Raw genomic sequence first — 114262 nt, forward strand, 5'->3', positions numbered from 1 at the left:
TGCGACGACCAGGCGCATCCGCCACCCTGGCCTTCGCACTTCCGCGTGGAGGGGTGGACGGGCCTGCCTACGCGTCTCGCGCGAATGGCAGGCGAATTGGACGACAGACCTGTTGTGCCCCGAAACCCGGGCCACCGGTCTTCGGTTGCTGCGCGCATGCGCGTGTTTCGGCCGCGCCCCCTGGGCGCAGGGCGTGCGAGCGGAGCGAGCATTGAGGGTGTGGGGTGAGAATCCCCCACTGCTCTTAGACGGCCGAAGGCCGCCGCGGAAGAAACAGGCTTGAGTGTGAGCGAAGCGAGCATGGGGGGTGCGGGGTGGGAACCCCCCGCCGGGACGCCGCGCCAGCGGCGGCCCAGCCAGCACAGCTCGGCTAAGCGCGGTGGCGGCCGGGACGGTCGCCGCCGCGCTTAGCCGCGTACATGGCCTGGTCGGCGGTGCGGAGGACCTCGTCGGGGTCTTCGCCGGGGGCGGCGAGGTGCAGGCCGACGCTGGCGCCGATGCGGACCTCGTGGCCGACGATGTCGAAGGGTTCGGCCAGCGTGGCGCCCAGGCGGCCGGCCAGGGCGTCGGCGTCGGCGGTGGTGACGACGCCGGGCAGGAGCAGGACGAACTCGTCGCCGCCGACGCGGGCGAGGACGTCGGTGGGGCGCAGGCAGGACGAGAAGCGGTCGCCGACCTGGCGCAGCAGCTCGTCGCCGGCCTCGTGGCCGAGCTCGTCGTTGACGGGTTTGAAGCCGTCCAGGTCGACGAAGACGACGCCGACCGGGGTGTGCTGCAGCGACGCGGAGAGCCGCTCCTGCAGGCGGCGGCGGTTCGGCAGGCCGGTGAGCGGGTCGTGGTGCGCGTCGTGGGCGAGACGGTCCTGCATCTCGCGGCTGTCGGTGATGTCGCGGGCGTTGATGACGACGCCGGTGAGGGCGGGGTTGTGCAGCTGGTTGGAGGCGGTGAAGTCGAACCAGCGGTGGTTGCCGTCGGCCTGCAGCACGCGGACCTGCATGCGTTCCAAGCCGCCCTTCTCCGACAGCAGCCCGGCGAAGCGGTCCCGGACCTGCTGGCGGTCGTCGGGGTGCAGCAGGTCGAAGACCGACGAGCCGACGGCGACGAAGCCGAGGATGCGTTTGCCGCTGGGGCTGGAGTACATGACGGCGCCGTCGCCGTCCAGCACGGTGACGACGTCCGGGGCGTGCTCGACGAGGGCGGCGAAGCGTTCCTCGGCGCGGCGGCGGACGAGCTGCGAGCGGTACCCGAGGACGGCGAGCCCGGCGACGCCGACGAGGAGCATGGTCAGCAGCGCCAGGTTGATGGTGAGGCTGCGGTTGCGGACCGGGCCGTCGAAGGTGGCGGTCGACTGGGTTCGCACGTACGCCCAGCCGCCGGGCAGGCCGCCGTGCACTGCGGCGATCATGGACCGGCCGTTGGCGCGGTACGTGACGAACACGGACTCGTCGGAGCCGATCTTCTTGATGATCTCGGAGTCGACGAGCGTGCCGAGCGCGGCGGGGTCGCTCGACGCGCCGACGGTGCCGCCGGCGTCGACGACCAGGGACAGGTGCGACGGGTCGCTGAGTTTTTCCAGGTACACCTGGAGCTGCCCCTTGACCACGGGGATGAAGCCGTAGATCAGCGCGACGGGGTCGCTGCCGACGACGATCGGCACGGCGACCGCCTGGACCAGGGTGTCCTTCACCGTCATGAGCGAGGAGAAGCCGGGCTTGCCCAGCGCCAGGCTGGAGATCAGCGGTCTCCAGCCGATCGCGTTCTGGTCGGGGAACATGTTGGCGGTCTTCGTGGCGTTGATCGGGTTGCCGGTCAGGTCGGTGAGGACCACGCCGTAGGTGAAGAACGTCGACTTGTTCGCGTACTCGATGAGCGCGGCCCGGTCGCCGGCGTCGCCGGGCGTCAGCGACAGCGGCCGGCTCATGACGAAGTCGTTGAGCTCCTTCGCCGACACCAGCAGCAGCTGCTCGACCAGGCCGCCGTTGTTGGTGGCCAGGGCGAGGGTGTCGGCGCGGTGCACGGTCTCCGCGGCCCGCAGGGCGGAACGGTTGACCGAGATGCCGACCGCCCCGATGGCGAGCAGCAGGGCGGCGCTGATGCTCACGACGAGCCAACTCCGCAGCCGCATCCAGCTTCCTCCGACTTATCCTGTGGAGGTCTCATCGGCCGCGAAAGGGTCAGAACTGAGAAACTGTGCCCGCGATCACACGGGTTTCACCGGCGCGGTACCGGTCAGTACCGGGGTGACCGCGGCCGCGGGGAGGCTGACGGTGACCTCGAGGCCGCCGCCGTCCAGGGCGACGGCGCTGGCCCCGCCGCCGTGCGCCTCGCAGACCGCGCGGACGATCGACAGGCCGAGCCCGGAGCCGCGGGCGCCGGTGCGTTCCCGCCCGCCGCGCCGGAACGGCTCGAACAGCACCGGCACGTCGGCGGGGTCGACCTCGAAGCCGGTGTTGCCGACGACCAGCCAGGCGAGGGTCTCGTCGGTGCCGGTGCGGACCCAGATCCGCCCGCCGAGGTGGTTGTACCGCACGGCGTTCTCGACCAGGTTCCCGGCGAGCCGTTCGAGCAGGCCGGGGTCGCCGACGACCCGCGCGGGGGCGAGGTCCGTCGTCACGTCGAGGGTGAGCCGCTTGATCTCCTTGCCCATCGCGGACATGGCGACGGTCACGCCGGTGGCCAGGTCGGTCGGGACCTTGCGGCCGAGTCTTCGTCCCGCCTGCGCCTCGGTACGGGCCAGCAGCAGCAGCGACTCGACCAGCGCGTTGGCCCGCATGGAGGCGTCGCGCACCACGTTGGACATCCGGCGGAACTCATCGACGTCGGCGTCGGGGTCGTCGAGGGTCACGTCGACCTCGGTCCGCATCACGGCGAGGGGGGTCCGCAGCTCGTGGGAGGCGTTGGCGACGAACCGTTTCTGGGTCTCGAACGCCTCACCGATCCGGTCGAGCATCGCGTCGAACGTCTTCGCCAGCTCCGACACCTCGTCGTCGGCGCCGTCGTAGTTGATCCGGGCGTCCAGGGTCTCCCCGGTGAGCCGCTGCGCGGTGGTGGTCACCTTCTGCAGCGGCCGCAGCGCCCGGCCGGCCACGACGTACGCGCCGGCGACCCCGACCGCGCCGATGAGCAGCAGCGCGAGGCTGCCCCGGGTCACCAGCTCCCACTCGGCGGCGTCAGCGAGCTCGGTCTGCCACTGCCGGGCGTCGACCTCGCTGCCGTCCTGCAGCACGATGCGGGTGCCGGGCTGCAGCTCGTCGGCGGGCCTGATGGCGCCGTCGACGAGGAGGTACGCGAGGACGACGAGGACCAAGCCGGCCCCGACGAGCAGGATCCCGTTGAGCAGCGTGAGGCGCAGCCGCAGGGTCGGGCGGAAGACGGCGGCGCGGCGGGCATCGTAGATCGTCATTGCGGTTGCCTGGTGCGGTATCCGGCGCCGACGACGGTCTCGATCAGCGCCGGGTCGCCGAGCTTCTTGCGCAGCGTCATCATCGTGACCCGGACGGTCGTGGTGAACGGGTCGGCGTTGGCGTCCCAGACCCGCTCCAGCAGCTCCTCGCTGGACACGACGGCGCCGCGGGCCTTGAGCAGCTCCTCGAGGAGGCCGAACTCCTTGCGGGTCAGGTCCAGCGGCTGCCCGCCGCGGGTCGCGACCCGTTTGGCCTGGTCGAGCACGAGGTCACCGATGGTCAGCACCGGCGGCGCGGCCGGGGTGGCGCGGCGGCCCAGCGCCTGCACCCGCGCGACGAGCTCGTCGAACGCGAACGGCTTCGGCAGGTAGTCGTCGGCGCCGATCTGCAGCCCTTCGACCCGGTCGGCGACGCTGCCGCTCGCGGTCAGCATCAGCACCCGGGTCAGCGCGCCGGACGCGACGAGGTCCGCGCAGATGTCGTCGCCGTGGACGCCGGGGAGGTCCCGGTCCAGCACGACCACGTCGTAACGGGTGACCATCGCCATCTCGTGACCCTGGGTGCCGTCGTAGGAGACGTCGACCGCCATGCCCTGCCGGCGCAGGCCCCGCACGATCGCGTCGGCGAGGTTCTGCTCGTCCTCGACCACCAGCACGCGCACGCCACATCACCCCCACCCGGTCTGGCCAGTGTCAGGCACCGGCTGTGAAGTCCGCGTGAGCCAACGTATACCGCACCGTTGGCGACCATGGCCCGCGCCAGGCACTCTGATGTTGTGGACGAACCGCTGATCGACCTCGGTGTGGTCACCGACAACGCAGATCAGCTGGACATCGGTCCGCCACCGGCGGTACCCGGCAAGCGGCAGTGGCCGTTCGTGGTGGTCCTCGCGCTGCTCGCGGCGTTCACCGGCGGCTCCGGCCCGGGCAGCCCCGTGGAGGCGCTCGGCGTCCTCGCGGAGCACACCGTCGGGTTCGTCGCCGACCGGGGCGCGCTGTACGCGATGCGGGAGGAGCCGGCGGTCACCGCGTACGACTGGGGCACCGGCGAGGAGCGCTGGAGCCGCTCGATCCCGCCGAACACCGGCCAGGTCTATCTCGCCGCGGACCGCGCCTACATCCGGCACCGCCCGTGCACCGACGCGACCGGCTGGAGCCTGGAGCGGCTCGACCCGCTCGACGGGCGCCAGCAGTGGCTCGCCGCCGGGGCGCCGGTCGCGGTGCTGCGCATCGACCAGCGGCCGGGACTGCTGCTCGTCGACGAGCGGGCCGCCACGTGCCCGCCTGCGGTGCCGCTGCGCAACAGCCCGCAGACGCCGGTGCACCTGGCGGCGATCGACGCGGAGAGCGGCATCGTGCGGTGGCAGTTCCAGATGCCGGTCGGCGGCCGGCTGGTCTCCCCCGACGTGCCCGGCAACGACTGGTTCGCCATCTGGTACACCGACGGCCGCACCGAGGTCCGCGCCGCCGCGACCGGCGCGGTGATCAGCGCCGCGCAGGTGCCCGAGCTCGCCGACGGCCCGCCGACGAGCGTCCGCATCGTCGGCGACCTGCTCGTGATCGTCTCGGTCCGCCTCGACGGCGCGCTGATCAGCAGCTACGCGCACGCGCCGCTGACCTACAAGTGGCAGCAGCTCTTCCAGTCCGTCGAGCCGGTGCCGATCGCCGAGCTCGCCTACGGTCCCGTCGTCGTCGCGTGCGGCCCGATGATCTGCGTGCCGAACTGGCGCGACATCGCCGTGCTCGACCCGCGGACCGGTGAGCAGCGCTGGCGCCGCACGATCCAGCTGGACGCGGTCGGCAGCGGCGTGCTGGTGGCCCGCGACCGCGAGGACTTCATGCGGATCCGGATCGTCGACTGGCAGACGGGCGTGGACCGCAGCGAGCTCGCCGGCTGGGGGCTGGTGCCGATGGCCACCGACGGCAACGACGACGCGGCCGGCACCGCCGCCGCGGCCGGCACCACCTACGCCCTGGTCCAGAAGCCCGACGGCGACGGCTCCCGGATCGCCCGGATCAACCTGCACACCGGCGAGGTCGAGATCCTGGGCCAGGTACGCCCGATCCCGTCGCGGTGCGCGATGCGCGGGCACCGCCTGTCCTGCCTCGCCGGCGGTGACACCGTCCACCTGTGGAAGGTGTGACGCGCCGGCGGGACAGGCTCAGTCGGCGTGCAGGACCAGCGTGGTGCCGGTCTGCCCGGCCGCCTGCAGGGCGCGCAGCCGCAGCAGCGCCGGGTGGTCCTCGAGCAGCTTCGCCGTGTTCGCGAGGGAGCGCAGCGCGGCGGCCTCGGCGCGGGCGCGTTCGAGCTCGGCCCGGCCGCGCTCCTTGGCCAGCGCGGTCTCGGCGTACGCGCGGCGCAGGTCCCCGGGCAGCATGAGGTCCCGCACGGTCAGCTCCAGCACGTCGACGCCGACGGCGCCGGCGGCAGGGGCGAGGGCGGCCGTCAGCCGGGACGGCAGCTGCGACCGGGCGGCGAGGAGCGTCTCGAGGTCCGCCTCGCCGACGGCGGCGCGCAGTTCGACCTGGGTCCGCAGGTACAGCTCCTGCACCGGGTCCTGGGCGGCAGTGACGAACCGGGCCGGGTCGGTGACGACCAGGCGCAGCGTCGCGGAGACCTTGACCACGAGCCGGTCGGCGGTGAGCATCTCCTGGCCGTTGACGGGCACCAGGCGGGGACGCAGGTCGACGCGGTCGAGCCGGGTGCCGCGCCGCCGGTACGTGTGACGACCGGGCTCGAACACGCCGGCGAGACGGCCGTCGACGAAGCGGACGACCCGCTCGTATTCCATGACGGTGACCTTGGCCATGACCTGACTCCGGATCGGGGTTGGTACGCGGCGGCCGCGGGCGGGGGTCCCGCGGATCGTGCCGGGACCCGCAGGGCCCGCGGCCGCCGGGCACGGTTGTCGGTGCTGCTGGTGGAGTTGTCAGCCCCTGGGTGACTGGACGCACGGCGCGGAACACCGACCGGCGATGCCGGGGAGCCGCAGCCTGCCGTGCCTTCCGGAGGCGAGGGTACGGCCCCGGCGCGCGGTCACGCAGCCCGATATTCGCGGCTCACGGCAGCCGCAGCAGGACGACCTCGTCGCTGTCGGTGCCGCAGGCGACGAGACCGCCGTCGATCTCGCAGGCGAGCAGGGTGCCGGGCACGGACGCCGACGGTGTGGGCGCGGGCCCGCCGTCGGACCAGGCGAGCAGGGTGTCGCCGTCGGTCCGCAGGCCGAGCAGCACCCGGGGGCCGTCGGCGGCGAGGAACCGCCAGCCGGCCGGGACGGTGAGCCCGGTGTCCGGTGGCAGGGCCAGCACGCCGCCGGCCGCGACCGCGAGCGGGGTCTTCGGCACGATCCACAGCAGCGCGCCGCCGGCGGGGTCGACGGCGGCGGTGCGCTCGCCGCTGACGCACAGCGCCCCGTCGCACGGCAGGATCGTGAGCGGCCCGTTCGGACCGGTCGGCACCTGCGCCTTCCAGCGCGGGACGAGGTCGCGGCCGTACGCGGTGAGCCAGGTGCTGCCGGTCGGCACGTCCCACCGGGCGACGAGCAGCAGCTCACCGACGACGGCGACGAGGTCGTCGGCCGGTCCGGCGATGCCGGCGACCGGGGCGGTGCGGGCGCCTGTGGTGAGGTCGACGGTGCTCAGCCCGCCCGCGCCGTCCAGCAGCGCCGCCCAGGTGGCGCCGGTCGCGGCGGCGTCCACGGCGACGCGGGTGCCGGCCTCGACGGCGGTGTCCCAGCGGATGAGGCCGGCGGTGTCGATGAACTGCCACCGCAGCACCCCGGCGGTGGGCGTGTTGTCGGCGAGTGCCCGGCAGCCGTCGGACCAGAGGCTGCGCATGACGACGGTGCCGGCGCCGCCGGGCGGGGTACGGACGGGCACGCCGACGGCCCGCCACTGCTCCCGCCCGCTCGACCTGGTCACCGCGACGGTGGTCCCGGTGACCCCGGAGCGGCACAGGTCCGGGGAGAGCACCGCGAGGTCGCCGCGGACGTCGACGTAGGAGAGGCTGGCCAGCCCTTCGGGGGTGAACGACCAGCGCAGGGCGCCGTCGGCGGCGTCGAACGCCTCGACGGGCGTCGGCGTGCGGTCGCTGTCGAGCACGTACAGCGCCCCGCCGGCGACGTGGAACTCGCCGTTGCGCAGCGGCTGGCGGGTCACCTCGTGCGGGCGCCCGGGTGGCGGCGCCGCCGACACCAAGGACAGCAGCAGCGCCAGGACGGCGGCCAGGCCCCAGCCCCGGGGCAGCCCGACGGTGTCGTCGTCGACGTGGTCCCAGCCGTCGTCGATGACGCCCAGATCGATGGTGACCGTGCTCATCGGCACGGCTCCATTGTGCGCGGGTTCAGCGCGGGTTGGGCAGTCGCCAGACGGACAGGCCGCCGACGACCACGCAGGCGAGCGCGCCGTTGTCGACCGAGCACTCCGGGTTGCCGAACCAGTCGGTGGCGCGGGCGAACACGGTGACCAGCCCGGTCGACGGGTCGAGCCGGCCGAGCAGGGCGGTGCGGGTGTCCAGGGGGCGCCACAGCACGGGCTGGTCGCCACCGGTCAGCACGTTCCAGCCGGTGAGTTTCTTGACGACGGTGCCGGTGCGGCTGTCGACGATCCCGAGCTGCCCGGGCTGGAGCGACGACGGCTCGCGGTAGGCGCCGAGCAGCAGGCGAACTCCGGCGAAGCCGACGACCACCTCGTGCTCCTCGACGTGCCACCGCCGCTCCCCGGTGGTGCTGTCGACGGCGTCCAGGCCGTCGTCGCCGCCGGCGCAGAACAGCGTGGCCGTGCACCGGAACAGGCCGCTGGTGCGCGCGCCCGGCCAGCGGAACAGCAACCGGCCGGTGCCCAGGTCGTACACGTCCGCGCCGCGCTGCCCGTCGGGGTAGACGACGATCCGGTCGGCGGGGCGTCCGGAGCCGTCGAGCCAGCCGGCGCTGAACATGGCCGAGGCGCCGGACCAGTCGAGCTGATGGGTCTCGGTCATCGCGCCGGTCCGGGCGTCGTGCCGGGTCAGCTGCCCCGTGCGGCTCAGCACGTCGAACCGGTTGAGCCGGGACTGGAACGGGTTCTCCCAGCTGAAGTTGACGTCGGAACCCTCCGGGACGGTGACGTCCCAGACCGTCGCCCCGGTCCGCAGCGCCAGCCCGCGGATCCGTCGCTGCGGCTGCACGAACGCGTGGTTGACGCCCGCGTCGTCGTCGTCGCCGAACTGGTAGATCATGCCGACGGGCTCGTCCTGGGCGTCCTCGACGACCACGACGGCCGGGTTGGTCCCGTCGAACCTGACCCCTGCCCGGGACCACAGCTCCTTGCCGGTCGCCGCATCGAGAATCACGAAGGCGTTGGAGTCGCCGCTGCTGGAGCGGTCCTCGCTCATCAGGATGACCACGTCGGGTCCGGCGACCAGCAGCTGCTGCGGGAGCTCGGCCTCGCGTTCCCAGAGCAGCTTGCCGTCCGACAGCCGGTGGGCCTCGATCACCGGGCCGGGTCCGGTCGCCTGGTACCGGGCGAGGTAGAGCCGTCCGCCGGCCACCTGCGCCCGCAGCACCTGGTGCTCGATCGTGTACAGCAGGCCGGCACCGGAGCGCGGGCCGCCGGCGACGAGCAGCCCGAGCGTCACGGCCAGGACGGCGGCCACGGCCACCCACCGGGTCCGCAGCCGGCGCCGGGGCGCGGGCGGCTCCGGCGGCTCCCACGGGACGCTGAGGTCGAGCTCGATCACGGTCTCCGACACGGGACCCAGGGTGCCATGGCCGCCGTCCGGCCGGGTATCCGGTCGCACGGGCGTCAGCGCCGCGCCGGCAGGCGCCACACGGTCGCCTCGCCGACCATCACGCATGCCAGGGTGTCGCCGCCGCTGCTGCACTCGGGCGGCCCGTACCACTCGTCGGCGCGGCCGAACACGGTGATCCTGCCGGTCGCCGGGTCGAGCTCGCCGAGGAGCGCCGTGCGGGTGTCGACGGGCCGCCACAGCACGATCCGGTCGGCGGACGCCCCCTGGATCAGCCGCCACTCGTTGAGTTCCGTGGTGACGGCGCCGGTCCGCGCGTCGGCGATGCCCAGCCGCCGCACCACCGAGTCGGGCTGTTCGAAGGTGCTCACGACCAGCCGGTTGCCCTTGGCGGCGATGACCTGCGTGTACCCGTCGAGCCGCCACACGGACCTGCCGGTGTTGCTGTCGTAGCCGGTGATGCCGCGGTCGTTGGTGGCGCAGAACAGGCCCGCGGCGCACTGGTAGAGCGCGTCGTAGACCGCGACGTCGGTGCGGAACAGCCGCCGCCCGCCGGTGAGGGCGAACACGATCCCGCCGCGCTCCCCGTCCGGGTAGACCACGGCCCGGTCCGCGGCCTGACCGGGGCCGACGAGCCAGTCCGCGCCGGTGCTGAACATGGCCGGGGTGCCGGACCAGTCCAGCTGGTGGGTCGCGACCACCGCGCCGGTGCGGATGTCCCTGCGGGTCACCAGCCCGGTCGGGTCGAGCTGGTCGACGCCCGTCACGCGGCCGGCGGGGTACCGCCCGTCCCAGCTGAAGTCGATGACCGTGCCGGGCGGCGAGGTGAGCTCCCAGACCGGCACCCCGGTGCGCTCGTCGAGCACGAGGACGTGCCTGGGCTGCGGGTCCCCGGCGTCGTTGATGGACGGGTCGGGCGGCTCCTCGCCCTCGGCCACCTCGATGATCTTCCCGGGGTCGGGCATCTCCTCGACCACGATCAGGCCGCCGCCGCTGGTGCCGTTGAACGACATCCGTGGCCGGGTCCACAACTGCTGCCCGGTCGCCTTGTCGACGGCGGTGAGGGTGGTGGTGTAGCCACGGTCCGCGTTGGAGTACCGGATCATGATGAGCGTGCTGGCGCCGACCGTGACGTACTGCTCCTGCAGGTCCGTGTGGATGTTCCAGAGCACCTTGCCGTCCGACAGCCGCCGCCCCTCGATCCCCTGGCCGGCGGCGGCCTGCTGGAACCGGCCGACGATCAGCATGTCGCCGGCGACGATGACGCTGCGCACCTGGTCGTCGATCCGGTAGAGCGGCCCGGGCCGCGGTTGCGCGCCGGACGCGGCGAGCACGACGGCCGCGACGGCGAGCACGGTGAGTGCCGCCAGCCACCGCGTCCGGAGCCGGAACCGCAGCGGCGCCCGGGGCGGCTCGGGCGGCTCCCACGGGCCGCTGAGGTCGAGCTCGATCACCGTCTCAGCCACGTATGCCAGAGTCCCACGTCTCCCCGCGGGTTGCGTGCCCCGCGCAACCGGGAACGGCGGATCCCCCGGTGGGGATCCGCCGTCGTGTCGCGGTGCCGGTCAGCGGCGGACGCGGGCCGGGACGGTCGGCTGCTCGGCCTCGTCGAGCCGGCTGACCCATTCGGTGACCTGGCGGGACACGTCCTGCGCGGTCAGCCCGATCTCGGCCAGGATCTCGGCGCGGGTGCCGTGCGGGTGCCAGGCCTGCGGGACGCCGAGGTCGCGCAGCGGCACCCACACGTCGGCGTCGCGCAGCGACTTGGCGATCGCGTCGCCGACGCCGCCGGTGCGGATGCCGTCCTCGATCGTGACGACCAGGCGGTGCTCGCGGGCCAGGCCGACGAGCTCGACCGGGACCGGGCGGACCCAGCGCGGGTCGACCACGGTGACGCCGTAGCCCTGCTCGGCGAGGCGGGCGGCCGCGTCGACGGCGAGGTGCGCGAACGCGCCGATGCTGACCAGCAGCACGTCCTTGCGCTCGTGCTCGCTGAGCACGTCGACGCCGCCGAACCCGTCGACGCCACCGACGCGGCGCACGGCCGGCAGGTCCGCGGGGACGGCGCCGGTCGGGAAGCGCACGATCGTCGGGCCGTCCTCGATGCCGACGGCCTCGCGCAGCTCCTCGCGGACGGTCTGCGCGTCGCGGGGCGCGGCCAGGCGCAGGCCGGGCACCACGCCGAAGACCGCCATGTCCCAGATGCCGTAGTGCGACGGGCCGTCGGGGCCGGTGATGCCGGCCCGGTCGAGCACGAAGGTCACCGGCAGCTTGTGCATCGCCACGTCCAGCAGGACCTGGTCGAACGCCCGGTTGAGGAACGTCGCGTAGACGGCGACGACCGGGTGCAGGCCGCCGATCGCGAGGCCGGCCGCGGACGTCGCCGCGTGCTGCTCGGCGATGCCGACGTCATAGGCCCGCTCGGGGTACTTCTTCATGAGCTTCGCGATGCCGGTCGGCTCCGCCATGGCGGCGGTGATGCCGACGATGTCGGCGCGCTCGTCGGCGATAGCGACCAGCTCGTCGGCGAAGACGCCGGTCCACTTCAGCGCCGCCGGGGCGAGCAGCTTGCCGGTCTCGATGTCGAAGGCGCTGCTGGGGCCGTGCAGGCAGTCGGCCTCGTCCTCCTCGGCGGGCCGGTAGCCGAAGCCCTTGCGGGTCACCGCGTGCACGATCACGGGGCCGCCGAACGACTTGGCCTTGCGCAGCGCCGACTCGACCGCGGTCTGGTCGTGGCCGTCGACCGGTCCAACGTACTTGATGCCGAGGTCCTCGAACATCGCCTGCGGCGCGACCGCGTCCTTGATGCCCTTCTTGACCGCGTGCAGCACCTCATAGAGCGGGGGGCCGACCAGCGGCGTGCGGCCGAGGGAGTCCTTGACCAGGTCGAGGACCTTCTCGTAGCTCGGGTTGAGCCGCAGGTTGGACAGGTGGTCGGCGAGCCCGCCGATCGTCGGGGAGTAGGACCGCCCGTTGTCGTTGACGACGATCACGAGGGGGTTCTTCGCGCCGGCGATGTTGTTGAGCGCCTCCCAGCACATGCCGCCGGTGAGGGCGCCGTCACCGACGACCGCGACGACGTGGCGGGGCTCGCCGCGCAGCGCGAACGCCTTCGCCAGACCGTCCGCGTAGGACAGTGCGGTCGAGGCGTGCGAGTTCTCGATGACGTCGTGCTCGCTCTCGGCCTGGCTCGGGTAGCCGGTGAGGCCGCCGCGCTGACGGAGCAGGTCGAAGCCGTCCTGGCGACCGCTCACGATCTTGTGCACGTAGGACTGGTGGCCGGTGTCGAAGAGGATGCGGTCCTTCGGGGAGTCGAAGACCCGGTGCAGGGCGAGGGTCAGCTCGACCACACCGAGGTTGGGGCCGAGATGGCCACCGGTGCGGGAGACCTTGGCGACGAGGAAGTCGCGGATCTCCGCCGCGAGCACCTCGAGCTGCTCCGTCGAGAGGTCACGGAGGTTACCCGGGCTGCGGATGGAGCTCAGCAGGGTGGCGGCCTCGGTCTCTTCAGTGCTCATGGAGCCCAACTCTAACGGGACCCCGCATCCCCGCACGTCGGCCGGATGAATCTTGACAGCTTCCACACATGCTCGTTACCTGGTCACCGCATCATCCGGAGACCGCCGCCGCAAACTTCACCGCGTCCCTGTCCTGCACGAACAGCACCAGGGCCGCGTCGACCGCGGCGCTGCGCTTCGTCCCCGCGACGACACCGTGGGTGAGCGAGCCCACCACCCGGGTCGCGCTGTCGGTCCACTCGGCGATCGCGAGCGCGAGATAGCCGGTGTACTTCGACTTGTCGGCGTCCAGCCGCGCCGGTACGGACCCCTTCTGCGGGTTGAACGCGTCCTGCCCGCTGACCGAGCCGCACTCGATCAGCCACTGCTCCGCGGCCCGCCGGCGCGGCGCACCCCGGGGCAGCGTGAACGAGTCGGACAGGAAGTTGTAGACCTTCTCCGAGCCCGGGCTCGCCGCGACCGAGTAGCCCTCCTGGAAGACCAGGCCCTTCGTGCGCAGGTACGCGTCCGCCCAGTCGCCCATGACGTTGTAGGCGGCGGTCCCGGCGACGACCTTGTCCAGCGCCGGCTGCCAGTCCCCGGCGGCGGTGGCGATGTCGGACTGGTCGAGGACCTTCACGAACAGCGTCAACGCCTGCTGGACCGGTGCGCCTTTCCAGTCGGTCGCGCCGTTCCACAGCCCGGTGTACCCGTCCGCGCCCAGCTCGCCGAGCAGCACGCACTCGAGCAGGTGCTTCTGCGTCCAGGTGGGGCCGATCGACAGCGGCAGGATGCCCTTGGCCTTCAGCGCCGCCGCCTGGGTCAGGAACTGCGACCAGGTCGCCGGCGGCGTCAGCCCGTGGCCTTCGAGGGTCGCCGGGTTGTACCAGAGCAGGTTGGCCCGGTGGATGTTCACCGGCACCGAATAGATCTTGCCGTCGAACGTCAGGGCCTCGACCAGGCCCTTCGGCAGCCGGTCCCGCCAGCGCTGCTGGTCGTACAGGTACCGGACGTCCTCGACGTAGCCGGCCTCGATGTCGGCGTCGAGCTCGAGGCCGGCGTGCGCCTGGTACGAGTCGGGCGGGTCGTCGTTCTCCAACCTGGTCGCCAGGACGGTCTTGGCGACCGTGCCGGCGCCGCCCGCGACGGCGGCGTTGTCGAACTCGATGCCCGGGTTGCGCTGCCGGAAGTCCGCGACCAGCGCCTCCAGGCCCTCTTTCTCGCCGGGTCCGGCCCACCAGGAGAAGACCTCCACCTTGCCGGACCCGTCGTCGGCGGTGTCGTCCCCGGCGACCGAGCAGGCGGGCAGCCCGAGGAGCGCCAGCCCGCCGGTGACGAGCAGAGTTCTCCGGCTATATCCCACTTTTTCAGTATCTGCGCCAAGGACTGCCGCGTCAGCGGTTCGGCGGCATCCAGTCCGAGTTGGGCGAAGACGGGTCCTGCCCGGGCGGCGCCTGCGTGGGGTCCGCGAACCCCTCGCCGTACTGCTGCGGGTACTGGGGCGCCAGGCGGGCCTCGGCGGCCAAGGTCGCCGTGGTCAGCGGCTCGACCCGGGCCCGCAGGTCCGCGTACGCGGTCATCGTCAGCGGCGCGGTGAGCACCGCACCCGCCCGGGCCAGGATCTCGGACACGACCGCGCCGATCACGACCGCGATCAGGTAGCCGGTGCTGACGCCGCCCCACGTGGTGACGCCACTGCCCTGGTCGGTGGTGATCTGCGGGCCGAACGCGGGCTCGCCCGCCGCGACCTTGATGATCGTGCTGATGATGTACGCGACGACCGCGATGCCGATGCTGATCCCGCCGATCGTGGCGATCCGGCCGATCGACGCGCCCAGGTCCTGGTGGAACAGCTTGAAGCAGCGTGCGATCGCCGACCCGCCCCGCTCGAACGTCACCACGACCGGCAGCAGCATGAACACCGCGCTGAGGTAGATCGCCGGCAGGAAGCACGCGCAGATGCCGACCAGCACGATCAGCCCCGCCAGGATCTGCCACCCGAGCAGCGGGAACATCCGCCGCACCGCGAGCCCCAGCGCCGCGCCGAGCCGTGGCCGCAGCCCCGCCGCGATCGACACCGCCACGTGGTTGCAGGCGATCGCCACCGCGAAACTGACCATGATCGTCAGGAAGGCCCCGACCAGTGACAGGCCGATCACCGAGAACACCGACCCGAAGTCCGGCGCGACCGGCGCCCCCGTGTCCGGGTCGACGGTCGAGCTCGCGTCGGCCAGGTCCCGGCTCAGGTTCAGCACCAGCAGCGCCTGCGGCACGCTGAACAGCAGCGACACCGCCAACCCGATGGCCTGCAGCGCGGCGAGGGAGCGCCAGCCCTGCTTGACGATCGCCGTCGTCCGCCGCCACCAGCCGGAGTAGTCGGGGCTGATCAGCGGGTCGCCGTCGCCGATGACGCCGTGGAACATCCCACCGGTGGGCGTCGCCTGGTAGATCACGTACGGCTGCGACGGGTCGTACTGCGACCCGTACTGCTGCGACTGGTCATAGCCGCCCGCCGGATACTGCGGAGCGGCCTGTCCCGGGTAGCTCGGGTAGTTCGGGTATCCGGGTGGCGGGGTGGCGGCGCCCGGTGCGGGCTCCCCGGGGGCCGGCGGCCTGATCCCAGGCGGCGGCTCAGTGGGCGGCACGGCGGGCGGCGCGGTCTCCGGCTGCTGCCCAGCATCCGCCGGTGGCACCGGCTCGGACGGCTGGGCCGGACCCGTGGACTCGTCGGGCCCCGGGGGCTGGGTCATGGTTCCTCCGTATCGCGGACTGCGCCAGGCGGCACGACACAGAAGATAGGGCCACGCGGCACGAACCGCCGCCCCCCATCGGTGGCGAACTGTCTCCGCCGGTCAGTTGAGCAGACCGGAGTAGACGGTCGTCAGTACGAACCCGGCGATCCACAGGCCGCCGCACCACCAGGTGAGGCGGACCTCGGTGGCCCTGTCGGCGGTGCGCAGGGCCTTCACCGCGATGAGGGCGGAGGTCACCATCACCGCCAGGCTGGCGATCCACACGACCCAGGCGGCGGGGCTGCGCTCGACCTTCGGCCCGTTGTCGTCGAGGCCCAGGACCAGCCGGATCAGCGGCACCAGGAACAGCACGGTGAACGCGATCGTCACCTGCGCCACGGTCCGCCGCACCGGCCGCCACTGATCCCGCCGCGGCCCGTCCTCAGCACCTTCCGCAGCCGCCGAACCCCCCGGCTGTCCAGAGCCCGGCGCTGCCACCGGCTCTGAAACCGGCCCTGAACCTGGCTCTGAAACCGGCTCCGAAACCGGCTCCGAGGCCGGCTCTGCCGACGTCCCGGCGGACGCCTCCGCGGACCCCGCCGGCTCGGACGGACCCGGCGCTTCCGGTGTCTTTTTCGGCTCCGCGGGGTCAGTCACCGGACCGCCGCCGCGCGAAGCGGGGTGAGAACAGCTCCAGCAGCCGCACCGTCTCCTCGAACGGCAGCTGCCCCGGCGCCGGCCGCCCGCCGATCGCCGAATACGTGATCCTCGAGCCCAGGACCGGCAGCATGAGCCGTGACGCGGCGCCCTCGGCGCCCATGGCGATGACGATCACGCCGCGGTGCTGGTGCCGCAGGGTGAACTCGGTGAGCGTCCGCACGTCCTCGGGGCCGTGCGCCATCGTGCTGACCTTGACGAGGTCGGCGCCGGCGGCGAAGCCCTCCTCGGCGAGCGTGTCGAGATGTGCCGCGGAGGGGGTCGCGGTGAAGTCGTGGTGCGACAGGATCACCAGCGTGCCGTGTGCGCGGGCGGCGGCGACGACGCCGGGGCGGATCTCGGCGGAGGCCAGCTCGACGTCGACGGCGTCGACCTCGGGCATGAGCGCCTCATAGAGCCGCAGCCGCTCGGGCTCGTCACCCGCCCAGTAGCCGCCCTCGTCCTTGGCGCGGACCGTGGCGAGGGTCGGCACCCCGGCGAACGGCCGGACCTGCCGCAGCGCGTGGTCGGGCCGGGTCGAGGCATACCAGTCGACGCGCAGCTCGGCGACGTCGACGCGCCCGTCCCGGGCGCGTGCCGCGTCCCGCTCGGCGTCCTCGTCGCCGAAGCTGACCGCGACCAGCGGCACCTCCTCGGCGAGCCGCTCCCGCAGCGTTGCCATCCAGCACTCCCCCCGCGCTCGCGGTCGACGACAGGGGGAGTCTACGTGCCGGGTCCGACACCGCTCACCGTCGGCGGCGCAGCGTCCGCTCGTAGTCCTGGAAGCGGGCCTTGGCGATCACCGAACGGTCCGGGGTGCGCAGGACGAGGCCCTCGGCGCGGCCGGAGACGCCGTCGAGCCCGACCAGGGTCGTGGGCAGCGTCGCGGTCAGCAGCTCGTGCATGTCCTCGATCGCGGCCGGCAGCCCGGCGCCGGGCCGGTGCCACAGCCGCGGGGTGAGCTCCAGCCCCGCCTGTGCGGCGAGGGTGACGAGGGTGTCCTCGGGCGCCCACGGCTGGCCGCCGGACTCGCGCCACGCCGAGATCCGCGCGGGCGACCAGGACAGCGGCTCCTGCCAGTCGACCAGGTCGGCGACGTCGAACAGGCGCCACCCGAACCGCGCCGGGTCCCGGGTGTACTGCTTCGCCGCGCCGCCGACCTTCCCGCCGTACAGCTCCAGGTAGTAGACCCGGATGCCGGCACCGGCGGGCAGCCGCGAGGCGACCGGCTTGAGCTGCTCGACGATGCCGAGGGCCGGGTTGCCGATGAGGTCACCCTTCGCGTAGAGCAGCTCCTCCCGCGAACCGATGAGGTAGGACCCGTCGGGCAGCAGGACGAGCCGGCTGTTGGTCCCGTCGACCTTCTCCGTTGCGACGACCTCCCCGGGGAACACGGTCGCAGGGGAGGTCAGACCCCCGTCGCGAGGGTCCAGGGTGTGGTACGTGGGGATCGACGGGTACTTGGTCAGCGAGTTGAGCAGCCGCAGGTCGACGGCCCGGACATCGAACATCGCCACATCATCGGGCCTGAAAATAGGAAGCAGCACATGGATTTCCGCTGCTACGGTTCCCGGCACAAGATGTCCCGCCGTGGTGACCCGGTGCGTAGTCGCCGGATACTTCGACTGTTAATCGAGAGGTCGCAGGTTCGACTCCTGCCGTCCCGGCTCTTCGGGACGTAGCTCAGCGGATAGAGCACTTTGTGCCGGCGCCGCCTTGATCTCGGGTCACCACGACGGGACATCTCTGTCTTTGCACAGCCCATCAACAGGCCCGGGAGGGTGATTCCGACATGGCGAAGTTCAACCAGAAGACCGCGCAGCGCACGCGGTCGCGGCGTCCCGACGGCGTCACCTACGAGGGCGGCCCGGGCTACTCGCGGGACCTGCTCTCGGAGCTGTTCCTGCTGGCGGTGGCCAACATGGTCGGCGAGCAGACGTTCTACGAGTCGGCCGGCGACCGCGACCAGCGTTACCGCGAGCTCATCGGCGCCGCCGCCGTCGCGCACCCGCAGTGGACGGCGCGGTTCCTGCGCTGGCTGCGCGGCGGGGCGCAGCTGCGCACCGCGTCGCTCGTCGGCGCCGCCGAGTATGTCCGCGCCCGCCTGGCCGCCGGCCTGGTGAACGGCACCGGCGAGCACCGCCAGGTCGTCGCCGACGTGCTCCAGCGCGCCGACGAGCCGGGCGAGCTGCTCGCGTACTGGACGTCGCGATACGGCCGGGCGGTGCCGAAGCCGGTGAAGCGGGGCGTCGCGGACGCGGCCACGCGGCTGTACACGGAGCGCAACCTGCTCAAGTACGACACCGCGAGCCATGCGTTCCGCTTCGGTGACGTGCTCGACCTGGCCCACCCGGCCGCGGCCGGCCCGTGGCAGGGCGACCTGTTCACGTTCGCGCTCGACCGCCGGCACAACCGGCCCGAGCCGCGCGTGGCGGAGTCGCTGCCGATGGTCGCCGCCAACGCCGCACTGCGCGCCGCCGCGGCCGAGGACCCGTCGGTCCTGCTCGACGCCGACCGCCTCCGTGCCGCCGGGATGACCTGGGAGGACGCGCTGTCGCTGGGCGGTTCACGGCTGCCCAAGGACCGCCTGTGGGAGGCGCTCATCCCGTCGATGGGCTACATGGCGAAGCTGCGCAACCTGCGCAACTTCGACCAGGCGGGGGTGTCCGACGCGGTCGCGGCGACGGTCGCGGCGCAGCTGGCGGACCCGGCCGAGGTGGCCCGGTCCCGGCAGCTGCCGATGCGGTTCCTGTCGGCGTACCGGGCGGCACCGTCGCTGCGGTGGGCGTGGGCGCTGGAGCGGGCGCTGAACCTCAGCCTGGACAGCGTCCCGGAGCTGCCGGGTGACACGCTGATCCTGATCGACACGTCGGGCTCGATGAACTCGACGTTCTCGAAGGACGGCACGCTCATGCGGTGGGACGCGGCGGTGATCTTCGGGTTGGCGCTGGCCCTGCGGTGCGACCGGGCCACGGTCGTGTCGTTCTCGACCCGGACCACGGTGTTCCCGGTTGAGCGGGGCGAGTCGCTGCTGCGCGGGATCGACCGGTTCAAGGCGAAGGGGCACTTCCACAACGGCGGCACCAACACTGCGTCGGCGCTGCGGGCGCACTACCGCAAGCAGGACCGTGTGGTGATCCTGACCGACGAGCAGGCGTCCTACGACGGCGACGTGTCCACGTCGGTGCCGCCGACGGTGCCGCTGTTCACCTGGAACCTGGCCGGGTACCGGATGGGCCACGCACCGCAGGTCCGCAACCGCTGGACGTTCGGCGGGCTGACGGACGCCGGATTCGGCATGATCGGCATGCTCGAGGCGGGCGACCGCAACCTGTGGCCGTTCTAGCCGCGCTCGAAGAGGCCGATGGTTTCGAAATGCTGGGTCATCGGGAAGCTGTCGAAGGCACGGACCTGCGACAGCTCGTACCCGAGGCGCATGAGAAACGCCGTGTCGCGGGCGAACGCGGCCGGGTCGCACGCGACGTAGGCGATCGCGCGCGGTGACCTGGCCGCGATCGACGCGACCACCTCGCGGCCGGCGCCGGCCCGGGGCGGGTCGAGGACGACCAGGTCGACGCTGCGCCAGCGCGGGTTGGCGATCGTGGCGGCCACGTCGCCGTTGACGAAGCGGACGGTGGTCAGGTCGCGCAGGGCCTTGCGGCCGGCGGCGACGGCCCGGCGGTCGCCTTCCACGACGGTGACGGGGCCGCAGTGCGGGGCGAGGGTGGCCGCGAAGAGCCCGACGCCGCCGTACAGGTCCCAGGCCCGCTCCCCCGCCGCCGGTCGCAGCATGTCCAGGACGGTGGTGGTGAACGTTTCCACGGCGTGCGGGTGGACCTGCCAGAACCCGCCGGCGTCGATGCTCCACTCGTGCCCGGCGGCGACCTCGCGGACCCGGACGGGCGGCCCGGTCAGGGCACCGCTGCGGGCGGCCCGGGTCAGCACCGCGGTCTCCCCGCCGGACGCGGCGACGGCCTCGACGGTCGAGCCGGCCGGCCAGCGTTGCGTCGTGACGGGCAGCGCCTGGATCGCCGGGTGCGCGATCCTGCACCGGTCGACGGGGATGATCTCGCCGGAGCGGTGCCGGTGGAACCCGGCCCGGCCGTCCTCGTCGACGGCGTACTGCACCCGGGTGCGCCAGCCGAGGGCACCCCCGGGCAGGGGCTCCACCGGTACCGACGCGGAAAACGCTGCCAGTCGGGCCAGTTGCTCACCGAGGACCTGGGATTTCAGGCGGCGCTGCGCGGCCGGGTCGGCGTGCTGCCAGTCGCAGCCGCCACAGGCGCCGGGACCCGAGAACGGGCACGGCGGGATGACCCGGTCCGGCGACGGCAGCAGGATCTCGACGGCGTCGGCGCGCAGGTAACCCTTGCGCTCCTCGGTGACGCGGGCGAGCACCCGCTCCCCAGGCAGTGCGTGCCGGACGAAGATCACCCGCCCTTCGTGCCGTGCGACGCAGTGCCCACCGTGCGCGACCGCGCCGACCTCGAGCTCCAGCACCGTCATTCGGCGGGTGTTTCGGGTGTACGGCGTGGGCCACGCTGCGGTCCGCGGGTGAACGCGGCGTCGAGCTTGGCGATGTCCACGTCGTCGATGGAGCTCAGCTGCCACGGGACGCTGGTGACCATGACGCCCGGCTCGAACAGCAGGCGACCCTTGAGCCGCAGCGCGCTCTGGTTGTGCAGCAGGTGCTCCCACCAGCGCCCGACCACGTATTCGGGGATGAAGACGGTGACCACGTCGCGGGGCGAGTCGCGCCGCTTCGAGCGCACGAAGTCCAGGATCGGCCGGGTGATCTCGCGGTACGGGCTGTCCACGACCGTCAGCGGTGCCGGGATGCCGCGGCGCTCCCATTCCTGCTGCAGGTTGCGGGTGTCGTGGTCGTCGACGTTGACGGTCAGCGCGGTCAGCGAGTCGGGCCGGGTGGCCTGCGCGTACGCGACGGCGCGCAGCGTCGGGCGGTGCACCTTGCTGACCAGGACGACGGCGTGGTTGCGCGACGGCAGGACGGGACGGTCCTCGGACGGGGTCAGCTCGCGGGCGACGGTGTCGTAGTGCTTCTTGATGCCGACCATCAGGAAGTAGATGACGATCATCGCGATGATGGCGATGTACGCGCCGAGCAGGAACTTCGTGATCAGCACGACGACGAGCACGGCGCCGGTCATGCTCAGGCCGATCATGTTGATCGTCCGGGAGCGGATCATGCGGGCCCGGGTGGCCTTGTCGCGGACGGTGCGCAGCAGCCGGTTCCAGTGCCGGATCATGCCGGCCTGCGACAGGGTGAACGACACGAACACGCCCACGATGTACAGCTGGATCAGGCGGGTGACCTCGCCCTGGAACCCGATGATGAGGACCATCGCGGCGAGAGCCAGCAGGATGATGCCGTTGGAGAACGCCAGCCGGTCGCCGCGGGTGTGCAGCTGGCGGGGCAGGTAGCGGTCCTGGGCGAGGATCGAGCCGAGCACCGGGAAGCCGTTGAAGGCGGTGTTGGCGGCGAGGAACAGGATCAGCGCGGTGATCACGGCGACGACGTAGAGCATGATCGAGCCCGCGCCGAAGACCGTCTCGCCGAGCTGAGTGGTGACCGTCTTCTGGATGTAGTCGTGCGGGCCGTTGACGATCTGGCGGGCGGGGTCCTCCACGTACTGCAGGCCGGTCTTGCGGGCCAGCAGGATGATGCCGAGCAGCATGGTGATCGAGATCGTGCCGAGCAGCAGCAGCGTGGTGGCCGCGTTCTTGCTCTTCGGCTCCTTGAACGCGGGCACGCCGTTGGAGATCGCCTCGACGCCGGTGAGCGCCGCGCAGCCGGATGAGAAGGTCCGCAGCAGCAGGAAGGCCATCGTCCACTGGTTGAGGTCGGTCTGCTCGGCCGCGATGTCCAGTCCCGCGCTCGGCGCGTGCAGGTCGTCGCCCAGGACGAAGATCTTGAAGAAGCCCGTGAGGACCATGCCGATCATCACGATCATGAACCCGTAGGTGGGGATCGCGAAGGCGCTGCCGGACTCGCGGATGCCGCGCAGGTTCAGCGCGGTCAGGATGGCGATCGCGATGATCGCGATGGCGACCTTGTGGGTGGCGACCCACGGCACGACCGAGCCGAGGTTGGCCACGCCGGACGCGGTCGACACGGCCACGGTCAGCACGTAGTCGACGAGCAGCGCGCTGGCCACCGCGACCCCGAACCGCGGCCCGAGATTGACCGAGGCCACCTCGTAGTCGCCGCCGCCGGACGGATAGGCGTGCACGTTCTGCCGGTAGCTCGCGACGACCGTGAGCATCACCACGGCGACGGCCAGACCGACCCACGGGGACAACGTCAGGCTCGTCGCGCCCGCGATCGACAGCGTCAGCAGGATCTCGTCGGGGGCATAGGCGACCGACGACAGCGCGTCGGAGGCGAACACGGGAAGGGCGATGCGCTTGGGGAGCAGCGTGTGTTTCAGCCGGTCCGAGCGGAACGGTCGGCCCAGGAGCAGCCGCTTCATCAGGGAGGTGGGACTGGCCACGACCGCTAAGCGTACGGGTCCCGCGCCTGCCGGATGCACCGGTCCGGCTCGCGCATGGCATCCTCAACACGAGTGCCGCACACATCGGAGGCGTTACGTGCACGTGGTGATCATGGGGTGCGGGCGCGTGGGCTCGACCCTCGCACTGAGCCTCGAACAACGCGGACACTCGGTCGCCGTGATCGACTCCGATGCCGACGCCTTCCGGCGCCTCGGCGGCGACTTCACTGGCGCGACCGTCACCGGGGTCGGCTTCGACCGTGACGTGCTGCTCTCCGCGGGCATCGAGCGCGCCGACGCCTTCGCCGCGGTCTCCTCCGGCGACAACTCCAACATCATCTCCGCCCGGGTCGCGCGCGAGACGTTCGGCGTCGAACGGGTCGTCGCCCGCATCTACGACCCGAAGCGCGCCGAGGTGTACGAGCGGCTCGGCATCCCGACCGTCGCCACCGTGCGCTGGACCGCCGACCGCATGCTGCGCCACCTGGTCCCCGAGGGCAACGTGGAGATCTGGCGCGACCCGACCAGCACGGTGTCCATCATGGAGATCCCGATGCACCCCGACTGGATCGGCCACTCCGTCGGTGACCTGGAGGCCCGCAGCGGCACCCGCCTGGCCTACCTGATGCGCTTCGGCCTGGCGATGCTGCCCACCTCGTCGACCGTGATCCAGGACGGCGACCTCGCCTTCATGCTCGTCACCGACGAGATGGTCGCGTCCGTGACGAAGGTCACCGGCTCCGCTCCCGAAGGGGGACACTGATCATGCGGATCGCCATCGCCGGGGCCGGCAACGTCGGCCGCTCCATCGCCACCGAGCTCGTCGACAACGGCCATCAGGTCATGCTCATCGAGCGCGTCCCGCGGATGGTCCGCCCCGAACGCGTCCCCGCGGCCGAGTGGATCCTCGCCGACGCCTGCGAGCTGTCCTCCCTGCAGGAGGCCGACCTGGCCTCCTGCGACGTGGTGGTCGCCGCCACCGGGGACGACAAGGTCAACCTCGTGGTGTCGCTGCTGGCGAAGACCGAGTTCGCGGTGCCGCGGGTCGTCGCCCGCATCAACCGCGCCGAGAACGAGTGGCTCTTCAACGAGCAGTGGGGCGTCGACGTCTCCGTCAGCAAGCCCCGCCTCATGGCCGCCCTGGTCGAGGAGGCCGTCTCGGTCGGCGACCTGGTCCGGCTGATGACGTTCCGCCAGTCCGAGGCCAACCTGGTGGAGATCACGCTGCCGGAGACCGCACCGTATGTCGGCCACCCGGTCCGCGACGTGCCGCTGCCGCACGACTCGGCGCTGGTCGCGATCCTGCGCGGCAAGCGGGTCCTGGTGCCCACCCCGGACGACCCGCTGGAGGCCGGCGACGAGCTGGTCTTCGTGGTCACCTCGGAGATGGAGGACTCGGTCCGCGCGGTGATCCTGGGCGCCGACTCGGTCGAGAACACGCGAAAGAAACGCGGCCCGCAGTTCTTCTGAGCTCGCACCTGCTCCGGTCGCGGGTCTGTCGCGGCCGGAGGCCGCGGCTGCGCAACTGCACGCGGAGGTGGCAGGGAAGGCCGTTCACGGCCTGACCGGTGGCTGACGGGAGCGGCGGACCATGCCCACGACGGACCGGAGCAATGCACTGCTCATGCCTGACGCCTCAGGTCCGGCGCCTCATGGTTGACGCCGGAGGGGTCAGTCGGCCGGGCGGACGACCTCGGCCGGTGCCGGTTCGGTGTCGCGGATGATGCGGCGGGCCTGCCAGACCGTGAGCGCGGCGAGCAGTGCGTATGGGGGCCAGCCGAGGGCCAGGCGGGCGACGCCGAGCAGGTCGGCGGCGTCCTCGCGCCAGAGCTGGATCTGCACGCCGAGCTTCGCCAGGTAGACGACCGCCCAGAGGACGGTGAGCCAGGCGAAGGCGCGGCGGAGGCGGGGGTTGTCGCGCCAGCGGGTCTCGCCCTTGTCGAGCATGACGGACCAGAGCCAGCCGACGAGCGGGCGGCGGAACGCGACGGAGGCGAGCATGCCGATCGCGTACGCGGCGGTGAGCGCCATGCCGGGCAGGTAGATGTCCTTGGCGTCGCCGCTCTTCCAGGCCAGGTACGCGCCGATCGCGATGCCGAACACGCCGTTGATCGAGTGGCGGACCGACTCGCGACGGCTCAGCCGGTAGGCGGCCATCGACAGGGCCGCGGCGACCGCGACGATCAGCGAGGTGCGCAGCGACCACCAGTCGAAGTGGTCGCCGAGGAAGTTGACCACGATGAAGAGCGTGATCGGGATGCTCGACTCGATGAGGCCGCGCACCCCGCCCAGCTGCTCGGACATCTGCACCGAGAAGGAAGGCAGTGGCTCTTCTTCCTCCACGTCCGCGGTCTTACCTGGCTGCATCCGGCCTCATCTGGGTGTGTCGAGCTCGTAATACGGGTTGTAGAGCACCTTACGGCCGTCGCGGACCGCGATGCGCCCCTTGGCCGTGATCGCTCGACCGGGCTCGATGCCGGCGATGTGCCGGCGGCCGAGGAAGACGAGCGTGACCAGGTCACTACCGTCGAACAGCTCGGCCTCGAGGGTGGGCAGGTTGGTGCGCGGCGTATAGACCACCGTGCGTAGCCGGCCCTTCAGGCTCACGACCTGACCGCGGCGGCAGGCGAGCGCGGGCATGCTGCCGCACTGCTTGGCGTCGCGTTGCAGTTCTTCGGCGTCGAGCTCCGCCTCGCTGGCGGTCAGGCGGCGGAAGAACTTCCGCAACCCTCGCGCCTGCTCGACCGACGTATCGACGTCTTTCTCACTGTCCGTGGTCATGATGTCGGTGCCACCCTCCTTGGCCAGACATGACACCTCACTACGACGGTACAGCTCATGGTCGCTATTTGCGCCGTGGCCTCGGTGACGGCTTTCGGCGCTCCGCCCCACCGGCCTCAGCGGCACCATTCGCGCCGTCCGTGAGCGCGACCTCGGTGCTGCCGTCCGCGGCGGTCGCCTCGGCGACCTCCTTCGGCAGGTGCAGCGGCAGCGGCTCGCGGACCGGCATCGCCTCGTGTCCCCGGTCCACGACCAGGCTGCGCAGGCAGGTCAGCAGCGGCGGCGCAGCGGCGGGGTCGACCGCGGCCGGACCCTGGAAGACGGCACGGACCAGCCAGCGGGGGCCGTCGATGCCGACGAAGCGGATGTCGGTCAGGCCCTCCGGGGTGCGGACGCGGGCGCGCAGCTCGATGCCCCACTCGCCGTCGGCGTCCTCGGCCGCGACGCCGTCGGTGAACAGCTGCTTGCGGATCTCGGCGCGGACCTCGTCCCAGATGCCCTCGCTGCGGGGCGCGGCGAAGACGCCGAGCTGCAGCGCGCTGTCGTTGTGGACGAGCACGATCTGCTGGATCTTGCCCTCGTTGTCGGCCTGGACGCGGACCTCCACGTCGTCGACCGCGGGCACCTTGAGTGCTCCCAGGTCGAGCTGCGGGATGCCGGCGGGCGCCTCGGTGACGTCATACGGGCCTTCGGGCCGGGCCGGCTTGGCGGGCCCCGTCTCCTCGGGCTCGTCGTCGACCAGGCCCAGCTCCTCCTCGAGCCGCCGGGTCCCGCTCGCGCGTGTGTCGTCCTTCGCGTGCCGCCCGCTCCCGCTCTTGCGCGAGAAGATCACTGCTCTGCCTCCAGTTCAGCATGACCACCGGTGGATCCGTGACCCCCGGCTCCGCGCACAGTATCGGGAAGGTGGTCGACGCCGTGGAAGTGTGCCCTCTCCACGCGCTGGATCACAAGCTGGGCAATCCGGTCACCCCGGCTGATTTTGGCCGTGATCACCCGATCGTGATTGACCAGGTTCACCAGGATCTCCCCGCGGTATCCCGCGTCGACGGTGCCCGGCGCGTTGAGCACCGTCACGCCGAGCCGGTGCGCGAGGCCCGACCGCGGGTGCACGAGGCCGACGTAGCCGTCCGGCAGGGCGATCGCGATCCCCGTGGGGACCAGCGCGCGCTCGCCCGGGGCGATGTGAACGTCGCGGGCCGCGACCAGGTCGGCGCCCGCGTCACCGGGGTGCGCGTACGCCGGCAGCGGCAGCTCCGGGTCGAGCCGCCGGACGTGAACCTCCACCGTCATGCCTCCATCCTGCCGGGTGCCCGTGGACGCCGGACACGTACCCTCGCACACGTGGCACAGCCGACCTCGTACCGTGAGCGCCTCACCGTCGCCTGGTGGCTCTGGCTCCCCGCGGCGGCGATCGCCGGGCTCCTCGCAGCCGAGGTCAGGCTCGGCGCGCCGGGACTGGCGACCTGGATTCCCTACCTGGTGCTGCTGCCGCTGGCGACCGTGGGCCTGTGGTGGCTCGGTCGCATCCGCGTCGAAGTGTCCAACGGCGAGCTACGGGTCGACGACGCGCACATCCCGCTGCGATACGTCGGTGAGGTGACGGCGCTGTCCGCCGCGGACAAGCGCGACCTGCTCGGGCCGTATGCGGATCCGGAGGCGTTCGTGATCCAGCGGCCGTGGATCGCGGGTGCGGTCCGCATCGACGTGGCCGACGACGCCGACCCCACGCCCTACTGGCTGATCAGCACCCGCCACCCGGAGCGGCTCGCGGCCGCGCTCAGCCCTCGATGACCTTCCGGTCGACCTGAAGGTCCTTGCGGATCTCCGCGCCGAGCGACATCGTGGCCCGGCGGTTGAGGAACCCGCCGACCGCGGCGCCGGTCAGGAAGGGGCCCAGGGTGCTCAGGTTGCGCCCGAAGCGCCTGAGCAGCCGGTCCCGCAGCTCCTTGCGCATCGCGGTGCCCATGGCGGCGGCGACGCTGCCGCCGACCCGCAGGGGGTTGATGCCGCGGCGCTCGGCCCACGCCTGGATCAGGGCCGCGGCCCGCTGGGTGCCGGTGCCCTCCACCGGGCGGCCGTAGACGGCGTGCAGCTCCCCGATGAGCTTCATCTCCACCGCGACCACGGCGACCGTCTCGGCGGCCAGCAGGACCGGCGCGGACAGCAGGCTCGGGGTCACGGCCCACTCGACGGCGGCCACGCCGCCGCCGGCGGCACCGATGCCGGCGGTGACCCGGGCCGCGTTGCGGATGAGCCGCTCCGCGAGCGCGTCGCCCTCCAGCCCGCCGTGGTGCTCGGTCAGCGTGTCGAGGTCGCGGATGGCGATGTGCGGTGCGACGCTCGTCACGGAGTCGGCGATCCAGCCGATCGCCTTCTTCGGCCGGAACAGGTCCTTGACGCCCCGGTCGCGGATCTCGATGCGGACGAGGCGGCCGAGCAGGCGCCGGCGCTCCTTCTGCTCGACGCCCTCTTCAGTCAGTGCCGCCACCGCGGAGGACAGCTCTGCCTCAGCCACGGGCTGATTCTCAGCGAGCTCGTCGGGCTGGGCCATCGTCTACCTCCGAGGGTGCGAAACAGTGCCGCCTATGACTCAAGCACGCCTGTGCCCGATTCGCGTGATCAACTCACGCTCAGACGCACTCCCGGCAGATCAGCTCCCCGTTGCGCTCGGCGGCGAGCTGGCTGCGGTGGTGCACCAGGAAGCAGCGCGAGCAGCGGAACTCGTCGGCCTGCATCGGCAGGACCTTGACCGTCATGTCCTCGTCGGCGAGGTCGGCGCCGGGCAGCTCGAAGGTCTCACCCAGGTCGGTCTCGTCGACGTCGACGATCGCCGACTGCGCATCGGTCCGGCGGGACTTCAGCTCCTCGAGGCTGTCCTCCCCGAGGTCGACCTCGTCGCGACGCGGCGCGTCGTAGTCGGTGGCCATCGGTGTTCACACTCCCAATTCATTCGCCCATAGGTGTCGCGCCCGGTGTAACGTCCAACGGGCGGCGTACCTTACCGCCCTCGCGCATTTGTTGTACGCCCACTCGCGGAAACTTGTTCCCAATGTGACCCAGGCGACACAACAAGGTCCCCGGTATCTGAGCCTCCCGGGGCGCGGCGGATGCGACCTTACCGCCACACGGCCATTTCCGTGGGGAGTCATCCCGCAACGGCGAGTGGGAACTTTGTGGTATCCGGGTGGGGACTTCAACATGGATCTCCGACAGGCGCTAACCTTCCCGGCAGCCAGAGCGTCTATCTGGTGACGGAGTCGCTTTGGGGGCGGGGAGAAACACTGCCATGAGTTTTGCGCGGGTGAGGGCACTGGCCCTGGTTGGGCTGCTCGTGGCCACCGCAGCGGTGTTCGTGACCATCGCCTTGATCAAGGACCGCCAGACCGGCCCCACGACGACGAACGAGTGCGCTCAGGGCGCCGTGATCGTCAACGACACGTTGCCCGAGGAGAAGCAGGTCAACCTCAACGTGTACAACGCGACGGGCAAGCCCGGCCTGGCCGGCGACATCACCAGCGACTTCGCCAGCCGCGGGTTCAAGGCCACGGTGCAGAACGCGGCACCCAACCCGCCGGCGAACAAGCCCAACGAGAAGGTGGCGATCCTGCGGTTCGGGCCGAAGGCCGTCGGCGCCGCGTGGCTGGTGCGGGCGTACTTCCTGGACAAGTCGACCGACGAGTTCGACAAGAACCGGCAGGACGACAAGGTCGACGTCATCCTCGGCGCGAAGTTCCAGCAGCTGCCGACGGTGACCGAGGTCAAGCAGTCGATCGGCGCGCTGGGCAACCCGGAGCTGCCCGAGGGCACCTGCGCCGAGGCGTAGGCGACTCAGGCCGGCTCAGGGGCCGGCTCAGGGGCCTTTGTCCGCACCGAGCTCGACCAGGCGGTCGTGCAGGCCCTTGTGCAGGGCCGGCGGGGCCGCCACCACCATGTCCGGACCCACGGGGGCGCCGGACAGGCCGGTCACCAGCAGCCCCGCCTCCGCGGCGACCAGGCCGCCGGCGGCGTGGTCCCAGGTGTTGAGCCCCTTCTCGTAGTACGCGTCCAGGCTGCCCTCCGCGGCCAGGCACAGGTCGATCGCCGCGGCGCCGAGGCGTCGCACGTCCCGGATCTCGCCGATCAGACCGGCCAGCACGGCGGCCTGGTGCAGGCGGCGGTCGGCGGCGTACCCGAACCCGGTGCCGACCAGTGCCTGGCGCAGGTCGGTCTGCACGGATCCCGACAGCCGCCGCCCGTTGGCGAACGCGCCGCCACCGAGCACCGCGGTCCACTCCTTGCCGGTCGCGGCGTTGATGACCACGCCCGCGACCACGGTGCCGTCGACCTCGGCGGCAAGGGACACGGCATACTGCGGCAGGTCGTAGAGGTAGTTCACGGTGCCGTCGATCGGGTCGAGGATCCAGCGCACGCCTTTTCCGGCCCCTGAGTCGGTGCCGAACTCCTCCCCCAGCACCGCGTCCCCTGGCCGGGCGGCGTGGATCGCCTCCCGGACCTGCCGCTCGACCGCGCGGTCCGCGGCCGTGACCACGTCGGTGAGCGTGGACTTCGTCGCCACGGGGTCGACGCCGGCGGCGCGCATGGCCCGGGCGAGCGTGGCCGCCTCCCGGGCGATCGACACCGCGAGGGCCAGCAGTTCGTGTTCCCGATCCATGCTTCCATCCTGTCAGGACCGTGTTTTGCCCATCCGTTCGGTCACAACGTGGGGTCTGGATCGCGGGTCGGGCCCACAAGGCGGGATGTTGGGGCGAGAGAGCGTTACAATTCACGCGCTGCCCGCTGTCGCTCGTGAATCCGCCCCGGACGCACGGCACACGGGCGCCACCAAAAGCACCCAGGCCCACTCAGCACGGCCGCGCCGTGCGCGACTTCGGCCGCACCGGCCGTCGCTCGCTCATCGCACCGGAAGGTCGTTCGTGACAGCAGCTCACCAGCCCAGCGTCGACGTACGCTCGCTCGCCGACTCGCTGATCGCGCGTGCGGCCGCCAATGGCGGCCACCTCACGTCGGCGGAGGTCGCGCAGGCGGTCGACACCGCAGATGTGACCCCCGCACACGCCAAGAAGCTGCTCAGGAGTCTCGCCGAGGCGGGAGTCACCGTCGTGGTCGACGACTCCACCAACGGGCGGCGGCGGGTCGCGGCGGCACGCTCCGCGACCCCCGCATCCAAGGCGGCCACCGCCAAGGCCGCACCGGCGCGTAAGGCGCCGGCAGCCAAGCCGCTGACAGCCGTCGAATCCTCGCAGGATCCGGGGGTGGAGAGGGTGCCCGTGAAGAAGGCAGCGACACCAGCAGCACCCGCTAAGAAGGCCGTTCCCACGGCGGCGGCAGCCGCCCCGGCGAAGGCCGTGCCGACCGCGCCCGCCAAGAAGGCGGCGCCGGCGAAGAAGGCCGCCGGTCCCGTGAAGAAGGCCGTCCCCGGCGATCCCGCCGACCCGGCCGCTCCGAAGGTCGCCGGCGACGAGCCGGAGCTCGAGGAGATCGACGACGCCGCGCTCGCGGCCGAGATCGAGGACGTGGTCGCCGAGGAGCCGGTCGAGGTCGTCAAGGCCGTCGAGGCCGACGCCGAGGCCACCGCGACCGACGACGACTTCGCGTGGGACGACGAGGAGTCCGAGGCGCTCAAGCAGGCCCGCCGTGACGCGGAGCTGACCGCGTCGGCGGACTCGGTCCGTGCCTATCTCAAGCAGATCGGCAAGGTCCCCCTGCTCAACGCCGAGCAGGAGGTCGAGCTGGCCAAGCGGATCGAGGCCGGGCTCTACGCCGCCGAGCGGCTGCGGGCCGCCGAGGACGCGGGCGAGCCGATGGTCATGCCGGCCAGCCGCGACTTCATGTGGATCTCCCGCGACGGCGAGCGCGCCAAGAACCACCTGCTGGAGGCCAACCTCCGGCTGGTCGTCTCCCTGGCCAAGCGCTACACGGGCCGCGGCATGGCGTTCCTGGACCTCATCCAGGAGGGCAACCTCGGCCTCATCCGCGCCGTCGAGAAGTTCGACTACACCAAGGGCTACAAGTTCTCCACCTACGCCACCTGGTGGATCCGGCAGGCCATCACCCGCGCCATGGCCGACCAGGCCCGCACCATCCGCATCCCGGTGCACATGGTCGAAGTGATCAACAAGCTCGGCCGCATCCAGCGCGAGCTGCTCCAGGACCTGGGCCGTGAGCCCACCCCGGAGGAGCTGGCCAAGGAGATGGACATCACGCCGGAGAAGGTGCTGGAGATCCAGCAGTATGCGCGTGAGCCCATCTCTCTCGACCAGACCATCGGTGACGAGGGCGACAGCCAGCTCGGTGACTTCATCGAGGACTCCGAGGCGGTCGTCGCGGTCGACGCGGTGTCGTTCTCGCTGCTGCAGGACCAGCTCCAGCAGGTCCTGCAGACGCTCTCGGAGCGCGAGGCGGGTGTCGTGCGGCTGCGGTTCGGCCTCACCGACGGTCAGCCGCGCACCCTCGACGAGATCGGCCAGGTCTATGGCGTGACCCGCGAGCGGATCCGCCAGATCGAGTCCAAGACGATGTCGAAGCTGCGGCACCCGTCGCGGTCGCAGGTCCTGCGGGACTACCTGGACTAAGCCTCTGACTGATTTTCGCATTCCGCTCTGCGCGAACCCGGGCTGTCCCTTTTGGGGCGGCCCGGGTGTGTTTCCAGTCACGGAGGGCATGAGGGAGGGGTGCCGCCGCTCCAACCCACTTGTGATCGCCGCCGTGGCGCGATAGGAAGCACGTAGCGGGTGTTGCGATTCGGGCTCCCGCAGCGCACGACGGAAATGTGACGTCGGTCCCCCTCACCAGGTGGGAACGATGTCAGGCAAGACGGTGTTGAACCATCTGTGAACGACGCAAGGAAGCGTTCGTCGGTGACGATCAGAGGAGGAAGGCGATGACCCCGACCCTCACGCCGCCGCCGGAGACGGCAGCGCCCCCAGCCGCCGAGGAACGGTGCGACCGCTGCAGCGCGGCAGGCAAACTACGAGTTCGGCTCGCCGAAGGCGGCGACCTGATCTTCTGTGGACATCACGCAAACAAGTACGCCGACCACCTGGTCAAGATCGCGGTGGAGGTGGCAGTCGCCCCGGACTTCACGTGGCGAGGCAACGAGATCACGACCAGCTGACCCATACCGTGTTCGTAGGGCGTCCCGGCCGGGGCGCCCTACGGCCGTTTCCGGGGTGCCCCGGCCGGCTCGCCTGAGGCGAACCGGCAGGTCACATCGTCTGGATGGTGGCGATCCGCTCCTCGAGCTGCTCGATCGTCGCCTGCGCGCTCGGCGGCCCGCCGCACAACCGGCGCAGCTCGGCGTGGATCTTGCCGTGCGGCAGGTTCGTGCGGTGGTGATGCGCCGCCACCAGGGTGTTCAGCTGCCGCCGCAGGACGATGCGGCGCTCCCCCGCCGTCTTGGGCGGCTCCGGGGCGATGGTCGCGGCGGCGGCCGGCGCGCGGCGCTTCTCGGCCGCGACCTGCTCCGCCTGGCGCTTGGTGAGCAGCGCGGACACCTGGTCGGCGGTGAGGAGGCCGGGCAGTCCCAGGTATTCCTCCTCCTCGGCCGTGCCGGTCTGCGCCGGCAGGCCGAACGTCGCGCCGTCGAAGATGACCTGGTCCAGCTCGGCGGTCGCGGACAGCGCCTCGAAGCGTTTGAGCAGGTCGTCGCCGGCCTTCTCCTCGCGCTGGGCCCGCTCCAGGAGGTCGTCCTCGAAGCCTTCCTTCGTCTTCGGGGCGCCGAGGACGTGGTTGCGCTGGGCCTCCATCTCGGCCGCGAGCTCCAGCAGGTGCGGCACGCTGGGCACGAAGACGGTGGCGGTCTCGTTGGTCCCCCTGGCCCGCACGAACCGGCCGATCGCCTGGGCGAAGAACAGGGGCGTGGAGGCGCTGGTGGCGTAGACGCCGACGGCCAGGCGCGGGATGTCGACGCCCTCGGACACCATGCGGACCGCGACCATCCAGCGCTCGTTGGACGCCGCGAATGTGGCGATGCGGCTCGAGGAGCCCTGGTCGTCGGACAGGACGACGACGGCCTTCTCGCCGGTGATCTCGCCGAGGACCTTGGCGTACGCACGGGCCGCCGTCTGGTCGCTGGCGATGACGAGTCCACCGGCGTCGGGCATGCCGCCGGTGCGCAGCACCTGCAGGCGGGCGTCGGCGGCGCGCAGGACCTGCGCCATCCAGTCGCCGGTCGGGTCGAGGGCGGTGCGCCAGGCCTGCGCGATGAGGTCCTGGGTCATCGGCTCACCCAGGCGGGCGGCCAGCTCGTCGCCGGCCGACGTCCGCCAGCGGGTCTCGCCGGAGTACGCGAGGAAGATGACGGGCCGCACGACGCCGTCGGCGAGGGCCTCGGCGTAGCCGTAGGTGGTGTCGGAGCGGGAGCGGGCCATGCCGTCGCTGCCCCGCTCGTACTGCACGAACGGGATCGGGTTGTCGTCGGACCGGAACGGGGTGCCGGTCAGCATCAGCCGCCGCACCGCGGGCTCGAATGCCGCCTTGACGCCGTCGCCCCAGGACTTCGAGTCGCCGGCGTGGTGGATCTCGTCGAGAACGACCAGGGTCTTTCTGGTGATCGTTCGCCGCTTGTGTACCGCGGGAGCCACGCCGACCTGCGCATACGTGACGACCGTGCCGTGGAAGTCGGACGCGGCGTGCACGTCGGCGTTGCGGAAGCCCGGGTCCAGGTCGATCCCGACCCGGGCGGCGGCGTCGGCCCACTGCTTCTTCAGGTGTTCGGTCGGGGTGACGACGGTGAGGTTGTCGATCGTGCCGTCCGCGAACAGCTCGATGGCGATCCGCAGCGCGAACGTCGTCTTGCCGGCGCCGGGCGTGGCGACGGTGAGGAAGTCCTCCCGCTTGCCACGCAGATATTCCATGAGTGCCTTGCGCTGCCACACCCGGAGCGTCTGTCCTGCCTGCACCACCGGACGCGGCGGCATGCGGCACCCCCTTGAGGACCCTGAGAAACCCACACGGAAACGCCTCCGGGTCGGCTCGACCGCGAAGGCGTTGCTCAGCCTAGCGGGCGCGGGCCGGCGGAGCGCCGATCCGCGCCGAACGTCACTACGACAGCTGGACGACCGTCAGGGCTTGTCGTCGTTGTGCACGACGTTCTCGTAGAGGTCCTTGCAGACCGGGCACAGCGGGAACCGCTTCGGGTCACGCGACGGGACCCACAGCTTGCCGCAGATCGCCCGCACCGGCGTGCCCTCGATCATGGCCTGCATGATCTTGTCTTTCGGGGCGTAGTGCGAGAACTTCTCGTCATCGCCGGCGTCATAGCGATAGTCGGTCTGCTCTTCGGTGCGCTCGTCCGTGAGCGTCGAGCCGCCGCCACCGGGGTTCTCGGGAGTCGTTGTCACGGTCCCAGTCTGCCAGGCCAACGGCCGGGATGCCGCACGGCGGCCGGGGTTATCGTTGCGTGGTGATCAACCATGCCATCCGCTTCGGTGCCGAGGTCGCGGCCGCCCGGGACTCCGGCGCGCCGGTCGTCGCGCTGGAGAGCACCATCATCTCGCACGGGCTGCCCCGGCCGTCGAACCTGACCGTTGCCAAGGAGATCGAGGCGACGGTCCGCGCGGCGGGCGCCGTCCCGGCCACGATCGGCATGCTCGGCGGCGAGATCGTGGTCGGCCTGTCCGACGAGGAGATCCACCACCTGGCCGGCAGCGACGACGTGGTGAAGCTCTCCGTGCGCGACCTGGCCCCGGCCGCCGCGTCCCGCGCCGACGGCGCGACCACCGTCGCGGCGACCTCGGCGATCGCGGTCGCGGCCGGCATCGCCGTCTTCGCCACCGGCGGGCTCGGCGGGGTGCACCGCGGCGCGGGCAGCACGTTCGACGAGTCGGCCGACCTCACGGCCCTGTCGCGGCTGCCGATCACCGTCGTCTGCGCCGGGGTGAAGTCGATCCTCGACGTCGGCGCCACCCTCGAACGGCTCGAGACCCTCGGGGTCAGCGTCGTCGGCTACGGCACCCGCCGCTTCCCCGGGTTCTACCTCACCGACGCCGGGTTCGACCTCGACTGGTCGGTGGACGATCCGGCCGGCGCCGCGGCGATCGTGCGTGCGGCCCGCGCTCAGGGCGTACACCAGGGCGCACTCATCGTCGCGAACCCGCTGCCGCTCGACCAGCAGCTCGACCCTGACCTGCACGACCGGGTCCTCGGCGAGGGGCTGGCCGGGCTGGAGCGCGACCACGTGTCCGGCAAGGACGTCACCCCCTACCTGCTGTCGCACTTCCACGAGGCCACCGAGGGCCGCTCGCTGGACGTCAACGTGAAGATCATCCTGCGAAACGCCGACCTGGCGGCGCGCATCGCGGCGGCCCTGTGACGGTGATCGTCGTCGGTGACGTGGTCACCGACATCGTGACGGTCCACGAGGGACCGCTCGCGATCGGCTCCGACACCCTTGCTTCGGTCCGCATCGGCGGCGGCGGGTCCGCGGCGAACACCGCCGCGTGGCTGGGCTCGGTCGGGCATCCGGTGACGTTCGCGGGGGTCGCCGGCGACGACGAACCCGGCACCGCGCGCCTCGCCGAGCTGGCCGCGGCTGGCGTCACCACGACGGTCCGCCGCGTGCCCGGGGTGGCGACCGGCACCGTGGTCGTGCTCGCCTCCGACGCCGAGCGGACCATGTTCACCGACCGCGGCGCCAACCGGCTGCTCTCCCCCGCCGACGTGGACCGCGCCCTGGACGCGACGCCCGCAGGGCGGCACCTGCACCTGTCGGCGTACGTCCTCTTCGACCCCGACTGCGCGCCCGCCGGCCGCCACGCGCTGCGCGCCGCCCGCGACAGGGGCCTCACGACCAGCCTCGACGCGGCGTCGGCGGCACCGCTGCAGCGGCTCGGGAACGCGTTCTGGTCGTCGGTGCCACCCGTGGACCTGCTGTTCGCCAACCTCGACGAGGCCAGGGTGCTCGCGGGGCCCGGCGGCACCGCGACCGAGCTGGCGGCGGCACTGCTGGACCGCGCCCTGGCGGTGGTCGTGAAGTCAGGCGCCGACGGGGCGGCCTGGGCCGGGCCGTCCGGGCCGCCGGTGTGCGTGCCCTCGGTGCAGGTCGCCCGCGTGATCGACCCGACCGGCGCCGGCGACGCCTTCGCGGCGGGCTTCCTGGCGTCCTGGCTGACCGGCGCACCGCCGGCGGACGCCCTCGGCAACGGCGCCCGCCTCGGCGCACTCGCGGTCGCCCGGGTCGGCGGCCGCCCGTGACGCTCAGCCGTCGATGATCTTCGGTTCGTTGTGCTCGCGGTCGGTCAGGGCGTGCGTCGGGTCTGGGTGCGACTGCTGCTGCCGCCGTGCCTGCAGCTTGTTGCGGAAGCGGTGCTCGGGCCGCGGCCCCTTGTCGTTGGCGAGCAGCACCGCCGCCCACGGCAGGAACACCGCGCCGGCCAGCAGCAGGCTCAGCCACAGCCAGAGCAGCGGGACCTTGGCGGTGACCAGGATCGCCGCCACGATCACGCAGAGGCCACGCAGCAGCATCATCGCCACATAGCGCCGCTCGCGGGATCGAAGCTCCTGCTCGGGCGTGCGCTCGGCGGTGGTGATCAGCTGCGCTTTCTGCCTGCGTCCCATCACCACCGAGTCTGCCACGCGCGGCGCCCCGGCCGGGGTCAGGAGTCGGTCGGCTTCACCGGCGCCGCGTGTGCCCCGCCGCCCGGCTCGGTCGGCCGGTTGACGGTGCCGGTCGCGAGCAGGTCGCGGATCTCCGTCAGCAGCCGGATGTCGTCGGCCGGGGCGGCCGACTCCGGCTCGATGCCGCGCTTGCGCCGCTCGGCGAGCTTGTTCATCGGCAGGACGACGAGGAAGTAGACGGTCGCGGCGGTGAGGATGAACCCGATGACCGAGTTCAGGAACGCCGGCCAGGCCAGAAACTGCGACCCGACCTTCAGCCCCTGGTTCTTGTCACCGACGCCGATACCGCCGGTGAGCTTGATCAATGGTTGGAGGAAACCGTCCGTGAACGACTTGACCACGTCGTTGAAGGCGGCACCGATGACGACGGCGACGGCAAGCTCGATGACATTGCCGCGCGAAATAAAGTCCTTGAAACCCTTCAGCACGTTAGGCACCCTACGACCACGGGTGCTCCAGCGCACCTGACGCGCGCCGACCGATGGCCAGGACATCACCCGCCGCGGCGCGGACGTCCGGGTCGTCGTCCGCCGTGAGCCGCTCGAGCGTGGCCGCCGCCCCGGGTCGCCCGCTCAGCGCCCACGCGGTCCAGAACCGGACCCGGCGGTCCGCGTCGGCGGCGCGGGCCACCAGCACCGCGGTGACCGCTTCGCCGGGCCATGAGTGCAGGCCCTGCACGGCGGCACACCTGACCTCGGGATCGGGGTCGCGGGTCCCGGCCGTCAACGCGGCCAGTGCGCGGGGATCGCCCGCGCCGAAGATGGAGCCGAGGCCGCCCAACGCCTCGCCACGGACCCGCGGGTCCGGGTCGGACGCGGCCTCGACGACCAGCGCGACATGCTCTCCACGCCGGTCGAGGTCGATGACGCTCAGCCCCCAGACCCCGACGCGCCGGAGCCCGGGATCCGCGGACGAGACACAGGCCAGGACTTCCGCCCGGGCTTCCCCGGGCCATGCCTCGAAGAGTTCGAGCACGTCGAGCTGCAGCGACTCGCCGTCGTCGTTGCGGTCGTGGACGCTCGCCCGCAGCAGCGCCGGCAACGCGGCAGCACCGTACGTCGTGGCCAGGGCATGCGCGACGGCGTCCCGTGCGACGGTGTCACCCGCGTCCACGTGCTCGGCGAGCCGCCGTTCGAGGTCCGCCCGCTCCACGCCGTTATGCCTGTGGCGCCTTGGCCGCCGCCTTCATCTGCTTCTTGTACTCGCGGACCTGCGTCAACGAGTCCCCGTCGACGATGTCGGCCACGGAGCGGCGCGAGCCGACCTCGCCGTACCCGCCGGCCGCCTCCCGCCAGCCGTCCGGCTGGACCCCGTACTGCTTGCCGAGCAGCGCCACGAAGATCTGCGCCTTCTGCTTGCCGAACCCGGGCAGCGCCTGCACCCGGAGCAGCAGCTCCGCCCCCGACGCCGCACCGGTCCACATGGCGGCGGTGTCGCCGTCGTACCGGTCCACGAGCACCCGGCAGACCTCCTGCACCCGCGCCGCCATCGCCTTCGGAAACCGGTGCAACGCCGGCGGCGTCGCGAAGATCTCCACCAGCGCCTCGGGGTCGAACTCGGCCAGCTCCTGCGCGGTCGGCTCATGCCCGAGCCGCTGCCCGAGCACCCACGGCGAGGTGAACGCCTTCTCCAGCGGGATCTGCTGGTCGAGCGTCATCCCGATGAGCAACGCCAAGGGGTCCCGGTCCAGCAGCGCATTCGCCTCGACGGGGATCGGCAACGAGAACGGCATGCCCACATCTTGCCCCAGCTCGCGGCGCGCTCGCGTGCGCCTCGCCTGTCCGGGCAGCGCGTCGGGGTGGCAGGGTCGAGGGAGGTGTCGTCGACGAGCTGGGCGCCGATCGTGCCGTAGGTGATCGTCGTCCAGCGGCTGGTGATACCGGTGATCTCGCCCCACTGCTCGACCTTCTCCCAGGTGCCCTCCGTCACGCGCGATGTAACCGGCTGCGTGCGGCGTAGTCTTCGCGTACCTGGCCCTCGAGCTGCTCGGTGGCGTCGCGCCCGACGAGCTCCACGTGACGCTCCCGACGCACCTGGTCATCCGCGCCACGACCGGCCCGCCGGAAAATTCCTGACGCCACCGCGTCCATCCCGGCCCCGGTCGTTCGTAGTGATGGCACCAGGCAATGAAAGGAGCCCAGACCATGAAGTACATGCTGCTCATCAACAGCGCCGCGGACGACACCGAGGCGTGCCCGGACTCGTTCGAGGACTGGCAGGCCTACGACAAGGAGGTCCAGGCGGCCGGGATCTTCGTCACCGGGCACTCCCTCGCGGACCTGGTGACCGCCACGACCGTGCGGGTCGCCGCGTCGGGTGAGCGGACCGTGACCGACGGTCCGTTCGCCGAGACGCGGGAGGTCCTCGGCGGCTACTACGTCATCGACGTGCCGGACCTCGACGTCGCGCTGGACTGGGCCGCCCGGTGCCCCGGCGCCCGCGGCGGCGGCTCGGTCGTGGTCCGGCCGGTCGCCGACTTCGGCTGACGGCCGGTCATGCAGGAGATCGAGGCCGTGTTCCGGGAGGAGCACGGCCGCCTCCTGGCCGCGCTCGTGCGCCGCTTCGGCGACCTGGACCTGGCCGAGGAGGTCGCGTCGGAGGCGGTCGAGGCGGCACTGGTGCGCTGGCCCGCCGACGGGGTGCCGCCCAACCCGGGCGCCTGGCTGATGACCACCGCCCGCCGCAAGGCGGTCGACCGGCTGCGCCGGGACCAGGCGTACGCGGCGAAGCTCGCCATCCTCCAGGTCGACGCCGACCGCCTGCACCAGGCCGGGCCGGTGGCGGTGGCGGGCGAACTGCCGGACGAGCGGCTGCAGCTGTTCTTCACCTGCGCCCACCCGGCGCTCGCGGCCGAGGACCGGGGCGCGCTGACGCTGCGCTGCCTCGCCGGGCTCAGCACCCCCGAGGTCGCGCGGGCGTTCCTGGTCCCGGCGGCGACCATGGCGAAACGGATCGTCCGCGCCAAGCAGAAGATCCGTGAGGCCCGGATCCCGTTCCGGGTGCCCGGCCCCGACGAGTTGCCGGCCCGCCTCCCGGGTGTGCTGCAGGTGCTCAACTCGATCTTCACGGAGGGGTACGCGGCGCACCGCGACGATCTGGCCGCCGAGGCGATCCGCCTGACCCGGATCCTGCGCCGGCTGCTGCCCGCGGAGCGGGAGGTCACCGGCCTGCTCGCGCTGATGCTGCTGACCCATGCCCGCCGCGACGCCCGCTTTTTCGGTGGCCGGCTGCTGTTGCTCGACGAGCAGGACCGCGCCCGGTGGGACCGGCCGATGATCGAGGAGGGGCTCGGGCTCGTCGTGGCCGCGCTGACCGGCGGGGACCCCGGCCCGTTCGCCGTGCAGGCCGCGATCGCCGCCCTGCACGACGAGGCCGCCGACGTCGCGACGACCGACTGGCCGCAGGTGGTCGCCCTGTACGACGTCCTGCTGGCCCTCACCCCGTCACCGGTCGTCGCCCTGAACCGCGCCGCCGCGGTGGCCATGCGCGACGGCCCCGCGGCGGGCCTGGCGCTGCTCGACGAACTGTCCGACGAGCCGCGGCTGCACGGCTACCACCCGCTGCCGGCCGCCCGGGCGGACCTGCTCGCCCGCCTGGGCCGCACCGAGGAGGCCGCGGCCGCCTACCGGGAGGCGATCGCCCTGGCCGGCACCGATCCGGAGCGGTCCCTGCTCCACCGCCGCCTGCACGACCTCACCGGCCAAAGTTGACCAGTCCGAACCGGATGCGTAGCAATGGGTCGCGCAGTTCACGACCGAAACCCGGATCGGATAGCCAGGCGTCGGAAAGTGGACGGGTGCCGGGCCGGTGAGTGGCGCCTCCCGGAAGGCCGGCGGCCCCCCGCCGCACGTGATGCGAACTGCGGAAACCTGGCCGCGAGCCGGTTTGCCAGCAGTGACGCAGCACACGCAACGGTCCGGCGGCAGATGGGCTGGACGGCACGAAGACGGGGTTTCCGGGTTGAGCGAGAGCCATAGCCTGGGCTGATGTTCGAGCGCAAGGTGATGGCGGCGTGGGCCGCGTTCGGGGGGATCGCCGCGGTGTCCGCGGCGCTGGTGCTGCGTCGGCCTGACGCGCAGCGGCTGTCGGACCTGCACATCTACTACGGGGCGGCGAAGTTCGACGGGCCGCTCTACGACTACGTCGCCGAGAACGGCGGGCCGTTCACGTATCCCCCGTTCGCGATGGTGCTCTTCCGGCCGCTGAGCCTGCTGCCCGAGGCGACCCTCGGCCTGCTGTGGCTGGCGATGACCTGCGCCGCGGTGATCGCCATCGCGCGCACCGTGACCCGGCGGGCCGCAAACGCGACCGAAGCGACCGAAGCGACCGAGGCGCCTGCCAGAGTCGGCCGCGGGCTGCTGGTCGCCGGGGTCGCGATGGCGCTGCTGGTGTCGGCGCCGGTGCAGAGCAACCTGCGCTTCGGGCAGGTGAGCATCTTCATCGTGCTGCTCGCGCTCATCGACGCGGGACAGGTGGTGCCGGCGCGCTACCGGGGCATCCTCGTCGGCGTCGCCGCGGCGATCAAGCTCACGCCGCTGCTGTTCGTCGTGTACTTCCTCTTCGCCCGGCGGTACAAGGACGCGGCGCGGGCCGGGGCGGCGTTCGTCGCCTGCGCGGCGATCGCGGCGGCGCTCATGCCGGGCGCCAGCGTGCGGTACTGGGGCGGCACCATCTTCCAGACCTCGCGCATCGGCGACCTCGCCTCGCTGGGCAACCAGTCCGTGCACGGCATGCTGCTGCGGATCGGCCTCTCCCCCGGGACGCTGCCGGTGGTCTGGGCGGTGCTGATCGCGGCGATCTGCGGCGCCGCGCTGCTGCGGGCCCGGCACCTGCACCTGCACGGTGAGCCGGTGCGGGCCGCGGTGCTCGTCGGCTGCGCCACGGTGGCGGCGTCGCCGGTGTCGTGGACGCATCACCAGGTGTGGACGGTGCTCGCGGCGATGCTGCTGGTCGCCGCCGACGGCGCGTGGCGGCGGGTCGCGGGGTGGACGCTGCTGGTCGTGATGACGCTGTCGCTGGGTGTGGTGCTGCGCGGGGTCGCGCTGTACCCCGGCTGGCAGTTCCTGCTCGAGAACGCCCGGTCGCTGGGGCTGGTCGCGGTCTGCGTCGCCGGGGTCGGCGGCGCCGCGGCCGTGCGGATGCGCACCGCGCGGTTCCGCGCTACCCGGCGGGTCGCGGTGGCCGTCGCGGCGGGGCTCGCCGTCCTCGCGCTCACCCCGCTGCCGGCCGGCGCCGACCCGACGTTCAAGGCGTACTCCGCCGACGACCTCACCAACCCCCGCTACTTCTACTTCACCGGCACGCCGGTGGCGGGCCAGCCGGTCACCTTCATGATCCGGCGGGAGAAGACGAAGGTCCGCGTCAACGGCGTCGTCGGGGCCGAGGTGGCGCGGCTGCGGTACACCTCGGCGCCCGGCGGCGCGGCGCGCGGCATCCCGCTGCTGGAGGCGGAGCCGGGGGTGCGCACGTTCTCGTTCCGCAGCGCCAGCCTCGCCCACGGCCGCCTCGAGGCGCTCGACGCGGCCGGGCAGGTCACCGCGACGTTCACGAACCTGGCGTGAACCGTTCGGCCTCAAGGACCGACTTGAGGCCGCTGAGGACCCGCGACCACGCCTCGTCCCGCTCCTCGTCCGGGTCGCGCTCCACGTCGTCGCACGTGAGCGCGACCCGGCACACGCCCGGCTCGACCGGGGTGATCAGCCAGGTCAGCCAGCAGTGCACCTCCTGTTCGGCGCCGATCCCGGTGTACAGGTTGTGCACCAGCAGCCGCTCCTCCTCGACGTGCACGATGTCGCCGTGCAGGACGTCGGGGACAGGGCCGGCCGCGGCGCGGTAGACGATGGGCGCGCCCGGGGTCCACTGCGAGTCGACCGCGAGGCCGAGGTAGAAGCGCCGCGTGAACGCGGGATCGGTGATCGCCCGCCACACCCTGGACGGGTCGGCGGCGATGTACAGGCTGCACGTCGAAGTCCTCATGCTCCTCATCGTGCGCAGGCGACTTGGGAGGCGCTTGCGCCCGACTTGGGGCGCCCCCCGTACCCTGGCGGCAACGACGAACCAAGGAGCACTCGCGTGGACGACCTGATCGCCGAGCTGGAGGCGCAGGAGCAGCGGCTGCGGTTCACCCGGTTCGACAACGACGACGCCTGGACGCTGGGGTCGCTGCTGGTGCGGCTGGGCAAGGAGCGCGGGCTGCCGATCACGATCGACATCCGCCGCCACGGCCACCAGCTGTTCCACGCCGCGCTGCCGGGCACCGCACCCGACAACGACCGGTGGATCGAGCGCAAGATCCGGGTCGTGGAGCGGCTCAACGCCTCGTCGTTCCTGATCGGCCGGCGGATGGCGGCCAAGGGGCAGACGATGGACGCGGCATACGGGGTGGACCCGGCCGACTTCGCCACGCACGGCGGCGCGTTCCCGATCCGGGTCGTGGACGTCGGCGTGGTCGGGGTCGTCACCGTGTCCGGGCTGCCGCAGGCCGACGACCATGCGCTCGTCGTCGAGGCCCTAGGGCTGTTCCTCGACAGATAGAGGGTTGTCTCCGGCCGGGCTGGGGCCCAAGATTCCGCGTGTGATGAAGCGACTTGCTGTGTGCGTCGCCGTTACCGCGGCCCTCGCACTGACCGGATGCTCTGATGACGCGCCGAAGGACAACGGCGCCGTCGCGGCACCCACCACGGAACAGTCCCTGCTGCCGCAGAGCGGGCCGGCGCCGACGAAGCCGGGCGCGAGCCCCCAGGCGGGATGCCCGGTGGACGCGGCGACGCTGGAGAAGGCGTTCGTGGCGAACGTCGACGTCTCCAACGCCGTCGACATCGGCAAGGGCCTCACCGACATCAGCTGCGTGGAGACCTGGGCGACCGCGCGCACCCAGCCGGAGGCCAACGACCAGGCGACGGTGCTGTTCCGGTTCGACGTCGCCAAGAAGCAGTGGTTCGCGATTTCCGGCGGCACCGACGGCGTCTGCACGGGCAAGGTCAAGGTCCCCGCGGAGATCGCCAAGCAGCTCAAGAACTGCTGAAGTTGATGACGAGGGACTAACCAAAAGTCCCGTTTTATGGTCACATAGGTCATGGAGCGTGAAGTACTGCTCCGGCTCCTCGATGAGGTGCCGGGGGAAGCGTTCGTGGCCTGCAAGGACGCGATCAGGGCCGGCGCGGACTACGTCGTGTGGGACGACACCGTGCCGGCCGACCAGCTGGCGCGCAGCTACTCGCGGCGGGCGCAGCACATGGCGAAGGTCGGCACCCCGATGCTCGGCGGCGACGACGCGATCGCCCGCCTGCAGATCGCGGGTGGCCGGCCGCTGCGCATCGGCGAGGCGAAGGTCGAGGACCCGCCGACGCACTTCCAGCTCTTCCTCACCGCCGACGCGACCCGCGTCGTGGCCTGTTTAGGGATCGACCAACGTTGACGTAGCAGGATGTCAGGGTGGATGCACTGCTCGACGCCGACGGTCTCGCCCGCCTCCGTGCGGCCCTGACCTCCGCCCGGTACACCTCCCAGGGCATCAAGGACCTGCTGGGTGAGCCCGCGACGGCCGCCCTCGCCCGCAACGACTTCCGCGCCGCGCTCAAGCGCACCGAGGAGCAGCCGGGCCGGCTCGCGACGCTCGTGCGCCTGTTCGTGTGCGGCCAGACCGAGCCCCTCTCCGCCGTCGCCGACGCGCTGTCGCCGCTCTCTCTCGAGGCCGCGCTGCCGCTGCTGGAAGCATCGCAGGACGGTGTTCGCGCCGCGGTCGAGCTGGAGCCCTACGGCGACTGGTGGGTCGTGGCCGACCTGTCTGCCGGCATGCGTCCCGGCCGGCCGCTGCCCGGCGACCACGTGCTCGGCATCGGCGGCGCCTCCACCACCCTCGCCGGCGCCACGCTGCGGCACCCGGTCGCGACCGCCCTGGACCTCGGCACCGGCTGCGGCGTGCAGTCGCTGCACCTGTCGACCCACGCGGCGAAGGTCACGGCGACCGACCTGCTGCCCCGGGCGCTGCGCTTCGCCGCGACGACCGCGGCGCTCAACGGCCTGGACTGGGAGCTGCTGCACGGGGACCTGACCGCGCCGGTCGCCGGTCGCCGCTTCGACCTGGTGGTGAGCAACCCGCCGTTCGTCGCCGGGCCGGGCACGACCGAGCACACGTACCGCGACTCCGGCCGCCCCGGCGACGCGGTCTGCGCCGAGCTCGTCGCGGCCGCGCCCGGGCTGCTCACCGACGGCGGGCACATGCAGTTCCTGGCCAACTGGCTGCACGTCACCGGCGAGCAGTGGGAGGACCGGGTCGCGGACTGGCTGGCCGGCACCGGCCTGGACGCGTGGGTGATCCAGCGTGAGGTCTCCGACCCGGTCGCGTACGTCAACCTCTGGCTCACCGACGCCTCCGAGGACCCCCTGCGGCAGCCGGCGATCGCGGCGGCCTGGCTCGACTGGTTCGACGCGCAGAAGGTCGACGCGGTCGGCTTCGGGCTGATCACCCTGCGGGCCGGCGGTCACGACGACCCGACGGTGCGCATCGAGGACCTGCGGCAGACCGTCGACGGCTCGTTCGGCCCGCTGATCGGCGACTGGTTCGCCCGGCAGGACTTCCTGCGCTCCGGCGACCTGCTCGGCACCCGGTTCGTCGCCGCGCCCGGGCTCACGCTGCGGCAGGAGGCGACCCGCGGCCCCGACGGCTGGGAGGTGGGGCAGCAGGTCCTGAGCCTGCCCGACGGCCTGCGGTGGAACGAGGAGGTCGACCCGGTCGCCCTGACGCTCGTCGGTGCCTGCGACGGGTCCGTGACGCTGCGCGACCAGGTGGACGTGTTGGCGGCGGCGCACGGTGTACCGGCTGAGGTGCTCTCCGACGTTGCCGTCCCCCTCGTCGCTCACCTGGTCGAGCGCGGCATCCTGCGGCCCGCCTGATGCGGGCGCTGGTGCAGACGGTGAGCCGCGCGTCGGTCACCGTCGACGACGCCGTGGTCGGGTCCATCGAGGGTGGCCTGCTCGTCCTGGTCGGCGTCACGCACACCGACGTGCTCGCGACCGCCCAGACCCTGGCCCGCAAGGTGCACGAGCTGCGCATCCTTCCCGACGAGAAGTCCGCCGCCGACGTGGGCGCGCCGCTGCTCGTGGTCTCGCAGTTCACGCTGTACGGCGACGCGCGCAAGGGCCGGCGCCCCACCTGGATCGCGGCGGCCCGTCCCGAGGCCGCCGAGCCGCTCATCGAGGCGTTCTGCCAGCATCTGCGAGACCGGGGCGCTGTGGTCGAAACCGGGCGCTTCCGGACTCACATGCTGGTCGAAAGCGTGAACGTCGGACCCCACACGGTGATGCTCGAAATCTGAGACTCACGGATTCGTGCCACGGCTCGGCCGCCTCACCGCCACTTCACGCCCGCTCAGCGAAGCTTCTTCCCGTAGGAATGATCGCGCCACTTGTCAAGGCACACGGGAGGCGAGCGAAGTGGCCCAGCCGCTGAGTGACACCACGGAGTTCAACGCAGTCGACGTCGACACCGACGAGCAGCACGAGCCGCAGATCGACAACACGGGCGTCTCAGCGGACCTCGTTCGCGCTTACCTCAACACCATCGGACGCACCAAACTGCTCACCGCCGAGCAGGAGGTCGACCTCTCCAAGCGGATCGAGGCCGGGCTCTACGCGGAGGAGAAGCTCAGCACGGGCAATGTCCACCCCGCCTGGATGAACACCTACGAGGTCGTCGTCCGCGAGGGCCGCGCCGCCAAGGCGCACCTGTTGGAGGCCAACCTGCGCCTGGTGGTCAGCATCGCGAAGCGGTACACCGGACGCGGCATGGCGTTCCTGGACCTCATCCAGGAGGGCAACCTCGGCCTCATCCGCGCCGTCGAGAAGTTCGACTACACCAAGGGCTACAAGTTCTCCACCTACGCCACCTGGTGGATCCGGCAGGCCATCACCCGCGCCATGGCCGACCAGGCCCGCACCATCCGCATCCCGGTGCACATGGTCGAGCAGGTCAACCGCATGGTCCGGGTCCGCCGCGACCTGTCCGCCACCCTCGGCCGCGAGCCGGTCGTGGCCGAGGTCGCCGCCGCCCTGGGCATCGAGGAATACCAGGTCATCGAGCTGATCTCCTACGACCGCGAGCCGGTCAGCCTCGACCAGGCCGTCGGCGAGGACGGCGAGAGCGCCCTCGGCGACTTCGTCGCCCGCATCGACCCCCGCGAGGAGCCGGGCGACAGCGTGTCGCAGGGCATGCTGAAGTCCGAGGTCGAGATCGTCCTCTCCACGCTCTCCCAGCGCGAGCAGGCCGTGATCCGGCTCCGCTTCGGCCTCGACGACGGCCGGCAGCGCACCCTCGACGAGGTCGGCCGCGAGTTCGGCCTGTCCCGCGAGCGCATCCGCCAGATCGAGAAGGTCACCCTGCTGAAGCTCCGCCACCCCTCCCGCGCCAAGCGTCTCGAGGCCTACGCCAGCTGAAACTCTTACCCGCCATCGGCTTCGCCGAAGCTCGCTGCCCCACCGCTGCGCGGCGGGTCCCGCCGGGGGATTCTCACCCCGGACCCCCAATGCGCCGCCAGGGCGCACAGTCCGCGTGCCGCGTGACTGGGATTGCGCATACGCGCCCATCCCGTGGCCGGCCGCCGTTCATCGAATGCGCCTTGATCGACAGGAACTCTTGGCTGCGGCGACAGCCCGGCGTCCCTGTCGATCAAGGGCTGTGATCACTCCGGGCCGTTCCTAGCTTCGGGCGCCCGCCGGGCGGAGACGTTGGTCAATGCCCCGAAATGCCCCTTTTCCAGATAGACGGTGTGCGATCTACCCGCGATCCAAAGATCATCTTGCGGGTGGATCGCACACTGTCGATGGCATAAAGGGGGCATAGTGGGGCATTGACCAATGTCTCCGCAGGTGTCTCCGCAGGTGTCTCCGCAGGGTAGGTGGCGCGGGTGGGGCGCACGCCGATCTCCGCAATGCGTTGTTTCAGAAGAGGCGTCTGGGGCCGCTGTCGGGGCGGGGTAGTGGGGTGGTGAAGTCGGCGGTGGCGTGCAGGACGGCCAGGCCCTCGGGGCGGGCCAGGATCGGGTTCAGGGACAGCGACGACAGGGTCGGCTGGTCGTCGACGAGGCGGCCGATGCGCAGCAGCAGGTCGGCGAGGGCGTCCAGGTCGACGGGGGCGGAGCCGCGGTAGCCGGTCAGCAGCGGCGCCGCGCGCGGGGCGCGGACCAGGGCGGCCGCGTCGCGGTCGGTGAGCGGAACGGGGCGCCAGGCGCGGTCGCCGAGGAGGTCCGCGGCCTCGCCGCCCAGGCCGAAGCCGACGACCGGGCCGAACGCGGGGTCGTCGACGACCTCCACCACGCACGCGACGCCAGGTGCCACCATCGGCTGGACGAGGACCTCCACGCCGAGGCCGAAGAGGCGTTCCAGCTCCTGGTACGCGTCGTCGACCAGGTCGCGCGTGGTGAGGTTGAGCCGGACCGCGCCGAGGTCGAGGCGGTGCCGCCACGGTTTGGTGGCGACCTTCAGCGCGACGGGCAGGCCGAGGGCTTCGGCGACCGTCGCGACGTCGGGGCCTGTGGCGCGCCGGGACGGGACGACCGGGATGCCGTAGGCGGCGAGGAGCTCCTCGAGGTCCGCGGACGGCGGGATCTTGAGGTCCGGGAGCTCGGGGACGGTGCCGACCGGTTCGCGGCGCCAGGCGGCGTAGCGGGCGACCCGGCCAAGGGCGCGCACCGCCTCCTCGATCGCCGGGTACGTCGGCAGCGCCGTCGGGTCGCTCGACAGGTACGCCGGGGCGAACGTGAACGACGGGTCCGCCGGCAGGACGACCGCGAGGGGGCGCACCGACTCGACGGTCGTGGTGCGCAGCAGCTCCGCGACGCCGAGCTCGCCCGGGACCGAGAGCGCGGGGGCGTACGCGGCGACGACCGCGTCCACGGTGTCGTCGGCGAGCGCCTCCCCCACGGCGTCGACGAAGTCGGCGTCGCTGACCTCCGGGCCGAGGTCGCGGACGGAGGCGACCCGCAGCCCGGCGGCCGGTGCCTTGGCGACGGTGAGGACGCCGAGGGCGGCGGCGTTGGTGACGACCGCGATCCGGTCCCCGGTCGGCAGCGGCTGCCCCGCGATGAGCAGGCCGACGTCGAAGAGCTCGGCGACGGTGTCGACGCGGATCACGCCGGAGCTGGCGAACAGGGCGGCGACGCCGCGGGCGTCGGGGCCGGTGGTGACGGCGTCGAGGGCGGGCGGCCGCACCGGGCTGGCGACCGCGGCGACCGGTTTGCGCCGGGCCAGCTCGCGGGCGATGCGGGCGAACTTGCGCGGGTTGCCGAACGTCTCCAGGTACAGCAGCACCGCGTCGGTCTGCGGGTCCTCGCGCCAGTACTGCAGGGCGTCGTTGCCGGACACGTCGGCGCGGTTGCCGGCGGAGACGAACGTCGACAGCCCCAGCCCCCGCCGGTCGGCCTCGGCGAGCAGGGCGGTGCCGAGCGCGGCGGACTGGCTGAAAAAGCCGACGCGTCCGCGGCGGGGCAGCAGCGGCGCGAGCGTCGCGTTGAGCTGCACGCCGGGGTCGGTGTTGGCGATGCCGAGGCAGTTGGGTCCGACCAGGCGCATGCCGTGGCTGCGGACCGCGCGTAGCAGCGTCGCCTGCGCCTCGGCGCCGGCCGCCCCGGACTCGGCGAACCCGGCGGAGACCACGACCAGCCCGTGCACGCCGGCGGCGGCGCAGTCCTCGACGACGGACGGCACCGCTTCCGCCGGTACCGCGACGACCGCCAGATCAACAGGGTGCGTGGTGCCTGCCAGTGCGGCCACCGCGGGCAGTCCGCCGACGACGGGGGCGGACGGGTGCACGGGGATGAGCGGGCCGGCGGGCCCGGCCGCCTTGAGGTGCGCGAGGATGGCGGCGCCGATGCCGGTGCCGTCGGCGCGGGCACCGTAGACGGCGACGCCCCGCGGGTTGAGCAGCCGGCCGATCGAGCGGGCCTCGGCCTGCTGTTCGCGGGACCACTGGACCCGCATCGAGTCCGGCGTCGCGGCGATCGGGAACCACAGGTGCACCACGCCGTCGGCGAACTTCCGCTCGACCTGAAACCCGGCGGCCATGAAGACGCGCAGCATCGCCTGGTTCACCGGCAGGACGTCGGCCTCGAACTCGGTGATGCCCTCCTGCGACGCGGCCGCGACGAGGTGCTCGATGAGGACCGAGCCGATGCCGCGGCCCTGGTGCGCGTCCTCGACGACGAACGCGACCTCCGCCTGGTGCGAGCCGGCGCCGAGGCGCTCGTAGCGGCCGACGGCGATGAGTTCGCCCGCGTGCTCGATGACGAACGCCTCCCGGTCGCGGTGGTCGACGTTGACGAACCGGTCCAGATCGCGTTGCGGGATCCGGGGGTACGCGGAGAAGTACCGCAGATAGCGCGTCCGCTCCGAGAAGCGCGAGTGCAGCGCGACGATCCGGTCGGCGTCGTCGGGCCGGATCGGTCGCAAGTGGACGGTCGTGCCGTCGGAGAGCAGGACGTCCGCGGCCCGGTCCGGTGTTTCGGTCACGTCTTCATCGTCCCACCGGCGCGTTGGTTATCGTGTCGGGATGATGCTCACCCCGGCCGACGTGCAAGCCGTCCGGTTCACCAAGGCGGCGTTCGGCAAGCGTGGCTATGACGAGGACGAGGTCGACGCGTTCCTGGACGTGGTCGCGCAGGCGCTGACCGCGTTGCACGACGAGCTGTCGACCCTGCGGGGCGCGCCGTCGCCGGACACGTCGTTCGGCACCTCGAAGGCGGCGGCGACGGCGATGCTGGCCGAGCTCGACCGGATCAAACAGCGCCTGACCCGCCTCGAGGAGGCGGCAGTAGGGCACTAGTCCCGCGGGTCGTGGGGATCCAGGCCGAAGAACGGGAAGCTCGCCGTGCGGGTCGCCATGACCGCCCGGTCGACGGCGTCCGGGGTCTGGCCCGGCACCCACGGCGTCCACTCCCCCGACCCGCCGTCGGTCATCGATGTCGGCACAGGATGGCCGGGCCGCCGGGTCTTCGCGAACCGTTGCCACGACTCGGGCGTCGGCGTCGCGGGGTCGAGGGCCTCGCCGGTCACCACGGCCAGCAGGTGGGTCCACGCCCGCGGCACGCACTCGACGAGCGCGTATCCACCGCCGCCGCTGGCGACCCACTTGCCGCCCGCCACCTCGGTCGCGAGGTCGCGCAGGGCGAGGTACGCGGCCCGCTGCCCGTCGACCGTCAGCTGCAGGTTGGCGAGGGGGTCGTGCCGGTACGTGTCGGCGCCGCACTGCGTGAACAGCAGCTGCGGCCGGAACGCGCGCAGCACCCCGGGCACCACGGCGTGGAACGCCCGCAGCCAGCCGGCGTCGTCGGTGCCGGGCGGGAGCGCGACGTTGACCGCGGAGCCCTCCGCGCCGGGCCCGCCGGTCTCGGAGGGGAAGCCGGTGCCGGGGAACAGCGACCGCGGCGACTCGTGCAGGCTGACGGTGAGCACCCGCGGGTCGTCGTAGAAGATCTCCTGGACGCCGTCGCCGTGGTGGACGTCGATGTCGACGTACGCGACCCGTTCGGCGCCCAGCTCCAGCACCCGGGCGATCGCGACGGCGGGGTCGTTGTAGACGCAGAAGCCGGCGGCCCGGGCGGGCATCGCATGGTGCAGTCCACCGGCGATGCTGACCGCTCGGTCGGCCTCGCCGAGCCAGACCGCCTCGGCCGCGGCGCGGGTCGCACCCGCGATTAAGGCGCTGGCGTCGTGCATGCCGGGGAACGTGGGGTTGTCGCTCGTGCCGAGGCCCATGATGCTGAGCCGCCGGCCGGTCGACGCGGCCCTGACCACGGCGATGTAGGCCGGGTCGTGCACGGTGGCCAGCATGTCGTCGCCGGCCTGCTCCGGGACCCGCAGCGTGACCCCCTCGCGACCGAGGACGCCCAGGTCACGGGCGAGGGCCATGGTCAGCTCCACCCGCACCGGGTCGAGGGGGTGCTCGCCCATGTCGTACCGCAGCAACGCGTCATCCCACATGACCAGCGTGTTCACGTGACCGGTCCCTCCTGTGCGGTGTGAGCAGGGACCCTGCGCGCGCCGGTAGGATTGCAGAACGCGGAGACCCCCGCTTCCCACACCAGCTCGGCGACGACGGCACCGTCCAAGATCGCTTGGTTGGCTGTCACGTTCCAATCTTGACGTACGCGACGAGTACCATCGCGTACCGGGAGGGCAAGGCAGTGAACGACCTGGTCGATACCACCGAGATGTATTTGAAGACGATCCTCGAGCTCGAAGAAGAGGGCGTCGTTCCCAAGCGTGCCCGGATCGCCGAGCGACTCCACCAGAGCGGACCCACCGTCAGCCAGACCGTCGCCCGTATGGAGCGCGACGGACTGCTGATCGTCGAGGGCGACCGCCACCTCGCGCTGACGGACGAGGGCCGCGTCCACGCGGTCGCCGTCATGCGCAAGCACCGCCTCGCCGAGCTGCTGCTGGTCAACGTGATCGGCCTGCCGTATGAGGAGGCGCACGAAGAGGCGTGCCGCTGGGAGCACGTCATGAGCGACGCCGTCGAGCAGCGGGTCTATGAGCTGCTGGGCCGTCCGACCCGTTCGCCGTATGGCAACCCGATCCCGGGACTGGAGGGCCTCGAGGGCAGCTCCACCGCCCACGACCCGTCCGACCCCGAGCGCAACCTCGCCTTCCCCGGTCTCGCCGGGGCGGTCGTGGTGAGCCGGATCTGCGAGAGCGTCCAGACCGACGCCGACGTGCTGCGCCAACTGCACACCGCCGGCATCGACCCGGGCGCGACGGTCACCGTGGCGCAGGAGCGCGACGGCGTCAGCATCGACCGGGCGGGCGAGCGCATCCGGCTGCCGCGGGAGGTCGCGTCGCGGGTGTTCGTCGCGGCGCACTGAGCGGCCGCGCCGATGCTTTCCGGGTGCACCGTCCAGGAGCTGGTCGACCGGGTCGCCGGCAAGTGGAGCGTGTGCATCCTGGTGGCCGCCGCCGACGGCCCGATCCGGTTCACCGAGCTGGAGCGGGCAATCAGCGGCATCAGCCGCCGCATGCTGACCCTCACGCTGCGTAACCTGGAGCGTGACGGGATGCTCGTGCGGACCGTCTACCCGACGGTCCCTCCACGGGTGGAATACAGCCTCACGCCGATGGCCCTGGAGCTGCACGCCGCCCTGCTCGCGATCACCACGTGGGCGGAGCGGCACCGCACCGACGTCGCCATGGCCCGCGAACGCTACGACGCCCGCCCCACCGCCTAGCCCCGAACTTCAGCTTGCATGAGCATATGGTGACATGTAGGTTCAACGGCACGTGATGTGCCCTAGACTGGGCTGGATGAATGAGGAGCACGGCATGACTGCCGCCCCGAATCTGCCGCTCGGGCCGCTCACGTTGCAGGACGTGACAGCGCTCGCCGCAGCTGATGATCAGCACCGGTATGAGCTGACCGAGGGGAATCTCATCGTCATGCCGCCGCCGACCTGGCGTCACCAGGAGATCAGCCTGCTCCTCGGCTCGTGGCTCCTTGCCCGCGGCCTCCAGGGCCGGGTCAATGTAGCTCCCGGCGTCAAAACTGCAGACGACGAGCGCAGTGGGCGCATCCCAGACCTTGTTGTAGTCAAGGGCGACGTATCGCCGGGCGAGGTGTGGCTGTCGTCGGCGGCAGTGCTCCTCGCCGTGGAGATCGTGTCGCCCGGGTCGGAGCGGGCCGACCGGTGGTTCAAGCCGGTCGAATATGCCAAGGTCGGCATCGAGCACTTCTGGCGGGTCGAGCCCGACGACACCGTGCTGCGGTTCCAGCTCGTCGACGGGGCATACAAGGAGATCGGCCGCGAGCCGCTCGACACGCTCCTCGCCGGCGAGGTGCCGGACCTGAGCTGAGACGCCGGCCACACCGTGTCACGTTCCGGGGGCTGAGGCGTCAAATACACCATGCAGCGAACAGTGCTCGTCACCGGCGCGACCGGGACGCTCGGGCGGGACGTCGTCGCCGTCCTGGAGGAACGTGGTCACGAGGTGCGCGGCTTGAGCCGGTCGAGGCCCGGCTTCGCGCACGGGAACCTGCTCACCGGCGAAGGGCTCGCCGAGGCCGTCGACGGGGTCGACGTGGTGGTGCACGCGGCCACCGACGGGCGCAGAGACGTCGCGGCCGCCGCGAAGCTGATCGAGGCCCTGGAGGCCGGCGGGAAGCCGCACCTGGTGTTCGTGTCGATCGTCGGCGTCGACAAGATCCCGTTCGGCTACTACAACGACAAGGTCACCATCGAGAGGATGGTCGCCGCGTACGGCGGGACGTCCCTGCGGGCCAGCCAGTTCCACGACCTGGTGCTGACCCTGGCGAAGGCGATGACGAAGCTCCCGCTCGTCGGGTTCTACCCGGCGTTCGACCTGCGGCCGGTCGAGGTCCACGACGTGGCGGTGCGGCTCGCGGAGATCGTCGAGGGTGACCTGCCGGCGACGCCCGCCGACCTCTCCGGGCCGCAGCGGCGCAGCGCCCGCGAACTGTGGCGGGCGTACCTGGCGAAGGCCGGGAAGCGGCGGCTACTGGTCCCGGTCAGACTGCCCGGAAAGATGTTCCGGGCGCTGCGCAGCGGCGCCGGGACCGGTCCTGGCGGCGGGACCGGGACCTGGGGGGACTACCTGCGGCGCACCCTCTGAGTGCCGGATCCGCCGCAGCCCCACCGCGGCGGCGACGCCCGCGGCGGCCACGTCGGCGACGGTGAAGAGCAGGCGCGACACGAGCGTCAACGCCCACGCCGTCGCCCACGGCACGCCCAGGCCGGCCAGGGCGAGCGCCATCAGGAACTCGCGGGCGCCGAGGCCGGACGGGGCGACGATGACGAACGTGCTGATGCTCATCGCGAGCGCCATCGCGAAGACGCTGCCGACCAGGCCGTGCAGGCCCGGCAGGTGCGCGCGGACCAGCAGCCACACGTGCAGGCCCGCCGTGAGGTAGCCGGCGACGCACCAGGCGGCGCTCTCCAGGACCGGCCGCCAGGTGATCGGCCGGTCCAGCGGCGGGCGCCGCAGCACCCGCATCGCCCTGCCGACGATCCAGGTCAGCAACGGCGGGTAGCAGCAGGCGACGGCGAACGGCAGCAGGATCACCGACGCCCACACGGCCAGGGAGCCGAACACCTCGTGCCGGGACGCCTTCACGCCGTCGAAGGCGGTGCCGAAGCCGGGGGAGGTCAGGATCAGCCCGGACGTGACGCCGAGCCCGCTGACCAGGACCGAGCCGATGAACACCTTCGAGCGGGACACGCCGGCGCGGCGGCCGAGCTCCATCTGCACGACATACGCCCACACGGAACCCGGCAGGTACTTGCCGAGCGAGCCGACGAGCATGATCGGGGCGGCGTCGCGGACCCGCAGTGGGTGGTCGATGCTGCCGACCATCGCCCGCCAGGCCATCATCGTCGTGCCCAGCGAGACGACGGCGGCCAGCAGCGCGGCGATCAGCGACGGCCACGACAGGCCACGGAACGTCGCCTGCACCGCCGACCACTGGTCGATCGTGGTGGCGACGATGAAATACACGATGCCCAGCGCGGCGAGGACTCGCACGGCGGCGATCATGCGGGCCCGCCACGGCTTGGCTGGTGCCACTTCGACGACAGGCTGACCTGGCTGACCCACGGACGGGAACGCTAGCACGACTACGATGCGACGAGTCCTGCGGCGATCCGCGCAGCGATCCGGTCCGAGGAGGCAGCGTGCGATACGTGGTCATCGGTGGCGGCATCGTCGGCTTGGCCACCGCGCACCGGCTCACGCTCGAACATCCCGACGCCGAGGTCACGGTCGTGGAGAAGGAGCAGACCTGGGGCGCGCACCAGACGGGCCACAACTCCGGCGTCATCCACGCGGGCGTCTACTACAAGCCCGGCAGCCTCAAGGCCACGCTGTGCAAGGCCGGCAGCGCTTCGATGGTCGAGTTCTGTCGGGAGCACGACATCCCGCACCGGGTGACCGGCAAGCTGATCGTGGCGACCGACGCGTCCGAGCTGCCCCGGTTGCGCGGCCTGTACGAGCGAGCTCTCGCCAACGGGCTACCTGCCCGTCTGGTCGACGCCGCCGAGGCCCGTTCCTACGAGCCGGAGGTCGCCTGCGTCCAGGGCATCCACGTCGCCTCGACCGGGATCGCCGACTTCGGCGCCGTCTGCGTCACCCTCGCGGCGCTGCTGGAGAAGGCCGGCGCGACCCTGCGCCTCGGCGCCCGGGTGACCGGCATCTCCACCCTGCACGGCGAGACCGTCGTGCACACCACCGTTGGCGACGTGTTCGCCGACGTCCTCGTCAACTGCGCCGGCCTGCACGCCGACCGGGTCGCGAAGATGGCCGGCATCAAGCCACCCGCCCGGATCATCCCGTTCCGCGGCGAGTACTTCGAGCTGCGCCCCGAGCGGCGGCACCTGGTCAACGGGCTGATCTACCCGGTGCCGGACCCGCAGTTCCCCTTCCTCGGGGTACACCTGACGCGGATGATCGACGGCAGCGTCCACGCCGGCCCCAACGCGGTCCTCGCCACCGCCCGCGAGGGCTACTCATGGTCCCGCATCCGCCCCCGTGACCTCGCCGACACGGTCAGCTACCCGGGCATGTGGCAGCTGGCCCGCAAGCACCTGCGGTACGGCCTCACCGAGGTCCGCCGCTCCCTGTCGAAGAAGCGCTTCGCGGAAAGCCTGGCCCGGCTGGTGCCCGCGGTGACCGCGGCCGACCTGGTGCCGGCGTCCGCGGGTGTGCGAGCCCAGGCCATCACCCCGTCCGGCGCCCTGGTCGACGACTTCCTCATCGTCGCCGAAGGCCGGCAGGTCCACGTCCTCAACGCCCCGTCACCGGCCGCGACCAGTTCCCTGGAGATCGCCAGGTACATCGTCGACCGCCTGCCCCGGTAGGCGCTAAGGTGCCCGCGTGCGAACGGTTGGCGTGACGCTGGCGGCACTGCTCCTGCTCACTGGCTGCGACGATGCCGGTGCGCATCCGCAGGCCGCGCCCTCGACCGCCCCGGCCGCCGCGGCCGGCGGTGCGTGCCAGCTGCTGGACTTCGCGGTGGTCAACGCGAAGCTCGGCCTGGACCTCGCCGTCGCCGCGTCCGCGACCCAGGACAACACCTTCACCTGCGTCCTGCAGCCCCGCGCCGCGACCGCCCCCGACCTCGTCCTGTCGGTGAGCGCCACGACGATCGGCGCCGACATCTACACGTCCGCCGTCCAGCCGAAGGGCGCCGCCCCAGTGGAGGGCCTCGGCGCCGCCGCATACCAGCAGCCGACCCCGGCCACGGACGGCACCGGCCACGGCACTGGGCCCGGCGCGGAGGTCGGCTGGCTCGCCGGCAACAAGCGCATCATCCAGCTGTCGGTCCACCTCGCCTCGGGCACCCCCGAGGACAAGTCCGCCGAGCTCCTGCCGAAGCTCGTCGCCCTCGCGAAGCTGATCGACCTCAGCAGCCTGTGACCTCGCCCCGCGCCGGCGAGCGGGGCGGGGTCACGGAAACAGGGATCGGGCCTCGGCGCGGAGGACGGTCAGGAAGTCGGTGACGGGCGGCGGGACGGTGCGGCCGGCGATCGTGGCTGCCAGGACGCTGCGCGGTGGGACCTCGTCCGGGTGCAGGGCGAGCAGCGTCACGTCGGGTGGGGCGGCCCGGGCGGCCAGGGCGGGGACCAGGGTCACGCCGAGGCCGGCGGCGACGAAGCCCAGCTTCGCGGTCCACTCGCCGGCGACGAACGCGATCCTCGGCCGGAACCCGAGGCGCACGCTCGGCGCCAGCAGGGTCTCCTCCGGGACCGCCGAGCCCGCGATCCACGCCTCGGACGCCAGGTCCGCCAGTCGCGCGGAGGCGGCGGTCGACAGCGGGTGGCCGGCCGGCACGGCGAGGAGGACGGGCTCGTCCAGGACGTGGTGCGTGGTGAACCGGGTGTCGTCGAACGGGCGGTCGGCGCCGGCGGTGACCAGGACCACGTCGGCGTCCCCGGCGAGCAGCGCCGCGAGGAGGCCGCCGGTGACGCCCTCGATGAGGGACAGGCGGACGCCGGGGCGGGCGGCGCGGAAGCGGGCCAGGGCGCGGGGGACGAGCGCGGCGTCGGCGGTGGCGAACGCGCCGACGCGCAGCACCCCGGACGTGCCGGCGTGCAGGGCGGTGACCTCGCGGCGGGCCAGGGCGAGCCGGTCGAGGATCGCGGTGGCGTGCCCGAGCAGGCCGGCGCCGGCGGCGGTGAGCGCGACGCCGCGGGGCAGCCGGTCGAACAGGCGCGTGCCGAGCTCCTGCTCCAGGGCCGCGATCTGGCGGGACACGGCCGACTGGGTGTAGCGCAGCGTGGTCGCGGCGCCGGTGATCGAGCCGTGCCGGGCGACCTCCCGGAACACCTCCAGCATCTCCGTCTGCACCGAACGACATTCTCACAGCGCATGGCAGACATGCCAGACATTCGTTGGTCGCATGCGAGAGCGCCGAATACGGTCACGGCATGCAGAAGATCGCTGTGCTCGGGCTCGGGCACATGGGGGCACCGATCGCCCGGCGGCTGGCCGCGCACGGGTTTGCCGTCACCGCGTGGAGCCGCACGCCGAGGCTCGTCGACGGGGTCACCGTCGTGGAAGGCCCGGCGGCGGCGGTCCGCGACGCGGACGTCGTCATCACGATGCTCACCGACGGCCCGGCGGTCATCGAGGTCGTGACCGCCGCAAGGCTGGCGGACGCACCCGGCGTGACGCTCGTCGACATGTCGACGATCGGGCCCGACGCGGTGCGGGACCTCGCCCGGGTCCTGCCCGCCGGCCTGGACCTGGTCGACGCGCCGGTCGCGGGCAGCACCGGCGCAGCCGAGGGTGGCACGTTGCGCATTTTCGCCGGCGGTACCACGGCCGCCGTCGACCGGGTCGCCCCGGTGCTCGCCACGCTCGGGGAGGTCCGCCGGTGCGGCCCGTCCGGCAGTGGCGCGGCGATGAAGGTGGTGCTCAACACCGCGCTCGTCACCGCGCTCGCCGCCCTGGCCGAGGTGCTGCAGGTCGCCGACGCGGTCGGAATCCCCCGCGCGGAGGCCCTCGAGGCGTTGCGCAGCGGCCCGCTCGGCATCGCCGTGGAGCGGTCCATGGCACCGAAGGCGGCGCATTTCGCGGTACGACTCGCGGCGAAAGATCTCGCACTCAGCGTCGGCGACCGGGACCTGCCGGTGGCCGTCGCCGCTGGGCAGCACCTCGCGGCGGCCGACCCGGAGGCAGACCTGACCACCATCGTCTCGGAGGGACGCACATGCTCGTCATAGACAACCCCGGCTCGGTCGCGGCGCCGGTCGGCGCGTACTCGCACGTGGCCCGCGTCGACGTCGGCACCGGGACGCTGCTGTTCCTGTCCGGCCAGATCGCGCTCGACGACGACGGCGTGCTCGTCGGCGCCGGCGACATGGTCGCGCAGGCGACCCGCGTGTTCGAGCTGATCGGCGCGATCCTCGCCGCGCACGGGGCGACGTTCGCCGACGTGGTGAACATCCGGACGTTCCTGACCGACATGGCGCTGCTGCCGCAGTACGGGCAGGTCCGCACGGCGGTGTTCACCGGCACGCCGCCGACCAGCACCACCGTCGAGGTGTCGCGGCTGTTCCGCGACGGGGCGCTGCTGGAGGTCGAGGTGACCGCGGCCGTCGCGGCCTGACCTAATCCTTACGTTGTCCCGCGGGCCGCGCTTACCCGCGGGACACACCATGTCCGCCATGAGACGAACGATTGCCATCGCGCTCGCGGCCGCGCTGCTGTTCGCGGGCGGCTGCGGGCGGCAGGAGCGCAAGGACCGGCGCGGCGGGCAGCCGGCCGTGGTCTCGACCCAGACGACCCCGGCACAGGACGCCCCGGCGGCGGCCACCGGCGGCAGCGGCGGCGGCGAGGACGTCGACCAGCTGCTCGACCAGGTCGACCAGCAGCTGTCCGGCGACGCCCAGCCCGCCGGCGACGAAGACTGAGAGGGATCGACACCGTGAAGCGCACCCTGATCGCCCTGGCCCTGATCCTCACCGCCGTGCTCATCCCGGCCACCGCCTCGGCGGAGCCGTCCACCCGGCCGTCGGCGCGTGCCGCGACGCTCGAGGGTGCCAAGGACGCCGTCGCGTCCCGCATCGACAAGCGCCTCGACGCGCTGAAGAAGTTCGAGACCAGCCTCGCCGCGGCGAAGCAGGTCCAGTCCGGTCACCGCGACACGCTCGCCAAGCTCATCGCCGACCAGCGGGCCGGCCTGACCGCGCTGAAGACCAAGGTGCAGGGCGAGACGACCGCCGCAGCGGTGAAGGACGACGCCCAGTCGATGGTCTTCGACTACCGCGTCTTCGTCCTCACCGGCCCGAAGGTCCGCCTCACCGCGGCCGTCGACACCGAGCTCGCCGTCGTCGCGAAGCTGCGCACCCTGCCCGGCGCCGACACCGCGAAGCTCGACGCGATCGAGGGCACCCTGAAGGGCAAGGTCGACGCCCTCCTGGCGATCAAGCCGGGTCCCGACGGCGACGCGCTGCGCTCGCAGGTCCAGTCGGTCCGCGCCGCCGCCAAGGCCGCACACGCCGACCTGAAAGCGCTGCGCAAGCCCAAGAAGTAGGCCTCAGGCCCGGACGATCTCGATCGAGGCCGCCGGGTGGCGTCGCCGGAGTGCTTCGGCCCGGTCGCCTGCGTCGTCCGACAGGGCGAGCAGGCGCATCGGGCCGGGCATCCTGGCGACCACGGCGTCGAGGCGGTCCGGGGAGTTGATCGGCCCGACGTGGTAGGTCGCCCCGGCCATCGCGCCGGAGGTGCGCTGCAGCGTCGAGATGAACAGCGTCAGCCGGTAGGAGTCGTAGCCCGCGTCGTCGCCGACGACGACGGTCGGGCGGCCGGGGGTGAGGCCGAGGGCGGCCCTCGCGTAGGCGAGCTGGTCCACGCCGGCACCCGCCAGCCAGTTCGTTCGCCCGTCGAGGTGCTCCGGGCGATCGCCGGCGCGTTCGCCGCCGATGAGAGCGACGATCGCCATCAGTACCGACGCGGTCCTGACGTGCGCCAAGGACAGCGGCTGGCGCGGCAGGTGCAGCGCGAGGGCCCCGGTGCCGGCCAGCAGCAGCGCCAGGACCAGGAACAGGGCCTTGTTGGCGTAATACCCGCTGCCGGAGCCGAAGAGCCGCTGCACGACCAGCATGCCGACGGCGAAGCCGGCCACGGGGACGAAGATCAGCGCGTACGAACGCCAGATCCGGCTGCGACGGCCGCGACCGGTCAGCATGCCCGACGCGACGAGGCAGACCAGCACGGCGAGCCCTTCCCGGCCGACCTTCAGGGAGCCGACGCTGAGCAGCGCACCGGCCTGCCCGGCGACGAGGACCCCGATGGCGAGGGGGACGGCGCTGGTGACGGCGATCGCGAGCGCCAGGGCCGGGATCCGGCGGGCGCGGTGCTGGCGGCGTTCCCGCATCAGCCACAGGATCGCGGCCAGGCCGACCGGCGGCAGGTACAGGTAGTACGTGAACCCGACGGCGGCGAGCAGGGCCGCGACCAGCAGCAGCTGCTGGCGGGGGCGGGGCACCGGCCGGATGAGGACGGTGAGGAGCATGACCGCCTCGGCGAGGCCGAGCACCTGGCTCGGGTAGCCGAACCGGACGAGGTCGAGCAGCTCCCCGAACGCGCACAGCGCGGCGATCCCGCCCGCCACCGGGACGGTGCGCGCCGGGGTGAGCCCGCCGGCGCCGATCCACTGCGCGGCCCAGACGAGGGTCGCGGCGAGCAGCAGGTAGCCGCCCGCGACGAACGCCAGGTAGTGGTCGAACATGCCGGCGCCGGTGCCCTGGGCCGTGGCCGACGACCTGACGAACCCGTCGAGCAGCGCGGCGGTCACGTGTTCGCCCTGCGGGTAGCTGACCATCCCCTCGTAAACGAGGGTCCTGCCCTGCCCAGGGCGTTGGAAGAGGTACCCGCCGGCGTGGCGGATCGCGTCGAACAGCGCCGCATGCCGGGACAGGTCCTCACCGTCCATGACGAGGGCGAGCCGCCCGGTCCGCCCGTCGCGCAGCAGCGGCCAGGCAACGACCACGCCGACGGCGGCGACGGCCAGCCCGGCGATCGCGTCCGTGGCGCCGAGCCGCGGCAGTCGCGGCCGGCGCCCGGTCTTCGCGGCGGCGACGATCAGCGCGGTCGCGGCGGACCCGCCGGCGGTGACCGGGTGCAGCCCCCACGGCCAGACCGCGAACACGAGCGCGCCGAGGCAGGTGAGGCCGAGCAGCAGCCCGGTGGCGAGCATCAGCCGGTCGAGGACGGTCCGGCCGCCCCGCAGGAGCGCGGCGGTGGCGACCAGGAGCAGCGGCGGGACGATGAAGGCGACCCCGGCGAGGTACACCAGGGCGATGACCAGCCACGCGGCCGCCACCAGCGCGGCGACGACGAGTTGCTTGGGTGTGGCGTCTGGCTTGGGGGGAGCGGATACTGACACAACTCACTTAACGACGAAGTCGGTCATCTGGTCGTTTGTCATGATGTGTTGGGTGACCGGTACTCGCCGCGGGCGAACGCTCTCGGGTTCCTGCGGCTGTGCCTCGCCTTCGCGGTCCTGGTAGGACACTCGTGGCCGCTGGGCGTCGGGCGGGCGACACCGGGGCTGGGGTTCTCCCGCGGCCAGGCGGACGTCGGGGCGCTCGCGGTGGACGGCTTCTTCGTCCTGTCGGGCTTCCTGGTCACCGCCAGCGCGGCCCGGCTGGGGTTCGTCCGGTTCGCCTGGCACCGCTGCCTGCGAATCTTCCCCGGGCTGTGGGTATGCCTGCTGGCCACTGCCCTCTTCGCCGGATTTTTCGCCACATTTCCTGATGCGCTGGCCTTTGCCTGGCACAACGCGCTCGGGCAGCCGCACCAATGGGGCATCGGCACCCTGTTCCGCGACACCCCGTACGGCCGGCTCACCGGCGGCGGCTCCGTCGTCAACGGCTCGCTGTGGAGCCTGTCGTTCGAGCTGTTCTGGTACGGCGTGTTCACCGCCCTCACCGCCTGCGGCGTGATCCGCCGCTCCCCGCGACTGATCCTGCTGCTCACCGCCGGCGCGTACACGGTCCTGCTCAGCGACTTCCTGCACCAGCTGCCCGGCACGACCCGTACCGTCCCCCAGCCGCGCGGCACGTTCGGCCCGATCCCGTTCTTCGGCTCGCTCAACACCCAGACCCTCGTCTACCTGGGTTTCCTGTTCCTGCTGGGCGCGTCGGCGCAGCTGTACCAGCACCGCGTCCCCATCCACCCGCTGCTCGCCGCCACCGCCGCCGCGGTCCTGCTGGCCACCCTGCGCTTCGGCGCCTTCCACGTCCTCGGCTACCCGGCGTACGCCTACCTGCTGCTGTGGGCCGCCTGCGCACTGCCGCCCTGGACACACCGGATCGGCCGGACCCAGGACTACTCGTACGGCATCTACATCTACGCGTTCCCGACCCAGCAACTCCTGGCAACCCTGGGCGTCCACCACTGGGGCCTGCCGGCGTACATCGCCCTGTCCGCCCTAGCGACAACAGTCCTCGCCGCCGCCTCGTGGCACCTGGTCGAGCGCCCGGCCCTGCACCTCAAGCGCTGGACCCCGGTCCTCAGCCTCCGTACAGCATGCCTCCCAGTCACCCCCGCCCAGACCAGCGCACCCCGATGCCCGCCGAGCTCTGAACCGGCCGTCGATGCCCGCACCTGACCGCGGGGGCTCTCGGGATCACACCTCGGGAGGTTCGGTTAGGGCAATGGCGGCGCCGGTCTCATCATTTACGACGCCGAAAGGGATATGAACACTCGGCGCCGCCCGCGAGGTTGACAGAAGATGTGTCGGCTGGTCATCGAAAAAGATGTGCGGCTTCAGAATCTCGACGACCTTGCCCTTGTCCACCCCGCCGAGAAAGAAGGCGTCATTGACCGTCACGCCCCATGTCTTGAGACTGTCGACGGCCCTTTCGTGCGCCGGCGCGTTGCGCGCCGTCACAATGGAAACGTGCAGGCGGACACGATATTTTTCGTCTGCGGCCTTCTTAGCTTCCTCACGCCGTTGAATCTGATTGACCTGCCTCAGAAAGTCCTGCAACGGCCCGGGCGAATGCGGAATTCCGGCATTCGCCCGCTCGTACGCGTAGAACGCTTCCAGTCCGCCCGATTGCATCACGCGCTCAGAATCGTCGCCGGCGAGGACTCCGTCGAAGTCGAAGGCGATCCGAAGATCCCGATCCTCGTCGTCGACGTACTGCGACGGCAGCACTTGACCGGCCTGAAAGCCACGGCGCGTGGCAGCCTTGACATCTCTCTCGTCAGCCGAGAGGAAGAGCGACATGTGAAACGCCGGCATAAACTTGTATGGCGACTTTCCTTGCATGAAGATCGCACGGGTGATGGCCAGCTCATGATGCTTCACAGACCTCATTACGCGAAGACCGGTGTCAGGATCATTCCGGGACAGAATGATCACTTCGACGAGCGGATGCTCTCCGGCGTCGCACAGGTCGTTCAATGAGAGAAGGCGCTTGATGAACGGGAAGGCGATACCAGGAGCGAGAAAGTTGTTCAGATTCTCCTCCTGGTATCTTCGGTAGGCCTCCTCACCGTCTCTACGGAAAACCTCATCCGATTCCTTCAGGTCGAACAGCGCACTGGACGCGATTCCGACAACCAGACAGTTGTCGAGGTCGTAGGCCATCTGCTCTCCGTTCCATTCGTCGATCCCGGTCGCTCCCCCGGAACTGTGCGATCTACCGCGGCGGCGGAAACGACGACCGCCCGGACCCTGTGCGGGCCGGGCGGTCGTGGTGCAAGGAAAGGCGATCAGCTGCAGCCGCTGGTGGAGCCGCAGCCCTCGCAGACGTAGCAGCTGCCGGCGGGGCGCATCTTCGTGCCGCAGGTGAAGCACAGCGGCGCGTCGGCGGCCTTGCCCTGGACCAGTTCGAGCAGCTCGGTCGACGAGCCGACCTTGCGCGGGGTCGCGATCTCGACCTCGACGGGCTTTGCCGCGGCGGCGGCCGGCTTCGTGGCTGCCTCCACCGGGGCGGAGTTGCGCATCTCGGTCAGGTCGACGTCCGGCTCGCCCGCCTCGGCGCGCAGCTGGGCGGCGCGCTCCGACGAGGTGAGGATGCCCAGCTCCGAGCGGGTCTCGAAGTCCAGGAAGTCCAGGGCCAGCCGGCGGAAGATGTAGTCCATCACGGACGAGGCCAGACGGATGTCCGGGTCGTCGGTCATGCCGGCCGGTTCGAAGCGCATGTTGACGAACTTGCTGACGTAGGTCTCCAGCGGCACGCCGTACTGCAGGCCGATGGAGATCGCCACGGAGAAGGCGTCCATCACGCCGGCCAGGGTTGAGCCCTGCTTCGACATCTTCAGGAAGACCTCGCCGAGGCCGTCGTCCGGGTATGACGACGCGGTCAGGTACCCCTCGGCGCCGGCGACGGAGAACGACACGGTCGAGCTCGGCCGCTTCTTCGGCAGCCGCTTGCGGACCGGGCGGTACTCGATGACCTTCTCGGTCTTCACGACGGGCGCGGGCACCTCGGCGGCCGCGGCCTCGTCGGCCGCCTTCTTCTTCGCGGCGGAGGAGTTGACCGCCGACAGCGGCTGGCCGACCTTGCAGTTGTCGCGGTAGATCGCGAGGGCCTTGAGGCCGAGCTTCCAACCCTGGAAGTAGATCTCCTCGACGTCCTCGACGGTGGCCGCCTCGGGCATGTTGACCGTCTTGGAGATGGCGCCGGAGATGAACGGCTGGATCGCCGACATCATCCGCACGTGGCCCATCGGGGCGATGGTGCGCTCGCCCATGGCGCAGTCGAAGACGGAGTAGTGCTCGGCCCGCAGGCCGGGCGCGTCCACGACGTGGCCGTGCTCGGAGATGTGCTCGACGATCGCCTCGACCTGCTCCTCCTGGTAGCCCAGGTTGCGCAGGGCGCGGGGGACGGTCTGGTTGACGATCTGCATCGAGCCGCCGCCGACGAGCTTCTTGAACTTGACCAGGGCCAGGTCCGGCTCGACGCCCGTGGTGTCGCAGTCCATCATCAGGCCGATGGTGCCGGTCGGGGCGAGGACGCTGGCCTGCGAGTTGCGCCAGCCGTGCTTCGCGCCGATCTCGTTGCCGCGGGCCCATTCCTCGGTGGCGGCGACCTTGATCGCGACGTCGAAGCCGCCGACCGTGCCGATGGCGTCGTTGGCGGTGGCGTGCTGGCGCATGACCCGCTGGTGCGGCGTGGCGTTGCGGGCGTAGCCGTCGTACGCGCCGACGATCCCGGCGAGCTCGGCCGAGCGGCGGTACGCGGTGCCGGTCATGAGGCTGCTGATCGTCGCGGCGACCGCGCGGCCACCGTCGGAGTCGTACGCCAGGCCGCTGGCCATGAGCAGCGCGCCGAGGTTGGCGTAGCCGATGCCGAGCTGGCGGTAGGCGCGGGTGGTGGCGCCGATCTTCTCGGTCGGGAAGTCGGCGAAGCAGATCGAGATGTCCATCGCGGTGATGACGAACTCGATCGACTTGACGAACTTCTCCACCGCGAACGTGCCATCGGCGTTGAGGTACTTCAGCAGGTTCAGCGAGGCGAGGTTACAGCTGGAGTTGTCCAGGTGCATGTACTCGCTGCACGGGTTGGACGCGGTGATCCGGCCGGTCTCCGGGCAGGTGTGCCACTCGTTGATCGTGTCGTCGTACTGGATGCCGGGGTCGGCGCACTCCCACGCGGCCGTCGCGAGCTTGCGGAACAGCTCGCGGCCCTTGACGGTGGACACGACGCTGCCGTCGAGGCGGGAGCGGAGCGCGAACTCGGCGTCGTCCTCGATGGACTGCATGAACTCGGCGGAGACCCGGATCGAGTTGTTGGCGTTCTGGTACTGGACGCTGACGATGTCCTTGCCGCCGAGGTCCATGTCGAAGCCGGCGTCGCGCAGGGCGCGGATCTTGTCCTCTTCGCGCGCCTTGGTCTCGATGAACTCCTCGACGTCCGGGTGGTCGACGTCCAGGATGACCATCTTCGCCGCGCGGCGGGTCGCGCCACCGCTCTTGATCGTCCCGGCGGACGCGTCGGCGCCGCGCATGAAGCTGACCGGCCCGCTGGCGGTGCCGCCGCTGCTCAGCAGCTCCTTCGAGGAGCGGATCCGGGACAGGTTGACGCCGGAGCCGGACCCTCCCTTGAAGATCAGGCCCTCCTCCTTGTACCAGTCGAGGATGCTGTCCATCGAGTCGTCCACCGCGAGGATGAAGCAGGCGCTGACCTGCTGCGGCGACGCCGTGCCCACGTTGAACCAGACCGGCGAGTTGAAGCTGAACACCTGGTGCAGCAGCATCCAGGTCAGCTCGTGCGCGAACACCTCGGCGTCGGCGGGCGAGGCGAAGTAGCCGTTGTCCTCGCCGGCCTTGCGGTACACGGTCACGACGCGGTCGATCAGCTGCCGCAGCGACCACTCGCGGGCGTCGGTGCCGACGGCGCCGCGGAAGTACTTCGTGGTGACAATGTTGGCCGCGTTCACCGACCAGAAGTCCGGGAACTCGACGCCGCGCTGCTCGAAGTTGATCGAGCCGTCGCGCCAGTTGGTCATGACGATGTCGCGACGTTCCCACGTCACCTCGTCGTAAGGGTGGACCCCCTCGGTCGTCCACACCCGCTCGACGCGCAGGCCCTGTGCCTCTTTGCGCGACGCTGCCTTGGTCTTCGTCTCCCCCGCCATCCGCGGCCCCCTCAAGTCTGCATTTTCCACTTTGTACGTGACTGCTGCGCTTTGTGCACTTCTACGCTGTGGTGCTTTTCCTGCCTGCGCGCCTCAGCCGACCGGCTCGGCGGCGCGCTCCCCCTGTGTCGGTGCTGCCTGGTGCTGTGTTGCGCTGGCCGGGCGGTTCGACGCCGCGCGGAGCGAGGCGATCTCGCGCTCGAAGTCCTGCAGCGAGTCGAACGACCGGTAGACGCTGGCGAAGCGGAGATACGCGACCTCGTCGAGCTCCCGCAGCGGCGCGAGGATGGCCAGACCGACCTCGTGGCTGGGCAGTTCGGCGGCGCCGCGGGCACGGACGGCCTCCTCGACCTTCTGTGCCAGGACCGCGATCGCGTCCTCGTCGACCGGACGGCCCTGGCAGGCCTTGCGAACCCCGGCGATGATCTTGGTGCGGCTGAACGGCTCCGTGACGCCGCTGCGCTTGACGACCGCGAGCACGGCCTCCTCGACGGTGGTGAACCTCCGGCCGCATTCAGGGCAGGACCGGCGCCGACGGATGATCTGGCCGTCCTCCGCCTCCCGGGAGTCGACCACCCGCGAGTCGGCGTGGCGGCAGTACGGGCAGCGCATGCGGCGGCCTTCCAGTCTACGTCGGATATGTCCTGACAAAACGCACGCGAACGCCCAACGGGCGGCCGTGGTCGCTGGCCTCCGCTGGTCTTTACCGTCGGTAAGGGTGATTGCCGAATCCACTACCAGTGGACGACTTACAGCCCTGTAACTACTACATCTAGGGGTAGACGCTATGCCGACGCATACGCGGGCGCAAGTTGATCCGGGATTTCCACCCCTCGCGTGTCGCGAGTCTCATCACCTGATGTTGGTGCGCTGTTCGTTTGCGCTGATCAGCGCTGCCGGGGCAGGGTCAGCCGCTGCCCGGCGTCGACACTGTAGCCGTCCAAGTGGTTGAGACGACGGATCTCCTCGATGGTCGCGTCGCGCCCCCGGACCCCCGAGTGCCGGGTCGCGATGTCCCACAGCGTGTCGCCCGGCTGCACGATGACGACCGGCGCCGACCCTGGCTGGTCGGCCGCCTGCCCCGGCACCGACACGAGCGTGAACAGCGCGCCCGCGACCGCCAGCAGAAGGCAGAAGAGCACGATCCGACCCCGCCGGGTCAGCCGGATGGGCGGGTTTTGCGCGTGTCGTCGCATGTCGGCCCTCGATTCCGTACAGCCGTTCGATCGAACGGACGTACGATGGTCTACCAGAGCGAGAAGACCCGAGTCCAGCGACTCGCCGAAAAAACAGCGCGCCACGTAGTACAGATGTTTGAAACTGTCGCACCTCGGCGATACGGTGATCCACACACGATCGAGACGTTTGATCGGGATACCCGAAATTTGCGACAGCCGGCGCCGTCACACCCGGTGGCGGTCAAGGTGGCGGGCCACCCCACGGCCCGTCCGCACCCGCGGCCTTCCCTCCGCAGGTGCCAACACGAGGGAGGACGACGTGTCAGCCGACGACGACCGCACCGACGAGCCCGCCGAGGTCACCACGATCGGCAGCGGCACCGCTCGCCGCGCCAGCACCCGCCGCCGCGGAGGCGAGCCGGAGATGCGCGCGGTCACCGCGGTGGTCAGCGCCTTCCCCGACCTGTTCGCGGCCGACCTGACCGTCCGCCAGCGGCGCATCCTGGAGTTCATCCGCAGCGCGGTGGAGCGCAACGGCTATCCGCCGAGCGTCCGCGAGATCGGCGAGGCCGTCGGCCTGGTCTCCCCCTCCAGCGTCGCCTATCAGCTCAAGGAGCTGGAGCGGAAGGGCTACCTGCGGCGCGACCCCAACCGCCCGCGCGCCGTCGACGTGCGCCCGCCCAGCGAGCTCGTCTCCGTCGACGAGGAAGCCGAGCGCGCCGCCCGCCCTGCTCCCGCCTACGTGCCGGTCCTGGGCCGCATCGCCGCTGGTGGTCCGATCCTGGCCGAGCAGGCCGTCGAGGACGTGTTCCCCCTCCCCCGGGAGCTCGTCGGTGAGGGCACCCTCTTCATGCTGCAGGTCAAGGGCTCCTCGATGATCGAGGCCGCGATCTGCGACGGCGACTGGGTCGTGGTCCGCCAGCAGCCCAACGCCAACAACGGCGACATCGTGGCCGCCATGATCGACGGCGAGGCCACCGTGAAGACCTACCGCAACCGCGACGGCCACGTCTGGCTCATGCCGCAGAACCCGGCCTTCGACCCGATCGCCGGCGACCAGGCCACCATCCTCGGCCGCGTCGTCACCGTCGTCCGCCGCATCTGACGCTCCGCACCCCGCGCTGAAAGGCCCGCCCAGCCGCCCACCGGCCGAGCGGGCCTTCGCACTGCCGGGGCACCGTGGCCGCGCCGGAGAAGCCGCCCGCCTTCGCTCGAGAGGCGGCCAGCTCCGGCCCGCCGAGCGGGGCCTTCGCATCGCCCGGGGGCACCGTGGCCACCCTCAGAGGAGCTAGTCGCCCCGCCGGGCGCTCCGGCCCGAGAGGGCGCCTGCTCCGGCTGCTGAGCGGGCCTTGGCGTTGCCCGGAGCATCATGGCCACGCCGGAGGAGCCGCCCGACCTCGCGCTCGAGAGGCGGCCTGCTCAGAGACCGCCAAGCGGGCCTTCACACCGCCAAGCGGGCCTTCACACTGTCCGGGAGCGCCGTGGCCACGCCCGGAGGAGCTGCCCGCCCCGTCCGCAGCACCCCGCCCGAGAGACGGCCTGCTCCGGCCGCTGAGCAGGCCTGGCGTTGCCCGCGGCATGCTGCGCCGCCGCGGCGGCGGAGGCACCCCGGAGCCGCGCGGAAGCGTGCGGTCATCCGCTGACGTAGCGACGGGCCAGATCCTGGAGCACCTCGGCGGACGTGCTGCCGCGCTCCTCGGCCAGGTCGGCGATGACGTGCTCGCACAGGGTGGCGAGCGCGATCGTCATCGCTCCGGCGCCGGCGATGGTGTTGTCGCCGTAGACCTGCTTGAGGTAGGCGATCTGCTCGGCGACGTTGACGTGCTCCCCCTCCGCGCGGAGGGTGAGCAGGCCGACCGCGTCGAGGAGGACCTGCCGTCCGCGATCGTTCACCGCAGTCGCACCTGCCTTCTTGCTTCGGGTGAATGGGCCGGAAAACGACGTTGACCACTACACGCCGCGGCGTGTAGTGGTCAACTTTTCTATGTCGGACGAGCGCATCGGCCCGTCACTGGAGAAGTCTCTCGATCAGCCCGTGTGCTCGGCCATCGCCAGGAACTTGCGCTTGCTCTCCAGGGCCTTCTCGGCCTCCTTGATGCGGCGCTGGTCGCCGGCGGCCTGGGCGCTGGCGAGCTGCTGCTCCGCGCGGGCCACCTGCTCCCGCATCTGGGCGAGCAGCGGGCTCGCCTCCGGCGGGGTCCGGCGCCACGCGGCGTCCATCGCCGTCTTGACCTTGTCCTCGACGACGCGCATGCGACGGTCGAGACCCGTCTGCGCCTCGCGGGGGACGCGGCCGACCTCGTGCCAGGCGGCCTGCAGGTCGCGGAGCTTCGCCTGCGCGCCCTTCGGGTCGCCGTCGACGTCAAGGGCCTCAACCTGGGTGAGGATTTCCAGCTTGCGGTCCAGGTTGCCCTTGAACTCGGCGTCGCGGGCGCTGAAGACCTCACTGCGGCGCTTGAAGAACGAGTCCTGGGCGGCGCGGAACCGCTCCCAGAGCTTCTGCTCGGTCTCCTTCGCCGCACGCGGGGCGGTCTTCCACTCCGTCATGAGGTCCTTGAGGCGGGCGGCCGTCGCGTTCCACTCGGTGGACTCGGCGATCTGCTCGGCCTCGATGACCAGCTCCTCCTTGCGGCCCTGCGCCTGCTTGCGGCTGGCGTCGAGGGTCGCGAAGTGGGCGCCGCGGCGGCGGGTGAAGGCGTCACGGGCGGCCGCATAGCGCTTCCACAGCTCGCTCTCGGCCTTCTTCTCGACGCCGTGGATGGACTTCCACTCGTCGAGGATCTCCTTGAGCCGGTCGCCCGCGGTCTTCCAGCCGGTGGCCTCGGCCGCGATCTGCTCGGCCTCCTCGACCAGGGTGGTCTTGCGGGTGAGGGCCTCGGCGCGGGCAGCGTCGCGGGCCGCGCGGGCGGCACCGGCCTTCTCCTCGGCGATCGAGGTCAGCTTGTCGAGGCGGGCGGCGAGCCCGTCGATGTCGCCGACCACGTGCGCCTCGTCGAGGCCACTGCGCAGCCGCTTGATGGTGGACAGCGACTGACCGGCGTCGGCCGCGCCGCTACCGAGCCGCGCCTCGATCAGGTCGACCTCGGTCACCAGGTCGGCGAACCGGCGGGCGAAGTGGGCGAGGCCCTCCTCCGGTGTGCCGGCCTGCCACGATCCGATGGCCCGCTCTCCGGCTGCCGTCTTCACGAAGACGTTGCCGTCAGCGTCGATCCGTCCAAACGTCGTAGGCTCGCTCATCTGCCATCCTCGCTCCCGGCGTCCGTGGGATCGGGTATCCCACTGTCACGCCGCCATCGCACAGCAAAGTTCCCCATGGCATTCTCACAGGTGTGCCCCGGGGCCGGTCGAGGGCCTGCGGCCGAACCGTGACCATTCCGGTGCCGAACGGGCCGCAGGATGCCGCAGCGACCGCCCCCGATAACGTTAAGACCGTGCCACTCGTCGCCGCCGCCGTCTGCCCACATCCGCCGATGCTCGTGCCGGAGGTGGCCGCCGGAGCCGCGAGCGAGCTCGACGACCTGCGCGCCGCCTGCCGTGCCGCCGTGGCGCACCTCGCGACCGCGGACGTGATCGTCGTGGTCGGTGCCGACGCCACGACCATACGCCGTGAGCCCCCGTTCGGGGGGACCCTGGCGCCATGGGGCATCGACCGGCCGGTGGGTGAGCCGACAAGTGACCCGCTGCCGCTCAGCCTGCTCATCGGCGCCTGGCTGCTGGAAGACGGACGTAACCGAAATATCCGGTACCACAGCGTCGCAGCCGACGCAGCACCCGGCGAATGCGAAGCGCTGGGCAGGACGCTCGCGGACTCCGGTACCAGAGCCGCACTGCTCGTTCTTGGGGACGGATCCGCGTGCCGGGGTGAGAAGTCGCCGGGCTACGACGACCCGCGGGCCGAGGGCTTCGACGCGGCCGTCGCCGACGCCCTGGCCAAGGGTGACACCGCGGCACTGCTGGACCTCGACCCCGTCCTCGCCGCGGAGCTGCTCGTCGCCGGCCGGGCGCCGTGGCAGGTGCTGGCCGGCGCGGTGGACCAGCCGTTCGGCACGACCGAGCTGCTGCACAACGAGGCGCCGTACGGGGTCGCATACTTCGTCGCGAGCTGGCGGTGACCCGCGTCATCGCGGTGGTCGGGCCGACCGCGGCCGGCAAGTCGGCGCTGAGCCTGCGGCTGGCCCACGAGCTCGGCGGCGAGGTGGTCAACGCCGACTCGATGCAGCTGTACCGGGGCATGGACATCGGCACGGCCAAGCTCACCGTCGCCGAACGCGAGGGCGTGCCGCACCACGTGCTGGACATCTGGGACGTGACGGAGCCGGCGAGCGTCGCGGTGTACCAGCGCCTCGCCCGTGCCGCGATCGACGACATCGCCGCCCGCGGGCGGGTGCCGCTGCTGGTCGGCGGCTCGGGGCTCTACGTGCGGGCGGTCCTGGAGGACTTCGACTTCCCCGGCACCGACCCCGACCTGCGTGAGGCGCTGGAGAAGGAGCTGGCGCAGATCGGCGCTGAGGCGCTGCACGCCCGCCTCAGCAGCACGGACCCGGAAGCGGCGGAGCGCATCCTGCCCGGCAACGGCCGGCGGATCGTCCGTGCGCTGGAGGTCAACGCGCTGACCGGCACGACGTTCACGGCTCGCCTGCCCGCACAACCGCGGCCGGTGTACGACGCGCTGCAGCTCGGCGTGGACGTCGACACCGCGGTGCTCGACGAGCGGATCGAGGCGCGGGTCGAGGCGATGTGGGCAGCGGGTCTCGTCGAGGAGGTGCGCGCGCTGGACGCCGCCGGCCTGCGCTCCGGGCGGACCGCCGGGGCGGCACTCGGCTATAAACAGATATTGGACTACTTTTCCGACTTGTCGGACGAACCGGGTGCCAAGGCGGAGACGGTACGCGCCACCAGGCGGTTCGTGCGCCGGCAGCGGTCCTGGTTCCGCCGGGATGACCGGATCGTGTGGCTCGATGGTGGCGCTGCCGACATCACCGCAGCGGCACTGGAGCTCGTGCGGCAAGATTGACACCATGCGCTTCGCCAAGGGACACGGAACGGGCAACGACTTCGTCATCCTGCCCGACCCCGACGGCGTGCTGCCGTTGACGCCGACGTTCGTCGCCGCGCTCTGCGATCGCCGGCGGGGCATCGGCGCCGACGGCGTCCTGCGCGTGGTCCGCAGCGCCGCCCACCCCGACGCCGAGGCGTCCGCGGGGACGGCCGAGTGGTTCATGGACTACTGGAACGCCGACGGCTCCCAGTCCGAGATGTGCGGCAACGGCGTGCGCGTCTACGCCCGCTATCTTGCCGAGGCCGGCCTGGTCGCCCCCGAGGGGTCGTTCAACCTGGTCACCCGCGCGGGGGTGGTCCCCGTGACGATCGGTGAAGAGATCGCCGCCGGGATGCCGATGCCGCGGGTGTACGTGCAGAGCGAAGCCACCAGCGACGGCCGCGTGTTCGGCGGCACCGCCGTGGACGTCGGCAACCCGCACCTGGTCTGCCCGGTCGACGAGCCGACGCTGGAGCGGCTCGACCTGACCCGCGCGCCCGACATCGACCCGATGATCTTCCCGGCCGGGGTCAACGTCGAGTTCGCCGCGGCGGGCGCACCGCCGGCCGGCGCCGACCTGTACCGGCGGATGCGCGTCTACGAACGCGGCTCCGGCGAGACCCAGTCGTGCGGATCCGGCGCGTGCGCGGTGGCGGCGGTCGCCCTCGACCACGCCGGCCTGGAGACCGGCGTGGTCGTCGTGGACGTGCCCGGCGGCCGGCTGACGATCACCCAGACCGCGTCGGAGTTCCTGCTGGCCGGACCGGCCGTGATCGTCGCGCACGGCGACGTCGACGCCCAGGCGATCCGGCAGCTGGCTCCGTCCTTCTGACGCGCTAGCTCGCTAGAAAGCGCGCTCGACCGGGGAGGGCGCCGCCGACGGCTCGCCGTCGACGGTGCTGTCCAGGTAGGCGCCCTTCGCGGCGGCCCTGACGGCAGCCGCCACGGCCGGGGCGACCCTGGCGTCGAAGACGCTGGGCACGATGACGCTCGGGTTGAGCTTGTCCTCGCCGACCGAGTCCGCGATCGCCCGGGCCGCGGCCAGGGCCATCGCCTCGGTGAACTCGCGCGCCTGGGCGTCGAGCATGCCGCGGAACACGCCGGGGAAGGCCAGCACGTTGTTGATCTGGTTCGGCTGGTCGGAGCGGCCGGTCGCGACGATCGTGGCGTGCTCGCGGGCCTCCCGCGGGTCGACCTCCGGGTCCGGGTTGGCCAAGGCGAACACGATCGAGCCGGGCGCCATCGTGGCGATGTCGTCGCCGGTGAGCAGGTTCGGGGCGCTGACCCCGATGAACACGTCGGCGCCGCGCAGCGCGCCCTTCAGGTCGCCGGTGTAGCCGGTCTTGTTGGTGTTCTCGACCAGCCACTGCCAGGCGCCGGTCAGGCCGGGCATGCCCCGGTGCAGCGCGCCGGGCCGGTCGGTGGCGATCACGTCGCCGACACCCTGGCGCAGCAGCAGCTTGATGATCGCCGTGCCGGCCGCTCCGGCGCCGCTGACCACGACCCGGATGTCGCCGATCGACTTGCCGACGACGCGCAGCGCGTTGGTGAGCGCGGCGAGAACGCAGATCGCGGTGCCGTGCTGGTCGTCGTGGAAGACCGGGATGTCGAGCATCGCCCGGAGCCGCTCCTCGATCTCGAAGCAGCGCGGCGCGGCGATGTCCTCCAGGTTGATCCCCCCGTACGCCGGGGCGATCGCCCGCACGATCGAGATGATCTCCTCGGTGTCCTGGGTGTCCAGCGCGACCGGCCAGGCGTCGACGCCGCCGAAGCGCTTGAACAGCGCGGCCTTGCCCTCCATGACGGGCATCGCGGCGGCCGGGCCGATGTTGCCCAGGCCGAGCACCGCAGAGCCGTCGGTGACCACGGCGACGGTGTTGCGCTTGATCGTCAGGCGGCGGGCGTCGTCGGGGTTCTCCGCGATGGCGAGGCAGACCCGGGCCACCCCCGGCGTGTACGCCCGGGACAGCTCGTCCCGGTTGCGCAGCGCCACCTTCGGCGTGACCTCGATCTTCCCGCCGAGGTGCAGCAGGAACGTGCGGTCGGAGACCTTGCGCACGGTGACCCCGTCGAGCTTCTCGAGGCAGGCGACGACCTGCTCGGCGTGCGCGGAGTCGGCGGTGTCGCAGGTCAGGTCGACCACGACCGCGGTGCTGTCGGAGTCGACGACGTCGACCGCGGTGACGACGCCCCCCGCCTCGCCGACCGCGGTCGTGAGGCGGCCGATCGCCGAGGCGTCGGCACGGACGGAGACACGGATGGTGATGGAGAACCCGGCGCTGGGCAAACGGTGCGTGGCAGTCGTCACGTCACCCATTCTTATCCCCCTGCCCGCCGGAACCGCGCACGGGGACATATCCAGTGCCGGAACGCTGCGTGAGGTGTCACGATTGGGGGGTCATGCAGACCGGAACAAGGAGAACATGTTGCGAGCAACCGCCGCAGAAACCTGGGATCTCGCCGACGACGGCGACGGCCTGGAGCTCGAGGAGCGGCATGCGCTTCGCCGTGTCGCCGGTCTGTCGACCGAACTCGCCGACGTCACCGAGGTCGAATACCGCCAGCTGCGCCTCGAGCGGGTCGTGCTCGTCGGGGTGTGGACCGAAGGCACCGCCACCGACGCGGAGAACTCCCTCGCGGAGCTCGCCGCCCTCGCCGAGACCGCCGGTTCGGAGGTCCTCGACGGGCTGATCCAGCGGCGCAGCCGGCCCGACTCCAGCACCTACATCGGCTCCGGCAAGGTCGACGAGCTGCGGGCGGTGGTGCAGAGCACCGGCGCCGACACGGTCATCTGCGACGGGGAGCTGTCCCCGTCGCAGTTACGGACCCTGGAGGCGAAGGTCAACGTCAAGGTCATCGACCGGACCGCGCTGATCCTGGACATCTTCGCCCAGCACGCCAAGAGCAAAGAGGGCAAGGCCCAGGTCGAGCTCGCCCAGTTGCAGTACTTCCTGCCGCGCCTGCGCGGTTGGGGTGAGGCACTGAGCCGGCAGGCCGGTGGCTCCGCCAGCGGCAACGGCGGCGTCGGCCTCCGCGGCCCCGGTGAGACCAAGATCGAGACCGACCGCCGGCGGATCCGGACCAAGATCAGCCGCCTGAAGCGCGAGATCGCCGCGATGGCGACGATCCGCGACACCAAGCGCGCCACCCGGCGCCGCAACCGGGTGCCCAGCGTCGCGATCGCCGGCTACACCAACGCCGGCAAGTCGAGCCTGCTCAACCGGCTCACCGGCGCGGGCGTGCTGGTGGAGGACGCGCTGTTCGCCACCCTGGACACCACGACCAGGCGGGCCCGGGCCGAGGACGGCCGGCTCTACACGCTGTCCGACACCGTCGGGTTCGTCCGGCACCTGCCGCACCAGCTGATCGAGGCGTTCCGCTCCACCCTCGAGGAGGTCGCCGAGGCCGACCTGGTCCTGCACGTCGTGGACGGCGCCCATGCCGACCCCGAGGAGCAGGTCCGCGCGGTCCGGGAGGTGCTCGCCGAGGTCGGTGCGGACGCGGTGCCCGAGCTGCTCGTCGTCAACAAGATCGACGCCGCGGACGAGGAGACCCAGCTCCGGCTGAAGTCCCTGTGGTCCGACGCCGTGTTCGCCTCCGCCCGCAGCGGCGCCGGCATCGACGCGGTCCGGGCCGCGGTGGAGCAGCGGCTGCCCTGGCCGGCGATCGAACTGACCGCCGTGGTGCCCTACGAGCGGGGTGACCTGGTCGCCAGGGTGCACACCGTCGGTGAGGTGCTCGAGACCACGCACCTGGCCGAGGGCACGCGCATCCGCGCGCGGATCAGCGACGCCCTCGCCGCGGACCTCGCCCCATTTGCCGTGAAGTCATAGGGTTCGTCTGATCACTGCGAGTGAGAGCCGGACCGGGCTCACCCACTTCCGGTCCGGCTCTGCCAAACTTGTCCGATGCGACAACGGGTGGCCTTTGCTTGCGGTGCGGTGACGGGTCTGCTGCTAGGGCTCGCGGCACCGGCCGCAGCCGCCCCGAGCCCCTCGGCCAACACGGCCCAGTCACCGGCGGCCGGCGCCGGTCAGACCGTGTGCACCCCGGACTCGCAGAAGATCAACGAGATCTCCGGCCTGGTCGCGACGGCCACCGGCTTCGTGGCGATCAACGACAGCGCGACGGGCAACAGCAAGTCCCGCATCTTCACGCTCGACGCGACCTGCAAGGTCGTCGGCACGCCGGTCAACTACGACCCTACGGCCCTCGATCCCGAGGACCTCGCCATGGACAAGAGCGGCACGCTGTGGATCGCCGACGTCGGTGACAACACCGAGGCCTCCGGCGGCAGCGCCACCGCCCGCCGCACGGTCGCGGTGTGGAATCTGCCCCAGGGCGCCAAGGCGCCGGTCATCAACCGGCTCGCCTATCCCGACGGCAAGAAGCGCGACGCCGAGGCCATGCTGCTCAACGGCGACGGCACGCCGATCATCATCACCAAGGACCCCGTCGGCGAGGTCTGGATCCCCGAGGGCCCGCTGCAGCCCAACACCACCAAGGGCGTCAAGCTCAAGCAGATGGGCACGTTCGCGCCCCAGGAGACGAAGACCGCCAACCCGCTCGCGTTCCTCGGCTGGAAAGCGATCACCGGCGCCGCCTCCTCCCCCGACGGCACCCGCGTCGTCATCCGCACCTACTCCGACGCATACGAGTTCGACGTCCAGGGCGGCGACGTCATCAAGGCGATCACCAGCGGCAAGCCCCGCATCACGCCGCTGCCCAACGAGGCCCGCGGCGAGGCGATCACCTACTCGACCGACGGCAAGACGTACATCACCGCCTCCGACGTGCCGTCCGACGTGAAGGCGCCGATCCTCAAGTACACGCCGCAGAACGTCACCCCGGGCAAGGGCGGCGGGGCGGTCCTGCCGACGCCGAAGCCCGACGACCGGTCGTTCCTGGAAGACCTGACGCTGCAGGACATCACGTACATGGTCGCCGCTGTCGGCGTGCTCGGCCTGATCCTCGTGGTCGCCGGCATCATCGGCATCCGCCGCTCCCGCGCCGGCCGCCGCGCGGCGGCCGGGTCCGGGGGCCCGGCCCGCGGCTCGGCGGCCCGCAACCCGGACGGCGACCTGCTTGCCTCGCCCGACGAGGGCGGCACCGGCACCGTGTATGGCGGCCGCCCTGCGGCGTCGGCCGCCCGCGGCGCCGCGGCCGGCGGGACGGTCTACGGCGGCGGTGGGGGCACCGGCGGCCCGGCGGCCGACTCGCGCGATCTCGACCGCCAGCCGGGGTATGGCCCGCCGTCGTATGACCAGCCTCGCGGCTTCCAGCAGGGTGGCTACCCACAGTCACCGCCGCCGGGTCCGTCGGGCCCGCCGCAGGGCGGCGTGTATGGCGGTGGCGGGCAGGGTGGCTATGACCGGCGTGGGGTGTATGGCGGCGGGCATCCTGGTGATCACGACGGGTATGAGCGGGGTTACGCACCCCACCGGTGAGCCGCCGCTCCGCCGTGCCCGCCGGTGCTCCTGCCCGAGCGTGGGCGCGTCACGCGTCACGCTGGTCGCGGCACGCGTGACCCTGGTCGCGGCACCCTGGTCGTGGCTCGCTGGTCGCGGCACGCGTCACGCTGGTCGCGGCACGCGACCCTGCTCGCGGCACCCTGCTCGCGGCACCCTGCTCGCGGCACCCTGCTCGCGGCACCCTGCTCGCGGCACCCTGCTCGCGGCACCCTGCTCGCGGCACGCATGACCCTGGTCGCGGCACGCATGACCCTGGTCGCGGCACGCATGACCCTGGTCGCGGCACGCATGACCCTGGTCGCGGCACGCGCGACCCTGGTCGCGGCACGCGCGACCCTGGTCGCGGCACGCTGGTCACGGCACGCGTGACGCTGGTCGCGTGAAGCGCGGAAGTCATCGCGTGCCGCGGCGTCCGCCGGTTCCGCAGAGAGCCCTCCGGCCGCGCGGTGAGCCGGTGCGCCACGGACGTTCCGTGATCACGCACAGGTCGTCGATCACGCACAGGTCGTCGCCCACCCGGCGGCCACTTTCCTGCGATCGTGGAACTCCCTGGGCCTGGGAGACCGTGGCGAATCGGCGACTCGTCAGTCTGGAGCGGGCGGCGCGAATAGGCGCAGTGTGATCTACCTGTCCGGCGCTCGGACCGGGATGCGTGCCGGAGCTCGCGCGGGATCTTTGCATACTGCCGGTCCGGACGCCAGGACGCTCGTCGCCATGATCGCGAACTTTCGGTGGGCGCCCAGTTCCGAGATCTTTGGTGATCGGAGGACGTGGTAGGTCAGCAGGAGCGGGCGGGTGCCGGGGCCGGGGGTGGGGTGCCGATGGTGGGCATGCCGAGAGAGACGCCAGGGGTGCGGGTGACCCGGCCGGCCTCCCAGGCGTCGCCGGCGCGGGTGCGGCGGTGGGACAGCAGCGGGCCGTCGGCGTTGAGGTGGTGGGGGGCGGCGTAGGTCACCGTGGTGTGCACGATGTCGCCGGGGCGCAAGGCGCTGTCGCCGTCGGCCGCGATGAGCGACGGGTCGGCGGCGAAGTGCACGAGGCGGCCGTCGCGGGCGCGGCCCGACATGCGGCCGGTGGCGCCGTCCTTGCGGCCCTCGCCGACGGCGACCAGGACCTCGACCGGGGTGCCGACGAGCTTCTTGTTCTCGTCCCAGCTGATCTGCTCCAGCGTGGTGATCAGCCGGTCATACCGCTCCTGGACGACCGCCTTCGGGACCTGCAGGTCCATGGTGGCGGCGGGGGTACCGGGGCGCTTCGAGTACTGGAACGTGAAGGCGCTGGAGTAGCGGGCGGCGCGGACCACGTCGAGGGTGCGCTCGAAGTCGGCGTCCGTCTCGCCGGGGAAGCCGACGATGATGTCGGTGGTGATCGCGGCGTCGGGCATGGCGGCCCGGACGTTCTCGATGATGCCCAGGTAGCGCTCGGCGCGGTAGGAGCGGCGCATCGCCTTGAGCACGTCGTCGGAGCCGGACTGCAGCGGCATGTGCAGGGAGTGGCAGACGTTGGGGGTCTCGGCCATCGCGGCGATGACGTCGTCGGTGAAGTCCTTCGGGTGCGGGCTGGTGAAGCGGACCCGCTCCAGGCCCTCGACGTCGCCGCAGGCGCGCAGGAGCTTGCCGAAGGCGAGGCGGTCGCCGAACTCGACGCCGTAGGAGTTGACGTTCTGGCCGAGGAGGGTGACCTCGAGGACGCCCTCGGCCGCGAGGGCGCGGACCTCGGCGAGGATGTCGCCGGGGCGGCGGTCCTTCTCCTTGCCACGCAGCGCCGGGACGATGCAGAACGTGCAGGTGTTGTTGCAGCCGACGGAGATGGAGACCCAGCCGGCATACGTCGACTCGCGCCGGGTAGGCAGCGTGGACGGAAACACCTCGAGCGACTCGAGGATCTCGACCTCGGCCGCGGCGTTGTGACGGGCGCGCTCCAGCAGGACCGGCAGGGAGCCGATGTTGTGGGTGCCGAAGACGACGTCGACCCAGGGCGCCTTCTTGACGATGTCGCCGCGGTCCTTCTGGGCGAGACAGCCGCCGACGGCGATCTGCATGCCGGGCTGGGCGAGCTTCGTCGGGCGCAGGTGGCCGAGGTTGCCGTAGAGGCGGTTGTCGGCGTTCTCCCGCACCGCGCAGGTGTTGAACACGACGACGTCAGGCTCTGCGTCGGCGGGCACCGGAACGTAGCCGGCGTCCTCGAGCAGGCCGGAGATGCGCTCGGAGTCATGCGCGTTCATCTGGCAGCCGTAGGTGATGACCTTGAAGCTGCGGGGGGTCTCAGTCATAGCAGCGCAAAGTTTAGCCCCCGACGTGTTCGCCCGCCGTATCCACCAGCCCGGGCAGCGCGATGTCGGCCGCCTCGCGGGCCGGACGGACCGGGCTGACCGCGACATAGCCGTCCAGCAGCCACGCGTCGTCGCTGCCGGGCTCCGCGCCGTGGTCGCTCTGTTCGAGGGACATCCGCACGTACCCGTGGCCCTGCTCGAGCAGGACCATCTGCACGGTGCCGAACTGGGCGAGGGTCGCCCGGCGGATGCCGCGCAGGTCGCCGGCGTGCAGGTTGGGCACGTTGACGTTGAGCACGTACTCGTCAGACAGCAGCGGCATCAGGTCGCCGGCGACCTCGGCGGCGGTGTCCCAGTACTCGACGGAGTCCGCGGCACCGGCGCGGAACGGCACGTCGAGGGAGACCGCCATCGCGCGGCAGCCGTTGGCCACGGCGGTGAACGCGGCGCCGACGGTGCCGGAGTGCAGGACCGCCGCGCCGGTGTTCGGGCCGCGGTTGATGCCGGACAGCACGACGTCGGGCTCCTGACCGTACGCACCGCGGGTCGCCATCAATGCGATGAACGCCGGCGACGCGGACACGGCGAATGTCGGCACACCCGGGAACAGCGCCGGACGCGTCTCGGTCGCGATCCGCCCGTCCGCCTCGACGCCGGTGAGGGACGTCCCGGCGCCACTGGCCTCGCGGGCAGGTGCCGCCACCACCACCTCGTGGCCTTGACGGACCGCCATCGCGGCGAGCGCGTGCAGGCCGGGGCTGTCGATACCGTCGTCGTTGGTCACCAGGATGCGCATGGTCATCATTGTGACAACCGTCGGCCGTTATCGGTCCGTGACCGCTGTGCGGCTGATCGTGGGCATTGCCCCCGCTAACGTCGAGCCCACCACGGAGCCAGGTGCGCGCAGGCGCACAGCGACGAGACGCGATGGGGCGGATGATGACGGACGAGCCTTTGATCGTGCTCAGCGGCGTCAACAAGTGGTTCGGTGAGCTCCACGTGCTCAAGGATGTCAACCTCTCGATCGCCCGCGGCGAGGTCGTGGTCGTGATCGGCCCGTCGGGCTCCGGCAAGTCGACGTTGTGCCGGGCGATCAACCGGCTCGAGCCGATCAACAACGGCGAAATCGTCTTCGACGGCGTCCGCCTGCCCGAGGAGGGCCGGCCGCTCGCACGCCTGCGCAGCGAGGTCGGCATGGTGTTCCAGTCGTTCAACCTGTTCGCGCACAAGACCATCCTCGAGAACGTGATGCTCGGACCGGTCAAGGTGCGCAAGGAGAAGCCCGCCGTGGTGCGGGAACGCGCCATGGGCCTGCTCGACCGGGTCGGGATCGCCGAGCAGGCGCAGAAGTACCCGGCGCAGCTGTCCGGCGGGCAGCAGCAGCGGGCCGCGATCGCCCGGGCCCTCGCGATGCAGCCGAAGGCCATGCTGTTCGACGAGCCGACGAGCGCCCTCGACCCGGAGATGGTCGGCGAAGTGCTCGAGGTGATGACCGGCCTGGCGGCCGAGGGCATGACCATGGTCGTCGTCACGCACGAGATGGGCTTCGCGCGGCACGCCGCGAACCGGGTCGTGTTCATGGCCGACGGCCAACTGGTCGAGGAGGCGGACCCGGAGACGTTCTTCGCCAGCCCGCGCACCGACCGGGCCAAGGACTTCCTGTCGAAGATTCTCACCCACTGAAAGGGGATAGCGACCATCATGCGTATCACGCGGATCGCCGCGGCAGCCGCCGCCGTCACGCTTGCGCTGGGCCTGGCCGCCTGCGGCAAGGAGGGCACGCCCGCACCGTCGACCAACGACGGTGCCAGCTCCGGCGCGCCCACCAGCGACGCCTGCACCTCCTCCGGCACCACGTTCACGCCGGCCACCGGCGTCGCGATCACGGGCAGCCCGACGTTCGACAAGATCAAGACGGCCGGCAAGGTCGTCATCGGTGTCAAGTTCGACCAGCCCAACCTGGGTTACAAGGACGCGGCCGGCAAGCGCTGCGGCTTCGACATCGAGATCGCCCAGCTGATCGCCTCGAAGCTCGGCATCGACCCGGCGAAGATCGAATACAAGGAGATCGCCTCCGCCAACCGCGAGACGGCGATCAAGGGTGGTGAGGTCGACTACTACGTCGGCACCTACTCGATCACCGACAAGCGCAAGGCCGACGTGGCGTTCGCCGGCCCGTACTTCATCGCCGCGCAGGATCTGCTGGTCCGCAAGGACGACACGTCGATCACCGGCTCCGCCAGCCTCAAGGGCAAGAAGGTCTGCTCCGCGACCGGCTCCACGCCGATCCAGCGGGTCCGCGACCAGAAGCTCACCGAGGACAGCAACATCGTGGAGTTCAAGACCTACTCCGAGTGCGTGTCGCAGCTGCTGGACAAGAAGGTCGACGCGGTCACCACCGACGACGCGATCCTGAAGGGCTTCGCGGCGCAGGCGCCGTCGCAGCTGAAGGTCGTCGGCAAGCCGTTCACCGACCCGACCACCGGCAAGGCGTACCCGGAGAAGTACGGCATCGGCCTGCCGCACGACGACAAGGCCCTGCGTGACTTCGTCAACGCGTCCATCGAGGCGGCGTATGGCGACGGCACCTGGCAGAAGATCTACGACGGCACGCTCGGCAAGTCCGGCTCGGCGGGCAGCCCGCCGCCGCTCGAGAAGTACTGATCCTGTTGTTGACGGGGCGCCGCCTTCGCCGGCGGCGCCCCGCTCGCATGAGCGGCCCAGAGCGCGGAGGAGCCGCGAATTGTGGGGCGCAGGTTGAGCTCAGGCCGACGCCGGAGCGCAGCGGAGGAGGCGGCATGAGCGGCCCGGAGGTGGCGGCGTGAGCGAATTCGTACATGTCCTGACGGACAACTGGGATGTCATCGGTTCCCATTTCCTGGAGACGATCCAGCTCTTCCTGATCGCCGCCGTCGGGTCGCTGGTGATCGGCACGCTGCTGGCCGCCATGCGGGTCTCCCCCGTCCCGGCGCTGCGCGGGTTCGGCAGCTCCTACGTGCTGCTGCTGCGCAACACGCCGCTCACGCTGGTCTTCGCGCTGCAGGTGTTCGCGCTGCCGAAGCTCGGCGTCACGTTCGACTTCACCACCGGCGCCTGCGTCGCGCTGACCGCGTACACCAGCGCGTTCGTGTGCGAGGCGCTGCGCTCCGGCATCAACACCGTGCCCGTCGGGCAGGCCGAGGCGGCCCGCGCCCTGGGCATGACGTTCACCCAGGTGCTGACCACCGTCGTGCTGCCGCAGGCGTTCCGCACCGTGGTGCCGCCGCTGGTGAGCGTGCTCAACGCCATGCTGAAGAACACCACCGTCGCCGCCGGCTTCTCGGTCGCCGAGGCGGGCGCGATCACGTTCTACCTGTCCGAGCGCGGTGAGAACCAGATCTACGGCCTGCTGTGGATCACCATCGGGTTCCTGATCCTGGTCGTACCCCTCGTAACCCTGCAACGGGTGCTCGAACGACGCTGGAAGGTCGCGCGATGACCAACGTCCTCTACGACCTGCCCGGCCCGAAGGCCCGGCTGCGGTACCGCATCATCGGCATCCTCAGCGCCGTCGGGATCGTGGCGCTGCTGGCCTACATCGGCTGGCGCTTCTACGACACCGGCCAGTTCGAGGCAATCCGCTGGGAGCAGTTCCAGTACAAGCAGATCCAGCAGGACCTGGTGGACGGCTATCTCACCACGCTGCGCGCCGCCGGCACCGCGGCCGTGTTCGCGGTCGTCCTCGGCGCGCTGCTGGCCGCCGGGCGGCTCAGCGACCACGTGGCGTTCCGGGCCCCGACCACGGGCTTCGTCGAGCTGTTCCGCGCGATCCCGCTGCTCATCCTGATCTTCTTCGCGTACTACGGCCCGATCCAGCTCGGCTACAAGATCGGCCCGTTCTGGCCGCTCGTGGTCGGCCTGACCCTGTACAACGGCGCCGTGCTGTCCGAGATCTTCCGGGCCGGCATGATCTCCGTGGCCCGCGGGCAGTCCGAGGCCGCGTACGCGCTCGGCATGCGCAAGTCGCAGGTCATGATCTCGATCCTGCTGCCGCAGGCGGTCCGGGCGATGCTCCCGGCGATCGTCAGCCAGCTGGTCGTGCTGCTCAAGGACACCGCGCTCGGGTTCATCATCCAGCTGCCGGAGCTGCTGTACTTCGGCAAGCAGATCGGCGGTCGACTGCCGTTCGGCTTCCCCTACGTGCCCAGCTACCTCGTCGTCGCCGCCGTCTACATCGGCACCTGCGGCCTGCTGTCGTGGTTCTCCTTCTGGCTCCACAAGCGCCTGATGGGCGGCCCCAAGCAGGCGAAGACGACCGCGAAGCCGGTGCCGTTGTCGCTCGACATGGGCGCGGCCGGACCAGCGTAGTGAGGTTGACCGAACGTTGATTGGCAACGTTGCGCAGAGTACGTACGCTGCGCGGGTGGCGGACACCGGCTTTCGTTTGGGCATCGACTTCGGCACCTCGAACACCGTCGCCGTGCTCCGCTGGCCGGACGGCCGCACAAAACCGCTGTTGTTCGACGGTTCGCCGCTGCTGCCCTCCGCCGTGTACGTCAACGCGGACGGCACCATCCTCACCGGCCGTGACGCCGTGCACTCAGCGCGTCTGCAGCCGCACCGGTTCGAGCCGTACCCGAAACGCCGCGTCGAAGAGGGCACCGTCTGGCTCGGCGAGCAGGACGTGCCGGTCATCGACCTCGTCGCGACCGTCCTGCGCCGGGTCGCGGCCGAGTCCTACCGGGTCGCGGGCGCCCACCCGAACGAGGTCAACCTCACCCACCCGGCGACGTGGCCGCCGCAGCGCCGCCAGACCCTCGCGCAGGCCGCCACGGCCGCCGGGTTCCCCGCGCCGTTCCTGTCCTCCGAGCCGGTCGCCGCGGCGTCCTACTTCGTCGGCACCATCGGCACCCACGTCCCTGTCGGTGGCATCGCCGTCGTGTACGACTTCGGCGCCGGCACCTTCGACGCGAGCGTGGTCCGCCGCAACGCCGGTGGCGGCTTCGACGTCCTCGCCAGCGAAGGGCTCCCCGACGCGGGCGGCCTCGACGTGGACGCGGCCGTCGTGGCATACCTGGGCCGCAACTTCACCGGCCGCGAAGGCGACCAGTGGCGCCGCCTGACCAACCCGGAGAGCGAGGCCGACCGGCGCGCGGCGTGGCAGCTGTGGGAGGACGCCCGGCTCGCCAAGGAGATGCTCAGCCGGGCCGCCACCACCTACGTGCACGTGCCGCTGTTCGACGAGAGCGTGCCGATCGGGCGTGAGCAGCTGGAGCAGCTCGCCAAGCCGATCCTGGACCGGACCGTCACCGCCACCCAGATCGCCGTGACGTCCGCGGGGGTCACGGGGCAGCCCCTGGCCGCGGTGTTCCTGGTCGGCGGGTCGTCCCGCATCCCGCTCGCCGCGACGCTGCTGCACCGGGCGTTCGGGCTGGCGCCGACCGCGATCGAGCAGCCCGAACTGGTGGTCGCCGAAGGCGCACTGCACCTCGCACCGCCGACGGGGCGCGCGCACGTCGGCGGGGCGCCGTCGGGTGGCGCAGCGGGGGCGCCGACGTCCGGCGCGTCCGGGCCGTTCGGTCCGGTACCCACGTCCGGCGTGCCGTCCTCCGGCGGGCCCTCGTCGGGTGGACCGTCGTCCGGCGGCCCTTCGTCTGGCGGGCCGTCCTCCGGCGGGCCGTCAGGGGGTTCGCACGAGCCGAGCGGGGACGTGTCGGCGCAGCCGGTGTCGGCCACGCCGGTGTCGCCGGGGTTCAGCATGCCGTCGATGAACCCGGGACTGCCGCCGCTGCTGCAGACCGCGTCGATGCCGGTGGTGCCGAGCCAGCAGCCGGGGTACCAGCAGCCGCACCAGCCCCCGCAGCAGGCGCCGCACCAGCCCTCGCAGCAGGCCTCGCAGCAGCCGGCGCAGCAGCGGGGTCCGGGGCAGCAGCAGCCTGCGCAGTATCAGCAGCCGGCGCAGCGGCCGGGGGTGCCGCCGCAGGGGCAGCGGCCGCCCGTGCAGCAGCCGGTCCAGCCGCAGGTGCAGCAGCGGCCGCCGGTCGTGCCGCCGATCCCGGTGCAGCCCACCCAGCCGCATGTCCAGCCACACGCCCAGCCGCCGGCGCACCAGCCGGGCCAGCAGGGCTTCCCACAGCCGGCGCAGCAATCCGTCCAGCAGGGCTTCCCGCAGCCGGCGCCGCCGCAGGTGCAGCAGCCCGTCCAGCCGGGGTTCCCGCAGCAGTTCCAGCCGCAGGGGCAGCAGCCCGTACACCGGCCGCAGGTCAGCGCACCGCCCTCGTCGGGGCCGCCGGTCAGCCCCGCGCAGGGCTGGACGGCGCCGGCCTCGGGGCCACCCGCGTCAGGGCCACCCGCGTCAGGGCCACCCGCGTCAGGGCCACCGGCGTCGGGGCCACCGGCGCAGGGATGGCAGTCGGGCGGGCAGGCGTACCCGCCGGTCGCGCCGCCCACGAACCGGCGCCGGACCGGGACGCTGGTCACCGCCGTCGGTGGTGGCGTCCTGGCGCTGATCCTCGTCGTGGCCGGCATCGTCTGGGCCGTGAACCGCGGCGACGGCGGCGACCCGGGCGGCGGCGACAGCAGCGGCGGGCCGTCCAACCAGGCGGGGCCGGCGGTGTCCGCGGCCTGCGGGCACAAGGTCGCCTTCCTCGGCATCCTCGAAGGCACCGGCTCCAAGGACAGCAACGGCATGCGCAACGCCGCCAAGCTGGCCGTCAACGACTACAACGCCAAGCATCCCGGCTGCAACGTCGGGTTCGCCGAGTTCGACACGAAGGGCACCGAGGCGGGCAGCAAGACTGCGGCCGAGAACCTGGTCGCCGACAGCGAGGTGATGGGCGTCGTCGGGCCCGCCTACCGGATCGAGATCCTCGCCGCCGGCCCGATCCTGGAGAAGGCCGGCATCCCGTTCTTCACGCCGTTCGCGCCGGACGTCGACCTCGCCGCGAAGGGCTGGTCCACGTTCCACCGCCTCATCGCCAACGACAAGGACCAGGCCACGGCCGGCGCCCGGTACATCAAGAACAAGCTGCGCGCCTCCAAGGTCGTCGTGGTCTACGACGACACCGACTTCGGCGGCGTGGCCCGGCAGGCGGTCACGAGCACGCTCGGCGGCGCCGTCACCGCGAGCGTCGCGATCCGCCGGGCCGACAAGGACTTCGCCGGCCCTGTCGGGCAGGTGACGAACGCAAGCCCGGACGCGGTGTACTACGCGGGTGAGTCCGACGACGGTACGGCGTTCATCAAGGCGCTGCGGGCGGCGAAACCGGGCATCGCGATCGTCGTCAGCGACCGGCTGTTCACCCAGCTGTTCGTCGACACGCTCGCCAAGGCCGCCGACGACATCGTGGTCACCTGCCCCTGCGTCCCGAGCGACCGGACCAGCGGCGACTACGCGTCGCGGTACCAGGCCGCGTACCAGGTGACCGCCGGCTACTACGGGCCCGAGGCGTACGACGGGGCGGGCATCATCCTGGAGGGCTTCACCGCCGGCAAGGCCAGCCGGGCGGACATGCTGGCCTTCGTCGACAAGTACGACGGCAAGGGCGTCGCGCGGTCGTACAAGTTCACCGCGAACGGCGACCTGGCCGTGCCGGACCCGGTGATCTGGTCGTACAAGATCACCAGTCCGTACACGTCAGCCGAGGCCGTCATCGCCCCGTAGCCACCCGGCCGGGTCCGGTCGCGGCCGGAGGTCGCGTCGCGGCCGTTCGCGGCCGCGGGCTTGTTCACGACCGCAGGTCGTGGCGGGGTGACTGTCCGCGGAGGTGGCAGGGAGGCCGTTCACGGCCGACCGGTGGCTGACGGGAGCGGCGGTCGTGCCCACGACGGACCGGAGCCATGTTCTTGGCTCTTGCGCTTCCTAGCGGGCGATCTCGGTCACCCGTGACTCGCGGACGACGGTGACGCGGATCTGGCCCGGGTAGGTCAGCTCCTCCTCGATCTGCTTCGCCACGTCGCGGGCGAGGACGGCGGCGCCGATGTCGTCGACGTCGTCGGGGCGGACCATGACCCGGATCTCGCGGCCGGCCTGCATCGCGAAGACCTTCTCGACGCCGGACTTGCCGGCGGCGATCTCCTCGATGCGCTCGAGGCGTTTGACGTAGGCCTCGAGGCTCTCGCGGCGGGCGCCCGGGCGACCACCGGAGCACGCGTCGGAGGCCTGGGTGAGCACGGCCTCGATGGTCTGCGGGAGGACCTCGTTGTGATGCGCTTCGATGGCGTGCACGATGTCCTCGTGCTCGCCGTACTTGCGGGCCACGTCGGCGCCGATCAGCGCGTGGCTGCCCTCGACCTCGTGGGTGAGCGCCTTGCCGATGTCGTGCAGGAACGCGCTGCGCTTGATCGGCTTCGGGTCGAGGCGCAGCTCGCTGGCCATGATGCCGGCGATGTGCGCGGTCTCGACGAGGTGCTTGAGGACGTTCTGGCCGTAGGAGGTCCGGTACCGCAGCCGCCCGAGCAGCGTCATCAGCTCCGGGTGCAGGTCGGTGATGCCGACCTCGACCAGGGCGTCCTCGGCGGCGCGCAGGCAGAGGCGCTCGACCTCGTGCTTGGCCTGCTCGAACACCTCCTCGATGCGGTGCGGGTGGATCCGCCCGTCGAGGACCAGCTTCTCCAGGGTGAGGCGGCCGATCTCGCGGCGGACCGGGTCGAAGCAGGACAGCAGGACCGCCTCGGGCGTGTCGTCGATGATCAGGTTGACCCCGGTCGTCGACTCGAACGCGCGGATGTTGCGGCCCTCGCGGCCGATGATCCGGCCCTTCATCTCGTCACTGGGCAGGTGCAGGACGCTGACGACGCTCTCCGCGGTCTGCTCGCTGGCGACCCGCTGGATGGCGTCCACGACGATGTGCCTGGCCCGCTGGTCGGCGGTGTTGCGGGCGTCGTTCTCGATGTCGCGGACGAGCAGCGCGGCCTCGCGCTTCGCCTGCATCTCGATCGTCTCGATGACCTCGATCCGGGCGGCGTCGGTGGTGAGCCCCGCCACCCGCTCGAGCGCCTCGCGGTGCCGCTCCTCGCCCGCGGCGATCTCAGCCTCCCGGCGGGCGAAGGCCGCTTCCCGCTCGAGCAGGTCCGCCTCGGTGCTGGTGATGCGCCGGTCCCGTTCGGCCAGCCGCTCGGCCTCCTCGGCCAGCAGCCGCTCCCGCTCGTCGAGCCGGCGCTGGCGCCGCTCCGCGTCCTGCGACTGCTCCTTCGCCACCGTGGTCAGCTGGCTGATCTCGCGCTCGCCGGCGCGCCGGGCCGTGGCCCGGGCCTGCTCGGCGTCGATCTCCGCCTGCCGGTGCGCCCGCTCCAGCAACGAGTCGGCCTCGGCCCGCGCCCCGTCGAGGATGCGTCGCGCCTCCGACCTGGCAGAGCTGGCTTCTGCCTTTGCCGCCGCCGCCTCGGTACGCGCAGCGGCCGCGACGGCCCGCGCTTCGTCGACGGCCGCGGTGGCGTCTTCGGCGGCGGTGCGCAGCGACGCGAGGGAGTGCTCCTGCCGGTCCTTCTCGGCCAGGAACGCGGGGTCTTCGGCAGCGGGCTGAGCGGGCGCCGTGGCGGCGGTGTGCAGGCGGCGCATGACCTTCAGCGAGAGCAGCAGCGCGGCGAGGACCCCGAGGCCGATGACGACGACCACGACCACGAGCACGACCTGCAGCCCGGTCACGCGGTCACCTCGGCGGCGGCGGCGCTTGCGTGCTCGACTTCGGGTCGTTCGCAGAGGATGACAGGGGCGCACTCCGTCACGACGTCACCTCGCTCCGCTCGGCGCTGCGCAGAGTCGCGCAACGCGGGATGTTGTGGAGGAGACGCCCGACCACACACTGCCATCAAGATGTATCAATATCGGGGCACAGGGTGCCCCGATAACGGGTCGACACCGCCACCTCCCGCAAGGCGCGGCGCTTATATGTCGTGCGTAAACGTTGCTGATCTGTGACGCGATCTATGTTGTGCGGTAAACCCGCGGTGGTTGGGCGGTCTCCATCTGGTAACGCCGAGGCTAGGTCGTGAAGGGCGCTTCGGTCAAGGACTCATGATCGGGCACCATACGGGAGGTAAGTCCGTCAAGACCCTCGCCAGGCGAAACACCCTACCAGTGACTTTTGACCAGAACTTTCCGGCATGTCGGTCGCAGTCCGGTCCAGAATGTCGACCGACTGTAGCCATCCGGACGCAAGGCGCTGAACTCCGACCGACGTGCTGCTGCAATCATTCCACCACACACGGTACGCCCGCCAACCACCGCATCGACGCTTGTCGCATTCCGGGGGAGGTATCCGGCCTTGCGGCGACGGCCTGAGCCATGTGGCGGACATCCAGGTGGCTGATCGCGGTTGTGTGGTGACTGTCGAGTTATGCGGGACGCGAAGTCGCGCTGACTTCGGGTGAATGGGGATCTTGCGAGCGCGAGGTGCAGCACGTGGATGGCGCGACGTTGCCGAGCCTGCTCTTACCACCCGGTTGCCGGGTCAGCCGGCCTCAACACTGATCCGCCTGACCCTGGTCAGACTCAGCGTCCGACGGTCTCAGCGTTGGTCGGGGCCGGCGCTGGTCAGGTCAGCGCTGGTCAGGGTCGAGAGCGGCGTCGGCGAGGGCGTCCGGGTCGATCCCGTCGGCGAACTCGGCGGCATCCGCGCGTTCGGCCAGGCCTTCTTTCACGAGGCGGATGGCCATGCCTGGCGGGTACCCCTTCCTGGCCAGCATCCCGACGAGCCGCCGGAACACCGCCTCCGGGGGTGCGTTGGACTCGACGCGCAGCCGCCTGGCGACCAGAGCTCTCGCGGTCTGCTCCTCGACGTCGGGGTCGAGCTCGTCGAGAGCCTCGCCGACCTCGTCGGATGACACGCCCTTGCGGCGCAACTCCCCCGCCAGCGCCCGCCGGGCGAGCCCCCGCCCGTGGTGCCGGCTGGCGACCCAGGCACGGGCGAAGGCGGCGTCGTCGATGATGCCCACCTCGTCGTACCGGTCGAGGATCTCGTCGGCGATCTCGTCCTCGACCCCGCGCTTGCGCATGGCGGTGGCGAGCTCGAGCCTGGTCCTCGGCCGAACGGCGAGCTGCCGCAGGCAGATCTCCCGGGCCGCTTCCCTCGGGTCGAGCGCCGCGGCCGGCTGGCCACCCCGCCGACCGGCATCACGCTGCCGCTCCGCACCGCCCTGCTGGTCGGAACCCTGCTGGTCAGAGCCGCTCTGCGGGCCGGAGCCGCGGGCAGAGCGGTTGCTGCCGCGCCCTGATCGGCGACCGGCGTCGCGGGCGGGACGATCGTCGGCGTCCTCGTGCTCCGGCATCGGGACGGCGGCGGGAACGATGCCCTTGCCGGAGCCGTCGGAAAGTCCTCCGCGCCGGTCGCCGGAAAGTCGTCCACGCCGGTCGCCGCCGGAAAATCCTCCACGCTGATCGCCGCCGGAAAGTCCCCCACGCCGGTCGCCGCCAGCAGGTCCGCCTGGGCGATCACCGCTGGGAGACTTGCCGGAGCGAGCGCCCCCCGCGCCGCGTTGCCTCGTGGATGGCGGCCCGCCGTCAGCTCCGCTGGGAGCGGTCGACAACCTGCCGGCCGGGCTACCGCCCTCAGGAACAGACAACCAAGCAGGCGGAGCCCCGCGTTCCGCGGCGGGAAGCCGAGTGGTCGCAACGTCACTGTGCTCAGGATCGGACGGCCAGCCTGGCGGAACGTCACCAGGCGATGTCCACCTCGACCGCGCCGGCCGAGAAGCCGCAGCCCCACCCAGCTGCGCTTCGGCAGCCGACTGACCCCCGACGGCCGACTGCCCCCCAGCAGATGGCTGGGCTTCGGTCGACAGCCACGGGTTGTCGTCCCCCATGTCGGCGAAGAGCCAGGGACTCCTCTCCGCCGCAGCAGCAAGCGCCGCAGCCGGCGCCACGGCAGGCTCAAGCCCGCCACCCCCGAACCCGGCAGCACCAGGCCCAGCAGCACCAGACCCAGCAGCACCAGGCTCGGCAGCATCGGACGCTGGAACGTCAGGCTCGTGCCCGTCGCTCCCGGCCGGCTGCTCGTCGGGACCGCTGGATCGCCGCCTGCCCGGCACGAGCACACCTCCGAAACCTGAACCGCCCGCGCCGGCATCGAGCCCGCGACGAGCGGCGAACCTGCATCAACACCGACCGGTGGCACGCACCCACAGACGTGCTCGGCGGGCCGGGCCGCGGGTCGAACCTCCCGGACGGAGGTCCTCCCGCGGCCGGCACCGAACGCCGTGAGTCGCGCGTGAAGAACAGCTGAGCCCTCGGTCAGAAGTCGACCGGGACCACCTCGGGGCCGCCGGCCGCATCCGTGGCCTGGCCGACACCGACGCCGAGCTTCTCTTTGATCTTCTTCTCGATCTCGGCGGCCACGTCGGGGTTCTCCCGCAGGAACTTCCGGGAGTTCTCCTTGCCCTGGCCGAGCTGGTCGCCGTCGTACGTATACCAGGCGCCGGCCTTGCGGATGATCGTCTGCTCGACGCCGACATCGATGAGGGAGCCCTCGCGGGAGATGCCCTTGCCATACATGATGTCGAACTCGGCCTGCTTGAACGGCGAGGCCACCTTGTTCTTCACGACCTTGACGCGGGTGCGGTTGCCCACCACGTCGGTGCCGTCCTTGAGGCTCTCGATGCGGCGCACGTCGAGGCGGACCGACGAGTAGAACTTCAGCGCGCGGCCACCCGTGGTGGTCTCCGGGCTGCCGAACATGACGCCGATCTTCTCGCGGAGCTGGTTGATGAAGATCGCGGTGGTGCCGGAGTTGTTGAGCGCACCGGTGATCTTCCGCAGCGCCTGGCTCATGAGGCGGGCCTGGAGACCGACGTGGCTGTCGCCCATCTCGCCCTCGATCTCGGCGCGCGGCACGAGGGCAGCGACCGAGTCGATGACGATGATGTCGAGGGCGCCGGAGCGGACCAGCATGTCGACGATCTCGAGGGCCTGCTCGCCGGTGTCCGGCTGGGACACGAGCAGCGCGTCGGTGTCGACGCCGAGGTTCTTGGCATAGTCGGGGTCGAGGGCGTGCTCCGCGTCAATGAACGCCGCGATGCCGCCCTGTGCCTGGGCGTTGGCGATGGCGTGGAGCGCCACGGTCGTCTTACCACTGGACTCAGGCCCGAAGACCTCGACAACCCGTCCGCGGGGCAGGCCACCGATCCCGAGGGCAACGTCGAGTGCGATGGAGCCGGTCGGGATCACCGCCATCGGAGCGATGACCCGCTCGCCGAGGCGCATGACCGAGCCCTTGCCGAACTGTTTGTCGATCTGCGAGAGGGCGAGCCCGAGCGCCTTCTCCCGGTCAGGTTGCACTGCCATGTCCGTCACCCCTGAGTTCGCGGTCTTCGTCGGCGTTCGTTTATTCACGCTGACAAGGTAAGCGCCGGGTATGACAAAAAACCGGCGCCGACCCCTGAGGAGGCTACCCGTACATCTGTACGATCAACGAGGCGACACGCCAAAAAACCTCACCGCAGCCTGCTAGGAACACGCTCCGGGTATGCGGCGACCACAGCGCGCCACACCACGGCGGTGTCCTCGCCACCTGCGAGTGCTTCCTTGATGGTCCGTCCACCCAACTCGGTCAGCACCTGGTCGTTGGCGACGCTCCCGGCGTACGCCACGCCGAACACCTGCTCCAGCCGCTGCCAGAAATCCGTCAGTCGCACGCGGCCAAGACTAAGACCTCCGCAGCGCCAGAGCAGCCAGCGGCACCACGGCGATGCCGGCCAGTACCGACAAGGTGGCGAATCCGAACAGATCGACCACGACCCCGGCGAGGGCGCCCGCGGTCGCCGCCGACACGCCCATGATGACGTCGGACAGGCCCTGGACACCGGAGCGCTGCACGACGGGCACGGACTCCGACAGCAGCGTGGAGCCGGCCACCATCGTGCAGCTCCAGCCCACGCCGAGCAGGCCCATCGCGACCGACAGCTGGGCCGTGTGGTCGCCGGCGGTGCCGCTCAGCGCGCAGGCGAGGGCCAGCAGCACGACACCCGTAAGGATGACGGGGCGGCGGCCGAACCGGTCGGTGGCCCAGCCGACGACCGGGGACAGCGCGTACATGCCGGTGATGTGGATGCTGATCACCAGCCCGACGATGCGCAGCAGGTCACCGTGCTCGTGCACGTAGCCGCCGATGTGCACGGGTGTCATCGACATCACGCCGACCATGACCACGTGCCCGACGGCGACGGTGGAGACGCCGAGCCGCGCCCCGACGCTGGTCCGGATCGCCGCGAAGGCCGAGCTCCACGATGGTGATTTTTCCGATAAATCCGACACCACCAGCAGTCGCGCCGTCAGCAACGGATCCGGTCGCAGCAACCCGAACAGCACCAGACCCGCCACCCCGAACGCCAAGGCGCTGAACAGGTACGGCCCCGCGTACTCCGGCGCACCCCACGGCATCGTCAGCCGATCGGCGAACGGCGCCAGGTTCGGGCCCACCACCGCGCCCAGTGTCGTCGCCCACACCACCAGCGACAGGTGCCGGGCCCGGCGGTCACTGTCAGCGAGGTCCACCGCCGCGTACCGCGACTGCAGGTTGGCCGCGCTCGCCCCGCCGAACAGGAACGTCCCCGCGAACAGCAGCGGCACCCACTGCAGCCACACCGCGGTGACCACCAGCAACGATCCGGTCACCCCGGCGGCATAGGCGAACACCAGCCCCGGCCGCCGCCCGCCGGTCCGCATCAGCCGGGTGGCCGGGATCGCGATCAGCGCCGCCCCGATGACCGCGGCACTGCCGGACAGCCCCGCGGCGGTCGGCCCGGCCATCTCCGAGGCCAGCAGCGCACCGATCGACACGCCGCTCGCCACGCCGAGCCCGCCGACAACCTGCGTGGAAACGAGCAGGCCAAGGGTGCGCCGCTGGAGCGTGGCAACTGGAAGGGCGTCGATCACGGTGACATCCTCGCGTATGCACCGCGACGCGCACCACTCCTTACTCGTAAGCCGACAGGAGCGCCACCACCGCCGATACCGCGGCGGCGGCGTCATCGCCGGTGGCGTGCACCTGCACCGAGGAGCCCGCGCGGGCGTTGAGCCCCATCACCCCGAGCACGCTGCGGGCACTCACCTGCTTGCCCTCATAGCGGATTTCGACGGTACTGACGAAGCCCGCCGCCGCCCGAACCAGCGCCCCGGCGGGCCGGGCGTGCAGGTCGGCGGGCAGGATGACCGTCGCCTCAGAGCTTGCGGACATCGCGGGCCTCCGTCGCCGCGCGCGTGCACTCGGCCAGGTCGGCACCGGTGCCGGCCAGCACCGCCGCGGCGACCGCACCCTCCACGAACGGCGCGTCGACCAGGACGGCCGTGTTGGCGACCCGGTCCTCGAGCACGGTCTGCGCGGTGAGGACGGCGCTGCCCAGGTCGGTCAGGACCAGCACCCCGCCGCCCCGGTCGGCCCGGTCGATCGCGACCAGGATCCGGTCGTAGCTGGTGCCGAGCCCACCGTCGTCGGTGCCGCCCGCCGCCTCGATCGGCACCTCCTCCCCCGCCACCTGGACCAGCATGTCCCGCAACCCGTGCGCGAGCCGTTCGCTGTGTGAAACGAGGACGATTCCCACCATGTGTGCCACGCGGGCAATGCTATGCACGACCCGTACCCGCAAAATGGCAGGCATGAAGAAGTTCATCAACGACCCGGACGACGTGGTCCGGGAAGCCCTCGCCGGGATGGCCGCCGCGCATCCCGACCTGCGGGTCGACCTCGACGAGCAGATCATCGTGCGGGCCGGCGCGCCCCGCCCCGGCAAGGTCGGCCTGGTCTCCGGCGGCGGCTCCGGGCACGAGCCGCTGCACGGCGGGTTCGTCGGGCTCGGCATGCTCGACGCGGCCTGCCCCGGCGAGATCTTCACCTCGCCCGTCCCGGACCAGATCCTGGCCGCCACCAGGGCCGTGGACGGCGGCGCGGGCGTCGTGCACATCGTGAAGAACTACACGGGCGACGTCATGAACTTCGAGATGGCCGCCGAGGACGCCGAGATCCCGATCGAGAGCGTCCTGGTCGACGACGACGTCGCGGTCGACGGCTCCACCTGGACCGCCGGCCGCCGTGGCACCGGCGCGACCCTGCTGGTCGAGAAGATCGCCGGCGCGCTTGCCGAGGAGGGCGCCCCGCTCGCCGCGGTCGCGGCCGTTGCCAGGGACGTCAACGCGCGCTCGGCGTCGTTCGCGATCGCCCTCACCTCGGGCACGACCCCGGCCGCGGGCAAGCCCGGATTCGACCTGCCCGAGGACGAGATCGAGGTCGGCGTCGGCATCCACGGCGAGCCCGGCCGCGCCCGCGAGAAGCTGCGACCCGCCCGCGACCTCGCCGCCCGCATCGTGGAGCCGATCCTGGCCGCCAAGCCGGTCGAGCCGGGATCCCAGGTGATCGTGCTCGTCAACGGTCTCGGGGGTACGCCGCTGCTGGAGCTGTACGTGATGTTCAACGACATCAGCCGGCTGCTGGCCGACGCCGGGGTGCAGATCGCCCGCAGCCTGGTCGGCAACTACGTCACCAGCCTCGACATGGCGGGCATGTCGCTCACCGTGTGCCGGGTCGACGAGGAGCTGCTGCGGTTGTGGGACGCCCCGGTCCGTACCCCCGGCCTGCGGTGGGGCGTCTGACGTGGATGCCGCCCTGGCCCGCGCGTGGGTCGCCGCCGTCGCCGCCTCGGTCACCGCGAACGCCGCCGAGCTGACCGACCTCGACGCCGCCATCGGCGACGGGGACCACGGCGTCAACCTGCGCCGCGGGTTCGACGCGGTGGTCGCCGCCCTCGCCACGTTCGAGGCCGACACGGCCGGCGCCGTCCTGACCAAGACCGGCACGACGCTGGTGTCGAAGGTCGGCGGCGCGTCGGGTCCGCTGTACGGCAGCCTGTTCCGCGCCCTCGGCAAGGCCCTGCCCGCCGAGGTCGACGCGATCGCCTTCGCGGACGGTCTGCAGGCCGGCCTGGACGCGATCGTGCGGCTCGGCAAGGCCTCACCCGGCGACAAGACCATGGTCGACGCGCTCACCCCAGCGGTCGACGCCTTCACGGCCGCGGCCCCGTTCGGCTTCGCGGCGGCCGCCGCCGCGGCATCCGCGGCCGCGGCGGAAGGGGCCGTCGCGACGACGCCGCTGCAGGCCCGCAAGGGCCGGGCGTCCTACCTGGGCGAACGCAGCGCCGGCCACCAGGACCCGGGCGCGACGTCCACCGCGCTGATCTTCGCCGCGCTCGCCGGGGTTTCCGCCACCTAGACGCCCAGGCTACGGCCGATGATCTCCTTCATGATCTCGGTCGTGCCGCCGTAGATGGTCTGCACGCGGCTGTTCAGCCAGGCCTTGGCGACCGGGTACTCCATCATGAAGCCGTACCCGCCGTGCAGCTGGACGCAGCGGTCCGCCACCTTGTTCTGCAGCTCCGTGGTCCACCACTTCGCCTTGGCCGCGTCGGCGACGGAGAGCCGCCCCGCGTTCTGCTCGACGATGCACTGGTTCAGGAACGTCCGGGCGATCGTCACCTCGGTGTCGAGCTCGGCGAGCACGAACCGGTTGTGCTGGAACGACCCGATCGGCTTGCCGAACGCCTGCCGCGTCTTGGCGTACTCGAGGGTGATCGCCAGGACGTGCTCGGCGGACGCGACGGCGGCGACCGCGATGCCGAGCCGCTCCCGCGGGAGGTTCGCCATCAGGTGGTAGAAGCCGGAGTTCTCCTGGCCGAGGAGGTGATCCGCGGGGATCCGGCAGTCGTCGAAGAACAGCTCGGCGGTGTCGTTGGCCTTCAGGCCGACCTTCTCCAGGCGGCGCCCCCGGCTGAAGCCCGGCGTGCCGGACTCGACCACGAACAGGCTGATGCCGTGCGCGCCGAGCGAGGCGTCGGTCTTCGCCACGACGATGACGAGGTCGGCGAGCTCGCCGTTGGTGATGAACGTCTTCTGCCCGTTGAGGACCCACTCGTCGCCGTCACGCACCGCGGAGGTCCGCACCCCGGCGAGGTCGCTGCCGGCACCTGGCTCGCTCATCGCGATGGCGGTCACGATGTCACCGGAGCAGAACCCGGGCAGCCAGCGCTTGCGCTGCTCCTCGTTGGCCAGGTCGGTCAGATACGGCGCGACGACGTCGTTGTGCAGCCCGAACCCGAGCCCCGACGCGCCCGCGGCGACGATCTCCTCGACGAGGACCGCGTTGAAGCGGAAGTCCTTCTGCCCGCCGCCGCCGTGCTCCTCGTCGACGTCCATCCCGAGCAGCCCGGCCGCGCCCGCCTTGCGCCAGACCTCCCGGTCGACGATCCCGGCCTTCTCCCACTCGTCGTTGTGCGGCACCGCCTCGCGGGCCAGGAACGCCTTGCACAGTTCCCGGAAGGCTTCGTGCTCGGCTTCGTACAGGTGCTGTTCCATAACGTGCAGTGTTCTCCGTGAGACACGGTCTCGACTAGCCCACCACCGCCGGAGCGCCCTAGAGGCCGAGCATGCCGTACAGGTGGTCGGGGAGCGGCTCGGCGTTGGCGGGTGCGGTGGTGCTGAGGGTGGTGCCGAAGTCGGAATACGTGGCGGTCACCGGGTTGTCGGGGATCTCGACCTTCATCGACACCAGCCGGTCCTGGTCGTCGACGGTCGCCTCGAACGGGATCCTCCTGGCGACCTCGCCGAGCTGGATCACCTGCGGGATGTTGACCGGCCCCCACGCAACCACGCGGGTCATGTCGACGGTGCCGGTGTAGCCGCGGTTCTCGCGGCGCACGTCGTGGGTGGCGGTGACCAGCGCCTGCACGCCCGTCGGGTCCTTGATGGCGCTGAGGCCCAGCGACCCGGGCCGGGTGACGCGGGCGGGATCGACGCGAAACCAGGTCTTGCCGTCGAACCCGGGCAGCGGCAGGCCGGTCAGCCGCGTATACGCGCTGCCCCGCACGCCCAGCGTGTCGATCTTCAGGGAGGCGCCGTCGGAGGAGACGCTGACCGTGGCGTCGAGCAGGTCGGCGATGGGGTCGATGCCGCCGGTGTAGCTGCCCTCCTTGGCCACCATCTTGAACTTGTACCCACCGCTGTTCAACGCCTGCAGGCTCTTGGTCAGCTCGCTCTGCAACGGCGCCACCGACGGGCCTGTAGTCGGCTTCGGCGGCTCGCCCTTGCCGAACGAACAGCCGGCGAGCGCGACCACCGCGACCAGTGCCGAGGCCAGCGCCGCGAGCAGCGCGGGGGCGGACGGCCGCGGGTGCCCTGGCCGGGTCGGGATCAGCCGTCGTCGCAGCATCGGGGTCAGCCCTTGTCGCATCGGGGTCGGCCGTTGTCGCATCGGGTCAGCCGTTGAGCAGGCCGTAGACGGCGGCCGGGGCGGCGAGGACATCGGCGGCCTTCGGCGCGGCGACGGTGACCGGCTGACCGTGGCCGGTGTAGTCGACCGTCAGCGCCTGCTCGGCGACCGTGCCATAGGCCGGGACCGTGATCTTCAGCGAGACCAGGTGCTGGCCGTCGAGGGTCGCCGTGAACGGTGCTGCCTTGGCCTTCTCGCCGAGCGCCTGGATGACGGCGGCGTCGTCGATGCCGAGGTCGCCACCGCTGGTCAGGTCATATGTGCCGGTGATCGTGGTCGGGGCGCTCTGCGTGGCGGTGACGACCCGGGCGACGAGACCCTGGCTGACGGTGGGGTCCTTCGCCTCGATCAGCCCGATGATCGCATCCTTCTTGATCTTCGAGCGATCCACCTTGTACCACTTCTTGGCGTTGATGCCGGTCGTCGGGATGCTGGTCTTGAAGTAGTAGTCGGCGCCGAGCGCGATGCCCTCGATCGTGTATTTGAGCCCGCCCGCGGCGACCCCGTCGACCTTCACCTGCTGCTTGCCCGCGGGGTCGATCGAGCCGGTGAAGGTGCCCTCGGGGATCTTCATCGCGTAGCCATAGGTGCTCGAGTTGAGGTCCTTGACGGCCGCGGCGAGCACGTCCTTGGCGGCCGGCGCGGCCGACGTGGTGCCACCGGTGCCCTTCGAGGCGCCGCTGGTGGTCTTGTCGTCGTCGCCCCCACAGGCGGTCGTCAGTGCCAGTGCCATCGCCGCGACGACGATGCCGAACGTCCTGAACGCGCTGGTGCGCATGTCATTCCCCTCCCTGATGACGCGCCCCGAATCGTGCGGGGGCCGGTTGCGGACCGTGCCCGGCCCTTCCTCCTCGCTGTTCAACAGCCGCTGGACGGTTTCGGGTGCGTCGCGGGCCGCGGAAGCGGCCGACGGCACATCCGTGAATGGTGCTACGCCGTCGGACACTAGCGGCAGGGTCCGACAGTTCCGGTCCGTGGGGGTCACGAAGCCGCAATGTCACACCTGCCGCCCGGACGGATCGGTGAGCCGGCGCACGACCGCCGCGGCGACCCGTCCGGCGTCGCGCGGGTCGAGGGACGCCGTGGTGATGCGGATCGCGGGCGGCGTGAGCAGGCGATACATGGAGCCGGGCGCCACGGCGATGCCGTCCTCTCGCAGCCCCGCGACCATGGATGTCTCGTCGGGGACCGGCAGCCACACATTGATCCCGCTCACGCCGTGGGCCGGCAGGTCGCCGAGCGCGGCGCGCAGCGCCTCCCGGCGGGTCGCGTAGACGTCGCGGGCCCGGTCGACCGCCGCCGTGGCCTCCGGGTCCCGCCACAGCGCCACGACCAGGTGCTGCAGGACGGTGGAGACCCATCCCACCCCCAGCCGCATGCGTCCCTCGATCCGCGCCACGGTCACGTCGTCGCCGACGATCGCCGCGACGCGCAGGTCCGGCCCGTACGGCTTCGACAGCGACCGCACATACGCCCACGAGCCGGTCGCGCCGACCAGCGGATGCACCCGCTCATGCGCCAGCTCGGCCGCGTGGTCGTCCTCGAGGACCAGCAGCTGCCGGTGCGCGGTGAGCTGCCGCCGCAGCGCCGCGGCCCGCCGGGCGGTGATCACCGCGCCGGTCGGATTCTGCGCGCGGGAGGTCACGACCAGTCCGGCGACGCCGGCGCTCAGTGCCGCCCGCAGTCCCTCCTCGGTGGGCCCCTCGTCGTCGACCGGCACCGGCACCGGGGTGAGTCCGAGCGCCGCGACCAGGTCCAGAAGGTTGGCCCAGCCGGGGTCCTCAACCGCGACCTTGTCGCCCGGCCGCAGGTGCGCGACGAGGGCCCGCTCGAGCGAGTCGAGTGCCCCGCCGGCGACGGTGAGCCGTCCGGAGGGGATGCCGTCGGCCGCGAACCGTTCGCCGGCCAGCTCCAGCAGCTCGGGCAGCGGGCCACCGCCGGCGTAACCGACCGGTGGCATGCTCGCGGCGAGCCGGATCAGGTGCGGCGCGTAGTGCGGCAGCAGGTCGTGGTCGGGCCCGCCGCTGGCCAGGTCGAGGGCGCCCGCGGGCACGGCGAGGGCGTGCCGCGTGCGCCTGGCCACCGGCGGTCGCGGCCGCACCCGGGTGCCACCGCGGCCGGCGGTCTCGATCAGCCCGCGCTCGCGCAGCGTCCGATACGCGGCCGCGACGGTGGCCGGGCTGACGCCCAGGTCGACGGCGAGGGCCCGGACCGAGGGCAGGGCCGCGCCCGGGTCGAGGTCGCCGCAGCGGATGCCGCTCTCGACGCTGGCCGAAATCTGGGCTGCCGTGCCGCCCGTCGGCTGATACTGTACTGCCACAGTTGAGAGATTGTACTAGAACAAATGAGGTCGCGGTGGACACATATCTCAAGACGGCGCGGACGACCCCCAAACGGATGGGCGAGCGCGCGTCATATGACGCCGACCTGGTGCACGCCGTCCTCGACGAGGCCTATGTCTGCCACCTCGGGTTCGTCGTCGACGGCGAGCCACGTGTGCTGCCCACCCTCTTCGCCCGCGTCGACGACACGATCTACCTGCACGGCTCGACGGGGAGCCGGCCGCTGCTGGCGGCCCGCGACGGTGGCGTGCCGGTCTGCGTGACCGTGACGCTGCTCGACGGCCTGGTGCTCGCCCGCTCCCAGTTCCACCACAGCGCCAACTACCGCTCGGTCGTCGCGCATGGCACCGCCCGGCCGGTCACCGACCCCCAGGAGCGGGAGGCGGCGCTCGCCGCACTGGTCGACAAGGTCGTCCCCGGTCGGGCCGCGGACAGCCGCCCGGGCAACGCCAAGGAGCTTGCCCAGACGGCGGTGCTGGCGCTGCCGTTGCGTGAGGTGTCCGCCAAGATCCGCACGGGTGGCCCCAGCGACGACGAGCAGGACCTGCACCTGCCGCACTGGGCGGGTGTGGTACCGCTCACGCTCGTCACCGGTCCGGTCGAACCGGCACCCGGTGTGCTCGTGCCGGTCCCGGAGTATCTGCGACCCGCCGCGACCGGCTGGCAGGCCGCACCGACGCTGCGGGGCAGGCACCTGGTGATCGAGCCGCTCGACCACGCGCACACGGCGGGCCTGTTCGCCGCGCTCGACGACGCCGAGGTCTGGACGCATCTCACCGTGGCCCGGCCCGCCTCCGCGGCGCAGATGGCCGCGATCGTCGACGCCGCGATCAAGGACCCGACGCGGATGCCCTTCGTACAGCGGAATCCGGACAACGGAGAGATCCTCGGCAGCACCTCCTATTACGCGATCGACGAGGGCCGCCGGTCGATCGCGATCGGGCACACCATGCTCGGCCGGCCGCACTGGCGCACCGCGATCAACACCGAGTCGAAGCTGCTGCTGATGGCGCACGCGTTCGACACGCTCGGCGCGATGCGGGTCGAGTGGCACACCGACATCCGCAACGAGCGCTCGCAGCAGGCCATCGCCCGGCTCGGTGCCGAGCGTGAGGGTGTACTGCGCTCGCACCGGCAACGCCCCGACGGCAGCTGGCGCGACACGGTCTGCTTCGCGATGCTCGCCGATGAGTGGCCCGCGGCGCGGGAGCGGCTGACCTCGGCGCTGGAAGCGGGAGTCCGCTGATGCTCGGCGTGACCAACCCGTGGACCTACGTGCTCGGCACCGCCGCCATCGTGCTGCTGCCCGGCCCCAACTCGCTCTACGTGCTGTCCGTCGCCGCCCGCCGGGGCGTGCGCGACGGGTATCGGGGCGCGGCCGGCGTCTGGCTCGGCGACGCACTGCTCATGACGCTGTCGGCCGGTGGCGTGGCCTCGCTGCTGCACACGTATCCGTGGCTGTTCGTCCTGGTGAAGTACGCGGGAGCCGGCTACCTGGCCTACCTCGGCGTCCGGCTGGTGGTCGACACGGTGCGACGGCTGCGGGCACCGGACTCGGCGCCGCAGACCGAGGCGCCGGCGGACCGGCCCTTCCGGCGGGCGCTGGTGATCAGCCTGTTCAACCCGAAGGCGATCCTGTTCTTCGTGTCGTTCTTCATCCAGTTCGTCGACCCGGACTATGCGTATCCGGCGGTGAGCTTCCTCCTGCTCGGCATCGTCGCGGAGGTGCTCAGCGCCATCTACCTGACGGTGCTGATCTTCGCCGGCCGTTACCTCGCGGAGCAGTTCCGCTCGCGGCGCAAGCTGGCCGCCGGGCTGAGCACCACGGTCGGCGGGCTGTTCCTGGCGTTCAGCATCAAGCTGGCGACGGCAAGCCTGTCGTAGCGGCGTACACCTCGCACAACGCATGGAGGGTCCCCCACTGGTTCATGGGGGACCCTCTTCGCTGCCCGGCCAGGCAAGTCCTCAGTGCTCCACGATCAGGTCCGCCCGGCCCAGGTCGCGGAGCAGGTCGTTGACCACGCGGTCGTCGTCACCCTGGCGGCGGCGTTCGACGGGCGCGCGGCCCCCGGTCAGCAGTGCCAGCCGGGCGCCGCCGGGGCGGCCCGGGCCGTCGCCGTTGGTGCCGCGGTAGACGAAGTAGTGCACGGCGGCCCGTACGCGCGCCCGATCGACCGCGCTCGACCTGGCGGTGTCGGCGATCAGCTGGCGCAGCGCGGCGGCCATCCGCTCGGCGTGCCCGACGTCGACGGTGCTGCGGCCGGTCCGCAGGGCGGCGAGGTAGGCGTCGAGCTGGCGCAGCAGCACTTCCGACTCCTGGCGGATCGCCCGCTGGGCGATCGTGCGCTGTGCTGCCACCGGCTGCTCCTGTGATTGGGGATTGGCACACTTTAGCCAAACTCCCCCTTTCGTACAAATCGGACTAATCCTATCGGCGGAGTCAGCTCGTCGGGGAAAAGTGTCGTACCGCAGGGGCAGGATGGAGGCATGGATGAGCTGGGTCGGTTCGGGACGGCGACGCGGGAGTGGTTCGGTGCGGCGTTCGCGGCGCCAACCGCCGCGCAGGCCGGCGCCTGGCGTGCGATCAGCGCCGGCCGGCACGCCCTCGTGGTCGCGCCGACCGGCTCCGGCAAGACCCTGGCCGCGTTCCTCTGGTCGCTCGACCAGCTCGCCGCCCGCCCTGATGTGGAGGCCACGAAGCGCTGCCGGGTGCTCTATGTCAGCCCGCTGAAGGCCCTGGCGGTCGACGTCGAGCGCAACCTGCGGGCACCGCTGGCCGGCATCAGGCAGGCGGCCGCGCGGCTCGGGCTGGAGCAGCCCGACATCAGGGTCGGCATGCGCACCGGCGACACCCCGGCCGACGAGCGGCGGGCGTTCACCAAGACCCCGCCCGACATCCTGATCACCACGCCGGAGTCGCTCTATCTGCTGCTCACCTCGCAGGCCAGGGAGTCGCTGCGCAGCGTCGAGACGGTGATCGTCGACGAGGTGCACGCGGTCTGCGCGACCAAGCGCGGCGCGCACCTGGCGCTGTCCCTGGAGCGGCTCGACGCCCTGCTGGAGCGGCCGGCCCAGCGGATCGGGCTGTCCGCGACCGTCCGCCCGATCGACGAGACCGCCAGGTTCCTCGGCGGCGCCGCGCCCGTCGAGGTCGTCCAGCCGCCCAGCGCCAAGACCATCGAGGTCGAGGTGCAGGTGCCGGTCGAGGACATGACGGCGCTCGGCGAGACCGACCCCACGCAGGACGACGACGGGGCACCCCGGACGGCATCCATCTGGCCCGCCGTGGAGGAGCGGGTGCTCGACCTGATCGAGGGTCACCGCTCCACGATCGTGTTCACCAACTCGCGGCGCGGCGCCGAGCGGCTCTGCGCGAGGATCAACGAGCTGTCCGCGGCCCGGGCCGGCATCCCCACGCCCACCGCGCCACGCACCCCCGCCGAGATGATGGCGCAGGCCGGCACCGCCAACGGCGCGGCGCCCGTCGTGGCCCGCGCCCACCACGGCAGCGTCTCCCGCGAGGAGCGCAAACACATCGAGGAGGCGCTCAAGTCGGGCCAGCTGCCGGCCGTCGTCGCCACCTCCAGCCTGGAGCTGGGCATCGACATGGGCTCCGTCGACCTCGTCGTGCAGATCGAGGCGCCGCCGAGCGTCGCCGCCGGCCTGCAGCGGGTCGGCCGCGCCGGGCACCAGGTCGGCGCCGTCTCCCGCGGCGTGGTGTTCCCGAAGCACCGCGGCGACCTCGTGTCGTGCGCCGTCGTCGCCGAGCGGATGGTCCAGGGCGGCATCGAGGAGCTGCGCTATCCGCGCAACCCGCTCGACGTCCTCGCCCAGCAGATCATCGCGATGGTCGCGATGGAGCCGTGGCACGTCGACGAGCTCGCGGCGCTGGTGCGCCGCACCGCGGTCTTCGCCGACCTGCCCGAGTCGGCGCTGTTCGCGGTGCTCGACATGCTCGCCGGGCGCTATCCGTCGACCGCGTTCGCCGAGCTGCGGCCCCGCGTCGTGTGGGACCGCACCGACGGGATGCTCACCGCCCGCCCCGGCGCGCAGCGCCTCGCCGTCACCAGCGGCGGCACCATCCCCGACCGCGGTCTCTTCGGCGTGTTCCTGGCCGGCGCCGAGAAGGCCGCCCGCGTCGGCGAACTCGACGAGGAGATGGTCTATGAGTCACGCGTCGGCGACGTGTTCCTGCTCGGCTCCACCTCGTGGCGCATCGAGGACATCACCCCCGACCGGGTCCTGGTCTCCCCCGCCCCGGGCGCCGCCGCGAAGATGCCGTTCTGGAAGGGCGACTCCCCCGGCCGCCCGGTCGAGCTGGGCCGTGCGATCGGCGCCCGCCTGCGCGGCTTCGTGAAGTCCGGCGACGAGGTCGCCCGCACGCAGCTGCGCGACGGCGGGCTCGACGAGTGGGCCGCCGACAACCTCCTGGCCTACCTGCGCGAGCAGCGCGAGGCGACCCGCCACCTCCCCGACGACCGCACCGTGCTGGTCGAGCGGTTCCGCGACGAGCTGGGCGATTGGCGGATGACCGTCCACTGTGTCCTCGGCGCCCGGGTCAACGCGCCGTGGGCCCTCGCGATCGCCCGCCGGCTCAACGAGCGCTACGGCGTGGACGCCCAGGTCATGCCCAGCGACGACGGCATCGTCGTGCGCCTGCCCGACATCGCCGACGACCCGCCCGGCGCGGACCTCGTCGCGTTCGACCCCGACGAGATCGCCGGGATCGTCGAGGAGACCGTCGGCACGTCGGCGATGTTCGCCGCCCGCTTCCGCGAGTGCGCCGCCCGCGCCCTGCTGCTGCCCCGCCGCGACCCGCGCCGCCGCCAGCCGCTGTGGCAGCAACGGCAGCGCTCCGCCCAGCTGCTCGACGTCGCCCGGGACTACGCCGACTTCCCGATCACGCTCGAGGCCGCCCGCGAGTGCCTGCAGGACGTGTTCGACGTCGCCGGTCTCGTCGGCGTGATGCGCGACATCGCCGGCCGCAAGCTCCGCCTCGTCGAGGTCGAGACGCCGCGGCCGTCACCGTTCGCACGGTCGCTGCTGTTCGGCTACGTCGGCGCGTTCCTGTATGAGGGCGACTCCCCGCTCGCCGAGCGCCGGGCCGCCGCCCTCGCGCTCGACCCGACGCTGCTCGCCGAGCTCCTCGGCCGGGTCGAGCTGCGCGAGTTGCTCGACCCCGAGGTCGTCACCGAGACCGAGCGGACCCTGCAGTGGCTCGGCGACCAGCGCACCCCACGCGACGCCGAAGACGTCGCCGAGATGCTCCGCGTCCTGGGCGACCTGTCCGACGCCGAGCTCACCGCCCGCGGCGCCGACCCCGCCTGGGCCGTCGAGCTCGCCGCTCAGCGCCGTGCCATCCAGGTCCGCGTCGCCGGCGAGCCCCGCTGGATCGCGGTCGAGGACGCCGCCCGCTTCCGCGACGCCCTCGGCGTGGCCCTGCCCGTCGGCCTGCCCACCGCATATCTCGAGCCGGTCGCAGACCCGCTCGGCGACCTCGTCACCCGCTATGGCCGCACGCACGCCCCGTTCAGCGCGACGACCAGCGCGGCCCGCTTCGGCCTCGGGGTCTTCGTCCTCGAGCAGGCCCTGCGCCGGCTGCCGTCGATGGTGTCCGGCGAGTTCACCCCCGGCGGCGCCGGCACCGAGTGGTGCGACACGGAGATCCTGCGGCTGCTGCGCCGCCGGTCCCTGGCCGCGCTGCGCCGCGAGATCGAGCCCGTGCCGCCCCGCGCCCTGGCCAGGTTCCTGCCCCAGTGGCATCAGATCGGCTCGTCCCGGGCCAGGGGCATCGACGCCGTCGCCGCGGCAATCGAGCAGCTGCAGGGCATCCCGATGCCGGCCTCCGCGCTGGAGCGGCTGATCCTGCCCGCCCGCGTCGCCGACTACACCCCCGCCTATCTCGACGAGCTGTGCGCCTCGGGCGACCTGCTCTGGTCCGGCGGCGGCGCCATCGGCGAGCATGACGGCTGGATCAGCCTCGCCTTCGCCGACACCGCCCCGCTGCTCCTGCCCGCCCCGGCCGACGTCGGCGGCCCCGTCCACGCCGCGATCCTCACCGCGCTCGCCGGCGGGCAGGCCTTGTTCCTGCGCACGTTGGCGGAGCGCGTCAACGACATCCTCGCCTCGACCCCGCCGCCTCCACCCGCCGAGCAGCTGACGCCGGGCGCTCCGGTCCTCGGGCAGCCGGCCGGCGACACCGCCGCGTCCAGGACCACCCGCGGGCGTCGGACCCTCGACCGTCCCGCCCGCGCCGAGGCAGCTGGCCCGCCGAGCGGCGCAGCCTCGGGCGGGTCAGACCCTGCCGGCGCGGGCGTGGCCGGGGCGGGGAGCGATGTCACGGCGACTGCGGCGGGACGGGTGGAGGCGGGCGAGGTCGTGCCGCCACCCATGCCGCTGGCCAGGCTGCGCAGGGCGAAGGCGGCACCGGGCGAGGGCTCGATCAGTGGCACGCTGCGAGGGGTCGAGGCGTCGCTGCACGCCGGTGTGCCCGGTTCGCCGCTGGCGGGGCCGGTCTTCGTGAGCGAGGCGGAGCTCCTCGACGCGGTGTGGGACCTGGTGTGGGCGGGGCTGCTGTCCAACGACACGCTCGGTCCGCTGCGGGCGAAGCTCGGCGGTGGCGGGGCACACCGGGCCAAGCCGGCGGCGCCGCGGTCGCGGTATCGGCGGGCCGGGGTCGCCGCGGCGCGGGCGTCGCTCGCGGTGGGCCGGACCGGGCCGCCGACCGGGGCGGGGCGCTGGCATCGGCTGCCCGACCGGGACCTCGACCCGACCCGCCGGGCGACGGCCAACGCCGAACTGCTCCTCGACCGGCACGGGGTCGTCACGCGCGGGGCGGTGATGGCCGAGGACCTGCCGGGGGCGTTCGCAGGCGTGTATCCGGTGCTCGCCGCGATGGAGGAGCGAGGTGCCGCCCGGCGGGGGTATTTCGTCGAGGGGTTGGGCGCGGCGCAGTTCGCGTTGCCGGGTGCGGTCGACCGGCTCAGGGGCGGCACCGACACCAGGGACGCACTCGTGCTTGCCGCCACCGATCCCGCCAATCCGTATGGTGCGGCGCTGCCCTGGCCTGAACGCGTGGTCGACGCCGGCGACGGCGAGCGTTCCGGGCACCGGCCCGGACGCAAGGCAGGTGCGCTCGTCGTCACGGTCGGTGGCGACCTCGTCATCTACGTGGAGCGCGGCGGGCGGACGCTGTTGTCGTATGTCGAGGACACCGACCTGCTCGCGCTCGCCGCGAAGGCGCTCGCGGACGCGGTCCACGGCGGTGCGCTCGGTGCGATGTCGGTCGAGCGCGCCGACGGCGAGTCCATCCACACGTCGGCGCTCGGCGAGGCGTTGTCGGCGGCAGGGTTCAGGACCACACCGAAGGGGCTCCGCCTGCGGGGCTGAGGCACGGCAACGATCACGAGGACAGCGGAGGGAGGCGGCACGGTGACCCGGTCGACAGGCGAGGGACAGGTGTCGTTGTTTGAATACGCCGGCGGCGCACCGGCGTTCCAGGCGTTGGCGGCGGCGCTGCACGAGCGGTGCCTCGCGGACCCGGTGCTCAATCATCCGTTCTCGCATCCGGGCCAGCATCCTGAGCACGTCCAGCGGCTCGGAACGTATCTGGCCGAGGTGTTCGGGGGTCCGCCGGAGTATTCGCAGACGTGCGGCACGCACTTCGGGATGCTCGACCTGCACGCGCGGCAGGGCGCCGACGACGACCTCGGGGAGCGGTTCGTGCGCTGCTTCGTGCTCGCCTGCGACGACGCCGGGCTGCCCGCCGACCCGGCGTTCCGGGGTGCGCTGCGCGACTACATGACCTGGGCGGCGGGCGACGTCATGCAGTACTCACCGCTGGGTTCCCAGGTGCCGGCCGACGTCCGGATGCCGCACTGGACATGGGAAGGACCCCACTAGGACAGCGGTCACCCGGCGGATGGGGGCTCGGCGAGGTGTTCGAGCTGGATGATCGCGTCGCCGTCGTGGAGGCGGGCGGAGCGGCCGGTCGGGGTGTAGCCGGCGGCGGCGTAGAGGCGCTGGGCGCGGCTGTTGGACTCGCGGGTCCACAGCGTCGTGCGGGTCCAGCCGAGGGCGTGGACCGCGCGGAGGAGATGCCGGCCGTAGCCGTTCGACCAGTGGGAGGGATGCACGAACACCATCGACACATGCCCGTAGCCGGGGATGAGCTCGCCGGCGCCGTCATCCGCGCGGCCCGGCTCGACCAAGGCCATGCCGACCACGACCCTGCCCTCACCGACCACGGCCTCGGAGCCACCAGCCACCACGCCGGGCACGGCGGCTGACGGCACGCCGGGCACGCCGCCTGACGGAACAGGCACCCCAGCCGACGTGGCAGGCAGACCGGCGGGCACAGCAACCGGCACGCCAGGCGCACCTGCCGACGTGGCGGGTCGACTGGCGGGCACAGCAACCGGCGCGCCGGGCACACCAGCCGATGTGACGCGCACACCAGCCACCGCGCTGGGCACGTCAGCCGACGTGACGGGCACAGCAGCCACCGCGTCGGGCGCAGCAGCCGACGTGGCGGGCGCACGGGCGGGTGTGGCTGGCAGGGTGGCTACCAGGACGGTGGCGTCGGGGTCGGTGAGTTTCTCGCGGATGCGGGCCAGGCGCGGCGGGGTCGGGGGTAGGCCGCGGGCTGTGTTCGCCGCTTGCCAGACCTCGACGGCGGCGGGCAGGTCGCGAGGTAGCGCGGCGCGCACGTCGATCATCGTCACCATTGAAGCACCTGGCGGGTCATCGGGGTCAACCGCTGGCAGAGAGCGGGGTGGGGCCAGGTGACGTCGCGGAGTTCGTCGTCGTAGGACTGCCAGTAGTGGCCGCTGCCGTCGTGGTCGAAGTAGGCGTGCGACTCGTAGGCGGAATGGTGCAGCGGATCCTGGATCCAGGCGCGCGGGTGCATGAGGCCCCAGGACGGTGGGCCCATTGGGACGTAGCCGCTGACGAGCAGGGCGCGGCGGTCGCCGGTGGCGCGGATCGCGTCGACGGACTGCTGGGCGGCGCGTTCCCAGAGCAGGGCGCCGGCGCGGCCGTCGGCGGCGAGGCGGGTCGGTTCGTTGAGCAGACCGAGGCCGATGACGGCGGGGTTGTCGGCGACGACAGCCATCCGGCGCCAGAAGTCGGCGAGCGCGGTCGTCGGCAGGCCGGGGCCGCCGAGGCGCAGCAGGGTCTGCTGGTGCGGGCCGCCGCCGAGGGCGAACTCGCCGTACCCGTGCAGGTCCAGCACGACGAGCAGGTCGGCGGCGCGGGCGTGGTCGAGGGCGGCACGGACCCGGGCGACCTCGGCGGTGGAGAGCGGGCCGAACGGGGTCGGCTGGAGGCGTTCCCAGTTGACCGCGAGGCGGACGAGGCGCACGCCCCGCCCGGCGAGGAACTCGTAGCTCTCCGGGGTTTCGTACGTGTAGTCGTGGCCGTACCGGCCGGGGTTGGCGCTGCCGAAGCCGCCGTTGACCTCGGATGTGGCGAAGGAGCCGGCGGCGAGGTTGACGCCGCGCAGGTAGCCGGCGGCGCTGCCGTGGCGCTCGACGACCTTGGCCTGCGGGCCGGCGACGTCGACGTCCATGCCGTGCGCGACCGGGCGGTAGACGGCCATCGGGTAGTTGGCGGGCCAGGTGCCGGCGGCCCACGCCGTGACGGGCAGGCCGATCGTGTCGGCGGCGGAGTACCAGGCCTCGGCGACCCCGGTCCACTGTTGCGCGTCGCGGTCGGCGGGCCAGCCGATCTCGCCGATGAAGCCGCTCGCGTCGTTGCGGCGCAGCCACGCCGAGAAGTTGGCGAGCCCGGCGACGGCCCTGGCCTGCACGATGTCGGTCGTGCAGAACGTCTGCAGCGCTTTTGGCCAGGTCACTGGCACGACCAGCGCCGCCACGAGCAGCAGCAGCACCAACGCCAGCGCCGAAGCTTTGCGCACCACGGCACGCCACTGCCCGACGGCAGGCGGGTCATGCCTGCACCCGCGCTGCGCTTCGGCGCCGACCGGCCCGCCGATGACTGCTCCGGACCAGTCATCGCCCGGACCGGCCCGCCGGTGACCAGCCCGTCGGCGACCCGCCCACAGCGGAGGACCAAGGACGCCAGCGGAAGACCGAGGATGCCGACAGAGGGCCGCGGAGATGCCGGCAGAGGGTCAGAGGCGCCGCCAGAGGACCAGATACGCCGGCAGAGGACCAGATACGCCGGCAGAGGGTCAGAGACACCAGCGGAGGGTCAGAGACGCCAGCAGAGGACCAGAGACGCCGGCGGAGGGTCAGGCCTTCTTGGCGACGCCTCCGTAGACGGAGACCTGGGTGTCGGTGACGTCGGGTGACACCTGCGCGTCCGGCCGCCACTTCGTGACCAGGGGCAGGCCGGGCTCGACGAGCTCCAGGCCGGTGAAGAACCGGGCGATGTCGGCGTGCGGGCGGACCTGCATCGTCACGCCCTGCCGGGCGTAGATCGCGGCGACGTGCTCCCAGGCGACCGGGTCGAAGTCGCCGGTCAGGTGCGACAGTGCCAGGTAGCTGCCGGCGGGCAGGGCGTCGACGAGCTCCTGGACGATCGCATACGGCTCGTCGGCGTCCCCCACGAAGTGCAGGATCGCGATCAGCAGCAGCGCCACCGGCTGGTCGAAGTCGATGACCTCGCGCAGCTGCGGCGAGTCGAGGATGCGCCGGACGTCGCGCAGGTCGGCGTCGATGTATTCGGTGCGGCCCTCGGGCTTGCTGGTGAGCAGGGCGCGGGCGTGGGCGAGGACGATCGGGTCGTTGTCGACGTAGACGATCCGGGCCTCAGGATTGATGGCCTGGGCGACCTCGTGCACGTTGGGTGACGTCGGGATGCCGGTGCCGATGTCGAGGAACTGCCGGATGCCCACCTCGCCGGCCAGATACTCCACGGTGCGGCGGAGGAAGGCCCGGTTCTCCCGAGGGGGGATGCGGCTGTTGGGGTTCGCGCGCAGGCCGGCCTCGGCCGCGCCCCGGTCGGCGGGGAAGTTGTCCTTGCCGCCCAACAGGAAGTCATAGACCCGGGCAGGGTGCGGACGGTCCGTCTGCAGGTCGACCGGCTCGTGGGTCTCGTCGGGCTTGGGCTTCATCCAGTCGGCGCCTGACATGTCCACTCTCCGCCACGTGTGATCCGCTTGGGCATTCCCGCCCGGCTCGGATCATATGCCGGAACATCACCCTCCGTC

The 114262-nt window shown here is 71.8% G+C and carries 105 protein-coding genes, 1 tRNA gene and 3 pseudogenes; 51 read left to right on the forward strand and 58 right to left on the reverse strand.

Features of this window, described 5'->3' with window-relative positions:
• Window positions 1-370: 370 nt before the first annotated feature.
• From AB0K00_RS34515 to AB0K00_RS34525, 3 genes are all read right to left on the reverse strand, one after another.
• On the reverse strand, window positions 371-2125 hold the full coding sequence (locus AB0K00_RS34515) for a diguanylate cyclase (RefSeq protein ID WP_363529238.1): 1755 nt from the start codon (window positions 2123-2125) through the stop codon (window positions 371-373).
• A 75-nt stretch (window positions 2126-2200) separates the two neighbouring features.
• Window positions 2201-3403 (reverse strand): HAMP domain-containing sensor histidine kinase, encoded by a 1203-nt coding sequence (locus tag AB0K00_RS34520; protein WP_363529241.1) that lies wholly within the window; start codon window positions 3401-3403, stop codon window positions 2201-2203.
• Window positions 3400-4065, reverse strand: a complete 666-nt coding sequence (locus AB0K00_RS34525) for a response regulator transcription factor (RefSeq protein ID WP_363529244.1) — start codon at window positions 4063-4065, stop codon at window positions 3400-3402. The genes AB0K00_RS34520 and AB0K00_RS34525 overlap by 4 nt, the downstream gene beginning before the upstream one ends.
• 114 nt (window positions 4066-4179) lie before the next feature.
• On the opposite strand from AB0K00_RS34525, the gene AB0K00_RS34530 reads away from it, so the two are divergent.
• Complete coding sequence (locus AB0K00_RS34530; protein WP_363529246.1) at window positions 4180-5547, forward strand: PQQ-binding-like beta-propeller repeat protein; 1368 nt, start codon at window positions 4180-4182, stop codon at window positions 5545-5547.
• A gap of 18 nt (window positions 5548-5565) precedes the next feature.
• On the opposite strand, the gene AB0K00_RS34535 is transcribed toward AB0K00_RS34530, so the two are convergent.
• The 10 genes from AB0K00_RS34535 to AB0K00_RS34580 all read right to left on the reverse strand — a co-directional run bounded on the left by AB0K00_RS34535 (window position 5566) and on the right by AB0K00_RS34580 (window position 17564).
• A complete protein-coding gene (locus AB0K00_RS34535; RefSeq protein WP_363529249.1) occupies window positions 5566-6213 on the reverse strand; it encodes an SPFH domain-containing protein in 648 nt (215 codons plus the stop codon).
• A gap of 250 nt (window positions 6214-6463) precedes the next feature.
• Complete coding sequence (locus tag AB0K00_RS34540) at window positions 6464-7720, reverse strand: hypothetical protein (protein ID WP_363529252.1); 1257 nt, start codon at window positions 7718-7720, stop codon at window positions 6464-6466.
• Window positions 7721-7745: 25 nt separating this feature from the next.
• Window positions 7746-9131, reverse strand: coding sequence for a PQQ-binding-like beta-propeller repeat protein (locus tag AB0K00_RS34545; RefSeq protein ID WP_363529255.1), 1386 nt, complete (start codon window positions 9129-9131; stop codon window positions 7746-7748).
• Between the two features lie 53 nt (window positions 9132-9184).
• On the reverse strand, window positions 9185-10594 hold the full coding sequence (locus tag AB0K00_RS34550; RefSeq protein WP_363529258.1) for a hypothetical protein: 1410 nt from the start codon (window positions 10592-10594) through the stop codon (window positions 9185-9187).
• 99 nt (window positions 10595-10693) lie between these two features.
• Window positions 10694-12646 carry a 1-deoxy-D-xylulose-5-phosphate synthase gene (gene dxs, locus AB0K00_RS34555; RefSeq protein WP_363529261.1) on the reverse strand — a complete coding sequence of 651 codons (1953 nt, stop codon included), beginning with the start codon at window positions 12644-12646 and terminating at the stop codon, window positions 10694-10696.
• Window positions 12647-12737: 91 nt separating this feature from the next.
• A complete protein-coding gene (locus AB0K00_RS34560; protein WP_363529263.1) occupies window positions 12738-13988 on the reverse strand; it encodes an ABC transporter substrate-binding protein in 1251 nt (416 codons plus the stop codon).
• A gap of 31 nt (window positions 13989-14019) precedes the next feature.
• A complete protein-coding gene (locus AB0K00_RS34565) occupies window positions 14020-15375 on the reverse strand; it encodes a hypothetical protein (protein ID WP_363529266.1) in 1356 nt (451 codons plus the stop codon).
• A gap of 102 nt (window positions 15376-15477) precedes the next feature.
• Window positions 15478-15747 (reverse strand): hypothetical protein, encoded by a 270-nt coding sequence (locus AB0K00_RS34570; RefSeq protein WP_363529269.1) that lies wholly within the window; start codon window positions 15745-15747, stop codon window positions 15478-15480.
• A 259-nt stretch (window positions 15748-16006) separates the two neighbouring features.
• Window positions 16007-16735, reverse strand: coding sequence for a type I 3-dehydroquinate dehydratase (gene aroD / locus AB0K00_RS34575; protein ID WP_363529272.1), 729 nt, complete (start codon window positions 16733-16735; stop codon window positions 16007-16009).
• Between the two features lie 64 nt (window positions 16736-16799).
• A complete protein-coding gene (locus tag AB0K00_RS34580) occupies window positions 16800-17564 on the reverse strand; it encodes an RNA ligase family protein (RefSeq protein WP_363529275.1) in 765 nt (254 codons plus the stop codon).
• Window positions 17565-17652: 88 nt separating this feature from the next.
• Here AB0K00_RS34580 and AB0K00_RS34585 point away from each other — a divergent pair.
• Window positions 17653-17720 (forward strand) — tRNA-Ser (locus AB0K00_RS34585).
• 125 nt (window positions 17721-17845) lie between these two features.
• On the forward strand, window positions 17846-19399 hold the full coding sequence (locus AB0K00_RS34590) for a TROVE domain-containing protein (protein WP_363529277.1): 1554 nt from the start codon (window positions 17846-17848) through the stop codon (window positions 19397-19399).
• On the opposite strand, the gene AB0K00_RS34595 is transcribed toward AB0K00_RS34590, so the two are convergent.
• Window positions 19396-20559 carry a TRAM domain-containing protein gene (locus tag AB0K00_RS34595; RefSeq protein WP_363529280.1) on the reverse strand — a complete coding sequence of 388 codons (1164 nt, stop codon included), beginning with the start codon at window positions 20557-20559 and terminating at the stop codon, window positions 19396-19398. The genes AB0K00_RS34590 and AB0K00_RS34595 overlap by 4 nt on opposite strands.
• Window positions 20556-22565 (reverse strand): APC family permease, encoded by a 2010-nt coding sequence (locus AB0K00_RS34600; RefSeq protein ID WP_363529282.1) that lies wholly within the window; start codon window positions 22563-22565, stop codon window positions 20556-20558. Before AB0K00_RS34600 ends, AB0K00_RS34595 begins: the two co-directional genes overlap by 4 nt.
• A 97-nt stretch (window positions 22566-22662) precedes the next feature.
• Here AB0K00_RS34600 and AB0K00_RS34605 point away from each other — a divergent pair, with 97 nt between their 5' ends.
• Together AB0K00_RS34605 and AB0K00_RS34610 are read left to right on the forward strand one after the other, a co-directional pair.
• Window positions 22663-23328 carry a TrkA family potassium uptake protein gene (locus AB0K00_RS34605; RefSeq protein WP_363529285.1) on the forward strand — a complete coding sequence of 222 codons (666 nt, stop codon included), beginning with the start codon at window positions 22663-22665 and terminating at the stop codon, window positions 23326-23328.
• Window positions 23325-24035 carry a TrkA family potassium uptake protein gene (locus AB0K00_RS34610; RefSeq protein WP_363529541.1) on the forward strand — a complete coding sequence of 237 codons (711 nt, stop codon included), beginning with the start codon at window positions 23325-23327 and terminating at the stop codon, window positions 24033-24035. The genes AB0K00_RS34605 and AB0K00_RS34610 overlap by 4 nt, the downstream gene beginning before the upstream one ends.
• Window positions 24036-24236: 201 nt before the next feature.
• Here the strand turns inward: AB0K00_RS34610 and AB0K00_RS34615 are convergent, their stop codons facing one another.
• From AB0K00_RS34615 to dut, 4 genes are all read right to left on the reverse strand, one after another.
• Window positions 24237-24932, reverse strand: a complete 696-nt coding sequence (locus AB0K00_RS34615) for a DUF3159 domain-containing protein (RefSeq protein ID WP_363529288.1) — start codon at window positions 24930-24932, stop codon at window positions 24237-24239.
• Window positions 24933-24938: 6 nt separating this feature from the next.
• Window positions 24939-25346, reverse strand: a complete 408-nt coding sequence (locus AB0K00_RS34620) for an OB-fold nucleic acid binding domain-containing protein (protein WP_327005653.1) — start codon at window positions 25344-25346, stop codon at window positions 24939-24941.
• A gap of 64 nt (window positions 25347-25410) precedes the next feature.
• The gene (locus AB0K00_RS34625) at window positions 25411-26094 is read right to left on the reverse strand and encodes a DUF3710 domain-containing protein (RefSeq protein ID WP_363529544.1); all 684 of its coding nucleotides are present in this window, start codon (window positions 26092-26094) and stop codon (window positions 25411-25413) included.
• 80 nt (window positions 26095-26174) lie between these two features.
• On the reverse strand, window positions 26175-26636 hold the full coding sequence (dut, locus tag AB0K00_RS34630; protein WP_363529291.1) for a dUTP diphosphatase: 462 nt from the start codon (window positions 26634-26636) through the stop codon (window positions 26175-26177).
• 51 nt (window positions 26637-26687) lie between these two features.
• Between dut and AB0K00_RS34635 the strand changes: the two genes are divergently transcribed.
• Entirely contained in the window at window positions 26688-27137 is a 450-nt protein-coding gene (locus AB0K00_RS34635; RefSeq protein ID WP_203846056.1) for a DUF3093 domain-containing protein, read from the forward strand.
• Here the strand turns inward: AB0K00_RS34635 and AB0K00_RS34640 are convergent.
• Both AB0K00_RS34640 and AB0K00_RS34645 read right to left on the reverse strand, forming a co-directional pair.
• Entirely contained in the window at window positions 27124-27861 is a 738-nt protein-coding gene (locus tag AB0K00_RS34640; RefSeq protein WP_363529294.1) for a hypothetical protein, read from the reverse strand. The genes AB0K00_RS34635 and AB0K00_RS34640 overlap by 14 nt on opposite strands.
• Before the next feature lie 115 nt (window positions 27862-27976).
• Window positions 27977-28273, reverse strand: a complete 297-nt coding sequence (locus tag AB0K00_RS34645; RefSeq protein ID WP_203846057.1) for a DUF4193 domain-containing protein — start codon at window positions 28271-28273, stop codon at window positions 27977-27979.
• Between the two features lie 359 nt (window positions 28274-28632).
• Between AB0K00_RS34645 and AB0K00_RS34650 the strand changes: the two genes are divergently transcribed.
• The gene (locus AB0K00_RS34650) at window positions 28633-29169 is read left to right on the forward strand and encodes a LytR C-terminal domain-containing protein (protein WP_363529297.1); all 537 of its coding nucleotides are present in this window, start codon (window positions 28633-28635) and stop codon (window positions 29167-29169) included.
• 27 nt (window positions 29170-29196) lie between these two features.
• On the opposite strand, the gene AB0K00_RS34655 is transcribed toward AB0K00_RS34650, so the two are convergent.
• The gene (locus AB0K00_RS34655; protein ID WP_363529300.1) at window positions 29197-29997 is read right to left on the reverse strand and encodes an inositol monophosphatase family protein; all 801 of its coding nucleotides are present in this window, start codon (window positions 29995-29997) and stop codon (window positions 29197-29199) included.
• Between the two features lie 262 nt (window positions 29998-30259).
• Here AB0K00_RS34655 and AB0K00_RS34660 point away from each other — a divergent pair, with 262 nt between their 5' ends.
• Window positions 30260-31918 carry an RNA polymerase sigma factor gene (locus tag AB0K00_RS34660; protein WP_363529303.1) on the forward strand — a complete coding sequence of 553 codons (1659 nt, stop codon included), beginning with the start codon at window positions 30260-30262 and terminating at the stop codon, window positions 31916-31918.
• A 308-nt stretch (window positions 31919-32226) separates the two neighbouring features.
• Window positions 32227-32460, forward strand: a complete 234-nt coding sequence (locus AB0K00_RS34665; RefSeq protein ID WP_354791318.1) for a hypothetical protein — start codon at window positions 32227-32229, stop codon at window positions 32458-32460.
• A 91-nt stretch (window positions 32461-32551) separates the two neighbouring features.
• Here the strand turns inward: AB0K00_RS34665 and AB0K00_RS34670 are convergent, their stop codons facing one another.
• Window positions 32552-34264 carry a DEAD/DEAH box helicase gene (locus AB0K00_RS34670; RefSeq protein WP_363529305.1) on the reverse strand — a complete coding sequence of 571 codons (1713 nt, stop codon included), beginning with the start codon at window positions 34262-34264 and terminating at the stop codon, window positions 32552-32554.
• 144 nt (window positions 34265-34408) lie between these two features.
• Window positions 34409-34687 carry a DUF3039 domain-containing protein gene (locus AB0K00_RS34675; RefSeq protein WP_363529308.1) on the reverse strand — a complete coding sequence of 93 codons (279 nt, stop codon included), beginning with the start codon at window positions 34685-34687 and terminating at the stop codon, window positions 34409-34411.
• Window positions 34688-34716: 29 nt separating this feature from the next.
• On the opposite strand from AB0K00_RS34675, the gene AB0K00_RS34680 reads away from it, so the two are divergent.
• Window positions 34717-35658 (forward strand): pseudouridine-5'-phosphate glycosidase, encoded by a 942-nt coding sequence (locus AB0K00_RS34680; protein ID WP_363529310.1) that lies wholly within the window; start codon window positions 34717-34719, stop codon window positions 35656-35658.
• A complete protein-coding gene (locus tag AB0K00_RS34685; RefSeq protein ID WP_363529312.1) occupies window positions 35655-36539 on the forward strand; it encodes a sugar kinase in 885 nt (294 codons plus the stop codon). The genes AB0K00_RS34680 and AB0K00_RS34685 overlap by 4 nt, the downstream gene beginning before the upstream one ends.
• A gap of 3 nt (window positions 36540-36542) precedes the next feature.
• Here AB0K00_RS34685 and AB0K00_RS34690 read toward each other — a convergent pair whose 3' ends face one another.
• From AB0K00_RS34690 to AB0K00_RS34705, 4 genes are read right to left on the reverse strand one after another with little or no spacing between them, the layout of a single operon-like run.
• Complete coding sequence (locus AB0K00_RS34690) at window positions 36543-36902, reverse strand: DUF3099 domain-containing protein (protein WP_363529315.1); 360 nt, start codon at window positions 36900-36902, stop codon at window positions 36543-36545.
• Between the two features lie 38 nt (window positions 36903-36940).
• The gene (gene mscL, locus AB0K00_RS34695; protein WP_363529317.1) at window positions 36941-37390 is read right to left on the reverse strand and encodes a large conductance mechanosensitive channel protein MscL; all 450 of its coding nucleotides are present in this window, start codon (window positions 37388-37390) and stop codon (window positions 36941-36943) included.
• A gap of 10 nt (window positions 37391-37400) precedes the next feature.
• Complete coding sequence (locus tag AB0K00_RS34700) at window positions 37401-38114, reverse strand: HEAT repeat domain-containing protein (RefSeq protein WP_363529319.1); 714 nt, start codon at window positions 38112-38114, stop codon at window positions 37401-37403.
• Between the two features lie 4 nt (window positions 38115-38118).
• Window positions 38119-38694 (reverse strand): HhH-GPD-type base excision DNA repair protein, encoded by a 576-nt coding sequence (locus tag AB0K00_RS34705; RefSeq protein WP_363529322.1) that lies wholly within the window; start codon window positions 38692-38694, stop codon window positions 38119-38121.
• A gap of 412 nt (window positions 38695-39106) precedes the next feature.
• On the opposite strand from AB0K00_RS34705, the gene AB0K00_RS34710 reads away from it, so the two are divergent.
• From AB0K00_RS34710 to AB0K00_RS34720, 3 genes are all read left to right on the forward strand, one after another.
• Window positions 39107-39448 carry a YciI family protein gene (locus tag AB0K00_RS34710; protein ID WP_363529325.1) on the forward strand — a complete coding sequence of 114 codons (342 nt, stop codon included), beginning with the start codon at window positions 39107-39109 and terminating at the stop codon, window positions 39446-39448.
• Between the two features lie 9 nt (window positions 39449-39457).
• Window positions 39458-40672 carry a DUF6596 domain-containing protein gene (locus tag AB0K00_RS34715; RefSeq protein WP_363529328.1) on the forward strand — a complete coding sequence of 405 codons (1215 nt, stop codon included), beginning with the start codon at window positions 39458-39460 and terminating at the stop codon, window positions 40670-40672.
• A 276-nt stretch (window positions 40673-40948) separates the two neighbouring features.
• Window positions 40949-42523, forward strand: coding sequence for a glycosyltransferase 87 family protein (locus AB0K00_RS34720; protein WP_363529331.1), 1575 nt, complete (start codon window positions 40949-40951; stop codon window positions 42521-42523).
• On the opposite strand, the gene AB0K00_RS34725 is transcribed toward AB0K00_RS34720, so the two are convergent.
• Window positions 42507-42938, reverse strand: coding sequence for an SRPBCC domain-containing protein (locus AB0K00_RS34725; RefSeq protein ID WP_363529334.1), 432 nt, complete (start codon window positions 42936-42938; stop codon window positions 42507-42509). The two genes, AB0K00_RS34720 and AB0K00_RS34725, sit on opposite strands and share 17 nt — an antisense overlap.
• A gap of 96 nt (window positions 42939-43034) precedes the next feature.
• Between AB0K00_RS34725 and AB0K00_RS34730 the strand changes: the two genes are divergently transcribed.
• From AB0K00_RS34730 to sigB, 6 genes are all read left to right on the forward strand, one after another.
• A complete protein-coding gene (locus tag AB0K00_RS34730) occupies window positions 43035-43496 on the forward strand; it encodes a heme-degrading domain-containing protein (protein WP_363529337.1) in 462 nt (153 codons plus the stop codon).
• A gap of 43 nt (window positions 43497-43539) precedes the next feature.
• Window positions 43540-43986, forward strand: coding sequence for a hypothetical protein (locus AB0K00_RS34735; RefSeq protein ID WP_363529340.1), 447 nt, complete (start codon window positions 43540-43542; stop codon window positions 43984-43986).
• A 51-nt stretch (window positions 43987-44037) separates the two neighbouring features.
• Window positions 44038-44379 (forward strand): hypothetical protein, encoded by a 342-nt coding sequence (locus AB0K00_RS34740; RefSeq protein WP_363529342.1) that lies wholly within the window; start codon window positions 44038-44040, stop codon window positions 44377-44379.
• Between the two features lie 17 nt (window positions 44380-44396).
• The gene (locus AB0K00_RS34745; protein WP_363529345.1) at window positions 44397-45857 is read left to right on the forward strand and encodes a methyltransferase; all 1461 of its coding nucleotides are present in this window, start codon (window positions 44397-44399) and stop codon (window positions 45855-45857) included.
• Window positions 45857-46279, forward strand: a complete 423-nt coding sequence (gene dtd, locus AB0K00_RS34750; protein ID WP_363529347.1) for a D-aminoacyl-tRNA deacylase — start codon at window positions 45857-45859, stop codon at window positions 46277-46279. Before AB0K00_RS34745 ends, dtd begins: the two co-directional genes overlap by 1 nt.
• Before the next feature lie 118 nt (window positions 46280-46397).
• Complete coding sequence (gene sigB, locus AB0K00_RS34755) at window positions 46398-47396, forward strand: RNA polymerase sigma factor SigB (RefSeq protein WP_363529350.1); 999 nt, start codon at window positions 46398-46400, stop codon at window positions 47394-47396.
• A 504-nt stretch (window positions 47397-47900) separates the two neighbouring features.
• Here the strand turns inward: sigB and AB0K00_RS34760 are convergent.
• Complete coding sequence (locus AB0K00_RS34760; RefSeq protein WP_363529353.1) at window positions 47901-50465, reverse strand: GNAT family N-acetyltransferase; 2565 nt, start codon at window positions 50463-50465, stop codon at window positions 47901-47903.
• A 40-nt stretch (window positions 50466-50505) separates the two neighbouring features.
• Between AB0K00_RS34760 and AB0K00_RS34765 the strand changes: the two genes are divergently transcribed.
• The gene (locus AB0K00_RS34765) at window positions 50506-50778 is read left to right on the forward strand and encodes a DivIVA domain-containing protein (protein ID WP_363529356.1); all 273 of its coding nucleotides are present in this window, start codon (window positions 50506-50508) and stop codon (window positions 50776-50778) included.
• Here the strand turns inward: AB0K00_RS34765 and AB0K00_RS34770 are convergent.
• Entirely contained in the window at window positions 50775-51935 is a 1161-nt protein-coding gene (locus AB0K00_RS34770; protein ID WP_363529546.1) for an acetoin utilization protein AcuC, read from the reverse strand. The genes AB0K00_RS34765 and AB0K00_RS34770 overlap by 4 nt on opposite strands.
• Before the next feature lie 203 nt (window positions 51936-52138).
• Between AB0K00_RS34770 and AB0K00_RS34775 the strand changes: the two genes are divergently transcribed.
• The 4 genes from AB0K00_RS34775 (at window position 52139) to AB0K00_RS34790 (ending at window position 54578) form a co-directional block, all read left to right on the forward strand.
• Window positions 52139-52819, forward strand: coding sequence for a metal-dependent transcriptional regulator (locus tag AB0K00_RS34775; protein WP_363529549.1), 681 nt, complete (start codon window positions 52139-52141; stop codon window positions 52817-52819).
• A gap of 12 nt (window positions 52820-52831) precedes the next feature.
• Window positions 52832-53179 carry a helix-turn-helix domain-containing protein gene (locus tag AB0K00_RS34780; RefSeq protein ID WP_363529359.1) on the forward strand — a complete coding sequence of 116 codons (348 nt, stop codon included), beginning with the start codon at window positions 52832-52834 and terminating at the stop codon, window positions 53177-53179.
• A gap of 76 nt (window positions 53180-53255) precedes the next feature.
• A complete protein-coding gene (locus AB0K00_RS34785; RefSeq protein ID WP_363529362.1) occupies window positions 53256-53801 on the forward strand; it encodes a Uma2 family endonuclease in 546 nt (181 codons plus the stop codon).
• A gap of 51 nt (window positions 53802-53852) precedes the next feature.
• Complete coding sequence (locus AB0K00_RS34790; RefSeq protein WP_363529365.1) at window positions 53853-54578, forward strand: NAD(P)H-binding protein; 726 nt, start codon at window positions 53853-53855, stop codon at window positions 54576-54578.
• Here AB0K00_RS34790 and AB0K00_RS34795 read toward each other — a convergent pair.
• Window positions 54462-55529, reverse strand: coding sequence for a lysylphosphatidylglycerol synthase transmembrane domain-containing protein (locus tag AB0K00_RS34795; RefSeq protein ID WP_363529368.1), 1068 nt, complete (start codon window positions 55527-55529; stop codon window positions 54462-54464). The genes AB0K00_RS34790 and AB0K00_RS34795 overlap by 117 nt on opposite strands.
• A gap of 107 nt (window positions 55530-55636) precedes the next feature.
• On the opposite strand from AB0K00_RS34795, the gene lhgO reads away from it, so the two are divergent.
• Together lhgO and AB0K00_RS34805 are read left to right on the forward strand one after the other, a co-directional pair.
• A complete protein-coding gene (gene lhgO / locus AB0K00_RS34800) occupies window positions 55637-56818 on the forward strand; it encodes an L-2-hydroxyglutarate oxidase (protein WP_363529371.1) in 1182 nt (393 codons plus the stop codon).
• 16 nt (window positions 56819-56834) lie between these two features.
• Window positions 56835-57377, forward strand: coding sequence for a hypothetical protein (locus AB0K00_RS34805; protein ID WP_363529374.1), 543 nt, complete (start codon window positions 56835-56837; stop codon window positions 57375-57377).
• Between the two features lie 30 nt (window positions 57378-57407).
• Here AB0K00_RS34805 and AB0K00_RS34810 read toward each other — a convergent pair whose 3' ends face one another.
• Entirely contained in the window at window positions 57408-58307 is a 900-nt protein-coding gene (locus AB0K00_RS34810) for a LysR family transcriptional regulator (protein WP_363529377.1), read from the reverse strand.
• An 80-nt stretch (window positions 58308-58387) separates the two neighbouring features.
• Between AB0K00_RS34810 and AB0K00_RS34815 the strand changes: the two genes are divergently transcribed.
• From AB0K00_RS34815 to AB0K00_RS34830, 4 genes are read left to right on the forward strand one after another with little or no spacing between them, the layout of a single operon-like run.
• Window positions 58388-59185, forward strand: a complete 798-nt coding sequence (locus AB0K00_RS34815; protein WP_363529380.1) for an NAD(P)-dependent oxidoreductase — start codon at window positions 58388-58390, stop codon at window positions 59183-59185.
• Window positions 59173-59571: a RidA family protein gene (locus AB0K00_RS34820; RefSeq protein ID WP_363529383.1), complete on the forward strand. Its 399-nt coding sequence runs from the start codon at window positions 59173-59175 to the stop codon at window positions 59569-59571. Before AB0K00_RS34815 ends, AB0K00_RS34820 begins: the two co-directional genes overlap by 13 nt.
• 58 nt (window positions 59572-59629) lie before the next feature.
• On the forward strand, window positions 59630-59875 hold the full coding sequence (locus AB0K00_RS34825) for a hypothetical protein (RefSeq protein WP_363529386.1): 246 nt from the start codon (window positions 59630-59632) through the stop codon (window positions 59873-59875).
• Window positions 59876-59889: 14 nt separating this feature from the next.
• Window positions 59890-60498 (forward strand): hypothetical protein, encoded by a 609-nt coding sequence (locus AB0K00_RS34830; RefSeq protein WP_363529389.1) that lies wholly within the window; start codon window positions 59890-59892, stop codon window positions 60496-60498.
• Window positions 60499-60501: 3 nt separating this feature from the next.
• Here AB0K00_RS34830 and AB0K00_RS34835 read toward each other — a convergent pair whose 3' ends face one another.
• Complete coding sequence (locus AB0K00_RS34835) at window positions 60502-62352, reverse strand: hypothetical protein (protein ID WP_363529392.1); 1851 nt, start codon at window positions 62350-62352, stop codon at window positions 60502-60504.
• Window positions 62353-62400: 48 nt separating this feature from the next.
• Here AB0K00_RS34835 and AB0K00_RS34840 point away from each other — a divergent pair, with 48 nt between their 5' ends.
• A complete protein-coding gene (locus AB0K00_RS34840; protein WP_363529395.1) occupies window positions 62401-63579 on the forward strand; it encodes an acyltransferase in 1179 nt (392 codons plus the stop codon).
• A gap of 18 nt (window positions 63580-63597) precedes the next feature.
• Here the strand turns inward: AB0K00_RS34840 and AB0K00_RS34845 are convergent, their stop codons facing one another.
• From AB0K00_RS34845 to AB0K00_RS34860, 4 genes are all read right to left on the reverse strand, one after another.
• Window positions 63598-64566: a 5'-nucleotidase gene (locus AB0K00_RS34845; protein ID WP_363529398.1), complete on the reverse strand. Its 969-nt coding sequence runs from the start codon at window positions 64564-64566 to the stop codon at window positions 63598-63600.
• Window positions 64567-64691: 125 nt separating this feature from the next.
• A complete protein-coding gene (locus AB0K00_RS34850; RefSeq protein ID WP_363529401.1) occupies window positions 64692-67562 on the reverse strand; it encodes a vitamin B12-dependent ribonucleotide reductase in 2871 nt (956 codons plus the stop codon).
• A gap of 93 nt (window positions 67563-67655) precedes the next feature.
• On the reverse strand, window positions 67656-68174 hold the full coding sequence (gene nrdR / locus AB0K00_RS34855; protein WP_363529404.1) for a transcriptional regulator NrdR: 519 nt from the start codon (window positions 68172-68174) through the stop codon (window positions 67656-67658).
• Between the two features lie 275 nt (window positions 68175-68449).
• Window positions 68450-68704, reverse strand: a complete 255-nt coding sequence (locus AB0K00_RS34860) for a LysM peptidoglycan-binding domain-containing protein (RefSeq protein WP_363529407.1) — start codon at window positions 68702-68704, stop codon at window positions 68450-68452.
• A 460-nt stretch (window positions 68705-69164) separates the two neighbouring features.
• Between AB0K00_RS34860 and lexA the strand changes: the two genes are divergently transcribed.
• Window positions 69165-69845, forward strand: a complete 681-nt coding sequence (gene lexA / locus AB0K00_RS34865; RefSeq protein ID WP_363529552.1) for a transcriptional repressor LexA — start codon at window positions 69165-69167, stop codon at window positions 69843-69845.
• Window positions 69846-70372: 527 nt separating this feature from the next.
• Here lexA and AB0K00_RS34870 read toward each other — a convergent pair.
• Window positions 70373-70633, reverse strand: a complete 261-nt coding sequence (locus tag AB0K00_RS34870; protein ID WP_363529410.1) for a hypothetical protein — start codon at window positions 70631-70633, stop codon at window positions 70373-70375.
• Window positions 70634-70768: 135 nt separating this feature from the next.
• Window positions 70769-71977, reverse strand: coding sequence for a DUF349 domain-containing protein (locus tag AB0K00_RS34875; protein ID WP_363529413.1), 1209 nt, complete (start codon window positions 71975-71977; stop codon window positions 70769-70771).
• A 233-nt stretch (window positions 71978-72210) separates the two neighbouring features.
• Here AB0K00_RS34875 and AB0K00_RS34880 point away from each other — a divergent pair, with 233 nt between their 5' ends.
• The 3 genes from AB0K00_RS34880 to dapF are packed head-to-tail and all read left to right on the forward strand — an operon-like array spanning window position 72211 to window position 74610.
• Window positions 72211-72852, forward strand: a complete 642-nt coding sequence (locus AB0K00_RS34880) for a class III extradiol dioxygenase subunit B-like domain-containing protein (protein WP_363529555.1) — start codon at window positions 72211-72213, stop codon at window positions 72850-72852.
• A complete protein-coding gene (gene miaA / locus AB0K00_RS34885; protein ID WP_363529416.1) occupies window positions 72849-73754 on the forward strand; it encodes a tRNA (adenosine(37)-N6)-dimethylallyltransferase MiaA in 906 nt (301 codons plus the stop codon). The genes AB0K00_RS34880 and miaA overlap by 4 nt, the downstream gene beginning before the upstream one ends.
• A 4-nt stretch (window positions 73755-73758) precedes the next feature.
• Complete coding sequence (dapF, locus tag AB0K00_RS34890; protein WP_363529419.1) at window positions 73759-74610, forward strand: diaminopimelate epimerase; 852 nt, start codon at window positions 73759-73761, stop codon at window positions 74608-74610.
• A gap of 84 nt (window positions 74611-74694) precedes the next feature.
• Here dapF and AB0K00_RS34895 read toward each other — a convergent pair.
• Window positions 74695-76095: pseudogene (locus AB0K00_RS34895) on the reverse strand (NAD-dependent malic enzyme); the annotation flags it as partial.
• 106 nt (window positions 76096-76201) lie between these two features.
• Here AB0K00_RS34895 and hflX point away from each other — a divergent pair.
• From hflX to AB0K00_RS34910, 3 genes are all read left to right on the forward strand, one after another.
• Window positions 76202-77611, forward strand: coding sequence for a GTPase HflX (gene hflX / locus AB0K00_RS34900; RefSeq protein WP_363529422.1), 1410 nt, complete (start codon window positions 76202-76204; stop codon window positions 77609-77611).
• Window positions 77612-77686: 75 nt separating this feature from the next.
• Window positions 77687-79225 carry a hypothetical protein gene (locus tag AB0K00_RS34905; protein ID WP_363529425.1) on the forward strand — a complete coding sequence of 513 codons (1539 nt, stop codon included), beginning with the start codon at window positions 77687-77689 and terminating at the stop codon, window positions 79223-79225.
• Between the two features lie 102 nt (window positions 79226-79327).
• Complete coding sequence (locus AB0K00_RS34910) at window positions 79328-79618, forward strand: hypothetical protein (RefSeq protein WP_363529428.1); 291 nt, start codon at window positions 79328-79330, stop codon at window positions 79616-79618.
• 409 nt (window positions 79619-80027) lie between these two features.
• Here the strand turns inward: AB0K00_RS34910 and miaB are convergent, their stop codons facing one another.
• Window positions 80028-81521, reverse strand: a complete 1494-nt coding sequence (miaB, locus tag AB0K00_RS34915) for a tRNA (N6-isopentenyl adenosine(37)-C2)-methylthiotransferase MiaB (protein ID WP_363529430.1) — start codon at window positions 81519-81521, stop codon at window positions 80028-80030.
• A 13-nt stretch (window positions 81522-81534) separates the two neighbouring features.
• Window positions 81535-82317, reverse strand: coding sequence for a 5'/3'-nucleotidase SurE (locus AB0K00_RS34920; RefSeq protein WP_363529433.1), 783 nt, complete (start codon window positions 82315-82317; stop codon window positions 81535-81537).
• 131 nt (window positions 82318-82448) lie between these two features.
• On the opposite strand from AB0K00_RS34920, the gene AB0K00_RS34925 reads away from it, so the two are divergent.
• From AB0K00_RS34925 to AB0K00_RS34945, 5 genes are all read left to right on the forward strand, one after another.
• The gene (locus AB0K00_RS34925; RefSeq protein WP_363529435.1) at window positions 82449-83204 is read left to right on the forward strand and encodes an amino acid ABC transporter ATP-binding protein; all 756 of its coding nucleotides are present in this window, start codon (window positions 82449-82451) and stop codon (window positions 83202-83204) included.
• 18 nt (window positions 83205-83222) lie between these two features.
• Window positions 83223-84185: a glutamate ABC transporter substrate-binding protein gene (locus tag AB0K00_RS34930; RefSeq protein WP_363529438.1), complete on the forward strand. Its 963-nt coding sequence runs from the start codon at window positions 83223-83225 to the stop codon at window positions 84183-84185.
• Window positions 84186-84363: 178 nt separating this feature from the next.
• Window positions 84364-84999, forward strand: a complete 636-nt coding sequence (locus AB0K00_RS34935; protein ID WP_363529558.1) for an amino acid ABC transporter permease — start codon at window positions 84364-84366, stop codon at window positions 84997-84999.
• Window positions 84996-85868 carry an amino acid ABC transporter permease gene (locus AB0K00_RS34940; RefSeq protein ID WP_363529441.1) on the forward strand — a complete coding sequence of 291 codons (873 nt, stop codon included), beginning with the start codon at window positions 84996-84998 and terminating at the stop codon, window positions 85866-85868. The genes AB0K00_RS34935 and AB0K00_RS34940 overlap by 4 nt, the downstream gene beginning before the upstream one ends.
• Before the next feature lie 55 nt (window positions 85869-85923).
• The gene (locus tag AB0K00_RS34945) at window positions 85924-89163 is read left to right on the forward strand and encodes an ABC transporter substrate-binding protein (RefSeq protein WP_363529444.1); all 3240 of its coding nucleotides are present in this window, start codon (window positions 85924-85926) and stop codon (window positions 89161-89163) included.
• Window positions 89164-89361: 198 nt separating this feature from the next.
• On the opposite strand, the gene rny is transcribed toward AB0K00_RS34945, so the two are convergent.
• The 7 genes from rny to dhaM all read right to left on the reverse strand — a co-directional run bounded on the left by rny (window position 89362) and on the right by dhaM (window position 97037).
• Window positions 89362-91146, reverse strand: a complete 1785-nt coding sequence (gene rny, locus AB0K00_RS34950; protein ID WP_363529447.1) for a ribonuclease Y — start codon at window positions 91144-91146, stop codon at window positions 89362-89364.
• Window positions 91147-92039: 893 nt separating this feature from the next.
• Window positions 92040-92768, reverse strand: coding sequence for a regulatory protein RecX (locus AB0K00_RS34955; RefSeq protein WP_363529450.1), 729 nt, complete (start codon window positions 92766-92768; stop codon window positions 92040-92042).
• Window positions 92769-93729: 961 nt separating this feature from the next.
• Complete coding sequence (gene recA, locus AB0K00_RS34960; RefSeq protein WP_363529453.1) at window positions 93730-94779, reverse strand: recombinase RecA; 1050 nt, start codon at window positions 94777-94779, stop codon at window positions 93730-93732.
• 149 nt (window positions 94780-94928) lie between these two features.
• Complete coding sequence (locus AB0K00_RS34965) at window positions 94929-95129, reverse strand: DUF3046 domain-containing protein (protein ID WP_363529456.1); 201 nt, start codon at window positions 95127-95129, stop codon at window positions 94929-94931.
• Window positions 95130-95139: 10 nt separating this feature from the next.
• Window positions 95140-96369 carry an MFS transporter gene (locus AB0K00_RS34970; protein WP_363529459.1) on the reverse strand — a complete coding sequence of 410 codons (1230 nt, stop codon included), beginning with the start codon at window positions 96367-96369 and terminating at the stop codon, window positions 95140-95142.
• A gap of 40 nt (window positions 96370-96409) precedes the next feature.
• Window positions 96410-96670 (reverse strand): HPr family phosphocarrier protein, encoded by a 261-nt coding sequence (locus AB0K00_RS34975; RefSeq protein WP_363529462.1) that lies wholly within the window; start codon window positions 96668-96670, stop codon window positions 96410-96412.
• Window positions 96654-97037 (reverse strand): dihydroxyacetone kinase phosphoryl donor subunit DhaM, encoded by a 384-nt coding sequence (gene dhaM, locus AB0K00_RS34980; protein ID WP_363529561.1) that lies wholly within the window; start codon window positions 97035-97037, stop codon window positions 96654-96656. Before dhaM ends, AB0K00_RS34975 begins: the two co-directional genes overlap by 17 nt.
• Before the next feature lie 52 nt (window positions 97038-97089).
• Here dhaM and dhaK point away from each other — a divergent pair, with 52 nt between their 5' ends.
• Together dhaK and dhaL are read left to right on the forward strand one after the other, a co-directional pair.
• Window positions 97090-98079 (forward strand): dihydroxyacetone kinase subunit DhaK, encoded by a 990-nt coding sequence (dhaK, locus tag AB0K00_RS34985; protein ID WP_363529465.1) that lies wholly within the window; start codon window positions 97090-97092, stop codon window positions 98077-98079.
• A gap of 1 nt (window position 98080) precedes the next feature.
• Window positions 98081-98695, forward strand: a complete 615-nt coding sequence (dhaL, locus tag AB0K00_RS34990; RefSeq protein ID WP_363529468.1) for a dihydroxyacetone kinase subunit DhaL — start codon at window positions 98081-98083, stop codon at window positions 98693-98695.
• Here dhaL and AB0K00_RS34995 read toward each other — a convergent pair.
• The 4 genes from AB0K00_RS34995 to AB0K00_RS35010 form a co-directional block, all read right to left on the reverse strand.
• Complete coding sequence (locus AB0K00_RS34995; RefSeq protein WP_363529471.1) at window positions 98692-99834, reverse strand: acyl-CoA dehydrogenase family protein; 1143 nt, start codon at window positions 99832-99834, stop codon at window positions 98692-98694. The genes dhaL and AB0K00_RS34995 overlap by 4 nt on opposite strands.
• 58 nt (window positions 99835-99892) lie before the next feature.
• Complete coding sequence (locus tag AB0K00_RS35000; RefSeq protein ID WP_363529473.1) at window positions 99893-100687, reverse strand: hypothetical protein; 795 nt, start codon at window positions 100685-100687, stop codon at window positions 99893-99895.
• A 46-nt stretch (window positions 100688-100733) separates the two neighbouring features.
• Window positions 100734-101525, reverse strand: coding sequence for a hypothetical protein (locus tag AB0K00_RS35005; RefSeq protein WP_363529476.1), 792 nt, complete (start codon window positions 101523-101525; stop codon window positions 100734-100736).
• Window positions 101526-101744: 219 nt separating this feature from the next.
• A complete protein-coding gene (locus AB0K00_RS35010) occupies window positions 101745-103067 on the reverse strand; it encodes an aminotransferase class I/II-fold pyridoxal phosphate-dependent enzyme (protein WP_363529479.1) in 1323 nt (440 codons plus the stop codon).
• 77 nt (window positions 103068-103144) lie between these two features.
• Here AB0K00_RS35010 and AB0K00_RS35015 point away from each other — a divergent pair, with 77 nt between their 5' ends.
• Entirely contained in the window at window positions 103145-104335 is a 1191-nt protein-coding gene (locus AB0K00_RS35015) for a bifunctional pyridoxamine 5'-phosphate oxidase family protein/GNAT family N-acetyltransferase (protein WP_363529564.1), read from the forward strand.
• Window positions 104335-104973: a leucine efflux protein LeuE gene (gene leuE, locus AB0K00_RS35020; RefSeq protein ID WP_363529482.1), complete on the forward strand. Its 639-nt coding sequence runs from the start codon at window positions 104335-104337 to the stop codon at window positions 104971-104973. Before AB0K00_RS35015 ends, leuE begins: the two co-directional genes overlap by 1 nt.
• A gap of 81 nt (window positions 104974-105054) precedes the next feature.
• Here the strand turns inward: leuE and AB0K00_RS35025 are convergent, their stop codons facing one another.
• The gene (locus AB0K00_RS35025) at window positions 105055-105447 is read right to left on the reverse strand and encodes a hypothetical protein (protein ID WP_363529485.1); all 393 of its coding nucleotides are present in this window, start codon (window positions 105445-105447) and stop codon (window positions 105055-105057) included.
• 129 nt (window positions 105448-105576) lie between these two features.
• Here AB0K00_RS35025 and AB0K00_RS35030 point away from each other — a divergent pair.
• The 3 genes and pseudogenes from AB0K00_RS35030 to AB0K00_RS35040 all read left to right on the forward strand — a co-directional run.
• Window positions 105577-109200 (forward strand): annotated as a pseudogene (locus AB0K00_RS35030) (DEAD/DEAH box helicase); the annotation flags it as partial.
• Between the two features lie 414 nt (window positions 109201-109614).
• Window positions 109615-110478, forward strand: a pseudogene (locus AB0K00_RS35035) (DEAD/DEAH box helicase); the annotation flags it as partial.
• Between the two features lie 42 nt (window positions 110479-110520).
• The gene (locus AB0K00_RS35040) at window positions 110521-110991 is read left to right on the forward strand and encodes an oxidoreductase (protein ID WP_363529487.1); all 471 of its coding nucleotides are present in this window, start codon (window positions 110521-110523) and stop codon (window positions 110989-110991) included.
• A gap of 8 nt (window positions 110992-110999) precedes the next feature.
• Here AB0K00_RS35040 and AB0K00_RS35045 read toward each other — a convergent pair whose 3' ends face one another.
• From AB0K00_RS35045 to AB0K00_RS35055, 3 genes are all read right to left on the reverse strand, one after another.
• Window positions 111000-111815: a GNAT family N-acetyltransferase gene (locus AB0K00_RS35045; protein WP_363529490.1), complete on the reverse strand. Its 816-nt coding sequence runs from the start codon at window positions 111813-111815 to the stop codon at window positions 111000-111002.
• Entirely contained in the window at window positions 111809-113005 is a 1197-nt protein-coding gene (locus AB0K00_RS35050; RefSeq protein ID WP_363529493.1) for a cellulase family glycosylhydrolase, read from the reverse strand. The genes AB0K00_RS35045 and AB0K00_RS35050 overlap by 7 nt, the downstream gene beginning before the upstream one ends.
• Window positions 113006-113341: 336 nt before the next feature.
• Window positions 113342-114184 carry an SAM-dependent methyltransferase gene (locus AB0K00_RS35055; protein WP_363529496.1) on the reverse strand — a complete coding sequence of 281 codons (843 nt, stop codon included), beginning with the start codon at window positions 114182-114184 and terminating at the stop codon, window positions 113342-113344.
• Window positions 114185-114262 lie beyond the last annotated feature (78 nt).

Source organism: Dactylosporangium sp. NPDC049525 (assembly GCF_040676755.1).
Lineage (GTDB): Bacteria > Actinomycetota > Actinomycetes > Mycobacteriales > Micromonosporaceae > Dactylosporangium.

Coding starts and splice junctions, on each gene's coding strand:
- AB0K00_RS34515 (WP_363529238.1), bottom strand. CDS start 2,125: ATGCGGCTGCGGAGTTGGCTCGTCGTGAGCATCAGCGCCGCCCTGCTG.
- AB0K00_RS34520 (WP_363529241.1), bottom strand. CDS start 3,403: ATGACGATCTACGATGCCCGCCGCGCCGCCGTCTTCCGCCCGACCCTG.
- AB0K00_RS34535 (WP_363529249.1), bottom strand. CDS start 6,213: ATGGCCAAGGTCACCGTCATGGAATACGAGCGGGTCGTCCGCTTCGTC.
- AB0K00_RS34540 (WP_363529252.1), bottom strand. CDS start 7,720: ATGAGCACGGTCACCATCGATCTGGGCGTCATCGACGACGGCTGGGAC.
- dxs (WP_363529261.1), bottom strand. CDS start 12,646: ATGAGCACTGAAGAGACCGAGGCCGCCACCCTGCTGAGCTCCATCCGC.
- AB0K00_RS34565 (WP_363529266.1), bottom strand. CDS start 15,375: ATGACCCAGCCCCCGGGGCCCGACGAGTCCACGGGTCCGGCCCAGCCG.
- aroD (WP_363529272.1), bottom strand. CDS start 16,735: ATGGCAACGCTGCGGGAGCGGCTCGCCGAGGAGGTGCCGCTGGTCGCG.
- AB0K00_RS34580 (WP_363529275.1), bottom strand. CDS start 17,564: ATGTTCGATGTCCGGGCCGTCGACCTGCGGCTGCTCAACTCGCTGACC.
- AB0K00_RS34590 (WP_363529277.1), top strand. CDS start 17,846: ATGGCGAAGTTCAACCAGAAGACCGCGCAGCGCACGCGGTCGCGGCGT.
- AB0K00_RS34595 (WP_363529280.1), bottom strand. CDS start 20,559: ATGACGGTGCTGGAGCTCGAGGTCGGCGCGGTCGCGCACGGTGGGCAC.
- AB0K00_RS34615 (WP_363529288.1), bottom strand. CDS start 24,932: ATGCAGCCAGGTAAGACCGCGGACGTGGAGGAAGAAGAGCCACTGCCT.
- AB0K00_RS34620 (WP_327005653.1), bottom strand. CDS start 25,346: ATGACCACGGACAGTGAGAAAGACGTCGATACGTCGGTCGAGCAGGCG.
- dut (WP_363529291.1), bottom strand. CDS start 26,636: ATGACGGTGGAGGTTCACGTCCGGCGGCTCGACCCGGAGCTGCCGCTG.
- AB0K00_RS34645 (WP_203846057.1), bottom strand. CDS start 28,273: ATGGCCACCGACTACGACGCGCCGCGTCGCGACGAGGTCGACCTCGGG.
- AB0K00_RS34650 (WP_363529297.1), top strand. CDS start 28,633: ATGAGTTTTGCGCGGGTGAGGGCACTGGCCCTGGTTGGGCTGCTCGTG.
- AB0K00_RS34655 (WP_363529300.1), bottom strand. CDS start 29,997: ATGGATCGGGAACACGAACTGCTGGCCCTCGCGGTGTCGATCGCCCGG.
- AB0K00_RS34665 (WP_354791318.1), top strand. CDS start 32,227: ATGACCCCGACCCTCACGCCGCCGCCGGAGACGGCAGCGCCCCCAGCC.
- AB0K00_RS34670 (WP_363529305.1), bottom strand. CDS start 34,264: ATGCCGCCGCGTCCGGTGGTGCAGGCAGGACAGACGCTCCGGGTGTGG.
- AB0K00_RS34680 (WP_363529310.1), top strand. CDS start 34,717: ATGCCGCACGGCGGCCGGGGTTATCGTTGCGTGGTGATCAACCATGCC.
- AB0K00_RS34690 (WP_363529315.1), bottom strand. CDS start 36,902: ATGGGACGCAGGCAGAAAGCGCAGCTGATCACCACCGCCGAGCGCACG.
- AB0K00_RS34705 (WP_363529322.1), bottom strand. CDS start 38,694: ATGCCGTTCTCGTTGCCGATCCCCGTCGAGGCGAATGCGCTGCTGGAC.
- AB0K00_RS34710 (WP_363529325.1), top strand. CDS start 39,107: ATGAAGTACATGCTGCTCATCAACAGCGCCGCGGACGACACCGAGGCG.
- AB0K00_RS34715 (WP_363529328.1), top strand. CDS start 39,458: ATGCAGGAGATCGAGGCCGTGTTCCGGGAGGAGCACGGCCGCCTCCTG.
- AB0K00_RS34720 (WP_363529331.1), top strand. CDS start 40,949: ATGTTCGAGCGCAAGGTGATGGCGGCGTGGGCCGCGTTCGGGGGGATC.
- AB0K00_RS34725 (WP_363529334.1), bottom strand. CDS start 42,938: ATGAGGACTTCGACGTGCAGCCTGTACATCGCCGCCGACCCGTCCAGG.
- AB0K00_RS34735 (WP_363529340.1), top strand. CDS start 43,540: ATGAAGCGACTTGCTGTGTGCGTCGCCGTTACCGCGGCCCTCGCACTG.
- AB0K00_RS34740 (WP_363529342.1), top strand. CDS start 44,038: ATGGAGCGTGAAGTACTGCTCCGGCTCCTCGATGAGGTGCCGGGGGAA.
- dtd (WP_363529347.1), top strand. CDS start 45,857: ATGCGGGCGCTGGTGCAGACGGTGAGCCGCGCGTCGGTCACCGTCGAC.
- AB0K00_RS34765 (WP_363529356.1), top strand. CDS start 50,506: ATGATGCTCACCCCGGCCGACGTGCAAGCCGTCCGGTTCACCAAGGCG.
- AB0K00_RS34770 (WP_363529546.1), bottom strand. CDS start 51,935: ATGTGGGATGACGCGTTGCTGCGGTACGACATGGGCGAGCACCCCCTC.
- AB0K00_RS34780 (WP_363529359.1), top strand. CDS start 52,832: ATGCTTTCCGGGTGCACCGTCCAGGAGCTGGTCGACCGGGTCGCCGGC.
- AB0K00_RS34785 (WP_363529362.1), top strand. CDS start 53,256: ATGAATGAGGAGCACGGCATGACTGCCGCCCCGAATCTGCCGCTCGGG.
- AB0K00_RS34790 (WP_363529365.1), top strand. CDS start 53,853: ATGCAGCGAACAGTGCTCGTCACCGGCGCGACCGGGACGCTCGGGCGG.
- AB0K00_RS34815 (WP_363529380.1), top strand. CDS start 58,388: ATGCAGAAGATCGCTGTGCTCGGGCTCGGGCACATGGGGGCACCGATC.
- AB0K00_RS34820 (WP_363529383.1), top strand. CDS start 59,173: ATGCTCGTCATAGACAACCCCGGCTCGGTCGCGGCGCCGGTCGGCGCG.
- AB0K00_RS34825 (WP_363529386.1), top strand. CDS start 59,630: ATGAGACGAACGATTGCCATCGCGCTCGCGGCCGCGCTGCTGTTCGCG.
- AB0K00_RS34845 (WP_363529398.1), bottom strand. CDS start 64,566: ATGGCCTACGACCTCGACAACTGTCTGGTTGTCGGAATCGCGTCCAGT.
- AB0K00_RS34850 (WP_363529401.1), bottom strand. CDS start 67,562: ATGGCGGGGGAGACGAAGACCAAGGCAGCGTCGCGCAAAGAGGCACAG.
- nrdR (WP_363529404.1), bottom strand. CDS start 68,174: ATGCGCTGCCCGTACTGCCGCCACGCCGACTCGCGGGTGGTCGACTCC.
- lexA (WP_363529552.1), top strand. CDS start 69,165: ATGCGCGCGGTCACCGCGGTGGTCAGCGCCTTCCCCGACCTGTTCGCG.
- AB0K00_RS34875 (WP_363529413.1), bottom strand. CDS start 71,977: ATGAGCGAGCCTACGACGTTTGGACGGATCGACGCTGACGGCAACGTC.
- AB0K00_RS34880 (WP_363529555.1), top strand. CDS start 72,211: ATGCTCGTGCCGGAGGTGGCCGCCGGAGCCGCGAGCGAGCTCGACGAC.
- dapF (WP_363529419.1), top strand. CDS start 73,759: ATGCGCTTCGCCAAGGGACACGGAACGGGCAACGACTTCGTCATCCTG.
- hflX (WP_363529422.1), top strand. CDS start 76,202: ATGTTGCGAGCAACCGCCGCAGAAACCTGGGATCTCGCCGACGACGGC.
- AB0K00_RS34905 (WP_363529425.1), top strand. CDS start 77,687: ATGCGACAACGGGTGGCCTTTGCTTGCGGTGCGGTGACGGGTCTGCTG.
- miaB (WP_363529430.1), bottom strand. CDS start 81,521: ATGACTGAGACCCCCCGCAGCTTCAAGGTCATCACCTACGGCTGCCAG.
- AB0K00_RS34920 (WP_363529433.1), bottom strand. CDS start 82,317: ATGCGCATCCTGGTGACCAACGACGACGGTATCGACAGCCCCGGCCTG.
- AB0K00_RS34925 (WP_363529435.1), top strand. CDS start 82,449: ATGGGGCGGATGATGACGGACGAGCCTTTGATCGTGCTCAGCGGCGTC.
- AB0K00_RS34930 (WP_363529438.1), top strand. CDS start 83,223: ATGCGTATCACGCGGATCGCCGCGGCAGCCGCCGCCGTCACGCTTGCG.
- AB0K00_RS34940 (WP_363529441.1), top strand. CDS start 84,996: ATGACCAACGTCCTCTACGACCTGCCCGGCCCGAAGGCCCGGCTGCGG.
- AB0K00_RS34955 (WP_363529450.1), bottom strand. CDS start 92,768: ATGCCGGAGCACGAGGACGCCGACGATCGTCCCGCCCGCGACGCCGGT.
- recA (WP_363529453.1), bottom strand. CDS start 94,779: ATGGCAGTGCAACCTGACCGGGAGAAGGCGCTCGGGCTCGCCCTCTCG.
- AB0K00_RS34975 (WP_363529462.1), bottom strand. CDS start 96,670: ATGTCCGCAAGCTCTGAGGCGACGGTCATCCTGCCCGCCGACCTGCAC.
- dhaM (WP_363529561.1), bottom strand. CDS start 97,037: ATGGTGGGAATCGTCCTCGTTTCACACAGCGAACGGCTCGCGCACGGG.
- dhaK (WP_363529465.1), top strand. CDS start 97,090: ATGAAGAAGTTCATCAACGACCCGGACGACGTGGTCCGGGAAGCCCTC.
- AB0K00_RS34995 (WP_363529471.1), bottom strand. CDS start 99,834: ATGGAACAGCACCTGTACGAAGCCGAGCACGAAGCCTTCCGGGAACTG.
- AB0K00_RS35000 (WP_363529473.1), bottom strand. CDS start 100,687: ATGCTGCGACGACGGCTGATCCCGACCCGGCCAGGGCACCCGCGGCCG.
- AB0K00_RS35005 (WP_363529476.1), bottom strand. CDS start 101,525: ATGCGCACCAGCGCGTTCAGGACGTTCGGCATCGTCGTCGCGGCGATG.
- AB0K00_RS35015 (WP_363529564.1), top strand. CDS start 103,145: ATGGGCGAGCGCGCGTCATATGACGCCGACCTGGTGCACGCCGTCCTC.
- leuE (WP_363529482.1), top strand. CDS start 104,335: ATGCTCGGCGTGACCAACCCGTGGACCTACGTGCTCGGCACCGCCGCC.
- AB0K00_RS35045 (WP_363529490.1), bottom strand. CDS start 111,815: ATGGTGACGATGATCGACGTGCGCGCCGCGCTACCTCGCGACCTGCCC.
- AB0K00_RS35055 (WP_363529496.1), bottom strand. CDS start 114,184: ATGTCAGGCGCCGACTGGATGAAGCCCAAGCCCGACGAGACCCACGAG.